The organism is Barnesiella sp. B2-R-119 (assembly GCF_023656675.1).
Taxonomy (GTDB): domain Bacteria; phylum Bacteroidota; class Bacteroidia; order Bacteroidales; family Barnesiellaceae; genus Barnesiella; species Barnesiella intestinihominis.
Genome location: NZ_JAMOKL010000001.1, coordinates 667,161 through 782,503, shown reverse-complemented (window position 1 = coordinate 782,503; position 115,343 = coordinate 667,161). Strand labels below are relative to the sequence as shown.

General features: G+C 45.9%; 85 protein-coding genes, 1 tRNA gene and 1 pseudogene (1 of these 87 only partly in view). 46 read left to right on the top strand and 41 right to left on the bottom strand.

Features of this window, described 5'->3' with window-relative positions; all coding sequences use genetic code 11:
* From NBH06_RS02930 to NBH06_RS02900, 7 genes are all read right to left on the bottom strand, one after another.
* A protein-coding gene (locus NBH06_RS02930; RefSeq protein ID WP_250792707.1) for a DUF4857 domain-containing protein crosses the window boundary here: on the bottom strand, window positions 1–19 show its 5' portion. The gene continues 1,205 nt to the left of window position 1, outside the view; the window shows 19 of its 1,224 coding nt (coding positions 1–19); its start codon is at window positions 17–19; its stop codon lies off the left edge, out of view.
* Window positions 20–40: 21 nt separating this feature from the next.
* Window positions 41–712: a hypothetical protein gene (locus NBH06_RS02925; RefSeq protein WP_195331309.1), complete on the bottom strand. Its 672-nt coding sequence runs from the start codon at window positions 710–712 to the stop codon at window positions 41–43.
* A 19-nt stretch (window positions 713–731) separates the two neighbouring features.
* On the bottom strand, window positions 732–1,616 hold the full coding sequence (locus NBH06_RS02920; RefSeq protein ID WP_155012069.1) for an ABC transporter ATP-binding protein: 885 nt from the start codon (window positions 1,614–1,616) through the stop codon (window positions 732–734).
* Between the two features lie 31 nt (window positions 1,617–1,647).
* The gene (locus NBH06_RS02915; RefSeq protein ID WP_250792705.1) at window positions 1,648–3,174 is read right to left on the bottom strand and encodes a DUF6850 family outer membrane beta-barrel protein; all 1,527 of its coding nucleotides are present in this window, start codon (window positions 3,172–3,174) and stop codon (window positions 1,648–1,650) included.
* 21 nt (window positions 3,175–3,195) lie between these two features.
* A complete protein-coding gene (locus NBH06_RS02910; protein ID WP_250792703.1) occupies window positions 3,196–4,398 on the bottom strand; it encodes a DUF4876 domain-containing protein in 1,203 nt (400 codons plus the stop codon).
* Between the two features lie 82 nt (window positions 4,399–4,480).
* Window positions 4,481–7,270 carry a TonB-dependent receptor gene (locus tag NBH06_RS02905; protein WP_250792701.1) on the bottom strand — a complete coding sequence of 930 codons (2,790 nt, stop codon included), beginning with the start codon at window positions 7,268–7,270 and terminating at the stop codon, window positions 4,481–4,483.
* A 490-nt stretch (window positions 7,271–7,760) separates the two neighbouring features.
* On the bottom strand, window positions 7,761–9,797 hold the full coding sequence (locus NBH06_RS02900; RefSeq protein ID WP_250792699.1) for a terminase large subunit: 2,037 nt from the start codon (window positions 9,795–9,797) through the stop codon (window positions 7,761–7,763).
* A gap of 123 nt (window positions 9,798–9,920) precedes the next feature.
* Here NBH06_RS02900 and NBH06_RS02895 point away from each other — a divergent pair, with 123 nt between their 5' ends.
* Window positions 9,921–11,405 (top strand): Eco57I restriction-modification methylase domain-containing protein, encoded by a 1,485-nt coding sequence (locus NBH06_RS02895; protein ID WP_250792697.1) that lies wholly within the window; start codon window positions 9,921–9,923, stop codon window positions 11,403–11,405.
* Window positions 11,344–12,075, top strand: a complete 732-nt coding sequence (locus NBH06_RS02890) for a hypothetical protein (protein WP_250792695.1) — start codon at window positions 11,344–11,346, stop codon at window positions 12,073–12,075. Before NBH06_RS02895 ends, NBH06_RS02890 begins: the two co-directional genes overlap by 62 nt.
* Before the next feature lie 20 nt (window positions 12,076–12,095).
* Here the strand turns inward: NBH06_RS02890 and NBH06_RS02885 are convergent, their stop codons facing one another.
* The 10 genes from NBH06_RS02885 to porQ all read right to left on the bottom strand — a co-directional run bounded on the left by NBH06_RS02885 (window position 12,096) and on the right by porQ (window position 26,414).
* On the bottom strand, window positions 12,096–12,842 hold the full coding sequence (locus tag NBH06_RS02885; RefSeq protein WP_250792693.1) for a type II restriction enzyme NmeDI-related protein: 747 nt from the start codon (window positions 12,840–12,842) through the stop codon (window positions 12,096–12,098).
* A 99-nt stretch (window positions 12,843–12,941) separates the two neighbouring features.
* Window positions 12,942–15,077 (bottom strand): HD family phosphohydrolase, encoded by a 2,136-nt coding sequence (locus tag NBH06_RS02880; RefSeq protein WP_250792691.1) that lies wholly within the window; start codon window positions 15,075–15,077, stop codon window positions 12,942–12,944.
* An 11-nt stretch (window positions 15,078–15,088) separates the two neighbouring features.
* Window positions 15,089–17,332 carry a RelA/SpoT family protein gene (locus NBH06_RS02875; RefSeq protein ID WP_250792689.1) on the bottom strand — a complete coding sequence of 748 codons (2,244 nt, stop codon included), beginning with the start codon at window positions 17,330–17,332 and terminating at the stop codon, window positions 15,089–15,091.
* A gap of 225 nt (window positions 17,333–17,557) precedes the next feature.
* Window positions 17,558–17,782: a hypothetical protein gene (locus tag NBH06_RS02870; RefSeq protein WP_250792687.1), complete on the bottom strand. Its 225-nt coding sequence runs from the start codon at window positions 17,780–17,782 to the stop codon at window positions 17,558–17,560.
* A 514-nt stretch (window positions 17,783–18,296) separates the two neighbouring features.
* The gene (pfkA, locus tag NBH06_RS02865; protein ID WP_008861262.1) at window positions 18,297–19,277 is read right to left on the bottom strand and encodes a 6-phosphofructokinase; all 981 of its coding nucleotides are present in this window, start codon (window positions 19,275–19,277) and stop codon (window positions 18,297–18,299) included.
* 196 nt (window positions 19,278–19,473) lie between these two features.
* Window positions 19,474–21,264, bottom strand: coding sequence for a glycoside hydrolase family 15 protein (locus NBH06_RS02860; protein ID WP_250792685.1), 1,791 nt, complete (start codon window positions 21,262–21,264; stop codon window positions 19,474–19,476).
* A 5-nt stretch (window positions 21,265–21,269) separates the two neighbouring features.
* Entirely contained in the window at window positions 21,270–23,522 is a 2,253-nt protein-coding gene (locus tag NBH06_RS02855; RefSeq protein ID WP_250792684.1) for a bifunctional alpha,alpha-trehalose-phosphate synthase (UDP-forming)/trehalose-phosphatase, read from the bottom strand.
* Between the two features lie 228 nt (window positions 23,523–23,750).
* Window positions 23,751–24,638 (bottom strand): 4-hydroxy-3-methylbut-2-enyl diphosphate reductase, encoded by an 888-nt coding sequence (locus NBH06_RS02850; protein WP_250792682.1) that lies wholly within the window; start codon window positions 24,636–24,638, stop codon window positions 23,751–23,753.
* A gap of 30 nt (window positions 24,639–24,668) precedes the next feature.
* Window positions 24,669–25,376, bottom strand: coding sequence for a (d)CMP kinase (gene cmk / locus NBH06_RS02845; protein WP_250792679.1), 708 nt, complete (start codon window positions 25,374–25,376; stop codon window positions 24,669–24,671).
* Between the two features lie 6 nt (window positions 25,377–25,382).
* Window positions 25,383–26,414, bottom strand: coding sequence for a type IX secretion system protein PorQ (porQ, locus tag NBH06_RS02840; RefSeq protein WP_250792677.1), 1,032 nt, complete (start codon window positions 26,412–26,414; stop codon window positions 25,383–25,385).
* Window positions 26,415–26,663: 249 nt separating this feature from the next.
* On the opposite strand from porQ, the gene NBH06_RS02835 reads away from it, so the two are divergent.
* From NBH06_RS02835 to mdh, 16 genes and pseudogenes are all read left to right on the top strand, one after another.
* Complete coding sequence (locus NBH06_RS02835) at window positions 26,664–27,638, top strand: polyprenyl synthetase family protein (RefSeq protein ID WP_250792675.1); 975 nt, start codon at window positions 26,664–26,666, stop codon at window positions 27,636–27,638.
* A gap of 15 nt (window positions 27,639–27,653) precedes the next feature.
* A complete protein-coding gene (locus NBH06_RS02830) occupies window positions 27,654–28,358 on the top strand; it encodes a hypothetical protein (protein WP_008861254.1) in 705 nt (234 codons plus the stop codon).
* Complete coding sequence (locus NBH06_RS02825) at window positions 28,351–29,118, top strand: TatD family hydrolase (protein ID WP_250792673.1); 768 nt, start codon at window positions 28,351–28,353, stop codon at window positions 29,116–29,118. Before NBH06_RS02830 ends, NBH06_RS02825 begins: the two co-directional genes overlap by 8 nt.
* Window positions 29,119–29,324: 206 nt before the next feature.
* Complete coding sequence (locus NBH06_RS02820; RefSeq protein ID WP_250792671.1) at window positions 29,325–32,681, top strand: DUF6443 domain-containing protein; 3,357 nt, start codon at window positions 29,325–29,327, stop codon at window positions 32,679–32,681.
* A gap of 6 nt (window positions 32,682–32,687) precedes the next feature.
* Window positions 32,688–33,176 (top strand): hypothetical protein, encoded by a 489-nt coding sequence (locus tag NBH06_RS02815; RefSeq protein ID WP_250792669.1) that lies wholly within the window; start codon window positions 32,688–32,690, stop codon window positions 33,174–33,176.
* A 137-nt stretch (window positions 33,177–33,313) separates the two neighbouring features.
* A complete protein-coding gene (locus NBH06_RS02810) occupies window positions 33,314–33,775 on the top strand; it encodes a hypothetical protein (protein ID WP_008861251.1) in 462 nt (153 codons plus the stop codon).
* Window positions 33,776–34,250: 475 nt separating this feature from the next.
* Window positions 34,251–34,754, top strand: coding sequence for a hypothetical protein (locus NBH06_RS02805; protein WP_250792667.1), 504 nt, complete (start codon window positions 34,251–34,253; stop codon window positions 34,752–34,754).
* A gap of 33 nt (window positions 34,755–34,787) precedes the next feature.
* On the top strand, window positions 34,788–35,309 hold the full coding sequence (locus tag NBH06_RS02800) for a hypothetical protein (RefSeq protein WP_250792665.1): 522 nt from the start codon (window positions 34,788–34,790) through the stop codon (window positions 35,307–35,309).
* A 348-nt stretch (window positions 35,310–35,657) separates the two neighbouring features.
* Complete coding sequence (locus NBH06_RS02795) at window positions 35,658–36,188, top strand: toxin-antitoxin system YwqK family antitoxin (RefSeq protein WP_250792663.1); 531 nt, start codon at window positions 35,658–35,660, stop codon at window positions 36,186–36,188.
* 92 nt (window positions 36,189–36,280) lie between these two features.
* Window positions 36,281–39,157, top strand: coding sequence for an RHS repeat domain-containing protein (locus NBH06_RS02790; RefSeq protein WP_250792662.1), 2,877 nt, complete (start codon window positions 36,281–36,283; stop codon window positions 39,155–39,157).
* A gap of 28 nt (window positions 39,158–39,185) precedes the next feature.
* The gene (locus NBH06_RS02785) at window positions 39,186–40,220 is read left to right on the top strand and encodes a hypothetical protein (protein WP_250792661.1); all 1,035 of its coding nucleotides are present in this window, start codon (window positions 39,186–39,188) and stop codon (window positions 40,218–40,220) included.
* Window positions 40,221–40,323: 103 nt separating this feature from the next.
* A tRNA-Ser gene (locus NBH06_RS02780) sits at window positions 40,324–40,411 on the top strand.
* 592 nt (window positions 40,412–41,003) lie between these two features.
* Window positions 41,004–41,615, top strand: a pseudogene (locus tag NBH06_RS02775) (copper resistance protein NlpE); the annotation flags it as partial.
* A 24-nt stretch (window positions 41,616–41,639) separates the two neighbouring features.
* Window positions 41,640–41,999, top strand: a complete 360-nt coding sequence (locus tag NBH06_RS02770; RefSeq protein WP_229042437.1) for a copper resistance protein NlpE N-terminal domain-containing protein — start codon at window positions 41,640–41,642, stop codon at window positions 41,997–41,999.
* Between the two features lie 571 nt (window positions 42,000–42,570).
* Entirely contained in the window at window positions 42,571–43,182 is a 612-nt protein-coding gene (locus NBH06_RS02765; protein WP_250792660.1) for an L-threonylcarbamoyladenylate synthase, read from the top strand.
* A gap of 190 nt (window positions 43,183–43,372) precedes the next feature.
* On the top strand, window positions 43,373–44,311 hold the full coding sequence (gene mdh / locus NBH06_RS02760; RefSeq protein ID WP_008861236.1) for a malate dehydrogenase: 939 nt from the start codon (window positions 43,373–43,375) through the stop codon (window positions 44,309–44,311).
* A 779-nt stretch (window positions 44,312–45,090) separates the two neighbouring features.
* On the opposite strand, the gene NBH06_RS02755 is transcribed toward mdh, so the two are convergent.
* From NBH06_RS02755 to NBH06_RS02745, 3 genes are read right to left on the bottom strand one after another with little or no spacing between them, the layout of a single operon-like run.
* Window positions 45,091–47,757 (bottom strand): hypothetical protein, encoded by a 2,667-nt coding sequence (locus NBH06_RS02755; RefSeq protein WP_250792659.1) that lies wholly within the window; start codon window positions 47,755–47,757, stop codon window positions 45,091–45,093.
* A 19-nt stretch (window positions 47,758–47,776) separates the two neighbouring features.
* Window positions 47,777–50,302 carry a C25 family cysteine peptidase gene (locus tag NBH06_RS02750; protein WP_250792658.1) on the bottom strand — a complete coding sequence of 842 codons (2,526 nt, stop codon included), beginning with the start codon at window positions 50,300–50,302 and terminating at the stop codon, window positions 47,777–47,779.
* A gap of 11 nt (window positions 50,303–50,313) precedes the next feature.
* Window positions 50,314–51,381 (bottom strand): tail fiber domain-containing protein, encoded by a 1,068-nt coding sequence (locus NBH06_RS02745; RefSeq protein WP_008861233.1) that lies wholly within the window; start codon window positions 51,379–51,381, stop codon window positions 50,314–50,316.
* 693 nt (window positions 51,382–52,074) lie between these two features.
* Here NBH06_RS02745 and NBH06_RS02740 point away from each other — a divergent pair.
* The 5 genes from NBH06_RS02740 to NBH06_RS02720 all read left to right on the top strand — a co-directional run bounded on the left by NBH06_RS02740 (window position 52,075) and on the right by NBH06_RS02720 (window position 58,055).
* Entirely contained in the window at window positions 52,075–52,278 is a 204-nt protein-coding gene (locus tag NBH06_RS02740; RefSeq protein ID WP_250792657.1) for a DUF6132 family protein, read from the top strand.
* The gene (gene trxA, locus NBH06_RS02735; RefSeq protein WP_046416096.1) at window positions 52,271–52,732 is read left to right on the top strand and encodes a thioredoxin; all 462 of its coding nucleotides are present in this window, start codon (window positions 52,271–52,273) and stop codon (window positions 52,730–52,732) included. Before NBH06_RS02740 ends, trxA begins: the two co-directional genes overlap by 8 nt.
* Window positions 52,729–52,947: a 4Fe-4S binding protein gene (locus tag NBH06_RS02730; RefSeq protein ID WP_229033641.1), complete on the top strand. Its 219-nt coding sequence runs from the start codon at window positions 52,729–52,731 to the stop codon at window positions 52,945–52,947. The genes trxA and NBH06_RS02730 overlap by 4 nt, the downstream gene beginning before the upstream one ends.
* Window positions 52,931–53,278: a MarR family transcriptional regulator gene (locus NBH06_RS02725; RefSeq protein WP_021892284.1), complete on the top strand. Its 348-nt coding sequence runs from the start codon at window positions 52,931–52,933 to the stop codon at window positions 53,276–53,278. The genes NBH06_RS02730 and NBH06_RS02725 overlap by 17 nt, the downstream gene beginning before the upstream one ends.
* A gap of 226 nt (window positions 53,279–53,504) precedes the next feature.
* Window positions 53,505–58,055, top strand: a complete 4,551-nt coding sequence (locus NBH06_RS02720; protein ID WP_250792655.1) for a choice-of-anchor J domain-containing protein — start codon at window positions 53,505–53,507, stop codon at window positions 58,053–58,055.
* 66 nt (window positions 58,056–58,121) lie between these two features.
* On the opposite strand, the gene NBH06_RS02715 is transcribed toward NBH06_RS02720, so the two are convergent.
* Window positions 58,122–58,661: an RsmD family RNA methyltransferase gene (locus NBH06_RS02715; protein WP_155012100.1), complete on the bottom strand. Its 540-nt coding sequence runs from the start codon at window positions 58,659–58,661 to the stop codon at window positions 58,122–58,124.
* Complete coding sequence (locus NBH06_RS02710) at window positions 58,648–59,121, bottom strand: hypothetical protein (protein WP_250792653.1); 474 nt, start codon at window positions 59,119–59,121, stop codon at window positions 58,648–58,650. The genes NBH06_RS02715 and NBH06_RS02710 overlap by 14 nt, the downstream gene beginning before the upstream one ends.
* Before the next feature lie 66 nt (window positions 59,122–59,187).
* Here NBH06_RS02710 and NBH06_RS02705 point away from each other — a divergent pair, with 66 nt between their 5' ends.
* Entirely contained in the window at window positions 59,188–60,246 is a 1,059-nt protein-coding gene (locus NBH06_RS02705; RefSeq protein WP_250792651.1) for a helix-turn-helix domain-containing protein, read from the top strand.
* Between the two features lie 528 nt (window positions 60,247–60,774).
* Here the strand turns inward: NBH06_RS02705 and NBH06_RS02700 are convergent.
* Together NBH06_RS02700 and NBH06_RS02695 are read right to left on the bottom strand one after the other, a co-directional pair.
* On the bottom strand, window positions 60,775–61,614 hold the full coding sequence (locus NBH06_RS02700) for an alpha/beta hydrolase (protein WP_250792649.1): 840 nt from the start codon (window positions 61,612–61,614) through the stop codon (window positions 60,775–60,777).
* 18 nt (window positions 61,615–61,632) lie between these two features.
* Window positions 61,633–62,961 carry a DUF3843 family protein gene (locus NBH06_RS02695; protein WP_250792647.1) on the bottom strand — a complete coding sequence of 443 codons (1,329 nt, stop codon included), beginning with the start codon at window positions 62,959–62,961 and terminating at the stop codon, window positions 61,633–61,635.
* Window positions 62,962–63,418: 457 nt separating this feature from the next.
* Here NBH06_RS02695 and NBH06_RS02690 point away from each other — a divergent pair, with 457 nt between their 5' ends.
* The 6 genes from NBH06_RS02690 (at window position 63,419) to ubiE (ending at window position 69,825) form a co-directional block, all read left to right on the top strand.
* Window positions 63,419–64,372, top strand: coding sequence for a hypothetical protein (locus NBH06_RS02690; RefSeq protein ID WP_250792645.1), 954 nt, complete (start codon window positions 63,419–63,421; stop codon window positions 64,370–64,372).
* Between the two features lie 143 nt (window positions 64,373–64,515).
* A complete protein-coding gene (gene mutY, locus NBH06_RS02685) occupies window positions 64,516–65,616 on the top strand; it encodes an A/G-specific adenine glycosylase (protein ID WP_250792643.1) in 1,101 nt (366 codons plus the stop codon).
* 799 nt (window positions 65,617–66,415) lie between these two features.
* Window positions 66,416–67,414: a PhoH family protein gene (locus NBH06_RS02680; RefSeq protein WP_008861207.1), complete on the top strand. Its 999-nt coding sequence runs from the start codon at window positions 66,416–66,418 to the stop codon at window positions 67,412–67,414.
* On the top strand, window positions 67,414–67,917 hold the full coding sequence (locus NBH06_RS02675; RefSeq protein ID WP_250792641.1) for a hypothetical protein: 504 nt from the start codon (window positions 67,414–67,416) through the stop codon (window positions 67,915–67,917). The genes NBH06_RS02680 and NBH06_RS02675 overlap by 1 nt, the downstream gene beginning before the upstream one ends.
* Before the next feature lie 192 nt (window positions 67,918–68,109).
* Window positions 68,110–69,063 (top strand): phosphoribosylaminoimidazolesuccinocarboxamide synthase, encoded by a 954-nt coding sequence (locus tag NBH06_RS02670; RefSeq protein WP_250792639.1) that lies wholly within the window; start codon window positions 68,110–68,112, stop codon window positions 69,061–69,063.
* Window positions 69,064–69,087: 24 nt separating this feature from the next.
* On the top strand, window positions 69,088–69,825 hold the full coding sequence (gene ubiE / locus NBH06_RS02665; RefSeq protein WP_250792637.1) for a bifunctional demethylmenaquinone methyltransferase/2-methoxy-6-polyprenyl-1,4-benzoquinol methylase UbiE: 738 nt from the start codon (window positions 69,088–69,090) through the stop codon (window positions 69,823–69,825).
* 635 nt (window positions 69,826–70,460) lie between these two features.
* On the opposite strand, the gene NBH06_RS02660 is transcribed toward ubiE, so the two are convergent.
* Complete coding sequence (locus tag NBH06_RS02660) at window positions 70,461–72,101, bottom strand: fumarate hydratase (protein ID WP_046409683.1); 1,641 nt, start codon at window positions 72,099–72,101, stop codon at window positions 70,461–70,463.
* 307 nt (window positions 72,102–72,408) lie between these two features.
* Here NBH06_RS02660 and NBH06_RS02655 point away from each other — a divergent pair, with 307 nt between their 5' ends.
* The 5 genes from NBH06_RS02655 (at window position 72,409) to NBH06_RS02635 (ending at window position 76,989) form a co-directional block, all read left to right on the top strand.
* Window positions 72,409–73,167, top strand: coding sequence for a hypothetical protein (locus NBH06_RS02655; RefSeq protein WP_229042432.1), 759 nt, complete (start codon window positions 72,409–72,411; stop codon window positions 73,165–73,167).
* Window positions 73,168–73,247: 80 nt separating this feature from the next.
* On the top strand, window positions 73,248–74,648 hold the full coding sequence (locus NBH06_RS02650; protein ID WP_250792635.1) for an SU10 major capsid protein: 1,401 nt from the start codon (window positions 73,248–73,250) through the stop codon (window positions 74,646–74,648).
* Between the two features lie 231 nt (window positions 74,649–74,879).
* Entirely contained in the window at window positions 74,880–75,263 is a 384-nt protein-coding gene (locus NBH06_RS02645) for a hypothetical protein (RefSeq protein WP_147401617.1), read from the top strand.
* Window positions 75,260–76,366 carry a hypothetical protein gene (locus NBH06_RS02640; RefSeq protein ID WP_195331598.1) on the top strand — a complete coding sequence of 369 codons (1,107 nt, stop codon included), beginning with the start codon at window positions 75,260–75,262 and terminating at the stop codon, window positions 76,364–76,366. The genes NBH06_RS02645 and NBH06_RS02640 overlap by 4 nt, the downstream gene beginning before the upstream one ends.
* Complete coding sequence (locus NBH06_RS02635) at window positions 76,366–76,989, top strand: hypothetical protein (protein ID WP_250792633.1); 624 nt, start codon at window positions 76,366–76,368, stop codon at window positions 76,987–76,989. The genes NBH06_RS02640 and NBH06_RS02635 overlap by 1 nt, the downstream gene beginning before the upstream one ends.
* A gap of 65 nt (window positions 76,990–77,054) precedes the next feature.
* Here the strand turns inward: NBH06_RS02635 and NBH06_RS02630 are convergent, their stop codons facing one another.
* Window positions 77,055–77,906: an O-fucosyltransferase family protein gene (locus NBH06_RS02630; RefSeq protein ID WP_008861196.1), complete on the bottom strand. Its 852-nt coding sequence runs from the start codon at window positions 77,904–77,906 to the stop codon at window positions 77,055–77,057.
* A 261-nt stretch (window positions 77,907–78,167) separates the two neighbouring features.
* Here NBH06_RS02630 and NBH06_RS02625 point away from each other — a divergent pair, with 261 nt between their 5' ends.
* From NBH06_RS02625 to NBH06_RS02615, 3 genes are all read left to right on the top strand, one after another.
* Window positions 78,168–79,925: an LTA synthase family protein gene (locus NBH06_RS02625; RefSeq protein WP_250792631.1), complete on the top strand. Its 1,758-nt coding sequence runs from the start codon at window positions 78,168–78,170 to the stop codon at window positions 79,923–79,925.
* Window positions 79,926–79,976: 51 nt separating this feature from the next.
* A complete protein-coding gene (locus NBH06_RS02620) occupies window positions 79,977–81,809 on the top strand; it encodes an LTA synthase family protein (protein ID WP_250792629.1) in 1,833 nt (610 codons plus the stop codon).
* A 134-nt stretch (window positions 81,810–81,943) separates the two neighbouring features.
* Window positions 81,944–83,593: a diphosphate--fructose-6-phosphate 1-phosphotransferase gene (locus NBH06_RS02615; RefSeq protein WP_195633950.1), complete on the top strand. Its 1,650-nt coding sequence runs from the start codon at window positions 81,944–81,946 to the stop codon at window positions 83,591–83,593.
* A 598-nt stretch (window positions 83,594–84,191) separates the two neighbouring features.
* Here the strand turns inward: NBH06_RS02615 and NBH06_RS02610 are convergent.
* The 12 genes from NBH06_RS02610 to NBH06_RS02555 form a co-directional block, all read right to left on the bottom strand.
* On the bottom strand, window positions 84,192–86,690 hold the full coding sequence (locus NBH06_RS02610) for a glycoside hydrolase family 2 TIM barrel-domain containing protein (RefSeq protein WP_250792627.1): 2,499 nt from the start codon (window positions 86,688–86,690) through the stop codon (window positions 84,192–84,194).
* A 110-nt stretch (window positions 86,691–86,800) separates the two neighbouring features.
* Entirely contained in the window at window positions 86,801–87,319 is a 519-nt protein-coding gene (locus NBH06_RS02605) for an FHA domain-containing protein (RefSeq protein WP_008861190.1), read from the bottom strand.
* Between the two features lie 24 nt (window positions 87,320–87,343).
* Window positions 87,344–88,441, bottom strand: a complete 1,098-nt coding sequence (gene meaB, locus NBH06_RS02600) for a methylmalonyl Co-A mutase-associated GTPase MeaB (RefSeq protein WP_155012117.1) — start codon at window positions 88,439–88,441, stop codon at window positions 87,344–87,346.
* A gap of 18 nt (window positions 88,442–88,459) precedes the next feature.
* The gene (locus NBH06_RS02595) at window positions 88,460–89,530 is read right to left on the bottom strand and encodes a DUF1573 domain-containing protein (RefSeq protein WP_195342809.1); all 1,071 of its coding nucleotides are present in this window, start codon (window positions 89,528–89,530) and stop codon (window positions 88,460–88,462) included.
* Between the two features lie 5 nt (window positions 89,531–89,535).
* Window positions 89,536–89,922: a DUF1573 domain-containing protein gene (locus tag NBH06_RS02590; RefSeq protein ID WP_155012118.1), complete on the bottom strand. Its 387-nt coding sequence runs from the start codon at window positions 89,920–89,922 to the stop codon at window positions 89,536–89,538.
* A 211-nt stretch (window positions 89,923–90,133) separates the two neighbouring features.
* Complete coding sequence (locus NBH06_RS02585) at window positions 90,134–91,183, bottom strand: LamG-like jellyroll fold domain-containing protein (protein WP_250792625.1); 1,050 nt, start codon at window positions 91,181–91,183, stop codon at window positions 90,134–90,136.
* A 19-nt stretch (window positions 91,184–91,202) separates the two neighbouring features.
* A complete protein-coding gene (locus NBH06_RS02580; RefSeq protein WP_250792623.1) occupies window positions 91,203–93,296 on the bottom strand; it encodes a glycoside hydrolase domain-containing protein in 2,094 nt (697 codons plus the stop codon).
* The gene (locus tag NBH06_RS02575) at window positions 93,283–94,815 is read right to left on the bottom strand and encodes a RagB/SusD family nutrient uptake outer membrane protein (protein WP_021891951.1); all 1,533 of its coding nucleotides are present in this window, start codon (window positions 94,813–94,815) and stop codon (window positions 93,283–93,285) included. The genes NBH06_RS02580 and NBH06_RS02575 overlap by 14 nt, the downstream gene beginning before the upstream one ends.
* Before the next feature lie 13 nt (window positions 94,816–94,828).
* Entirely contained in the window at window positions 94,829–98,230 is a 3,402-nt protein-coding gene (locus NBH06_RS02570; protein ID WP_250792621.1) for a TonB-dependent receptor, read from the bottom strand.
* 107 nt (window positions 98,231–98,337) lie between these two features.
* A complete protein-coding gene (locus NBH06_RS02565; protein WP_250792620.1) occupies window positions 98,338–99,354 on the bottom strand; it encodes a FecR family protein in 1,017 nt (338 codons plus the stop codon).
* Window positions 99,355–99,425: 71 nt separating this feature from the next.
* A complete protein-coding gene (locus NBH06_RS02560) occupies window positions 99,426–100,433 on the bottom strand; it encodes a FecR family protein (protein WP_250792618.1) in 1,008 nt (335 codons plus the stop codon).
* Window positions 100,434–100,450: 17 nt separating this feature from the next.
* Window positions 100,451–101,008, bottom strand: a complete 558-nt coding sequence (locus tag NBH06_RS02555) for an RNA polymerase sigma-70 factor (RefSeq protein WP_250792616.1) — start codon at window positions 101,006–101,008, stop codon at window positions 100,451–100,453.
* 287 nt (window positions 101,009–101,295) lie between these two features.
* Between NBH06_RS02555 and NBH06_RS02550 the strand changes: the two genes are divergently transcribed.
* The 8 genes from NBH06_RS02550 (at window position 101,296) to NBH06_RS02515 (ending at window position 111,039) form a co-directional block, all read left to right on the top strand.
* Window positions 101,296–102,525 carry a hypothetical protein gene (locus NBH06_RS02550; protein WP_250792614.1) on the top strand — a complete coding sequence of 410 codons (1,230 nt, stop codon included), beginning with the start codon at window positions 101,296–101,298 and terminating at the stop codon, window positions 102,523–102,525.
* A 540-nt stretch (window positions 102,526–103,065) separates the two neighbouring features.
* Window positions 103,066–103,368 carry a RyR domain-containing protein gene (locus tag NBH06_RS02545; RefSeq protein WP_157260323.1) on the top strand — a complete coding sequence of 101 codons (303 nt, stop codon included), beginning with the start codon at window positions 103,066–103,068 and terminating at the stop codon, window positions 103,366–103,368.
* Window positions 103,365–105,545, top strand: a complete 2,181-nt coding sequence (locus NBH06_RS02540) for a hypothetical protein (protein WP_195493026.1) — start codon at window positions 103,365–103,367, stop codon at window positions 105,543–105,545. The genes NBH06_RS02545 and NBH06_RS02540 overlap by 4 nt, the downstream gene beginning before the upstream one ends.
* Window positions 105,546–105,567: 22 nt before the next feature.
* Window positions 105,568–107,385, top strand: a complete 1,818-nt coding sequence (locus tag NBH06_RS02535) for a MutS family DNA mismatch repair protein (RefSeq protein WP_250792612.1) — start codon at window positions 105,568–105,570, stop codon at window positions 107,383–107,385.
* Between the two features lie 123 nt (window positions 107,386–107,508).
* Window positions 107,509–108,210 (top strand): iron-sulfur cluster assembly scaffold protein, encoded by a 702-nt coding sequence (locus tag NBH06_RS02530; RefSeq protein ID WP_008861173.1) that lies wholly within the window; start codon window positions 107,509–107,511, stop codon window positions 108,208–108,210.
* 18 nt (window positions 108,211–108,228) lie between these two features.
* Window positions 108,229–109,239 (top strand): GGGtGRT protein, encoded by a 1,011-nt coding sequence (locus NBH06_RS02525; protein WP_008861172.1) that lies wholly within the window; start codon window positions 108,229–108,231, stop codon window positions 109,237–109,239.
* 999 nt (window positions 109,240–110,238) lie between these two features.
* Window positions 110,239–110,721 (top strand): ferritin, encoded by a 483-nt coding sequence (locus tag NBH06_RS02520; RefSeq protein ID WP_008861171.1) that lies wholly within the window; start codon window positions 110,239–110,241, stop codon window positions 110,719–110,721.
* A 111-nt stretch (window positions 110,722–110,832) separates the two neighbouring features.
* Entirely contained in the window at window positions 110,833–111,039 is a 207-nt protein-coding gene (locus NBH06_RS02515) for a hypothetical protein (protein WP_008861170.1), read from the top strand.
* A 644-nt stretch (window positions 111,040–111,683) separates the two neighbouring features.
* Here NBH06_RS02515 and NBH06_RS02510 read toward each other — a convergent pair.
* The 3 genes from NBH06_RS02510 to NBH06_RS02500 are packed head-to-tail and all read right to left on the bottom strand — an operon-like array spanning window position 111,684 to window position 115,131.
* Window positions 111,684–112,997: a M16 family metallopeptidase gene (locus NBH06_RS02510; protein ID WP_250792611.1), complete on the bottom strand. Its 1,314-nt coding sequence runs from the start codon at window positions 112,995–112,997 to the stop codon at window positions 111,684–111,686.
* Window positions 112,998–113,002: 5 nt separating this feature from the next.
* Window positions 113,003–113,743: a 3-deoxy-manno-octulosonate cytidylyltransferase gene (gene kdsB, locus NBH06_RS02505; RefSeq protein WP_195331556.1), complete on the bottom strand. Its 741-nt coding sequence runs from the start codon at window positions 113,741–113,743 to the stop codon at window positions 113,003–113,005.
* Window positions 113,744–113,766: 23 nt separating this feature from the next.
* The gene (locus tag NBH06_RS02500; protein ID WP_046409738.1) at window positions 113,767–115,131 is read right to left on the bottom strand and encodes an NfeD family protein; all 1,365 of its coding nucleotides are present in this window, start codon (window positions 115,129–115,131) and stop codon (window positions 113,767–113,769) included.
* Window positions 115,132–115,343: the final 212 nt, after the last annotated feature.

Sequence of the window (115,343 nt, the reverse complement as noted above, 5' to 3'; positions counted from 1 at the left end):
TTTTGCTGAATTTTTTCATTGTAGTATACCGTTTTTGAAATTAGTCTTGGCAACCTTCTTTGAATCGGACAACCGACCGGATAGAAAGCGATGCGCACAGAATGGTGAAAATAATAAGCGTCGGCAGAAACGAATTATAGGCTTCCGGTTTGTCGAGCAGGAAAAAGATTCGCACGATACCTGCGGCGATCAGCAGATTGACGATGCGCAGCTTCCACGTCGGTTCGAGGCATATCCACGCTGTCATCAGGTAGGCGGTATAACCGCAGATATACCACGGAGCCGCTGTCAGCAATATGCGTGCGACCATTTCGCAGGCGATATGTTGTTGCAGGTAAATCCACAAGGAAGCGGCTTGCAACAGAAAGACGATGCTGATTTGCGCGACTCCCGCCAGCAACATCAATAGAATCATGCGTTGCTGGGGATAGGGAAGGTGTAAAGTCAGTTTCAGCCGTTTCTGCGTCATTTCGGGAATAAACTGCGACGAAGCGAACAGTGCGCCTATGATGAGCGGCAGGTATTGTAGCAACTCGATAAACACGGTATCCCGGCTCAACAAGATGGCCCACAGGTGGTCGGCCCCCTTGAAAGTGATGACCCGGTTGATGCGCATCATGACGTATCCGGCGAAACAAAGCGATACCAGCAGGGTAATGAAAAACAGTCCCCGGGTTTTGATCCACTCTTTGAAAAATATAGCTTTATTCATAATTCCGATGATAAAAGGATTAGTATTTTCCGGTCAATCCGATGAAAACGTCTTCCAGATTCATTTTCTCGGATTTGAAATCGGTATAGGGTATCGATTGCTCTTGCAATATCTGTTTGATACGTTCTTCGTTTTCGAACGAGTAGGTCTCGGCAGAATCCCGTATGGCCGCCGTGCTGTATAACGACGGGGCGTGGGGGAGCTTGTCGGGCGACGATGTTTTGAAGGTATAGCGTGTGAAGGTGTCGAGCAATTCCTTTACAGGCTTCTGAATCAATATGCGGCCGTAATCCATGATGATACAGTCGTCGACCAGCCGTTCCATGTCCTGTATGATGTGCGAGGTAAGGAAGATGGTCTTTTCTTCGGCTTTGGCGTATTCGCGCAGATATTCTGTGAAGAGTCGGCGGTAGCCGGGGTCGAGTCCTATCGAGAAATCGTCGAGTACCAGCAAATCGGCGTTTTGGGCGAGAATGAGACCCAAAGCCACCTGCGATCTTTGTCCGCACGACATGCGGGAGATTTTTTGTTTCGGCGCGACTTTCAGTTTGCGCATGAGTTCATAATAGGCCTCTTTGTTCCATTTCGGATAAAAAGCCGAGTAAAATCGCTCTATCTGTTCGATATTCATGAACGTGTATTGCACATGGTTCTCGATGAGCAGGGCGATACGCTCGCGGGTCACCGGCTGCATTCGCTGTATGTCTTCTCCGAAGATACGGCATTCGCCCGAGCGGGGTTTCAAGTAACCCATTAAAATATTGATCGTGGTCGTTTTCCCTGTGCCGTTTTTCCCCAGCAACCCCAAAATCCTCCCTTTGGGGACTTCGAAGTTGAGGTCTTCGTATATTTTTCTCGACCCGTAGTAATGGGTGAGGTTCGAGCATTTGATAATTGTTTCCATATAAAAAGCTATATGTGTTTGTTCTTTTCGGTCAGAAGTTAAATCCTATATTTACTCCGGCATAGTTGGCCGTGCCGTGCTTTTCGTAATGGCTCTGCTGCCAGTCGGCGGCGACCGATAAAGCCCAGCCCGAGAATATTCGGCTCCATTCCAATGCTATTCCGTAGTTTGTTCGTCGGGCCTTCGACAGGACGAAATTATGTTCCAGCATTTCACGCACGCAGTCTTTCTGTACGGTCGGTATGGACAATTCCCCGTTGCCGCCGGTTCGAATTCCTATGTTTCCCGATAAAGATAGTAGAGATTTTTCGAATATGCCGCTTGCATCTATTTTCAGTCCATATTCGCTGCTGTTGGTTTTTAGCCTATGCTTTTTCTCTTTTTGACGAATATCGGTGTGAAACCACAGGTAATAGGGGCGAATGTACCCTTTAAAATTTTTCCCGGCCTCTATGCCGTACAGTAATTCACCTTGTATTTTCATTTGGTCGGAGGTGTACGGGGTCGTGCTGCCTATTTGGTCGTAATTATTGCCGGCGGCACTGCCGAAGGTGTTCTCTGTCCCTTTACGGTTATAGAGAGCTCCTTTTACTTGAATCCCGACTGTGTGCATGTCCTGCTTTGTCGAATATCCGGCGGTCATATCGAGCAGAGTGCGGTCGAGTACGGTTAAAGGCAGGTTGTTGTACCCGTCGAGATGTTGGGTCACGCTATATTTGCGGTAGTTCGCTGCGGCGTATATGCCCTTCCTTCCTTGTGCGGGAAGCAGTTGAATGCCGGCTCCGTAACCGTAGCCCTTGTAGTTCGTATCGGTGACATCGCCTTTCCCGAATCGTACCGAGGTCGTTCCCAGTCCGGTCATCGTATAGATATAGGCGCTACCCAGCGGGGCATAAAAGTCGAGCGTGTTGTCTTGGCTATATATTTGTGCCAAGACCGATATTCCCACGACATATTTACCCAATCGCACGGAACCTCCGCCGGCAAAATCGAGGTCCGAGACGATGTTCTTCGGACGAGGATCCCGGTTTCGATATTCCAGTGCGGCACGGTAGCTCCCTTCGATACCCCATGTGAATTTTCCGGCTCGACCCGAATATCCTCCCGTGAAGGCATATTCTTGCAGGGAAAGGTCTCCCCCGATGGAATCGGCCATGACGTAGGGGTAGAGCAGTTCGAAGTCTGCTGTTTCGTTCCATACGACACCGGTTTCTTTTCCGGTTGTGTAGCGGGCGTTACCCCACAGGCGGGTGCGATCGCTCAGCTTTATCCACGACGATACGTCGGCTGCTCCTTTCAGATAACCGTCGCCGGCTTGCAAGAGGGCAGCTTCGTTTTCTTTTCCGTAAACCCCGTTTAAGGAGATACGAGTCAGAGAAGTACAATGCTGGTAATATCGGGTGGCCGGGTTGGTATAAACCGTTTCTATCCATTTCGCAGGCAAGGCTTCATACTCGGCAATCGTGCGAAGCAAAGACAAAGAGTCTCTTTCCGCCCCCTGCAAAGCAGGGAGCAGAAAGAGTGCTATGGTTAGAAAAGAACAGAAACGTATTTTCATGACGACCGATGTCTGTTAAGATTATTTCTTCAACGATGGAGTCGTAAAGGTGAAATCGTTGGCCGAGTCGTCGGTATCTTGGTAAACCGTATAGCTGCCTGTGGAAGAAGCTACTTTGCGGATAAACGACCGCCCGAAACGGGTCTTGTCTGTCCCGGCGATTCCGGTAGTAGCATAACTGTGGTCGAGCACTGCGGGGGTAGCGATTCTTTCGAAGCCGGTATTTCCCAGATTGACGGCATCGAGAACCCATGCTACCGGTACGTCATAACCCTTTTTGGTCATCTCTTTACCGTTCGTGGCCGTATAATGATATTCTTTGTAATAGTTGGCGAGGAATTCGTCTTTCGACACTCCCATGCGGGCGATGGCGTAAGCGCGGTTCGCTTGGTTGTTGGGTATCCAGATGGTAGCCGAGTAGCTATACCATTTGTCGAGATTGGGAACTTCGGCTATATCCGGGTCCATGCCTTTTTCGGTTTCGTCATACCATTCGAAATCGGCGATCGACAAATCGATGGCATCGGCTTTGGTCTGTGTGAAATCGTAGCCTTGATCTGCGAGAACGAGTTGTTCGCCCGGAGCGAGAGGGTGTTCCGTACCGTTACCCGGAATGACATAGATGGCGGCTGCGGTAAACGTGGTCGTCATCGGTTGCGGGTTGTCGTTGTATTGGTATTTCTCGGTCGTCCCGAAAGTGCTTTCGAGCAAGGCCACTCCGTCGGCATAGACGGTTTCGCTGCTGTTGTTGTAGATGACGAAGTATTTGTCATAGAGACTGGAAGTCCCTTTATCATTGGCTGTCCCCGTTACATAAATCTCTTTGAGAATAAGGGAGTTGCTCGGGGTGTAGATCGATAGCTCCAAAGCGATCGAAGTCGATGGGGCAGAGATTTGTACGTTGTCTTTCGTGCTGCGTACATTGCAGAGGATTTCGCCCGAAGTACTGGCTATGGCTCCTTCGACCGTGATGTTATAAAGTCCCGAAGAAAGTGTGATGACGGAACTTTGGGACAGGTCGAGCTCGTATTCTTTCCCACGGTTGAGGTCTGTGAAAGTGGCCTTGCCTTCGGCCCATGTGAACGAGGTGATCGTGTCCGATGGAGCCGTAAAGTTGAGGGTTACGTCGACGGGAATGGAAGTGTCTTCGTCTTCGTCGCAAGCAGTGAACGCCGTGATTACAGCGGCGAACAACAGGAATGAAAAAAATCTTTTCAGTTTCATAATGGTTTTATTGAATGTTTATTGTATATTAAATTCGTTTGTAAGTCTGTTCTCTTTTTAATGCCTTGATTTTTAATTGGTTCTATAATCTGAAATTGATTTCCATGCCGAAGTAGGGGTTGGAAGTCCGGCGGATTGTGTTCCCGAACAACGTGTAATCGGGGTGATAGCTTACCAACCGATTGACGTATAAGGCCAGTGCGATTTTATCCCGGCATATTTTCTTCGTGACCTTGATATTTATATTGGCATCGATGGGAATCGTACGTTTTTTGAAGTTGTTTTCATAGTGCGATTCCACCAAGTGTTGCAATATCATGTCGTTCCGTTCGGCATCGGTGTAGGGAAGGAGTTCGCCCTCCATATTGACGTAGGCGATGGGAACCCCGCTTTCCCACATGCTTTGGCTCGATGTGAACCACATACACTGAATAGATGTGGAGAATCCCAGTTTGAGCCGCGGTATATCGGTGTCGAAAGTAAAGTTGGTATTGAAACTTTCTCGAATATAACCGTCGTCCTCGTTGTAAAGTCCTATGTATCTGATTTGTCGACCGTCGATAACGACAGAGGGACGTTTGTACACCGGCTGGCTGTTGTTATAGGTCGTGCGGAACCACGCTCCGTTTACCGTCAGTCTCGTGCGGATTATCGGAAATCGTTTCGAGGAGTATTGAAATTCCACGCCCTCTTTCAAAATTCGGCTTCCGTTGGTGTGGACGCTTTGTACTTTCAGTATCGAGTCGGGGGTAAACGTCAGGTCGGCGAGGTCGGGCGGCTCTGTCATCGTCGATGGGTCCAGCCCCTCGGTACTGTATCGGTTATAAATATACCGGGTGTAGGATTTTCCCTGCCGGAATCCCGAAGTCATTTTTTCCCGGAAGTAGGTTACCGATAACCGGTGGTCGTCTATCGAAAAATCGGCGCGCACTTCCCATTTCATGTTTCGGGCGGCTTTCAGGTTGTAATTGGTCAGGTCGTCGACAAATGTGCGGACGTTCATGCGGTTTACGGCCGGATTTTCGTTCGAAAAGAAATTGAGCTGTATAAGGTCGTAGTAAAAAAGGTCGGGATAAAGTTTCGAAATGTCGGGCATTTTGGTGTGCCAGCCTACTCCGCCCGATAGTTCTATGCTCAACGGCTTTCTCTCGCCGATACGCGGCAATGCCCATTTTGCGTTTACACGAGGGTCGAGATAGATTTTTCCATCGAGGACGTAACGGTTATCGAGATTTAACAGCGATGCGCTGCGTAGGCCGGCGGTAATGTCGATGCGGTGTTTTCCCAATCGCAACTTCGAGGCTTCCTCGATGAAAAAGGCGAGATTGTGCTCGGCCGGTATGTCGTTGAACGGTCGGGGACGGGTGGTAATATCGATGCTGATGGGACGCCTCATATCGTAGAGCTGCCCTTCGCCGTAGTTTTTATTCATGCGCCAGTCTCCTCCGACCTTGATGATATTGAACCAGTTGCGGTAATTGTAGTTGAATGTGGCGATCGCTTTGACGAATGCGTTGAACGGGTTGCCGTTCACGTCGAGCGATGCGAGATAGGTCGAAGGCAGAATCTCGGCGTCGTGTACGCCCGGTTGCGTGGCCGTGGGCACGACCGACAATTTGCTGGGCACGACGGTTTTTTCTTGGTGGATATTGTCCCACGAACCGCTGGCCGATGCCGTCAAGGAAAGCGATCGGAAAAATCCCTTTTTGCGGTTGTTGAGCGATAGAGTGCCGGCGAGGGAGAGGGCATTGTTCGACGATTCGTAAGAGTCTATTGCCCCCGACGGAGTGAGGTCGGGATCGTTTTTGTCATTTTCGAAAGTCCCCCGGTAATTCAGATTGGAGTTGAAAGTCCATCGCCAATGATCGTTCGTCCATCGTTTTTCGGTCCGTATCGAGCCGGTCACCCGTTTGAAGTTTTCTCGGTTGTTGCGAGGGTCTATTTTCGAATCGAGGTAGTCGATACCCGTATTGAGCGTAAATTGTTTATCCGTCAGTTCTATCCCTTTCCCCACATAAAACAGTTGGCTTTGCATGTCGGCTTTGAAACGGGCTTCGAGATCGTTCCCTCCCTTTTTCCGTTCTATGTTGACCAGTCCGCTGGTGAGGTCGCCGTATTCTACCGAAGGGATTCCCCTCACGATTTCTACTTTGGCGATGTCGTCGGTGGAGATGGAACGCATGTCTATCCCTTTGCCGGTCGTATTACGTCCCGTTTCCCAACTGTTGGAGATATACTGCATATTGGCATCGTTGTTGAGGGGGACACCGTCGATAACGAACGAAGTCCCGAACGAGGTCACGTCGTAGTCGCTCGGCCCTGTCCCACCGGCTTCGCGTAGTTTTATCAGGTTGGCCGAGCCCATAGAGGGATCCTTCGAAACGTTTCCCGGCAACAGTTCTACCAAATCGGTAAAGCTCGACGGTTGCAGATGCTCCATCGCTTTTCGGTCGATACGCGATGCACTGGTTGCTCCTCTCGATTCGTAGGCGGTCACCACCACGTCTTGCATGGCGATATCGTTCGACAAGAGTAAGATCGTCAAAGTCGTATCTCTGCGGGCATGCAGGTCGATTGTCCGGGATTTGTAACCTAAGGAAGTGACGGTCAGCTCATAGTCTCCTTTCGGAATGGATAAGAAGGTGTGAGAACCTTTTTCGTCGGTGATACCTGAGAATTGCCGATTTTTACCCTTTTTCAATAAAAGAGTGGCATACTCTACGGCGTTACGATTGTGGGAATCGCGTACGGTCAATTTCAGACTGATGCGTCCCTTCCGTAGAGGTTCTCCATGAGAACGATGCTGTCCCATGCCTTGAAAATTCAAGCCAAGTAGTAAGATAAATCCTATGAGCTTTATTCTCGTTTTCACCGAATGTGTAACCTGTCGAACGTCCTTTATTCTGTTTTCGAGGTGCAAAACTAATTATTTTAAATTGAATGATTGATATGATTTTGAACAAAAATAAAAATTATTTTATGTAGTATGTGTTTTTATTGTTTCAAAAAGTTTTTATTATTTGTAATATTATGGAAATATGTTAGTTTGGAACGGAAATAAATGGTAAAATTTATTTATATCAATTCTAAATAATATCTATCTGCCAAATCAAAATTTTTCTATGGCTGTTTGGTAAAACTCGATAGAGGTAAACAAAATGTATGGTCTACCGTCTTTTGTACTGAGGGATATCCCTCAGTATTGCAGAGTATGGCAAGTAGTGCCGTTTTCCTTAACCTTTGTAAAGGAAGATGCTTTCACCTCCTCCTCTGCTCGGCGATGAGCCGAGATAGGGGAGGTGGCACGAAGTGCCGGAGGGGTTCGTTGCGACAAGGGGCGTTTGGGTAACGGAGAACGTTTTTTATATAGACGACTCGTTAACGATCCTTTCGCTCCGATGACCTTTCGATGAAGCGGACGGTAGGTCCCGACTACATATATAGTTCCCGATACAACGGGTGATGAGTATGTCGTCGTGATGACCCTCCATAGCGCCGTAGCTGCCGTTGGGTTTGCGTTCATATACATCGTGTTCGTAGCAGGCTTGTGTGTCGTGCTCGATATAGCTTCCTTCCCGAAGGGCGTTCTTTTGAGCATCGATAACCAGTGCTTTGGTGGCTCGATTCATGTGGAATCCCCAACGGGAAGGCGGTTTCTGTCCTATGCTGTCGGGAGGGGACTGTCGGGCATACAGGTTGTTGTAATATCGGGAGAGCGTGTCGAGGATATAGGCCGAGTGTTCGCTATCGTCGTGCTCGGTTTCGAGCGTGTTGCTCTCGATCACCAGCAGAGCGTTCTGATAGTATGCGGCGATTTGAGCCGATTTCCATGCGAGTAAGTCGTGGTCTATGTGTCCCCGCCATTGCGCCACGACTTCGGCGGGGCCGCCATCGAGCATCCAATAACGGTCGAACACGGCTATGACCGAATAGTCCGAAGTGTCGGAGCGTCCGCCTATATCGACTACTGCCAGATAGCGGTCCCGCATTTCGCATTCTTTGGCGGGATATTCCCATATTTTCAGAGGCCCTTCGGGTTTGGCTTCCAATTCGATTTCTTGCAAGGACTGTTTCCCAGTGGGTTCTTTGCCGTGAATGTCGCCTTCGAACCGCGGCGGACAACAGCAGCGACGCAACTTTTCCACCAACGTGGGATCGAACACTCGTTCGCCCGAGTAACAGAATGCTTCTATATCGTCGCTGGGATATTCGGCCATCATGTCGGCATGCCGGGCATACTCTTTCCGTTTCTGCCGATACCAAGCGATTGCTTCGAGCGTGGCTCCCCTGTGCCATAGCATGCGTTCGTAGTCGGTGAGGCTGCCGATGAACGAGTCGTAGTCGTCGACCGGCAGGGTGTACATCTCTATTTCGAACCACGGGACGAAAGCGAACTGTTTGTCGCTCTCTCCGCGTTTGGCTCGTTCGCACTCTTGGTGAAAATAAGACCCCGTCCCGTTCGCCGTGCTTTCCATAACCACCATCGAACAGGGTAGCAGCATGATCGACCCACATATCGAGCGCATCACCTGTTCGGGCGATTTCATGCGGCTGTTCCGCCAGAAAGCCACCTCCGAGAGGTGAGCCATCGCCGCGTCGATACCCCGCACCGATTCCTGACTCTCGGCCGAGCCTATGGTTACCCTGCACTCCCGCCCGGCGATGACCGATGTGTTCGCCATGCGCTCGAACGGTTTGAACTTCGGTTTCTCCCCGTCGAGCAGCCAGTCGGGATAGTTGGCGAGCAGTTTGCTGTACATGCCCTTGATGTTGGCGGCCGATTCTTTGAGATGGGCACAAATTACGCTGTTCCAGTTACGGCAGTGCACCAGCTGAATCCATGCCATATAGATTTGTACGAGAGTGGAACCTCCCCATTGCCGGGCTTTGAGCAAGATGAGGCGAATGGGTTTTCCCGCCGTGCGCATATCTTCGAGCATCCCCAATATGCGCCGTTGCGGTCTGTTCAGACGGAATGGAATGTCTTCGGCTCCCAATTTATCTTTGATACGGACAAAGCTGAATGCCCAAAATTCGAAATCGTACCGAATGCGCACCCGTATCCACTCCCTCCATAGTTCTTCTGTGGCATCCCCGCTGGCGGCGAGTTGCGGGTTTCTTCCTGCTTCGTCGGTAGCGATTCTTTTGTCGTGACCGTATCGTTCGGCATACACCGCCAGACTCCCGCATTCGACGAGTCTTTGCGCCATCATTTCGTTATCGAACAAAGCCTTCGGAATATATTGAACCGGTATGGGAGCATCGGGCAACCGCAATATCCGGCGGTCGCCTGTATCGCTACCCTCGCCCGTCTCGGGGTTATAATACCGTCGCAGGTATTCGTTTCTCTGTCGGTTCTCTTCGACCGTAATCTCTTCGTGATGAAATACAATCCCCATTTCTTCTGCAATTTTCTGCAAAAGAAATGCCGCTTCCACCCCGTTTTATGGCAGGGTGATACGAAACGATGTTTTGGAAGGTGATGGGCAGGAAAAAAGGAAAATATATTATCTTTGCAATTCATGGGAAGTTTACGGATAAAACATAGCGGGCAAGTATTTACCCCCGATTATTTGGTCGCCGATATATTGGATTTTTGCGGTTATGTGGAATCTCCCCGCATATTGGGAAAGCACATCATCGATAACAGTTGTGGCGAGGGGGCATTTCTTTGCGAAATTGTCGGCCGTTATTGCCGGGCTTTTCGTGCAGGGAATGATGATATCGCTCTCCTTAAAGACGAATTGCAGACATATATACATGGGATAGAAATCGATGCCGGGACTTATGAACGGTGCATAGAAAATTTGAATCTTGTTGCTTTGAAGTTCGGTGTAACCGATGTGGATTGGGATATTATCGAAGGTAATGCTTTGAAAATCAAAATTTATGACGGGGCAATGGATTTTGTGGTGGGTAATCCCCCGTATGTGAGAGTTCATAATTTAGAAACCGATTATACAGATGTCAAACAGTTTACTTTTGCCAATGGGGGAATGACGGATTTGTTTCTGGTGTTTTTCGAATTAGGTCTTCGTATGTTGTCGGCAGGTGGACGATTGTGTTATATTACGCCGAGTTCGTGGCTGAATAGCTTGGCAGGTGAGAATATGCGTCGTGAAATTGTTTTGAGAAAGTATTTGACAGGAGTAGTGGATATGGGACATTTTCAACCTTTCAAGGCTACTACCTATACGTTGATTTCCCGGTTTGAAAAAGTCGAAGATAATGATCGGATAGATTATAATGTCTATGACGAACGGGTGGGTAAAATACGGCACATAGACACGCTGTCATACGACGAGATACAAATAAATCGCAAGTTTTATCTTTCCGGTAAGAAGGAGTTGGAACTGTTGAAGCGGATAAGGCTGTCTGCTTCGGATTCATATGTACGGGTGAAAAATGGATTCGCTACGTTGTTCGACGATGTGTTTATCGGCGAACTGCCTTTTATGGAGTATACGATTCCGGTGTTGAAGGCCTCGACAGGAAAATGGTCGAGGGCTTTTTTCCCTTATGATGAAAAAGGGTCTCCTCTCGAGTATGAACTTTTGTCGGAGAGCGAGAGTGTATGTCGGTATTTAGAGGATCATGCGGAAAAACTTCTAAAAGGAAGAAAAAGAAGTGAGACGCCCGATTGGTTTTTGTATGGACGTACACAGGCGTTGAAAGATGTTTGTATCTTGAAGTATGCTGTTAACACTTGTATCAAAGGAGTCGAGAGTATTAAATTGACGGAGGTTCCACCAGGGTGTGGTCTGTATAGCGGCTTGTATATATTGCCTGATAAAAGGGTTACATTCGATATGCTCGATCGGATTATTAGAAACGAGGAATTTATTCGTTACGTTTCGCTACTCAAAAATTATAAAAGCGGTGGATATTATACCTTCAATTCGAAAGACTTGGAACTATATATAAATTATAAGATACAATTGGAATATGGAAAGGGAAGAGATAACTTATCCACTGGGCAACTCGGACTTTTTGAGAGTGCTTACTAATTCGTTCAAAGAGTTTATCGAAAAGGGTACATCTCGGAGCACTGCAAAACTTAAACCGTTACACGGTGCGATAGCACGAGATTTGGCAGAAAAGTTAGGCCGGGATTATACCGTTTTTTCGCAGGGGTATGGAATTGGTAAAGAGACGAAGATAAAGGGACGTTATGTCAATAAGGCTGTGGATATTACAGTGAAGAAAGGGGAGTGTGCCGTAGCCGGTTTGGCGGTTAAATTCGTTATGCAGAATTACTCGCAAAACTCGAACAATTATTTTGAGAACATGTTGGGTGAAACTGCCAATATACGATGTGGGAATTGTCCGTATTTTCAAATATTCATCATACTTGATAAACTACCGTATTATCAACGATCTGGAGAATTGAGCCGGTGGGAGACTTTTACAGCTCATAATGCCGAAAAATATGTTACTCTTTCTCAAGATGATGCTAGTATCTATTTCCATACACCTAACAAAACTTTGATTTATGTCGTGCATATTCCTGATAACGACTCTTTGTCTACCAGCAGGGAGTATATGGATTATTATAGGAGGTTGAACCCTTCTTTGTCATTAACAGAACATGACTATAATGATTTCGGGAATGGTGTGATATTTAACGATTACGAGCTTTTTATCGAAAAGGTGTATCACACGATAATGGCTTTGTGATTTCTATGGTATGGCTAATGTTATAGTATAAAATCAAGAGATTGTTTCTCTATTTCCATTTCATATTGTTTAACAAGAGCTTCATAACTTAAAAAAGAGACGCGCTTGTTTAACCGTAACTCGTCGAATGCATGATATGAAAGTTTGGTTTCAAATTCAGATTTTCGTTTGGCGTCTGCCACTATGGCCATTCTGACGTAAAAATCTTGCAAATCATTAAATTTTAAGAGCGAGTTTTGGATATCTGTCGAGTGTTCTATTTCAAAGAACGAATGAGGCATATTGCGTTCATTGAACCAAATGGTATCAATCATCGCACTTCGATTTATTAATGCGGGGTAGGAGTAATTGGGTAATTTTTTGAGTGTAGAGAGTTCTTGAAGCGTTTTCCCATCGTAAAATTTTTTATTTTTGTCTTGGTTTGGAATAAACGTTTTCAGATTACGCAAATTAACTATTATCACCAGTAGCCCTTGATAGTAAGCGTGATTGAACGATCTTTGTATTTCGGAGTCTTTGTTCTTTTCTGTTTCAGGAATAATTCCTCTTTCTTCGTTTTGTTTTCGGTATTTTTCAAGGCCATATAATCCGGGTTTGATTTTATAAATACCCTTAGTTTGTTGAACTATGCGTCTGATTGATGCGAATGGAGTTTTTGTTTTCCATTCACATTCTTGGATTTTAAAAACTTCTGAGTTTAAGTCTCCCAATGTGGCTACACCACCTAATTTATCTAATGTTTCAATGACTGCTTCGTATTGTTTCATGGATTATATGTTGTTCCTATCATTTGCTTATTTTCATAAGTTCGTCTAACGAGAATGATATTTTGACAGCCTGTTAAAGAGGAATAGAATTTTTATCGATTATTTCTTTATTTCAGTTGGAGAGGGAGCATTGTTGTCTGCTTTTGTTGTTTCCTTGTCTGTTTTTTCCTCCTCGTTTTTCCCGTTTTTATTCAGTTCGGGATAACTAATGCGGGTGTGATAGATGGTTTTGAGTTTCTCGATAAAGGTAGCTTTGATCGTCTCCACATCGCGGAAGCTGAGGGGGGTATCGCGCAGGAGACCGTCGGCGACTTGCGAGTCGATGATGCGGTTGACGAGTTGCGAGATACTTTCGTTGGTGTATTCTTTGAGGCTTCTCGAAGCGGCTTCGACGGCATCGGCCATCATGAGTATTCCCGTTTCCTTCGTGAACGGGTTGGGACCGGGGTAGGTGAATTTCGATTCGTCTACGGGTTGGTCGGGGTATTTGTTACAGAAGGAGTTGTAAAAGAATTTTGCTTTCCCGTGTCCGTGGTGCGTGGAGATAAAGTCTTTGATCGCTTGGGGTAATCGTAGTTTGTCGGCCATTTTTAGTCCGTCGCTCACATGGGAGATGACGATTTGTGCGCTTTGTTCGAAGGAGAGCGGTGTGTGCGGATTGAATCCCGATTGATTCTCGGTGAAGAATGCCGGATTTTTGAGTTTCCCGATATCGTGATAAAGGGCTCCGGTACGAACCAATTGAGCCTTCGCTCCTATTTTATTGGCCGCCTCGGCCGCTAAGTTGGAGATTTGCAGGGAGTGTTGGAAGGTTCCGGGGCACTCTTCGGATAACTGTCTCAATATGGGATTGTTCACATCGGACAATTCGACCAGCGTGACTGTGGAGATGAACCCGAAGGCCTTTTCGAATATATAGATAAGGAGATAGGCGAACAGCAGAAATACACAATTGACTCCGAAATAGATGAACATATTGTAATTCAGTTTCGAGAGGTCGCCTTCGGAAAGGAGTGTATATCCCACGTAGGCAAAGCAGTAGGCGAGGAAGACGAGCAGGGCGCAGCGCATGAGCTGGGAGCGGCGAGAAAGGTCGCTGAGGCTGTCGATGGCGGTCATGCCTACGATAAGCTGCAAGAAGATGAATTCGAGTGCGAACGGCGCCGTAAAAGCACAGATAAGTACCGTAATGAGGTGTACATAGAGTGCGGTGCGCGAGTCGAAGAAGGTGACCACGATAATGGGAATAATGGCGAACGGAACCAAATATATGCCTTGTAACCGAAATTCAGAAAGGAAAAAAGCTATCAGGGAGATGCCCACGATGAGCATCATCATAAAGCCGAGGGTACGCATCTCGTTGAAAGTCTGCGGACGGAACAGTGCCAAGAACAGATAGAAAAAAGAAAAGAGACAGGTGAATACGATGATTTGTCCCAGTATGGTGTAACCACGGTGGTCATTGCCGACGCTTTTTTTCAAGGTGACGGTTTCGAGCGATTTGAGAATGCGATAGGTTTGCGGCGTGATGATTTCGCCCCGGTCGACAATACGTTCTCCGGCTTGAACAATACCGTCGGAGAGAGCGATTCGTTGTAACAGATTGTCTTTGAGCCGGTCGGTCGTAATACTATCGAATGCGATGTTGGTATGTAGAAAGTCGTTCAGGTTACAGGTTTGTAAAATATGATGCGAGTAGGAGTCGGGGAATTTATTGAGCATGTTTTCGTAGGCTTCCCGTGCAGATTGCAGTTCGGATACCGGTATTTCGCGCGCGACATTGTTTTCGAGGATTCGTATTTCCTTGAATTTTCCGGATTGCAGTTGGGTGTATGCTTCGGAAGAGACGATTCCTTTCCGATAGGCTTCTCGCAGAGCTTGGACCAAGTTCTTGCGGAGAGTCGGCGGGATAGACATTTCCGTATAGTTACTCAATGCTTTTTCGAAGTCGTCGACGGACTTTTTCTCTATCGATTCGTTGTGTGAGAAGACCGGTTGGAAGTCGAGCATGATGCTGTCGCGTTCTTGTTGAATGACGGCTTCGTCTTTATAAACGGGAAAGTCGAACGGAGCGGTGAGCAATCCGTACTTCCACGGTTTCCCTTCCTGAAAGGTGTAACGAAATTTTCCTTCTCTCGGGAAGAAATAGGTAACCAATGTCACTGCTGCCACGAAAAAGACAAATTGCAGGACACGTGTGCTGGACAGGAATTTTTGTATACGGTTTTTATCCATGATTCTACGGGTTATTCTTTACAGCGTGCGACCTTCTGTACGCCCTTTATTTTACGTAATTTATTACAAAGCGATTCTACGACGCGGGTGTCGTGCACCATGATGTTGACCGTCCCGGTGAATACTCCTTCGTTGGCTTTTATGGTGAGTCCTCTCATGTCGATAATCAATTCATTGGAAATCACCCGGGTGATTTCGTTGAGAATCCCTATCCGGTCGATACCTTGTATCTCTATCTTGGCCGGGAAAGAGAGCGATTCGCTGGCTTCCCATTGCGTGGACACCAACCGTGGGCCGAAGCTCGATTTCAGTCGCATGGCTACGGGACATTCCCTTTTGTGCACGACTACGGTTTCGTCGTCTTCCACATATCCCAAGACGTCGTCACCGGGTATCGGGCAACAGCAATCCGCTACTTTATAGTTTTTCACTCCGTTCTCGTCTCGCAGAATGTAGGTCTGTTTGCGGTCTATCGTAAGTTGCTGAGGAGTGACGGGTTTGGATTGTTCGTTTTTCCCGTTGTTGCTGCCGAACGAAAGTTTCAGATACCGCATGAAGGGGTTTTGGCTTTTTCCCTTGATGATTTTTTTGATATTTTCGTTGGGGGTAATCTCGTCATTTCCTATTTTGTAGAACAGATCGTCCCGATGTCGTATGCCGAGGTTGCTTAATATTTTGGTTACTACATCGTTGTTGTATTCGATGTGACTGCTTTCGAAAAAGTCTTTCAGTATTTTCTCTCCTTTCGCTATGATTTTTCGCCGGTCTTTCCGTAACGATGCCGTCAGTCTGCTTCGGGCTTTGGCCGTGGTGATGAAGTTGAGCCATTCCTCTTTGGGCGTTTGCGATTTGGAGGTGAGTATTTCCACTTGGTCGCCGCTATGCAGTTTTTGGTTCAGCGGTACTAACCGGTGATTTACTTTGGCGGCGATACAGTGGAAGCCGAGGTCGGAGTGCAGGGTGAAAGCCAAATCGAGCGCCGTGGCGTCTTTGGGCAATGTGATGAGCTCGCCTTTGGGCGTAAAGACAAATATCTCGGTACTGAACAGGTTGAGCTTTATCGTGTCGAGAAAATCGATGGCGTTGGGCTCGGGGTGTTCGAGAATGTCTTTGATGGTTTTCAGCCAGATGTCGAGTTCCGACTCTTCGTCGGAGTTTCCCACTTTGTATTTCCAATGGGCGGCGAATCCCCGTTCGGCGATCTCGTCCATTTTTTCGCTTCGTATTTGTACTTCTATCCAATTGCCGTCGGGACCCATGACCGTGAGATGCAGAGCTTTGTATCCGTTGGCTTTGGGGCGGCTCACCCAGTCGCGGGTGCGTTCGGGGTGCAGTTTGTAGATGTCGGTGATGACCGAGTAAATGGCCCAGCACTCTTTTTTCTCGTCGGCCTCGTTGGGACATTTGAAAATGATACGCACCGCATAGAGGTCGTAGACTTCCTCGAAAGGTATGTGTTTCGACTCCATCTTGTTCCAAATGGAATAGATGGATTTTACCCGGGCTTTCATCTCGAATTCGAGCCCCATTTCTTTGAGCTTCGCGACAATCGGCTTGGAGAAGTTGTTGTAGATTTGCTGGCGCGATTCTTCGGTCTCGGCGATTTTCTGCTTGATTTGGTTGTAGGCTTCGGGGTGTTCGTATTTGAAGGCGAGGTCTTCCAACTCGGTCTTTATGGCGAACAGTCCTAAACGGTGGGCCAACGGGGCATATATATAGAGTGTCTCGCCAGCGATTTTATATTGTTTGCTGGGGAGCATGGAACCGAGCGTGCGCATGTTGTGCAGACGGTCGGCCATTTTGATGAGGATTACCCGAATGTCTTCGGACATGGTGAGCAACAGCCGTCGAAAATTCTCGGCCTGAGCCGATGCTTGGTCGCCGAAAATACCGCCCGATATTTTGGTGAGCCCGTCGACGATGGATGCTATCTTTTTCCCGAAGTGGTTCTCGATGTCCTCGACGGTATATTCAGTGTCTTCCACTACGTCGTGCAACAGGGCGGAGCATATCGATGTAGAGCCCAAACCTATTTCCTGACTGACGATACGAGCCACGGCGATGGGGTGCAGTATGTAGGGTTCGCCCGAGCGTCGGCGTATTCCCTTGTGGGCTTCTTTGGCAAATTTGAACGCACGCTCGATAATCTCGACTTTCTTCCGGTGGTTGGAGTTGAGATATCCGTTGAGCAGTTCTTGAAATTTATCTTCGATAAGTTGCTCTTCGTTGGTGTATTGTTGATCGGACGTTTCCATAGTTCGAAATCTAAGAAAAACAAAGATAAAACAAGTCGGGAGCAAATGCAAATTTTATTCGAGAATTGAGGAGAATTGCCGAATCGGTGTGGCGAACCTGTCGATTTTCTTTTCAGAAAAACATTCTAATTTTCTCTCTACCGGTATTTTCTAATCCCTCCGTCACGTCGTGCCACCTCGTAATGCTACGGGACACGGCAGGGGGAGGGGATTGAAAGAGGCGTTTCAGTTTTTATAAGGATAGATTTTATACTTCTCCCCTGTGTTTTGCAACGCAGAATATAGGGGAGAGACCGAAGAAACAGTAGTTTCGAGGAGAGGGGTTGAAAGATTGTTGTTCATTCTTCTCAGCAGCGAGAAGAACGAACCAAGAAGCGCTGCCGCAGTTATCGGGCTTTTCGGCTCGTCGCCTCGGTCGTCGTCGGGGTCTGCGGAACTCGCTTCGCTCAAACAGTCCTCGCCCTTTTTCCTCCGTCTTCCTTGCGTCTTCGCCGCCCGATAAAGGCGGAATTAACCGGTTCTTTTTCCGGTTTTATTCAACTTTCTTTTTTAACCCCTCCGTCCTTCGGACACCTCCCCTATATTTTGCGTTGCAAAACACAGGGGAGGAGGGTGAGATTCAATATTTTTGCTCTACTGTCGTTTTAACCCCCTCGCCCTACGGGCACTCCCCCTATATTCCTTGTAGGAACACAGGGGGAGAGGATTGAAAAGCAGTTTTTCTCCCTATTTTACTGTGCAAAACACCCCGTAATGCCACGGGACACGGCAGGGGGAGAGAGGTGTTAGCTGCATAAAAATCACTTCTGAATTTCTACCAAGCCAAAATTTTTCTTACCTTACGAATCGCTCAACCCATCGGACCGGGAGAGGGTGTAGGTCGGTCTTTTTCCAATAAAACCGGGGCTGTCTGATGGAATAAAATCAGGCAGCCCCGTGCAATGAAATTTTTTGTTCCCCGTGATTAGATCGAGAGTTTTCTCAATGTGTTGAGCAATTCTCGGTCTATGGGTTTGTCGTTTTTGATAGCTTTATTGAAAGGAATATATTCTATTTCGTTGTTGCGGATACCGATCATGACATTGCGTTGATCTTCGAGCAGGGCATCGATGGCGGCCGAACCCATGCGGCTGGCCAGAATGCGGTCGTGCGCCGTGGGTGAACCTCCCCGTTGAATGTGTCCCAGAATAGTTACGCGGACATCGTATTGCGGGTACTCTTTCTGTACCCGTTCTGCCAAGTGCATGGCTCCACCGGTGATGGGGCTTTCGGCTACCAACACGATACTACTGTTTTTCGATTTGCGGAATCCGTTCTTGATGAGTTCTTCGAGTTGGTCCACTTCGGTCGAAATCTCCGGAATAATAGCTGCTTCGGCTCCCGTAGCGATGGCTCCGTTCAAAGCGAGGAATCCGGCATCGCGACCCATGACTTCGATAAAGAAAAGTCTTTCGTGGGACGTTGCGGTATCGCGTATTTTATCGACGGCATCCATAATGGTGTTCAGCGCCGTATCGTATCCGATAGTGGTGTCGGTTCCATAGAGATCATTGTCTATCGTTCCCGGCAATCCTACGATGGGATAGTTGTATTCGGTGGCGAAAATGCGCGCACCGGTCAATGTTCCGTCTCCTCCGATTACGACAAGGGCATCTATGCCTTCTTTGACGAGTGTGTCGTAAGCGACTTTTCGTCCTTCGGGCGTTTTGAATTCCTGACAGCGGGCTGTCTTCAATATCGTACCTCCCAACTGTATGATGTTACTTACGTTTTGCGTTTTGAAAGGGGTTATTTCTCCCGTAATCAAACCTTTATAACCTCGATAAATACCTTTTACCTCGAATCCGTTGTAGATGGCTGCACGGGTTACCGCGCGAATGGCCGCATTCATGCCGGGAGCATCGCCACCGGAAGTTAAAATACCTACACATTTAATTTGCGACATAACCTATATTGTTTAATTGGTAGCAAAGATAGTGAAAGGTGAATGTAGAAAAAAGAGCTTGCGCTAATTTTATGCCGCACCTCTTCCTATTTTTGCATTTTCGGCAAATATAGAAATTAAAAGTCAAATACCGGTACAGTAGAGATGACGATATTGTGAAGAAATGTTTTCGTAATACCGTCTCTTTTCTGTTTTTTTAGGGTCGAATGAACGATAATTTCTTGTCTTCTTCTGCAAATAGAATGGCCGTGTTTACCAGAGCCAGATGGGAATAGGCTTGGGGGAAATTCCCTAATTGTTCTTTGGTGTCGAAGTCCAAATCTTCGCTGAACAGACCCAAGTGATTGGAGCATTTCAGTATTTCGTCGAACAGGCAGCGGGCCTCTTCTTTTTCTCCTATGACGAAAAGAGCCCTCACGAGCCAAAAGGTGCATATCGTGAATGCCGAGGAGGGCAGTCCGAAGTCGTCTTTGCTGTTGTATCGGTACATCAAGCCTTTGTGTAACAACGCTTTTTTTATGGCTTTCACTGTTTGGTGATAACGAATATCGTTCGATTCGATGAAGCCGTAGGGTTCCATGAGGAGCAGGGAGGAATCTAAGGCCGTGTTTTCGTAGGTCTGGGAAAAACTGTGGATTTTTTCTTTCCAGCCGTGAGTCATCACATCGGTTTTTATCTTGTCGGCTTCTTTCTGCCAGCGTTCGATATATTTGTATTTTTTTAGCATATTGGCGATTTTCGTTCCCCGATCCAAAGCGACCCAGCACATTACTTTCGAGGAGACGAAATGCTGGCTTTCCCCTCTGATTTCCCAGATTCCTTTGTCCGGTTCTCTCCATTCCTCTTCGACTGTGGCGAGAATGCTCTTCACCATTTCCCACATGTCTTCTATCTCGTCTAACGTCCCCGGCATGAGTCGATAGTATTGGTAGATCAAGTCCATGAGATAACCGAACGAGTCGTTTTGCCTTTGGTGATAGGCATCGTTTCCTATTCTCACCGGTTTGGAGTTTTTATATCCGTCGAGGTGGTCCAGAATGATTTCTTTTAATTGCCTTTCTCCGCGAATGCCATACATGATTTGAAAAGACTCGTGCTTGGCGACGAAGGTGGATTGAATGAATTTCATAAATCTGCGAGCCGCTCCTGCATGCCCGATTTGGAAGAGGGTCTCGATGGACATGGATGCATCTCTCAACCAACAAAAACGATAGTCCCAGTTGCGGACGTCGCCGACGGTTTCGGGCAGGCTCGTAGTGAGTGCCGCCAATACGGCTCCGTTGTAATAAGACATTAACTTCAATACTAACAGACTTCGTTCTATAACGTCGTTGTAGAGCGAGTATTTTTTAGTCCGGTTCGTCCAGTTGAGCCAATAGACCAGTGTGCGGCAATATTCGAGCTTTTCCCGTTCGATGTCTATCGGAATCACCTTTTCGTTGTATGACAGCAGGAAAAATTCATCTCGTTGGAGCGTGATTTCCTTTTTTTGTTCGATGTCTTGTAAAGACAGGGAAGAGTATAGGTATTGTCGGTCTTTGTTCTCGGACGAACAATAAGTTTCGATGTATTCGTCGGTAATGTTGTGTATGACTTTTCCCCGTGCATAATCGGGAGCCGGATTGTAATTTACTTTAAACCGGGGTGTCCCTTTTATCCAACGGATATAACGATATATTTCTGCGGGCAGATAGTGCTCTTTTTCATAGGAACGGTAGCATGGCATGAAGTCGAGCACGACAAATTCTCCTTCGTCGGAAGAGAAATGGGTGGATAGTATATTGGTATGAGGTACATAAGATTGCGAGATGCGATATTCGTTCGACACTTCGAATCCGAAACAACCGCCTTTGTCCCTATCGAGCAGTGCCGCGAAGATAGAGGGCGAATCGAAGTCGGGAAAACACAACCATTCGATATTCCCTTTTTCCGATATGAGCGCTGCCGTCCGGCAGTTTCCAATTACACCATAGTTGAGGTTATTCATCGGTTTTATTTTAAGTTTAATAGTTCTTTAAAGAAATGTAATGCGGAGTTCAATCCTTTTCGGACTTTATCGTTGGTCGATGACTCACCCGAAATATTTACCAATGTTTGCAACAGAGGAAGGACTTGTTCCTGCGATGGCAAGTTGTATCTGGCGGTTTCGGAGACGTAGCCCACTTTTATGGTTGCCGCATTTTTGGGCAGGGCCTTGAACATATCTTCGTCGGTGGTGTCGTCGCCGATAGCCAGAATAAAATCGTAATATTCTTTTTTGAGTTGGCGGGAAACTTCCGAGCCTTTGTTGTAATCGGGCGATTTTATTTCGATCACTTTGTCTCCCTGAATGATTTGCAATTTCTGTTGTATACAGATAGAAACAAGTTCGTTGGCTAATTGTTGGGCTCGCAAAGTTCCCAGCCAAGCATCGCTTTCCCGATAGTGCCATGCGATGGCGGTTTCTTTGACTTCCAGACGCGAACGGGGTGTTTTCGCTACGAATAGTTTGAGGATAGATAACAAACCTGCGCTCCATACCGGTTTGTTGATGTTTTTGTGCCATAGCCCGTTTTCCCGATAGAATGCTCCATGCTCCGCAGCTATCGAGACCGGAAGGTTTCCCAGCCATTTTTCCAATGTGAAGTGATCGCGTCCGCTATTGATAACGATGTGGTTGTCGGAGTCTTCACAAAGTTTTTGTAGCGTTTCTATGAGTTCGGGCGTCGGCTCGGCATCTTCGGGGCGGGGTTTGAGAGCCGCCAATGTTCCGTCGTAGTCCAAAAGAATGAGCCGTTTTTTCGCTCTATTGTACTCTTGTTTGATAGTGCCTATCGCGTTTGCTGTAATCTGTTTTTTGCGGAAGGAGATGTTCTTGCGGCAAATATCGTTCCACTCGTCGGTAAAGTCGGCAGCCCATTTGTCGACGGTTTGGGTCGAGATGATTTTCTGCATGTTTTGCAGCCGTCGCAACTGTTCCTCTACGGGCATTTCCAATGCTTGACAAATTGCCCGTTCGATTTGTCCCGTATCATTGGGATTGATTAACAGAGCGTCGGTCAATTCGACGGCTGCTCCTGCCATTTCGCTGAGAATCAATACACCGGGATTTTCGCTTTTGGCGGCTATATATTCTTTGGCTACCAAGTTCATACCGTCCCGGAGAGGGGTCACAAGCGCTATGTCGGCCATGTGGTACATGGCTGTCAGTTCCTCGAAAGAAAATCCGTGATAGAAATAATATACCGGAGTCCAATCCATCGTGGAATACGCCCCGTTGATGGAGCCTATTTCTTCGTCTATTTTGGTCTTTAATTGGGCGTAACTGCCTACGTGGTCGCGCGAGGGGACTATGATCATAGCCAGAGCGACCTTGCCATGATATTCGGGGTGATGTTCGAGGAAGGCGGCGAAGCCTCGCAGCCTGTGCAGGATTCCTTTACTGTAATCGAGGCGGTCCACGGAGAGAATCAACTTGTGATCTCCGAACAGTTTTCTCGTGCGGTCGACCGCTTGACGGACTTCCGGTTGTGTAGAAGCATTGTGGTACAGGTCGTAATTAATCCCCATAGGAAGGGCATCTATTCGTACGACCCGATTGCCTAACTGTATTTCGTCCAATTTGAAATTCATGCGCAGCACACGTTCTGCCGCACTGATAAAGTGCCGCATGTAGTCGTGAGTGTGAAAAGCTATGAAATCGGCTCCTAACAGACCTTTGAGAATCTCGGCCCGTTCGGGCAATATGCGGAAAAGTTCATAGGACGGGAAAGGTATGTGATGAAAATAGCCTATGCACAAGTCGGGAACGGCTTCTCGAAGCATACCGGGCAATAACATCAGTTGATAATCCTGTACCCATACTTTATCTTCGGGGCCTATCAGCCGGCAGATGGTTTCGCAGAACCGTCTGTTTACTTCTCGGTAGGCTTGCCAGAAAGTGTCCTTGTACAATGTATAGGCAAAGAAATAGTGGCACAGCGGCCAGATGGTACTGTTGCTGTAACCTTCGTAATAATTTTTTATCTGGGTGTCGGACAGGAATATGGGGTGAAAGTTTAGTTCTTCCAATTTTTCCCCGATCGCTTGTTTGTCGCTATCATTATCCACACAAATTCCCGGCCACCCGATCCAATGCTTTTCGTAAGCAGTTTGAAGAGAATCGAGCCCCGTTGCCAGTCCGCCTTCGCTTCGGGTGAATGAAAACGTTCCGTTTTTTTCGCTTACCTTGACCGGCAGTCTGTTTGATATGATGTAGAGTTTCATATCTCTTGCACGACAAATGGCAGACCATTTTTGTGGGGATATGATTAAATTGTTGATTATTATGGTGATAGTCGGTTTTTCGGAGCGCAAATGCCTTTCATTTTGATAAACTATTTACCGAAATGAAAGGTAGGGGTAGAATCTATTTTTGTATAGAGTATCGGAGTAAACTTATCCGGGCTGAGCCGGATTATGCTTGCTTTTGGGTATTCACAGAAATACGGTCGGTCATCGGGTGGCGGTAGAGCCGGTCGTTTCCAATAACCGGGTTATGTATTCTTGGACTTCGGTCATGAGCCAGCGGGGGGTGGAGGTAGCTCCGCAGATACCTATGCTCTCTTTTCCTTCGAGCCATGTGGGGTCTATTTCACTGATGTCGGAAACGAGTCGGGATTGGGGATTGACTTGCAGGCATTCTCCGAAAAGCACCCGTCCGTTGGAGCTCTTTTTCCCGCAAACGAACAGGATAAGGTCGTGTCGGCGTGCAAACTCCCTGATATTGGGAATGCGGTTGGCGACTTGCCGACAGATGGTGTCGAACGATTCGAATTGTCCGTCGGGTTTCAGCTGTTTTATCTCGTCGACGATGTGGCGGAAGCCTTCTACCGACTTGGTTGTCTGGGAATAGAGCAACAGTTTTTTGCGGAGGTCTATCTTGTCGAGGTCTTTGTCCCCCTCGATGACGACGGCTTTGCCGTGGGTCTGTCCCACCAGTCCGTTGACTTCGGCGTGTCCGGTTTTGCCGTAGATAACGATTTGCGCCTCTCCGGGAGGGTTGGAATCGTATGCGGTTTTGATTTTACGTTGCAGTTGCAACACGACGGGGCAGGTGGCATCGATGATTTCGATGTTGTTCTCGGCGGCGATTCGGTAGGTTTCGGGAGGTTCGCCGTGGGCTCGCAGCAATACTTTCACGTCGTGCAACTGTTTGAGTTGCCCGTGGTCTATGGTGATGAGCCCTTTGGCTTTGAGTCGTTCCACCTCGTTGCTGTTGTGTACGATGTCGCCGAGGCAGTAGAGCCGTCCGGTGCGGTCGAGTTCTTCTTCGGCTTTGCGGATAGCCGTGACTACACCGAAGCAGAAACCCGAATGTTCGTCTATTTCTATGCGTGCCATAACCTGTCTCCTTTCTACCTTTGCGGGTGATTATCGAAGTTTGTCGACGGTTTCTCTGTACCGGGTCATGAGCCATGCGTCCTGCTCGGCGATTGTCATGTGGGAATTGTCGAGCTCTATGGCATCTTCGGCTTTGCGCAAAGGGCTTTCTTTACGGGTCTGGTCGATGAGGTCGCGTTTGTTGATGTTGGCGACCACTTCGTCGAAATCGACATCGATACCTTTCGCCCTCAGTTCGTCGACGCGTCGTTGTGCCCGGGTCTCCGCCGAGGCCGTGACGAATATTTTCAGTTCGGCATGTGGGAATACGGTCGTGCCTATATCGCGTCCGTCCATGACGATGCCTTTCCGTTCGCCCATTTTTTGCTGTGCGGCGACCATCGCCGTGCGCACGAAAGGTATGGCACTAACGGGGCTTACCTTATCGGATACTCGCATGGAGCGAATTTCACGCTCTACGTCGATTCCGTTTAGAAATGTGTGTGTCATACCCGTTTCGGGATCGGGGCGGAAATCGATTTGAATGTCGTCCATGAGGGACCTCAGCGTATCGGTATCGACCGTGTCGCCGTCGATGAGACCGTGGTCGAGGCAGTAGAGGGTGACGGCGCGGTACATTGCGCCACTGTCGATATAAATGTAGCCTATGTTCCGGGCAAGAGCTTTCGCCATCGTACTTTTCCCACACGACGAGAAGCCGTCGACGGCGATGATTATCCGAGGTTCAGGTTTATTCATAAGCGTTTATTTTTTGAATTCGAAAAGATTGGTCGAGAGGTTGACCATGAGCGTGGTCGCTCCCGTGTGTTGTTGTGCGAGGGCGACACCTATGCCGAACATGCGGACTTTGATTCCACCGCCTATGCTGAATCCGGAGAGAAAGTTACGGTGAGCGGTGCGCATGTCGGTGCGGGTTTTGTAGTTGTACCCCACTCCTATGTAAATGCGGTCGGTGGGAAGGAACTCCACGCCGAAAATGAGGTGGCGGAAAAGGTTGTCCACGAATCCGCTTTTTTCGACGATTTCGTCGCTCCCGGTGTAAGAGCTGCTTTCGATGGCGGGATAGGGAAGTTTCCACCTTGTGAGGTTACGAGCGGTGACCGACACCCGTATGGGCGCATGTTCGAGGCTTTGCGTATAGCCTATCTGCAAATCGAACGGCATGCGTTCGAATGTGTCGTTGTAACGTTTGATTTGTCCACCCAGATTGCGTGCTACCAGCGAGAGCGAGAGGTCGTTGTCTGCGTTGTAGTAGTTGAGGCCGAGATCGACGGCAAGCGCCCAAGAGGTGTATTGTTCGTAGGAGGAGTAGATGACTTTGGCATTGACTCCGCCCCGCAAGGTCGTGGTGATGTCGTGGGCGTAGATACCGTTGAAAACGATGTCTTTGGGTGAAAATTCACCGGTGATCACGCCGGTTTCGTCGGCACTTTTCATTTTGCCGTACCCGTAGTATTGTATGCCGGCCGCCCATGCTCCCCGTTCTCCGGCCGCCTTTCCGAAAGTGGCTCCTGCCAGATTGATTCTCCCGACGTATTTCATGTAGTTCAGCCCGAGTTGCAAATCCGATTCGGGTCCCATCAGAGCCGGGTTTTGATTGACGAGGTTTATATCTTCGTCGATGACGGATATATTGGTTCCTCCCAACGTATAGGCGTGGGTAGAGGTGGGGATATTGAGAAAGTCGAACGAGCTTTTCCCCTCTTGTCCCCTCCCGGCGAAGCATGTAGTGACAGTCGCCAGAAGAACCGTTATATATCGAAACGTATGTGTCATAATTGTTTTCGGGTTTCAAAGATAGCCAAAATTCCCGGTCGGCAGAAGGTCGCGTGATTGAATTTTGCTTTCGGCAGAATGGTTCCCGATGATTTATTAACGGGAAAAAGGGCAATAAAGTATGTGGCGGAACGAGTTTGTATCGGAACTTTATTCGTATTATATTGTGAGTTATGTTTGCTCGGCTCGATGGAAATCGTTAATTTTGAACTCTGTTCTATGTAAAACATAAAAATTTTCAAGTAGTTTATGGAAAAACTGCAAAGATATTTCGATGCGATAGAAGCTGAACTTTCGAAGATAGAATATGCCGCCGAACCCGATGGATTGTATGCTCCCGTGCGTTATGAGTTGTCGTTGGGCGGTAAGCGCGTGAGGCCTTTGTTGACGCTGCTTGCCTGCGAGATGTTTGCGGGCGATTATCGTCGGGCATTGAATGCGGCGGTGGGGTTGGAAGTGTTTCACAACTTCACGCTGTTGCATGACGATGTGATGGACAAAGCCGACGTGCGCCGTGGTAAACCTACGGTGCATAAGGTGTGGGACGAGAATACGGCCATACTTTCGGGCGATGCCATGGAGATCATCGCTTTCCGTTATATCGCCCGCACGGAAGCTCCGCACACGGGGGCTGTCGTCGAGTTGTTCCTGAAAACGGCTCTTGAAATTTGCGAGGGTCAGCAATACGACATGGAATTCGAGCGTCGGGACGATGTGACCGAGGCGGAATATATCGAGATGATTCGCCTGAAAACAGCCGTGCTGTTGGGGGGGGCGTTGAAGATAGGGGCGATTATAGGCGGAGCGAGCGAGACGGATGCGGATTGTATCTACCGTTTCGGCGAGTCTTTGGGGCTGGCGTTCCAGTTGCAGGACGATTGGTTGGACGTGTATGGCGACCCTGCCCGTTTCGGGAAAAAGATAGGAGGCGATATTCTGAATAACAAGAAAACGTATATGCTCATCAATGCCCGGCAACGGGTCGAAGGGAAAGATGCCGAGGAGTTGTCCCGCTGGTTGGGCGCGGCCGAATACGATCCTTCCGAGAAGATAGCTGCTGTGACGGCGTTGTACGACCGTGCCGGTGCGGGCGATTTGTGCCTGCGGCAGGTCGACGAATACAGTCGTCGGGCGATAGAGGCTTTGCTGCAAATCGGGGTGGACGAAGCGGCGAAGCAGCCTTTATACGATTTGGCGAATTCATTGATAAAACGAGATCACTAAAATTTTTCAGAAACAATGCCTTACCGCCGGTTACCGAATACAGACAAAGCCCGCCTTACCGCTCTCGAAAAAGCGGTGGCGATGGAGCACGAGTGCGATGTGGACAAGCAGGCGGCTTCGTATAAAACGCTGAACGAGGCCCGCGCACTTTTGAGACGCTTCAAAAGTGCCGTCGGGCAGTTCCAGTATTGCTATACGGCTCAGGCCGAGGCCAACCGACAATATCAGTCGCATTTGAAGACGGCCCGGTTGTACATCTCGCATTTCATACAGGTGCTTAATTTGGCAGTGTTGCGTAACGAGGTGCGCAAGGAACACAAATTGTTTTACGGGCTCGACCCCGAAGATTTTGCCGTGCCCGAGCTGACCGGCGAGAAGCACATTCTCGTTTGGGGAGAACGTCTCATCGAGGGGGAACGCGAACGGGTGTCGCACGGGGGTGCGCCTATTTATAACCCTACGATCGCGAAAGTGACCGTGCATTACGATATTTTCAAGGAAGCCTATCGGGAACAACAGAATTATAAACTGAATACGACTCGTTCCCAGTCGGGGTTGGATGCCTTGCGCGAGGAGGCGGACCGGATTATCTTGGATTTGTGGAATCAGGTGGAAACGTATTACGCCGATCTCCCTGCCGAAATACGTTTGAACCGTTGCCGGGCTTACGGCGTAGTATATTATTACCGCAGTGGAGAAAAGCGACCCGAAGATGATTGATACTCACACGCATATTTATCTGGAAGAGTTTGACGAAGACCGTGTCGAGGTGGTGCGCCGCGCCCGTGAAGCGGGAGTCGAACGGGTGATATTGCCCAATGTCGATTTCGACACGGTGCAAGCCATGCATGCCACGAACGATTTGTTTCCCGGTTATTGCCGTATGGCGATAGGGCTACACCCCACGTCGGTGGAGGACGATTATCGGGAGCGGCTTGGACAGGTGAGAGAGCTGCTTTTCTCCGGGGAGTATTGCGCCGTGGGCGAGATAGGGCTCGATTTGTATTGGGACAAGACCTATGCCGAGGAGCAGAAAGAGGCTTTCGTGGTGCAGACGGGGTGGGCGGCAGAGTCGGGTTTGCCGGTGATTATTCATTGCCGGGAGGCATTCGACGAAATATTGGCTCTGTTGCAGTCGGGCAGAGTGCCGGCATTCCGAGGGGTGTTCCACAGTTTCACGGGGTCGGCCGAACAGGTGCGTCTGCTGAGGGGAACCGGTGACTATTATTTCGGGATAAACGGCATCGTTACTTTCAAGAACGCTCATCTTGAAGATATGGTACGAGAAGTGGGCATCGGGCGTATATTGCTCGAAACCGATGCCCCGTATTTGGCTCCCGTGCCTTATCGGGGCAAACGGAACGAACCTTCGTATTTGCCTTATATGGCGAAGCGAATAGCCGAAATTCTGGATATTACGACTGCCGAGGTGGAGGAGGCTACCTCGGCCAATGCTGTGCGATTGTTCGGAGAAGGGTGATTCCCGGATAATGGGAAGAGTCGGCTTTCATGCTATGCATAGGGGGAATGTGTTTCATGGGGCTTTCCTCGAAAATAATTCCCGAATTTTGTTTGAAGAGGGTTAAAACAGTCGTTTGGAGCCGAGGCATGAAAAAAAGGCGTGAAATATTTGGGGAAATGTAAAAAAAAGCATAAATTTACGGAGAGACACAAAATCACGATACTATGAAAAGACCCCTCCGCTTTTCAATGAGTTTGTCTATACTCTTTTTGTCGCCCATGTCGGCGATAGTGTCGGCTGCCGTCGATATTCCTTTGAGTTTGTCGTCTGAAAAAAATTATATCGTGGAGGTCGTTCTTCCCGGCGGCAGTACGTCAGCGAATATAGAGGACGGCCGGATAACTGCCGAAGGGGCTTCGCAGGCGCTTGCGACCGTGGTCTATTATGACGGGCTGGGTCGTCCCGAACAGACTGCCCGAGTGGGTTTCACGGCAACGGGCGCCGACCTGCTGTCCACAGTCGGTTACGACGAGGCCGGGAGAGAATATCGTCAAGGGCTTCCCACACCCGTATCGGGGAACAACGGCTGTTATGTGAATCCTTCTACATACGGGCAGACGGCTCAAAGTTATTATGGAGACACATATCTCTATCGGGAGACTTTGTACGAAAACTCACCGTTGAGCCGGACAGTCGGTGTGAAAAATCCCGGAGCTGTTTGGAACGCTCACCCGAAGACTGCTGCATATCGGTGCAATACGGCAGGAGAGGTCGTTCTTTTCCGAATTTCGTCCGATGGGGTACAACGAGTGGGGCGGTATACCCCGGGTGCTCTTTATGTTACTCGCGAAACCGACGAGGACGGAATTTGGCAAGAGAGTTTCACCGATAAATCGGGTCGAGTGGTTATGGCCCGTCAGGGAAACGGTTATGACACTTACTACATTTATGACGACCACGGCAGGCTGTGCTACGTACTGCCCCCGATGGCTGTGGACGGAATGTATAATACCGGCAATTATCCCGACAGCCACACTCTTTTGCAACAGTATGCCTATCTCTATAAATACGACGACCGGGGGAACTGCATAGGGAAGCGTTTGCCCGGTTGTAAATCGATACAGATGATTTACGATAGGGCTAATCGATTGGTCATGAGTCAGGACGGCAATCAACAGATCGGAAGCCTCTGGACCATAACCAAATATGATGCCCTCTCCCGAGTGCTGTATACTTATGAGACGGATCCGTTGCAGAGTCCACCGGACTTGTATCGGTATTGCAGGGAAAGGAGGTTTGTCGAGGAACGTGCCGATAGTTATACTGCGTGGCCGGGTATGGGTTATACCCTCAGGATTCTGCTGCCTGCCGCCAATGATTACCGGTTGCTCACGGTCAATTATTACGACGACTATTCTTTTTTGTACATCGAGGGGACGGCAGCTTCGCAGCTTGCCTATCGGAGTAAGGAGGGATATGGTGCGGCTTATTCCTCGGCCAAAGGTTTGCTGACCGGGACGCAGGTGTTCGACTTGACGGACAGGAGCAAATATGCGATTACCGTTTATTATTACGATGAATATGGCAATCCCGTGCAGACACGCACTCGGCATGTATCGGGCGATTATGAAATGACTTATGCTCAATGCGACCTTTCGGGAAATATTCTTGAATCATACACGGAACATTTGGATTCCCGGGGGCGTTTATCGGTATCGGAGTCCGTAGAAAATACTTATGACCGCTCGGGACGCCTCACCCGCACCGATTATACGGTTAACGACTCTTTGTCTACCGATTGGAGATATGAATACGACGAGTTGGGACGGATATCCGGCAAAAGTATCGACGGAGGACTGACGCATGCTAAATATCGGTATAATTTGCAGGGTTGGATCACTCGGATAGAAGATGTCGATTTCGTGCAGAATTTGTATTACGAAAGCCTTATGGGAAACTATGGGAAAGTTCGTTACAACGGAAATATATCGGCGATGAATTGGACATATCGCACCGATACCGACACGATTGTGAACGGCTATCGCTTCACTTATGATGCCCACGACCGGCTGGCTTCGGCCTATTCGGTGACGGGCAGTGATTTTTCTAGCGGCCGCTATCATGTCGAGTATGAATATGACAAGCATGGTAATATGGTAAATTTGTATCGCAATGGGGGAAGGGGCGGAATGATAGACGAGATGAACTGGTCTTATGAAGGGAATAGGGTAGTAGAGATTACCGATATGATGGGAGAACAGGGGCGATACGACATGAAAGAATATCGGGATTATAACTATAATGGACTCGATTATTTTTACGACCCCAACGGAAATATGACGGCCGACCTCGACCGGGATATTGTCGCCATACGATACAATTTGCTGAACCAGCCCGACACCGTGCAGTTCCGCAACGGGTCGGCTATCGTGAATTATTACACCGCCGACGGCAAGAGAACCGGCAGTAAATACCTCACACCACTGACAACGGTCGTTATCCCTGCGGGGCAGACCTTCGGCAGTACATCGGGGACTGCGGCCATGAGCAGTCATGTTACGGCACGTCGGGGTTCTTTGGAATATGCGGGAGCCGATTTCGAGAGCGATACCCTGATACGAATTCATAACGGCGACGGCTATTTGGATTGTTCGGAACAAGATTTCCGGTACTTCGTGCGGGATTATCAAGGGAATATCCGCACCGTCTACGGCAGTGCGCTTAAAAATTTGAAATTTATAGAAATCGACAAACCACCCCGCCACCTTGCTACCGTCCCCTTCGATTGGTTCGACAGAGGCGACATGCAGTATATCGAACTTCAAAAAACCGTCACCTACCAACGTATGCAATACTATCCTTTCGGTCTTCCTTATGAAGCCCATTACCAGCCCGAAGAGCAGCCGTACAAATACGGAGGAAAGGAGTTTATAGAGCTGCACGGCTATGACAGTTACGACTTCGATGCCCGTATGTATTATCCGGCTCTCTGCCGATTCACCACTATGGATCCTCTCTGCGAGAAATATTATTCCATCTCGCCCTATGCCTATTGTAATAATAATCCGGTGAATTATGTAGACCCGGACGGGAAATTTCTACAATTTGCCGAAAATGTTTCAAAAGAGTTCAAAGAATATTTCAAAATCGCAGTTGAATATTTGAATCAACATAATGCCGCTGGGAAAATGGCTGATCTTCATGCTTCTAATGAAACTTATTATATCGCCGAATCTTTTGATGGGCATTATTATTTCCCTGAATCAAGAACCATAAAATGGGCTCCTAAACTAGGACTTCTCACAAACGAACTCGTAGAGCTTTCTCCTTCTACTTTATTAAATCACGAAATAGATCATGCATGGAGACATGATAAAGACCCTCAAGGGCAAAGACAAGATAGAGAAAAGCCTTCTCAATATGGAAACAAAGAAGAAGAGCGTGTAATAACTGGTTATGAAAGACAGACAGCTATTGCATTAGGAGAAATAGAATCAGAACAAGTCACACGATTAGATCACGAAGGGACCCCTCACACAACTTCGGGACCTACGCAAAGAGATTGGTTTTATCAAAAATGATACATTATGAAAAGATATATAGCCTTGCTTTTTTTATTTTGTCCGTTACTTGCCTTTTCTCAAATAATATGCGAAAAAGCCGACAGTATAAAGATTAAACATTTCTCTTTTGATGTTTATACGGCATTTAACACCCCAAGGCGATTGTTTGATAATCATTTTGAAAAAGGGAAAGGTTCTTATCCCTATTTCCTTAAAAAATTATCCTATTCAGAGATCCAACAACTCTGTCAGAATCTACTGCGACTAAATGTTCTTCCCGATTCTCTGATAAAAATAAGACCGTATGATTGTATGAAAAAGACCTTAACAACAAAACGAGGGAATACCGTAGAATTAGATATAGATCCCCTTGATGTAAGAGGAAAAATTGAGATTTACTCGCAGGGTAACCTTTTAGTAATTTGGTATGACGAAAGATTTGTGGATATAGGAAATAACAGGTACTATATGTCAAATAATTTGAAGAGAATGTTAAACTTTTGGTTCGACTAATTGGGAAAGTTATGATGTAATATAAAATAAGAGGCGACGGAAATGCGACAGCTTTATTTACATATTCCGACCTACAAAATATATTTTGTAGGTCGGAATAAAAATAAAAACAGTTGTAAAACAAGCAGAAAATAATTATGAAGAAGAGGAGAACCCGTGAAGTATTATTAATGGTATTGTTCTTTTGTTTGACAAATATTGCTTTTGGTCAAATACAAACAAAAACAGATACGATATTGTGCCATAACAAGAATCTGATTATCGAGTATCCAGCAATCCACAAAATTAATGTTGTCAATTATGAAGAGGGTTATTTCAAAATAATAAATTGCGTTTTAGATTCTGCTGCAATAATAATACATTGTGGAAGTATGATAAATTTACCTTTGACAGATTTGTCGGATAAAATAATATGTAGTGAATTTGTACTGGGTAAAGATGTTCGTAGTATAAGAGGGTACTATATGACAGATAATGGAAAAAAATATTTTAGAGAAGATAATTATTTCAAATATGGTATTGCCATTGTCTATGAGCATGTAGGAGAAACAAAATTGAAATCTTATGAACATTTTTTCAATGACATAAAAATACAATAAAAACACTGCCTATGAATAGCATTCGTTTTTATTTGGTCATTTTACCTTTAATACTAACGTGTTGCAATAACATAGGCTCTAAAAAGGCAGGCAATAGCGATAACATTGTGCCGACATAACTGATACGATACGACAAGAACAATTAGATAACGGTGGAATGGAAACAGTCAAATAAGAACTGTCTTTTGAGGGAAAGAAAATATTTGGTTTTGATGTAATTAGAATGGATTTTATATAAATGATTATTAATATCTTATGTTAAGGACTTACGAAAACCGGTATGCCGAGCAGCTCGACATGGTGTATAAGGGGAACCGGCTGACGAAAGTCTCGAAAAACGGTGACCCAAATCTCGAGTATGATTTTCAAGGATATCCTTTTGGGAGTGCAGAAAGTAGATACTATTAGAATCGTTTTGCTTGTAATAGAATAATGTTTATTATGGTAATTTGTTAATATACAGGTTGCGGTGAAAATGAAATCTTTATTTTTATTGTTTTGTGTAACTGGTGTTCTTCTCTCTTGCCGGCAAACAAAGAAGGGGCAAGATTTTACCTTTCGAGAAGATGTGGCTTATATTCTTGATACGATTATTGCGTCTAATCCGAAAGGAGACGTGTATGAATTATATATCAATACAGTCGATTCGGGAAATTCAATTTTGCTATTTTATATGGGAGAAAAAGCCCCCTTGTTTCCTTTGGAATACGGGCAAACGCCATCATTATTGCAAGTGAGGATATCGCATGCGGTTGTTGATATTTACTCGGGAGTGGAAAAATATCTTTTCCAACAATCATTGAGAAAAGTTGAAACTGTTCAAAGAGGAGAGGAAGAATCGGGTCGGAATGGTTGGATTATAGAAGATAGAGCGGGAACGTTGACATGCCGTCCGTTCATTTCGGGTTATCCTTTTATAGCCCTTCCTCTTGAAAATTGTGATGAATTTTTACCTCCGGTAATAATGGAAATTGAATAAAGGTCTAGTTTTAAAATTAAAGTCGGAAATAAAATGAAAAAGCTTATTTTGGTTTGTATGTCGTGTCTATTTTTATTTTCTTGCCGACAAACAGAGAAGGTATCGGATATCACTTTTCGGGAAGATATAGCTTATATTCTCGATACGATTATAGCATCCAATCCCGAGTTGAACGTGTGTGAGTTATATATCGATAAGATAGATCCTTTTAATTCCAATTTATTGTTCTATATGGGACAAACGCCACTGTCGTTGTGGCAGTATAGTAGCACTCCCGCACTGTGGCATGTAAAAGTCGGGACGAAGCAAGTGGGTGTTTGTTCAGGAGTGGAAAAATATATACGGCAAGTTTCTGACTCGTCTTTAAAAAAGAATAGAGATTTTTCGAAAATTTCTCATGGAATGTATTGGATTATAAAAGAGCGGGGGGAGATAGATCATAGTAAAAGTGGGTTAAGTCCACACTTTATCCAAAGAATGGAATGTTATCGGGTGAAAGAGAGTGACTTTTTTGTCGAGTATATAATGCAGGAAGATTCGATATTTTCTTGGTAGAATTATTTTTATATAAAATAGATATGAAACGGTTGTTTTTTGTAATGATGACGTTAATGTTTATGTACTGTGTAGTAAAGCGGAAGGAAAGGCTATTTATATAGATTCGGGGGGGGAAATGGAGAGGTAATCGTCCATACACGACCCGACACCCTTTTCTCCAATAAGTTTCAGTGTGATTAAATTGGGCTCATCGCTAAAAGAATAGATATGGTTTGTACGACACCGGGAAGAAAGGGAGATACCCCCTTCACAGAATTGAGCGTTGGAAATTGGATTATATCAAAGTCCTGTGTGAAAAAATAGAGTCCTGATGTATGGTTATGTAAAAATATAAGATTGGGAGTTATGAAAAAGAGCGTGCTATTGCTGTTTTTTGCCGGTTGTGTGGCGACAGGCATTTTTGGAATCGGTCGTAAGATCCCGATGAATCGGGTGAATGATTTGGGGCAGAGGGAAGGCTATTGGAGAGATTCTCTTGGCGAAGGAATCACACATGAACTATATTATAAAGGCGGTAAAAAAGATGGATTATTTAAGTGCTTTTCTCGTAATGATTTGTTTGTATTAGGGGAATACACAGCGGATAATATATCCGGCACATGGTATGTATTTGGAGATGAAGGAGAGCTGGTCTATACTCTCGATTCGATAGAACTCAATAAGGACAGTATATATACGGGGTATTGCCGAATTTTCTGTAAATATAAATGTCATAGTATTGATTATTATCCAAGTGGAGCCGTTAAGAGCGAAGGATATATGGTGTGCGACGAAGATTTTATGGTTGATTTTTTGGAAATCGGGGAGTGGAAATATTACGACGAGTCCGGGAATTTGATAAAGACAAAAGACTACGGCGACCGACGGACTCCATAGGAGGAAGACATCAAGGGGTATTATGGATTTTTGTTTATAATAAAAACTCTTTTTTATACGATTAAATTTGTTCTATCGGTAAAAGATAAGCTATGAGGACACGATTAAATAAAACGCTTTGTATGATCTTGATGGTGACATTGCCTATTGTAGCGCATGCGCAGGACGAGGAATATTTAGTAAATAAGATGCCCGATATAAGTATGACGTCGCCATTGTCTTCCCAGTTCAACAGATTTGAGTTCTATCCGGTGTCCAAAGCGACAGGGGTAGTGGATATCAGCATTCCTTTATTCTCGATACCTATGCCGGACGGCGGTTCACTGCCGTTCAGTATAGCCTATCACGCATCGGGAATCAAAGTGGAGGATCCGGTGGGGATTCTCGGTTACGGGTGGAGTTTGTTGCCGGGACTGCGAGTTACACGAAAGAGTTTCGGGAAAATAGACGAAATGTGTAAACCGGAGAAAATACCGGATAATCCCTATTTGATACACCCTGATTCTGTCGCTTATTGGGCTTCACCGACAACAGATTTTGAATGGTCGTGGGGCTATGACGGCGAGCATGATATCTTTACTGTAAATACATTGAGCGGGAGTTGCAGTTTCATTATCGAGACGAAAGCCAATGGTTACAGCGTACGTCAAATTAAACAATCACCGTTGCGGATAGAGGTCATCGGGTTAAAACACAGGCCGATCGTGGGATTTAAAGTGACCGATACAAACGGGGTGGTTTATTGGTATGGTGATAGGGTGAACGAACCTCGAAATTTTGTGGTTTGTACGACCACCGAGAATCCGTTAGATGTAGCTTATGTGTTGCGGAAAATAACTTATCCCACGGGGCAGGAGATATTGTTTCATTATAAACCGGTAACAATAAAGTCATTTGCCCGATATCACAACGCTACATTTGTTAAGGCTGAACTTAGTTTTGATTTTGAACATAAGAGTATAAGTGAATTTCAACATGTTGAAAATTATAGGATGAGTTATGACAAGGGTTTGACATCGATCGAGTTCCCTTTGGGGCGTGTGGAATTCAGTTATAATAATAACCCTTCGCGAGCTGAGATATTGAAGCAAATAAAGGTCTTGAACAAGGATGCGAAAGTTATCCGTCGGGTTGATTTTTATTCCGACCTGACAACCGATTTGTTGGGTTCGGTTTCGGTAACCGGCGATGGGACTTATCGATTCAGCTACAATACGCAGTCTTTTGAGAATGTTTATGCGCAAGACAAATTCGGATATTATACCGGGGAGGTGAATGCTGGGATAAATAATTTGTTCCCTCGGTATATTGTACAATTATTAGATAGTATCCAAAGTGTCGGTTGTGGAGATGGGCATTCCGAAGAATCAGCTATGAAAGCGAAGATATTGGAGAAAATTGTTTACCCGACAGGCGGTTATACGACTTTCGAGTACGAAATGAATCGAGCATTGAGCGTGTCGGAAATGACTGGCGATTCGACCGATATCACTTGCGGTTTACGTATCAAACGATTGAGTCAATATGATCCGAGTTCGGGTCAAGAGATAACCAAAAGTTACAAATATGGCTCCAATGAATCGGGATATGGAAGTATTATCGTGGATACATCGGACTGGGGATATGTCTCGGAAAGGACTCAGAAAGTGATCAATATAGTTGATCCTATCGAGAATCCGGAAGGATCGGGAGAGCCTTCTGTATTAGACGCTCATTGGGTAATCGTGAGTGAGAAAAATGCCAATATTACATTGTTTAACGATAATTGCATGGTGTGGTATGACGAGGTGGCGGAATATACGAGTACCGGAGGGAAAACTGTCGAACGGTATGATTATTTATACGACCAATCCAATGCATCGGGAAATAAGGCCATTTATTGGAGTGCTCTGATCGATACTCCGCATCTGATAGACCGCAAAATATACAAGGGAGATCGATTGCAGGAACACACTATTTATAAATACGCCGATAATAACCAGTATATACAGGGTATTCTGGTGAATACAAAAACTTTGTTCGTGGGTAGAACAGGTAAATGTGGGAGTGGACATAATGTATATTGTTTTTCGAAGGCGGCATTTACCGATATATTTAAACCGAGTGTGCTTTATGAAAATACTTCGAGCTCTCAACAGATAGATTATGAAGTGATTGCGTATCCTATTTATGTGGGGTTACAGCATTTGGATTGGACGATAACCAAGCGTTATGACGATAGCGGCGAAACGTTTTTCGAAACGGCGGAATTATATACATATGACGATCGGGAACGGTTGTTCAACGTGCGGGAAAAACGGGTATATACCAGCGAGGGAGACAGTGTCGCATCGAGGTATTATTATTCTTCGGATAATTATGCTGGATATCCGCAGCTTGTGAGAGAAGCGATGGAAGCCGGCAATTGCATCACTTCGCCTATTGTGCGAGAATATGTGAAATACAAAGGCGATATCGAGTATGATAAAATCTATACCGAACAGATTCTATACGGAAAAATAAACAACGATACGTCTGTTGTGCGTCCTGTATCGTATTTTTATCGTGATGGAGGGAACAATGCGTTTGAGAAACAGAGTGATTATACCTATTATGATTCGGGAAAGCTGAAATCAAAAACGGGATTGGATAATCTCACTACCATTTACTTGTGGGGATATAGTTATCAATACCCGGTGGCGGAAATTAGGAATGCCTCTTGGGAGCAAGTAGAGAGCATCATAGGGGATGCCGAGGCTTTCGCTGCGGCTGAAATTCCAGACGGAATGTTACTGGCCCGATTGCGTACGGAACTGCCGTCGGCACAAGTAACCGTTTATACGTATGAGCCGCTGGTGGGAATTACCTCTTCGACCGATCCTCGGGGGCATACGACTTATTATGAGTATGATAATGTGGGGCGATTGGTGCGTGTGAAAGAGGGAGAGAAGACTACGACATTGTATAAGTACCATTATCGGAATGAATAGAACGATGAAACGGATAAAGAGAAATGTTATGAATATACGTGTTTTATTATGTACGGCCGGTATTGCAGCTGTACAAGTTTTGTCGGCAATAGAATTGACAGCCGACAGCAACCGGCTGGAAGTCGGAGAGGCATTCGTCAAGATGCTGGTCGAGTACCAAGAACCGGGCAGGGCCGGAACGAAATGCCGGTGGAACTTCCGAGGAATGCAAATCCTTTCGGAGGAACTTCCCGTGGAATATTTTATTCCGGACAGTTCCCATATGGATATTCTTTGTGGTCGCGAGGGGCGTAACCGTTATTATTACCGACAAGGAAGTGATAGCCTGTGGTGTGTGGGACATGAGAATGCGACTTTCTATATCGATTATGCTCGTCCCGAACTTTTGTTGCGTTATCCTTTCGCTTATGGCGATTCTCTGACGAGTCGTTTCGAAGGAGCAGGACGGTATGGTCAGCGTATTCCTCTTTTCGTCGGGGGAACGACGACTGTCACAGCCGATGCCGAAGGTGAATTGAGGTTACCGGGAGAGACTTTCGGAAACGCCCTGCGGGTACATACCGCCCGCCGATATGTGAGGATATGTGAAGACAGCTTGTCAGTGAGTGTGGATACGTATGCTTGGTATGTGCCGCAGAATCGTTATCCGGTGTTCGAGAGCGAGACTTCCACGCTGCATGGTACACAGGCCGATACGATACTCTCGGCTGTATCGTTTTACTATCCGCCCGATTATCTGAGTGGGGAGAGTGACCGTAGTGTCGACGATGAATCGATTGAGGAGGAGATCCTACCGATCGAGAGTGTTTTTACCGAGGCGGAGTATCTGCCCAATCCGGTGGAAAGTGACTTGACGATAAAATATAAACTTACTCGTTCGGCTTCGGTGTGGTTCACTTTGCACAGTAGCGCGGGAATTTGTCTGAGACGGACACCGAGTCGTGAGGAAGATGAGGGAGAGTATTCTGTGCTGGTTCCTATGTCGGGGTTAATGCCGGGGGTGTACACATTGTATGTTCATGTGGACGATAAGGTACTTTCTGTAAATATTATCAAGGGGTAGTTTGGGCGGTTGTCGTAAAAATGAGATACTATTTTTGTAAAAACTTTCGTCGAACCCGAAAAATGTATTATATTTGCCACCGTTTTTACGGGATCGACCCGAGGGAGTGATGCTCGAGTGGTTGAAGAGGCACGCCTGGAAAGCGTGTATACGTCAAAAGCGTATCGGGGGTTCGAATCCCCCTTACTCCGCTAAAAAGCCGTTGCAAGTTTTTTGCAGCGGCTTTTTTTGTAAGAGGAACTGGTTTGTTGCGGTGGTAGAAAATGGATCAGTCGATAATTAGTGGGGCTTCTTCTTTTATATATTCTCCCCTTTGTTTCTTCGGTAGTTTTCTTATATTGCTTCGCAACACGGGGAAGAAAGATTAAAGGTATTCAATATTGCTTCTTGAAATCAATTAACTAATATCTTAACTCCTCCGTCACTGCGTGCCACCTCCCTTATATTTTGCATAGCAAAACACCCCGTAAGGCTACGGGACACGGCAGAGGAGGAGGGGAAATACTTTTAACGAATATCTTAACCCTTCAATATATATCTTTTGGGGCGGTGGGAGCTTGAACATCTATTAAACTAAAACGGGCAGGGAGCTGTTCTTTTTGGATAGATGGGGATTTTAATGTCCCGGTTTGTATGGAATGGAAGATATTTGTGTATATTTGATTTTTCGAATATAGGATATGACTCGATGTGAGAAATAGGAATGGGGCTGTCTTGTTTCTATTTTTCCCTTGTCGGGTTTTGAGGTAGGAAATCGAATAAAGAAAATTAAATTTTGAAGATATGAGAACATTATTATTGTCTTTTGCAATCGTGGGGGTATTGTGCGGTTGTTCGTCCAAGTCGGATTACTGTGAAGCTCGGGGAATTGTATGCGATGCTACCATGAATACGGTTACTATTGTCACCGACGACAATGACACGTTGTCGTTCAGTACGGTCGATACCGATAAAAGCGGGGTCGACGGATTGCTGCTGGGCGATACGGCCGAGATTACTTACCGGGGAAAGTATGAAAAGGGAATGGGGGCTTTGAAAATGGTGTCTTATCCGCAAAGAGCGTTACTCGGTGGCGACCGAGACGGACATGGTTGCATAGGCTCTGCCGGATATGTGTGGAGTGAGGTGTCGCAGGATTGTATACGGGTGTTCGAGAAGGGTATCCGCACGGAGTCGGTTCGAGGGGATAACCGTTCGGTCTATATCGTCTTTTCTCCCGATTCGTCCCAAGTGGAATTGTTTTTCTCCGACAGGCAACCGAGTGAGATTTTGGAGCGGCGGACGTTGCCTTCGGGCGGTTTTGCTTGGAATGTGGAGGACGACGATACGAAGAATGTGCGTTTCATAAATGGTTTATGGACGATCGAACAGCGGGGTGAGGTCATATATCGGGAAGATAGTGCAGCTGCCGACTCGTCGTTGGGCGATTGGCAGGAGCGGACTTATGAGGGGGTACTGCCGGCAGCCGATACTCCGGGTATACGTTACACTCTGACGGTACGTAATCGCGAGTATAGCGGGGACGGGACATTCGTGCTTGCGATGACTTATTTGGAGGCTGAAAACGGGAAGGACGAGACCGTGACTTATACCGGTAGGCGGTTCACTCAACGCGGTTCGGCCGATGACAAGGATGCCGTGGTGTGGCAACTGGTTGCCGACGATGGTACTGTTTTTAATTTCCTTGTGTCAAAAGAGGGTACAAGTCTTACTTTGTTGAACGATAAATTTGAGAAGCCGCAGAGCGGATTGAATTATACGCTTCGGTTAGTGCAGTGATAAATCGGGCTTCATGCCCGATAAAGACGGAATCCCTTTTTCCCGTTTTTATTCAACCCCTCTCCTCAGAAACAACAGTTTCTGAGGTGTCTCCCCTATATTGCTCCGCAACACAGGGGAGAAGTGTTAATGCCTTTCTATTGAATTGTCTTTGCTTTTTGCCCCTGCTTCGATTTTATGTGCAACACTCCCGTAATGCTACGGGATACGGCAGGGGAGAAGTGTAAAAATCTTTTGATATTATCATTCTTCTGTTTTTTAACCCCTCCGTCACTTCGTGCCACCTCCCCTATCGCACATACGTGCGCAGAGGAGGTGGCTAATGCCTTTCTATTGAATTGTCTTTGCTTTTTGCCTCCTGTTTCGATTTTATGTGCGACGCCCTGTTGTAATACGGGACACGGCTGGGAGAGGGGGAATATGCTTAATAATAACCAACTAATGTCTCATTGCATGTACAAAAGGGGGAAATGATTTTTTATCATGCTCTCTTTTTGTTTTATTATATTCTTCTTTAAATATTGTTGAAATATGAAAAGTTCGTTATCTTAGCGACACTTAAACTTGTGTGATGAGGCGATTGAAAATATACGAGGAGAATCCCAGCGCCACGGAGATAGGAAAGGCGGTGGAGGTGTTGCGCGAAGGGGGTATTGTGATTTATCCTACCGATACGATTTATGCGTTGGGTTGCGATGCTTTGAACGTGCGAGCCGTGGAGCGGATTTGCCGGATTAAAGGAATCAATCCTCAAAAAGTCAATCTGTCGATTATTTGTCGGGAATTGAGTTGGGTGAGTGAATATGCCAAACTGAATAATTTGTATTTCAAGCTGTTGAAACGTAATTTGCCGGGGGCTTTCACTTTTATATTGCCTACGAGCTCGTCCCTGCCTAAGATTTATAAAAACCGCAAGACGGTGGGAGTGCGTATTCCCGACCATGCCATTACGTTGTCGTTGGTCGAGGCGTTGGGCAATCCGTTATTGACGACGTCGGTGTCTGTCGACGATGAGGAGCCTGAATATGGGACGGATCCGGAGTTGATAGCTGAACGTTATGAATCGGTCGCCGATTTGATTATCGACGGAGGCGAGGGCGGTACGATACCGTCGACTACGGTCGATTGTACGGGAGACGAGCCTGTGGTATTGCGCGAAGGTAAGGGCGATTTGCAAGAATAATCTATGTGGGTTTGTTAATTTGTTGGCTATTAGATGTATAGCTGGTTTTAAATTTCGCTTAAAAGAATATGCAAAGTTTATACAATTTTAATTGAGGAAATTTTTCCATAATATGGAAATAGTTGTAAATTTGCGAAACATAGAGAACAAGAAAGGTATTATCATATATTAATTTTAAAATCAAACAATTATGTCAAAAGTATCGGTTATCGGAGCTGGAAACGTTGGCGCTACTTGTGCAAACGTGTTAGCATTCAGAGAAATTGCAGACGAAGTCGTTTTGCTCGATATTAAAGAAGGTGTATCGGAAGGCAAGGCTATGGATATGATGCAGGCTGCTGTAACGGCAGGTTTCGCATCGCGTATCAAAGGAGTGACCAACAACTATGAGGCTACCGCCAATTCGGATATGGTTGTTATCACCTCGGGTATTCCCCGTAAACCGGGTATGACTCGCGAGGAGTTGATCGGAGTGAATGCCGGCATCGTGAAGTCGGTCGTAGAGAATGTTTTGAAATATTCTCCCAATGCTGTTATCTTGTGTGTAAGTAACCCGATGGATACGATGACTTATTTGATTCATAAAGTATCGGGCCTTCCCAAAAACCGCATTATCGGTATGGGTGGCGCTTTGGACAGCTCTCGTTTCAAATATTATCTGAGCCAAGCGTTGAATGCCAATCTGTCGGAGGTAGAAGGTTTCGTAATCGGCGGTCACGGCGACACGACTATGATTCCTGTTACTCGTTTCGCTACTTACAAGGGTATTCCCGTTACCGAATTCCTGAGCGAAGAGGCTTTGCAAAAAGTCGCTGCCGACACGATGGTGGGTGGCGCTACATTGACCGGATTGCTGGGAACGTCGGCATGGTATGCTCCGGGTGCTGCTGCCGCTTCGGTGGTAGAGGCCGTATTGGGCGACCAGAAACGCATGGTTCCTTGCAGCGCTTTGCTGGAAGGCGAGTACGGGGAGAAAGACCTCTGCATAGGCGTACCTTGTGTATTGGGTAAAAACGGTATTGAAAAAGTGGTTGAGTTGAAATTGAACGCTGCCGAGAAAGAGGCATTTGCCAAGAGTGCTGCTGCCGTTCATAAAACTAATGCTGCTCTTGCCGACGCTTTGAAATAGAATTCGATCTATTTGAATATAGAATGCCGCTCGATATGAACGTATATCGGGCGGTATTTTTGTTGTATGATTTCGAGAGAGGATACTCTTATATCGCTTTATGACACCCCGTAATGCTGCGGGACACGGCAGGGGAGGAGTGTAGAAATCTTTTGACACTATCATTCTTCTGTTTTTTAACCCCTCCGTCACTTCGTGCCACCTCCCCTATCGCACATACGTGCGCAGAGGAGGAGGTTAATGCCTTTCTATTGAATTGTCTTTGCTCCTGCTTCGATTTTAGTGCAACATCTCGTGATGCTGTGGGGTACGGTAGGGGAGAAGTGTAAATGCCTTTATGACGAAAGTATTAAACTCTACTAATGATCCTATGACAGCATTTTCAACTTTTTTCCTTAGGAACTGAACCGTAGCACTTTTGGTGTCTTACCATATTGCTTACATAAAGCCTCCCGTAATGCTGCGGGACACGGCAGGAGAAAAGTGTAAAATCTATCCTTCTAGCTCAAAAGGAGAATGCCCTTTAACTCCCTCATCTATACCCTGCGGTATTGTAGAGCTTTCACACACTCCTCCCCTGTGTTTTGCAACGCAAAATATAGGGGAGGTGGCACGACGTGACGGAGGGGTTAGATTTTATTAAGAATCTATTAAACAGTGTTTTCAACCCCTCACCGAAGAGTCTGAAATGTGGTTGTCGAACAAGAAATTCATCGCTAAACTTTATCGCCAATCTTCCCTAATTTCTTGCCGAATCCCTTCAATACCTTTTATTCAGTTTACTGTATCATCACTTTCTGTACAATGCGTTCGCCCCGGTCGTTCGATAGGGTGACGATATACGCTCCGGGCGAAAGGGTGGCGGTGGGAATCGTTACTTCTCCCGCCTCGCCGTCCAAGTAGGCGCACCACGCCAAGCGGCCGGTCATCTCGGTGAGCTCGGCCAATCGATAGCCTGTGCCCGGCAAGGTCACAATCAGGGCATCGGAGGTATGGGCGATACGCAGAGAAGAAGATTTATTTTCGACGATACCGCTTACACATGGATCGGGCGTAAAATCATGTTCTGCCAACACTTCGTAGGAATATTCTCCATTTACTTTCTGATACAATAGGTAAAACGGAGGTGTTATACATGTCGTATAGTCCATATAGAATTGAGCCAAAGGATATTCATTGATTTCACCCAATCCGACTACCCATGTGTTGCCGTTGTTCCAAGTGATAGCCTTTCGTTTTTGCCCGTCCACGACTATCGAGTCTATACCTATTACTTCAAATCCCGAATAGGGATCGAGTTCTCCATAAGGGTCGTTTTTCCGGTACATGCGGTCGCCACACCGTTTCCGACCCGGTATTGCATTCCAGTCATCGCCATCTTCGGGTCGGTGATAATACGACCCTTCGTCCATGCGCAGGGTGTCGCCTACTTCCAGCGTAAAATCATACAGGAGTTTATCTACATATTTCCCATCTATACTATCGAGCACGTAGACTTTTTGGTTTTCCTCCCGCACCAGTACCAACTTTTGTCGTGAAACGGATTCATCGAAATCGCAACCTTCGTAACGATACAGCCAGTAATAGACGTTATCGTTCATATAAACGCCTTCGGAATTGAAAACATTTGCAGCCAAATGATATCGGGGAAATATCGTTGTCCCGCTTGGGGCTGCATCGTAATAGGTCCAATCGGCTTCTTTGATAAAGGGAATGTAATTGCCGTCTATAAACGGGTCTACTATGGGGAGTCCCCAATAAGTAGATGCCTTAAAAACAAAGTCTCCGTTCACTCGATAGTAATGCATATCATTTCCACAGGGACAGGTAGGTATGCCATAAAAGGTATGAAAAGGCAGGCTTTCCATATCTCCTAATCCTTCCACCCACGAATAATAGCCTTGAAACGATATGCGTTTCCGAGATTTTCCTCCTATGGTTATCGTATCTACATTCGAAACGACGACTTCTATTTTCTCCCCATGCCGAGAGAGCGGAGACTCGGCCTCGATTGTCCATGTATCGCCTTTCTCCAAAGTGAAATCATACCACGGCCATTCTTTCTCGCCGTCCATAAAATAGACTTTTTTATTTTCTTCCCGCACAAAAGCTATGAGGGTCTGTTCCGAAGATGCAGAAGAATCTCCGGTGAGGGAATACAGACCTTTGTAAGTCTTCCCGTTCATGTTCGTTTCGCCTTGTATCCTATAATGGGTAAATCCCGAAACACTGCCCCAGTTATAATTATAATAACCAAAATCACAATCTTTCACGTAAGGGTCATATGCATAGGTGTCGCCACAAGCCCCCTTGTTCCCGTACTCATATTCGCCGGTGACAAGATTTTTCACATAGGACAAATATATCCAGACATTGCAATCTGGAACACATGGCGCTATGGTGAAGGCGGCGACCAGCCAATCATTTTTCAAACCGCCGATCCCTTCTATTACGTCATGAATAAGATATTCTAACCTTTTACGATAGGTCGAACCCACTTGTATTGTATCTACATAACGGACATCTATCTGCATATAATCCAAAGCCGAACGGCTATATAAGATAGCCATATCTCCTTTTTCAAGAGAAAAGTCATAGATTAATCGTTCTTCACGGTTATCGCCGGTTATTTCCCGATAGTACACTTTTTTGTCATTTTCCCTTACTACCACGTAGCAGGGGGTATTCTTTTGCAATCCGCAGGTCGTGTACCTATAAAATTTTTTATATGTCGTTCCATCGATTATCGTGTCGCCTTTTATCTGACAGCGGTAGTCGCCCAGATCGCCGGTGTATCCCCATTCCACTCCTTCACGAACCAAAGGGACATATTCATATTTATCATCTAAATTATCATTCGGTCTTTGCCATTCATTTTTACCGGTGGCAGTATTTTTTACGTATTCGAGTTTATTCTTGGTCTTTTCGTCAAACTCCGAAGTGATTTGATAGAACGGATACAAAATGTTATATCCGGTTTCGGTACTTCCGATTCCCTCGATACATTCTCCTCTTTGGTTTTCCAGTTTTATCATTTTCCTGTATTTCCCGTTTACTAAAATAGAATCGAGGCTTTCTACTTTCATGCCGAAATACCCCGGTTCTGTATGCCATGCCTGCATAATGTCGCCTACTTGTTTTACATTAAAATCATAAATGGGAACTTCTTCGGCATCTTTCGAGTACAAGCGATAAACAACCTTATTCTCTTCCCGGGCATAACCGGCAATTTTATAACTATCCGGATAATCACGGCTACTATTCCCCAGTTGCTTATATACTTTACCATTTATAATTTCCTCGCCAATGAACCGATAAATCTCACCATTTTTATACCCCCACTCTATTCCCTCCCGTACCAAAGGGACATACTCGTATTCCTGTGCTTGCAAGACGCTACCGCTCCATACTATCGACACGGCAATCAACAATAATAGTCTTTTCATATTTCGGTTCCTCCCTATATTATTTAAATTCTACATTTGCCCCAATTTTTGCTTCGAAGCCTTTTTGTATCATTATCTCTCCCCCGGCATCGATTCGCAACGAGCCACCGCGCTCCACTGTTCCACCGGAGATTGTTACATTTCCTTTACACTCGATTATCAATGTCGCACCGTTCTCTATGATTACCCCTTCGTCTATCCATACATCTCCACCGGATTCCAACGTGAGAGTTCCCGATTTTAAAACAACGTCTCCCTCCGTCCGGTTCGTATCTACCGCTTGGCCGATGTGGACGTTGTTCACGTGTAAATATTGTGAAGAACGTAGCGTGTCGTTTTGCAGGTATAGCGGGGCAATGTATGGTATGGCATTGTGCTTGTAAACCGTCACTACACTGTTGGGAGAGACTTCGTTGATGGTTACGCTTGCTCCCGTCACAGTTTTTATTTCGGGTAATCCGTTTATTCCGGAGGTTATTGCCACTTTACTGCCGTTCAGTCCATTACCGGCTACTGTAATCGAACTGTTCGAACGTGTAACCGAGATATCATCATATACCGAAGGGATATCGGTCCACATCTCGAATTCGGGACAGCCGATTAAACTGTGGGTCAAACTACACCAACGTGAATATTTGTTATACGCAAAACTTACTTTTGAAAAAGCCTCCGCTACACCTATTTGATTATTACCTTCTTTTATTTGTTCTACGAATTTTTTTTCTAATCTCACAGAGGAACCAATCCAACCGCTTCGAGTATTACCCAAAAAGGCAGGACCTCCATATAAGCCGGCTACCGTAAAGGAACTGCCTATGTTATATGTTACATTATATTGTTCATATATGTCGAATGGTGTCACATCGCAGGCTGTTGAGTAGGCTATGGCCGGATAGTCTTGATTCGTTAAATTATTTAATCCATTGCTTTCTTCAAAAACATGATGACAAGTTACCCCTTGTACTGCAAGAATCCCCCAATAAGGATATTCATGGTTTTTATGAGACTTTGTACCGATACCGCCGGGATTACCGTGTCCATGCCAACTGAAAAAACCGTATCTCTCATTCATTTCCGTTATTACTTCCGAACCGCTCGGAAATGTAGGATTTTCCGTATTATATGAAGGTTTTTCTTCAAAAATAGTATATTGCGGGAAAATCGGGCTAAAATTAGAAGATACAGAATCCGCTTCATGTATACCTTGTAATTCATCACATTGATGATAAAAAGCCTTTTGCAGATAACTGTAATCGCCATTGCCGGGGTTGCGCTCATACCGTATCAGTTTTTCGGTATAGTTTGCAATCTCCTGCCGATTGGTGCATAACAATCTACCCACAAAAATCTCCGGAGCATAATCCATAGTATACATTTCACTACTTTCAAATTCCCCATACAAAGAATCTCCATCGACATTCCAATTTCCATTAAAATCACTAAAATACAAATCAGAAGGAATAGGCCAATCAACATAAATACTAGAATCTTGATTTTGTGAATCCTTTATTGTTATGCTCCGTCTTCCCGTTCCATATCGAATGGGCAATACGGTATAATCGCCCGCTAACAAGGCGTAGCGGAGAGAGCCGGAGTCGTAGGTATATTTCAGATAGGCTCGCAGTTTACCGGCATCATCGTCGATGTTAGAGACCAAATCTCCCCCTTGAAAATCGGGACACGCTAAGATATCCTCGATACAAACTACTCCTGCCGAGTATCCTTTTTGTCGTTTCCACCCGATGAGGCGATCGAAAGCCGGAGCTAATTCCCGATTTGTCACAACGGTATATTCGAAGTCGGGTAAAGTAGTAACCGTGCGGGGCGAGGCTGAACGGGTCGCTGTCGCAGGGGCGAACCCATCGATCTGAGCGGGGTTGACGACTATTCGTTTCGCCTCCTCTCTTCCCCATCGAACGTTATTTCTGCCGGTTGCTCTGCGGGATATCGCCCGAAGGCGCGATGGGTTTTCGGAACCTGCGTTTTTCACCGAATAATCGAGACGAACGGTCACGGAATTACGAAAGAGGATTTCACCATCGGTCGGAGCGTAACTTATCGGCCATACAGCAACGGTGACGATGTGGTTGTCACCGTCGAGAAATCCTTCGTCTACCACTTGTACCGGAACAGCCGGCCAATATCGGTTGTTGCTATATACCGTGCTGTCGGGGGAAACGAACAGTTGCTCGCTTGTATTCCTGTCGGAGGGAATAGGCGGCTGGGTCGGATAAACCGGTAGCGTATACCGAGTCGCAGTTGTGGTCTCTCCCGTAACGGAAACCGTGAAATCGGTAGCATCGCAAGGAACGGAAAATCGCAAATAGTGTACAGGCAGCTCGGGCGTACCGGCTGCGGACTGTGTCCACAAGTCGGGATATCTGAGTCGAAGGTAAGAGTCGCCATTTTCACTAACCGTGTCGGTTGTCAAAAGGTGTTGGTCGAATGTCGCCGTATAGCTGATTTGCGCATTGGCTGCCGAGATGGAGAGGGCAAACAACAGGGCGACGACCGTATGCCTCAATCGTGATATTATCGGTTTCATGAGTGTTGCCTCTATTTGGTCAATATCATACGTTTACTGTCTATCTCTTTCCCATCGGCCACGAGGGAGTAGATGTACATTCCTGCCGAGAGCTCCGAGCCTTGCAAGGTTACTTTTCCTTCACCTCGGTCGGCGATTTCCATGCGGCGTATCTGCTCGCCTTGCAGATTGTAGATATATAGATCGGCCTGTTGTGTCTCGTAGGGTAGGGCAAAACGTATGACGGTGGTTGCACTGAACGGATTGGGATTGTTCTGATAGAGGGCGGGAACAATAGCACTTTCCGACTCGACTGCGGTATTGCGTCGCTCGGACTTGCGGAGTGCGCCGCCTATGGGTGTTCCGTCCCGCAAGGCTGCCAGATCTTTTTGCAATTCGGTGATGACAGTTTCTTGCGAGTCGACTTTTGCCTGTATTTCATTTAAGGAGTTAACAATCAGTGGAATCATGCCTATATAGTCGACATACATGTATCCTGCTGAATCGGTACGCACTAATTCTGGATAAACCTCTTTTACCTCTTGTGCCAAGAATCCGAAATGGGTACGGGCATTTTCTTTTTTGTTTATTTTTATGTTGTTTGTTCCGACAGGAGTTTCCTTGTTCAACTGATAACTGATTCCCGAGAGTCGGAGTAATCCCGAGAGTGTGTTGTTTAGCGGTTGTATGTTTTTTTTGAAACGACTGTCAGATGGTGAATAAAAATAACCGATAACATCAACATTTAAGAATTGTATCATCGAACCATAATTGGCATTGTCATAGAGAACTACGTCTCCCTCGGAACTTGAAAAGCAGAATCCTTCACGGCCATATAAATGGAATAACGATGGATTTTCCGAAGTTATATATCGTCCGATATAAACATCATTTACAGGGTTACTTACCGAATTATAAAATGAAATACGGGCAGGGGCTTTTTCGTTTTTGGGGAAAAGGTTCAAAGTAGAGGAGCCCATAGAATTTGAACCATATCCACCTATTGAAATTTGTCCATCGTTTTGGATTTTCATTTGTCCCATTACGCAGAAAGAAAAACTGTATACTGCTATTACAAAAAAGAGGCGATTTGTTTTCATGATATTTTCGATTAAGTATTAAATTTTAGTTTATTCCAATGAGGTTATTTCGTTTAGAAACGATGTAAATATAATTGATTTATTTTTGATTTATTGTGTTTTTTATTATGAAAATATATGTTGTTAACAATAATTATATATAGAGCTTTTAAGGGAGAGTATTGTGTATTTAGGAGTTGTAATTGTAGGGTTTACCCCCTTGCCTTGCGGGTACTCCACACCTATATATTGTGTGGCAAAACATAGGGGAGAGGAGGCCTAACTCTGTTTCCTCTACTACCGGTATTTTCTAACCCTTCCGTTGTTTCAACCCCCTCGCCCTGCGGGCACTCCCCCTATATTCCCTAACGGAAACACAGGGGGAGAGGATTGGAAGTGGTGTTTCAGTTTCGGTATAAGGATAGCATTGTGCACTTCTCCCCTGTTCGTATGGTTGCGTCACACCCCGCAATGCTACGGGGTACGGCAGGGGAGGTGTTTAAAGTAGCCCTCTACTTGTTCTTACTACGCCTAAACTAAATAAAATATGAGAGGATAGGGCAGATACTTGGTGGTTAAAAAACGTTATAATTGAATATATTTCCTATGGAAAATTGTTTTAATGGAAAATAGAGAATATATTTGTTGTGATATTTCTTGTAGAATATATTTCTATTGGAAAATAAATTAAGAACTAAATAATAAATTTGAAAAATGAAAATGCTGTTGAAACGTTATTGGCTCCCGGTCACAGGTATTCTGTTAGGTGCTTTGGGCGGTTATCTTTATTGGCGGTTCGTAGGTTGTGCGACGGGTACGTGTCCTATTACCTCTTCTCCTTTTGTCAGTACGGTTTGGGGAGCAGCGATAGGAGGATTGTTTGTAAGTTCATTCAAAAGAGAAAAGAAATATGATTAAACGAGTGTTGTTTTTGACGGTGGGTATACTATCGCTTATGCTTGCCGCCTGTGAAACGAAAGCGATAAATAATGGTAAAAAAGAAAATAAAATGAAAACGATCGAATTGACAAAGGCTGATTTTTTAAAGAAAATAGTGGATTATGAAAAAAATCCCGAGGAGTGGATATATTTAGGAGATAAACCGGCGATTATCGATTTCTATGCCTCTTGGTGTGGACCGTGTAAAATGGTGGCTCCGGTATTGGAAGAGCTGGCTGCGGAGTATGACGGGCAGATTTATGTTTATAAGGTGAATACCGAGCAGGAACAAGAGTTAGCGGCATTGTTCAATATCCGTAGTATACCCTCGTTTTTGTTTATACCCATGAACGATAAGCCTCAAATGGCTATGGGGGCGATGCCCAAAAGTTCGTTTAAAGAGGCAATCGATGGTGTATTATTGAAAAAATGAGTAATTTTATGCCTCTTGTCGTAGATAAGAACCGTTGTCCGCAGAATCATCGTTGTCCGTTGATTTCGATTTGTCCGCAACAGGCCATCAGCCAGACCGGTTTCGGCTTGCCTCGTATCGATTCGGATAAATGTATCGAATGCGGGAAATGTGTCCGCCACTGTGGTATGAAAGCTATATATCGATTGGAAGATAAGTATGGAACCATTTTGTAAGATTCGTGATTTTTATAGAGCGATAACCGATTTTGAAACGAGATTTGAGAAGAGATACGGGCTTTGCCTGAACGAAGGGATGCTTTTGTGTTGCCTTCGTCAAGAGCCGAGGCTCTCTTCGGGAGATATCGCCAAGCAGTTGGGGCTTACTCATTCCAATACATCGAAAGTGATTCGTTCGGTAGAAAAGAAAGGTCTCATCGAACGGATATTGGGCGATGACGACAAACGCCAGATGTATTTTTCTTTGACTCAGGAGGGCGAACGTTGTCTGAAAGAGCTCGAATGTTGCGATGTCGAAATTCCCGATGTGTTGAAAAAGATATTATAGTTGTGTAAAATTGAATTTGATTCGGATAGTACGTTTGACCCCAAGTGGAGATTTTTGCCACTTGGGGTTATTATTTGTATATAGTTTGGGCGATATGCCGAATATATGTAACTAAATAATAATATATACATTTAGTTTTGTTAGATATTTAAAAAATATTAAAAGTCTGTTCGAGAATTATGATTTCTTTATTTTTACAATAAAATTATATTATAACACGAGATATATGAAAAAATTATTGTTTACTCTTGCCATTTTGTCGGGAGGGGTATTGTCTGCCGCTTTTGCACAGACAACATCGAGAACCCTTCCAGATGAAGCCCGAAATGTTAAGAATGATCCTGTGCTTGTCCGGCAATTTTTGGAAAAGTCGAGGAATTTTCAGAACCGGCAAATGTCTTCTGAAAGAGGTTTTCAACAAGTCCGTCCCTTGATGCGTAAAAAATCAGATGTAATTATCGATGCGGCTCCTTCTCTTTCGAATCTGAAATTGAACGGAGCTGTCGTTTATGATGAGAATAAAGATGTCAATACCTTCGGACTCTATTCGTTTTCGGCCCAAGCTCCGGTAACCCGGAAAGAAGTGACTCTTATTCCTCGCTTGTCTGCGAGCGGCGGAGCGATTTATTCCGATGGAAAATTATACGTTTATGATTATGCCATAGATTATGGATATGTGTCGTCGAGTCGTTATGCTGTTTATGATGCTGTGACCGGGGCAGAGCTCGATAAAAAAAGTATGGGTTATTCGTTGGGGCCTGTTTATCGGAATGCGGCAGTGAGTTGTGCCAAAGACCCGGTTACCGGCAAGGTCTATTGCTGCTCTTACGGTTATAACGAGAAGACAAAGGAGTTGTGCTATGTACTTTCTACATGGAATCTCGAAGGTATGTCCAAAGACAGTATAGCCCTTTTGTCGAAACCGATGCAGGTAATGGCTTGTGACTCTAACGGAAAACTTTACGGTATTTCGGCCAGTACGGCTACCGAGGGGAACAATGGCGGTATCTTGTATGAAATCAATAAAACAACGGGTACACTCCGGGAGATAGGAGATACACAAGTGTCTCCAAAATATACTCAGTCGGCTGTAATCAACACTTCTGACAATACGTTTTATTGGTTTGCCAATGAAGAAGACGAGGCTGCGAATCTTTATACGGTCGATTTGACAACAGGAGAAGCCGCTTTGGTCGGAGCGTTACCTTATGGAGATCAAGTCGTGGGGGCTTATATTCCCGACCCCGAAGCTCTTGATGGAGCTCCTTCGGGACCAGAGAATATGTCGGTCTCTTTCGAGAACGGTTCCCTTTCCGGTACTGTATCTTTCGATATACCGTCCGAGACATACGATGGAAATGTTTTGAACGGTGATGTGACATATAAAGTTTTGGGTAATGGCGATGTGTTGGCTACAAGTGTCGCGGCTGCCGGGACGAAGGTTTCATGTCTTGTGACCGTTCCGTCATCGGCCATTTATAAATTGGAGGTCGTTTTGTCCAATTCGGTGGGCGATAGTCCTAAAAGCGATATGACCGTTTATATCGGCAAGGACAGTCCTTTGGCGGTGAACAATTTGAAAGTGGTTCGGACCGGCGATGTAAATACGGTTTCATGGAATTCTCCTACGGGTACGAAAAACGGGGGATATATGAATGCGGACGATTTACGTTATAAGATCGTGCGTATGCCCGATAATGTTCAAGTCACCACAAATCATGCCGACAGTGTTTTCTCCGACACATTCACGACCGAAGAGTTGGCTCTTTACTACTATGTGGTAACTTCTTATAACGATGGTATCGAAGGCGAGCCTGCATCTTCCAATTCGGTGAGTGTGGGAGATGCGTTACTACCTCCTTATTCACAGGATTTTACTGAGAAAAATTCTTTGGGATTGTTCACTGTGGTCGATGTGAATAACGATAATAAAACGTGGACTTATTCGAATGGTACGGTTCGGTATGCCTATCACATGAAGAATAATGCGGACGATTGGTTGATCACACCTCCTTTGAAATTGAAGAAAGGCTATATGTATGAATTTTCGTTCGATACGTATGTGTTGAGCGCTCGTTCCGAGGAAAAGATGGAAATCAAGATGGGAACGGCTGCCACGGTCGAGGCGATGAATACCGTCATTATGGAAGAGCGCACTTATACCAATACGAGAACGTCGCCCAAGACCGAGACTTTCTCGATCATGCCTGATGCCGATGGTACATATTACATCGGATTCCATGCGGTAAGCGATGCCAATAAGGGAAATCTGACTGTCGATAATATTAAGGTGGGAGAGCCCATGTCTATTCATGTTCCGGGAGAAGTAGAGAATCTCACGCTTATCCCCGGAGCAAAGGGCGCATTGTCTGTTACCATCGGGCTTACAGCCCCGACAAAGAATCTTGTGGGCGGAGATTTGACCGAGTTGACAGCCGTCGATGTGAAACGTGGAGAGACTTTGGTCAAGACGTTTGAATCCCCGGCAAAAGGGACTTCGCTTCAATTTGTGGATAATGGGGTTGTTTCCGGTTTGAATGTTTATAGTGTGGTCGCACGCAACTCGTTTGGAGAAGGGGCTGTTACGACCGATACCGTATTGGTTGGCATAGATGTTCCGTTGGCGCCTCAATCGGTAACTTTTACCGATGAAGGGAACGGTTCGGGCTTGCTTTCTTGGGATAGGGTTTCCGAGACGGGGGAAAACGGCGGATATGTAAATCCCGAGGAAGTGGTTTATACTGTATATGATGCCGATTCGAAAGTGGTTGCCGACGATGTGACGGGCGACCGCTACGAGCTTACTTCGTTGAATAGCGAGATGCCGCAGGTTTTGTCTTATTTCTCGGTGACCGCAAAGAATCAGAAAGGAGAATCGGAGCCTGCGCAATCCAACTCGCGGTTAGTGGGACCTTCATATCCGGCTCCTTATACCGAGTCGTTTGCCGATGCGACAATTACCAATGGCCCGTGGACAACCGAACTCCTTGCCGGAAAGAGTTATGATTCCGATTGGACTCCACGAGCAGACCAATCACAGGATAACGATGGAGGAAGTGCCGACTTCCAGGGATATGCCGCCGGTGCTTCTACCCGTATTTACAGTCCGAAAATCGATATTTCGGCAGTCGATAATCCCCGTCTCAACGCTTGGATATTGATGCCGACCGGGGGTGTGAGAGTTCGTTTCCAAATTTCGGACGATTATGCCGATTGGCACGATGTGGATACTATCGAGGTCGCCGAAGAGTGGACTCGTGTGAATATAGACCTCGCGTCGTACAAATCCAAAAATTTGCGGGTAGCCTTAGTGGGAGAGTGTCTCAAAGGATTCAATTTTGCCTATGCGGATCATATCGAAATTTGCGGTTATTTAGATAATAATCTTCAAGCGACAGGTATTGCCGGACCCGAGAAAGTCAATTTCAAGGAGGAGGCTAAATATGTTGTGTCGGTTTTGAATGAAGGCGTGCGGGATGCCTCGCAATTTACGGTTTATTTGACCGATGAGGAGTTTAACGTATTGGCGACGAAAACAGTAGAGTCACTGGCTGCTCAGAGTTCTGTGAATGTGGAAATATCCTATACGCCTCCTATCGGAATGGCGGGCTCGGAATTGACGGTTTATGGTGTCGTGGGTTATGATTCAGATGAGGAACAAGACGATAACCGTACGAAAACCGCGGTCGTAACCAAAGTGAATGGTTCTTCCTATCCCGTAGCGACCGGATTGACCGGTAACCGTGAGGGGGCGGCTGTTAAACTTGCGTGGTCGGCTCCGTCGCTCTCCAAACCGGTAGCCGAGGTTGTGACCGATGGGTTCGAGGATTATGACCCGTTTACCATCGATGGTTTCGGGGCTTGGACGGTAGCCGATGTCGATGGGGGGAATACTTATGTATTCGGAGAATCTCAATCTTGGCCTAATGCCGGACAACCGCAGGCGTTCATGATTTTCGATATGAATTCCGAGCATATAGCTGGATTGGGTGTCGATGAACGATTCATGATGGATAGTTCTCATGGTTCCCAGTTGGCGGTATGCTGGTCTTCCGATCCTCAGACGACCGATCTCGGTCACAACGACGACTGGCTTATCTCTCCTCGTCTTGCCGATGGCGGACAGACCGTATCGTTCCAAGCGAAGGCTTATGATTCGAGCTTTACGGAATCGATAGAAGTATATTATTCGACAACGGGCAATGCTGTCGAAGATTTTACGAACAATTTGGCTAAGGTAAGTCCTGTGCCGGCAGATATGTGGGCTACTTATACTTACGACTTGCCTGCGAATGCCACTTATTTTGCCATACGTTGTGTATCGGCGAATGCATTCTTATTGGGTATCGACAATGTGGTTTATAAACCTCAACCGGTTCTTCCCGAAAGGTTGGCTGTGGAGAGTTACAATGTGTATCGTAACGGGGAGCTGTTGGATAATACGGCAGCGACCGAGTTTACCGATAACGCTCCGGCCGACGGCGATAATGTTTATGCCGTATCGGTGGTTTACAACATGGGTGAATCTATATTGTCGGTTCCGTGTACGGTGGGGACTTCGGGCATAGCAGATAATTCGATGGATAATATTCGCGTATACGAGGAGAATGGTGCTATTGTCATTCGTGGTGCGGAGGGCAAGCGAGCCACGGTATCCGATATGTCCGGTATCGTATTGCATAACGATGTTTGTTCCGATGTCACGGTCATTTCGGTAAACAGAGGCGTATATGTAGTTAAGGTAAACGGGAAAGCGATCAAGGTGATCGTTCGTTAAGGTATTTGTCGTGTATAAGAAAGGAGCCGTGACCGAATGCTCGGTCGCGGCTCCTTTCTTATTGTGTTATATCGGCGCGCGGAAGAGCGAAAAGTTTACGCTCCCGTAACTACGGTGCTGGTCGAATAGGGGGTGAGTGGAAAAATCATTGTTTTTGGAATGTTCGAGAACGAAGATTCCACCCGGTTTCAAAAGTCCCCTCGATAGCACTTCCTGCGGCAGGGTTTCCAACCGGGGCAGATCGTAAGGCGGATCGGCAAAAATGAGGTCGAACTGTTGCCGGCAGCTTTGTACGAACTTGAACACATCTCCCTTGATGGGAGTCAGATTCGGGTCGTTGAGTTGTTGTTGGACTTTGCGGATAAAATTGTATTGTGTCGGATAGATTTCCACGCATACCACCCGGCTGCATTCGCGCGATAATAATTCGAAACTGATGGCTCCTGTTCCGGCGAATAAATCAAGGGCTTCAATGCCCTTGAAATCGATCAGGTTTTCGAGTACGTTGAAAATGTTCTCCCGCGCGAAATCGGTCGTCGGTCGAGCTTTTATATTCGTAGGGACGTCGAAGCGTCTGCGTCCGTATTTACCGCTAATAATTCGCATATTGATTCTGTTTTTCCATTTTTCTTGCAGTCTCGGCAAAGATAATATAAGGTGGGAGAAAGACAAAGCGAGCGGGTTTACTTTTCTTGTCGGTCCACTTTGTATGTTCGTATCCGGGGGTAAAGGCGATGGGATAAGAATATTGGTTAGCAATTATCGTGTCGAATGCGGTTAATTGTGTCGGATAAAGTATAGCTTCCCAAAGTTTCTTTCTGTAACATAATAATATAATAGAATTCGTATTGAAACTGAAAAATGAAACGGACGATTTTTTTCTCCATGAGCTTTTCTCTATATTTGCGGCATTCGCCGCCAATATAAGATGCAGCTCGGCATAGCCAAGTCGGAAATGAGATTTCGGTTTGCCTTTGCGCTCACCTTTCGCTATATTTGTAGAATATAGGATGTGGTTCGGCATAGTCAAATCGGAAATAAGATTTCGGTTTGCCTTTGCACTCACCTTTCGCTATATTTGCATTTGTTGTAGAATAAAAGGGAATTGTAGTTTTTACGAGTAAAAAGGGGAATGATTTTAGATACATTGTTTATAGAGAGTCTCTCGAATTTCGTACATGGTCTGTCAACGGCTTTTTTTCTATATTTCGGAATCAAATTGGTTTTCTTTCGGGTTACGAATCGGCCTCTTTTTATTTTGGGGTGTCTTTTTTGCCTGTGGGGAGTCCAAGACTTGAAAGACTTGTTATTGTATATAGATACTATCGGCGATTCTCCATATTATTCTACTATTCTTTTATCGATAGATATGTGGGCGGTTCCTCTTTGTGCGCTTTTCTTGTTGGAGATATTGTCCCCCGGGTTCGCCACTCTCCGTCGAGTCCTTTTGTTTGAATTACCATTGGTTTTATTTACCGTCGTTTATATCATGACCGGTTTATTCGAGGTTTATATGTCGAGTGTCGTTTATACGGCGGTAGTTTGTGCATTGGTAGTCTTGTTTATAGTCGTGAGGGTGAGGAGGTATAACCGGTATATGCGTGATAACTATTCTTATACCGAGCGTATTAATGTGCAGTGGCTGATGAACAGTATGGCTATTTTGGCCGTGTGTCTGTTGTCTTGGTTGTATGTTTGTACGAATGTCAGCCATTTGGGCGATATGTTTTATTATATTTCATCTACTGTATTGTGGGCGGTTGTTTTGTATTATAGTTTGCGTCAAGAATGGATTCCTCAGGCGCAAGATATGGAGTCGGAGGAAACGGGTGTATCCCGTAATTTCGTTTCGCAGATGGGAGGCAAGCTCGAAGAGTATATCCGAGAGAAGGAACTCTATCTGAACCCCAAATTGTCGTTGTCGGACTTGGCGGTCGAGATGGGAACAAACCGAAGTTATTTATCTAATTGTCTGAATAACGAATTGGGTATCACTTTCTACGATTATATCAACTCGTTCCGGTTGGAAAAGGCGAAAGAGATTCTCGATGACTCCGGTTTCGAGGGCTGTATCGAAGATGTGGCGATTAGCAGTGGGTTTAATTCTGTTTCTACATTTCGTCGTTCTTTTCAAAAAAAATACGGTTGTACTCCTTCGCAATATCGGAAAAATGTCTTAGGACATAGATAGTTGCCTTGAAGAATCTGTTAAGGGAGAGTAAATTGTTCAGGCTCAATCAAGACAATCAAAAAACTATGGGATCTTTTTTAACCCCTCTCCTCAGAAACAGGTTTCTTCGGTGCTTTCTCTATACTAGGCCAACTTTTGTTTATTGGTCGGTTTCGAAACTATTTAGAAGCTGTTTTAAATTTATTGAGAAATAATATTATCATTTCAAGCAGGTATGTTCCGGCCATATTGAACCCCTGTCTTGCATCTTGAATCCCTTGATTTTTGTCAATAGCCCGCTATTGACTGCATATCTCGGACTCCAATCTGCTTCAACATAGGTCTCAATCTGTCTCGGAATAATTTTAAAACAGCTTCTTATTTGAAATAAAAAAGGCTGTCTCCCGACAGCCAATTTGTAAACCTTAAATCTAATACTATGAAAAAACATAGTACAAATGTATAACTGTAATTCTTATTTTCCAAATCAAGGCCTTAAAAAGGTTGATGATTTAACATAATTTGAGTGAAATCAATTGATTTTGTTAACTAGTTTGTTTTGCTCTTATTTTCTTGGGAACGAGAAAAGTATTTATGAAAGAAGAGCAGCTGATAATCTATGGAATTGTTCCAATAGGCATGGTTGTGTCCTCCGGGACGTTCGATATAATCGTGTTTTATATTACGGGTGAGTAATGCCTGATGTGTTCTTCGGTTGACTTCGAGAAAGAAATCGTCTACTCCGCAGTCGATGATAATGGCGAGATCTCCGTCGTTTAGAGAGGGGATCAGGTTAATAACGGTGTGTTCGTCCCAGCGTTTTTTATTGGCTACGAATTCTCCCAACTGGTCTTTCATTTTCCAGTTCGTAGGGAAAGGGCGGATATCGAGACCTCCGCTGGTGCTGCCTACGGCTCCGAAAACGTTGCGGTGACGGATTGCATTCCACATGGCTCCATGACCTCCCATACTGAGCCCGGAAATGGCTCTTGCCTTGCGATCGGGTATGGTACGGAAGTGGGAGTCGACGTATCGAATCACTTCGTCTGATATATAGTCTTCGAATTGCATGTCTTTATTGCGGGGGCTGTTCCAGTACCAACTGTTAATTTTCCCATCGGGGCAAACGATGATGAAGTTGTAGAGGGAGGCGATTTGCGGCAACTCGGGTTTTATTTTCAGCCAAGCCGAATAATTGTCTCCGCATCCGTGTAGGAGGTACACTACCGGGTAACGGGTGTCGCTATGGGTGTAGCTTTCGGGGAGGATAATTACGTTTTTGAGGTCGTGCCCCATTTTGCTATGTATAGTTATCGTGTCGACTTGTTGAGCCGAAAGAGTAGCGACACATAGGAATAAAGTGAGCAGTAAAGAAATGTTTTTTTTCATGGGTGTAATTTTTAAAATTTATCGTTTTACATATTCGGTAACAAAATCTATATTGTCGAGTAACAAGTGACCGGGGGCGTTATAGAATTGTAATCCGGTAATTTCTCCGGCTTTAACTTGGGAAATAAAAAAGTCTTTACCGATTTCGTCGCTTAACAGTGCCTGCCAAGCGGTATCGGAAGCATCGAGGGTTTGTCCGTCTTCTCCTTCGGTCGTTGCCAATATATCGGTGAGGATAATTCGTTGTTCCTCTTCGGGTAACTCTTCTTCGGGTTCGAAAAGATTGTATTCGTCATCGTCGCCGGTGATTTGTCCGATGAGGTCTTCGCTATCTTCGTAACTGCTGATCTGTCCGGAAAGCCACGATTCGCCGTTCCATTGAATGAATCCGGTACGTAAAATGAGAGACGGGTCTTTCATATTGCGGGGCAGCCCTACCAGCGAGCGGTTGGTCGCTTCGATAATCCGGTCGGTCGCTATGTGGCGGAATCGGGTGATTGTCTCATCGGCGTTTTCGTAACGGAAATAGCCGGTGTATTTGTGTCCCATACTCGACAGGGAGGCATACAAAGGGGAATCCTCTCCCAATACTTCGGCGAGCCAGCGGGGTGGTGTGAGCCGCATAAATTCGGTTACGTGGTTGAATCCGAAGTCGTTACAAAGCAGGTTTACCATATCGGGTATTTGCTCGTCCATACCGGCTTCTTTGGCTTCTTCGGCAAGGGACTCGGCTTGGTCTTCCAATAAGAAACCGTTGTTGAAGAATAGATAGGACTGGGTACAAAGCCAAAGGAAACGGGCGTGCAATGCGTAAAGGTTATGAGATTCTTTTTCGTCGATTCGGAAGTATTGGAGTAGCTTTTCGTTTTCGGGAGCCGATTCGTATTCGGTCTCGAATATTTCCATCACGTCGGAGGCTATCGCGGCGAATGTATCGAGTGTGGGTGAATAGGGTATGTCGAGGTTGTTGAGTTGCATGTGGTAATGCCACACGAGGAATTGTACTTCTTCGATGTTGATTTCGCCGGGCGTATAGTCTTCGTCGAGTGTGTAAAACGGGAGCGGTTTTCCGAAGCGTTTACCGTGAATGCGAGTGAAGGCTTGAAAAATACCGGTTTGTGAAATAATATCCTCGAAATAGGCCGTGAGGATGCAAGCAAGCTCTTTTTGCTCGGTCTCGTCTATTTTGCGATAATCGCTTTCGTCGAGAGAGGTTTCGACGGCTCGAATGGCAGCCAGAACTTTATTGGCCAATGTGATGTAGTAAAGGTCGGTGGGTGCTGATCCGGAGTAAGGATGCAATGTTTTCCAATCGCCGTTATATATGCGCTGTTTGTCGGTATTCATGCGAAACTTGTATTATGTGTCTACAAAAGTAGTTATAAATTGGGAAAAGAGTGGCGTATTGCAGCGTTTTATTATTTCTGTTACACGGTTTCCCATTATAAAACGAGTTATAAGGGATATTTGCAGATGAAAAAGCCGGGCCTCATCGTACAATCGAAAGGAAAGTATTGATTATCGAGGATAAAATAATTGACTTTGTGACCTAAAAGACATAGAGCCATAGAGATGGCCTACAATATTAATAGCGTTTGCTATTTGTTCCATACAGAATGAAACGTCGGAAACTTCATTTGATATGAACGGGAACAAGTTGTAAGCGTCCTGCTTTGCATGGGCGTGACTTGCCGTTCATAACACCAATTCCGACGGGTGCATTCTGGGCAGTTTCGTCCATGCTTTGTATCCGTTGAATTTGTTGTATTATGAACATTGGCATTCGCATAGAATTTGAATGCCAATGGATTTTATCATTAAGCATGCCTCCCCATTGTACACAATTTTCAAATGGGTATCGGGGCGTTTTTTCGTGCGGGGAAAACGAGGAGAGTATTACCGCACGAAAACCTATATTTCGATAACGTTAATTTGGAGCATTGGATTGTTGTCGCCGGTTGCGAATGTTTATGCCCGTGGGTTTACCGAGTCGAGGTCGAGGCCCACTTTTGTTTCGCCCTATTATTTTGGTCCCAATGCTTTCCCGATTCCTGATGTACTGACAAAAACCAGTGATAAACTTAAAATTGAATTGGCAGGAGATTACTATTGTGGCAAGAATTATACAACGGATATTTTTCTGAAAACCCATATCCCCTTATGGACGCATCGAGCCAATCTTTCGCTTTGGTGGCCTGTGATTGAATGGTACGATGATACAAAAAACAAAGGTAAAATGTCGGGAGATGTATACCTCAGTATAGACATGCAGCTCTTCGAAGAACGAAGAATAGTGCCATCGTGGACTTTAAGAGCTGCCCTCAAAACCGCTTCGGGAGGAGGTTGCGAAATCGACCGTTATTATGATTGTCCCGGTTATTTTTTTGATACCTATTTTGGTAAAACGTTCCAGATTGCGAGCGCCGTGATACAGATTTTTTCCGGTGGCGGATTCTTATGTTGGCAAACGGACAACGGCAGGCAAAATGATGCGGTTCAGTATGGAGTTTTAGTTGGGTTACGATTGGGAAATTTCAGTATAAGCGAGACTTTGGGCGGATATAGTGGTTGGGAATCGAATTCTAAAAAATATGGACATTTGGCTCATGATTGCCCTATGTCTTTGAAAACAAAACTTTCGTATGCCATATCCAATTGGGAGATCGGTGCGATGTTGCAACATGGTTTGTCCGATTATCCTTATACTCAGCTACGAATCGGCATTTCTTATTCTATCGATATTCTCAATCGGGAATGAGTTTTTTGAGCTTTTTACGATAAAATTTATTCTATGCCTGCCTTGTGTTTGTTTGACAAGTCTGTCTAAAAATAGGTAGCGTTCCGGTATCACCAAATAAATTTGTTTCTGCTCTCGCCTTTCACTATTTTTGTCTCGGAATTATGAAAAAAGGAACAGAACAAGAAGAACAGGTCGCGCCGTTGGCTGCCAGCTTGCATGCGTGGTACGCCGAGAATCACCGGGTGTTGCCGTGGAGGGGTATTACCGATGCGTATCGTATTTGGATTTCGGAGATTATTTTGCAGCAGACACGGGTGGCGCAGGGCTTCGAATATTACAATAGATTCATATCCCGATTTCCCGATGTGCGGTCTTTGGCTGCCGCCGATGACGACGAGGTGATGAAACTGTGGCAAGGATTGGGCTATTATAGCCGGGCTCGTAATTTGTTGACTGCTGTCCGTCAGGTGGTGGAACGATTCGGCGGGGAGTTCCCGACGACTTACGAAGGTATACGTTCTTTGCAGGGAATAGGGGATTATACGGCGGCAGCGGTAGCTTCGTTCGCTTACGGGTTGCCTCATGCCGTGGTGGACGGTAATGTGTATCGGGTTCTTTCCCGAATTTATGGTATCGATACGCCTATCGACACGACCGAGGGACGAAAGTTGTTTGCCGCTCTTGCCGACGAGTTGCTCGACCGGAAAGACCCGGGCGGGTATAATCAGGCGTTGATGGAGTTCGGTGCACTGTATTGTGTGCCTCGCTCACCTCAGTGCGGAAGGTGTATTTTTGCCGACCGTTGTATGGCTTTGGCGACTCATCGAGTAGACGAGTTACCAGTGAAACAGGGTAAGACGGTGGTAAAACCTCGTTATTTCAATTATTTTTATGTGAGACAGGGCGGAGATACTTGGATTCGTCGGCGAGAGGGGCGTGATATTTGGCGTAATTTGTATGAGCTTCCGCTTATCGAGACCGATGAAGAACAGGGGCTCGATGACTTGCAGCGTAGCGGTATTTGGGCAGAGTTGTTTCATGGCGCCGGACAAGTGGGTGTTTCGTCTCAGGTGTATAGTTGTAAGCATGTGTTGTCGCATCGTATCATTCATGCCCGTTTTTACATGGTGGAGACGGAGTTTGCTCCCGATATGACCGGGTATATGAAGATTCCGGTGGAACGATTGGGGGACTATGCCGTGTCGCGCTTGACCGAAAGTTTCTTGGAAAAGCTGTCTATGAATTATTCTTCGTTGTTTTGAGACCGGATAATCTTACTTATTCATACGGGTAAGGAAAGGGATAGTCGCTATTTATATAAACGAGGCTGATGTGCTGAATGTCGCTATGTTTGGGGGCAGTCGAAATCAGAGGGGATTTTTTATGTGTCTAACTCCTGTCGTCAGAAACTATTGTTTCTTCGGTTTCTCCCCTTTAACCCCTCTCATCGTCGCTACCGCTCCTCTGTTTCTCCCCTATATTTTGCGTTGCAAAACACAGGGGAGAAGGAATAATACCAACAGCCGTCGCAACAAAATTGGGTATCGTCTTTTCTCTCTGCTTATCGCAGATGAAATAGGGGAGTGTCCGTAGGGTGAGGGGGTAAATTCTACAAACAAAAATCCTATGTGCTATCTTTTTTAACCCCTCTCCTCGTTGCTACCGCTCCTCGGTTTCTCCCCTATATTTTGCGTTGTAACACCCCGTAATGCTACGGGACACGGCAGGGGAGAAGGTAGAATGTTGTCTTGTTGCGTAGAAAGCTCGTCGGATTGTAACAAAAGCTAAGAAATGTGTTGTACTCCTCCTCTGCGCACGAATGTGCGATAGGGGAGGTGTCACGAAGTGACGGAGGGGTTGAGTTTTCTCAAATCTATTCAGTTGCTTTTTAACCCCTCTCCGAAGGAAACTATCGTTTTTTCGGTTTCTTCCCTATATTTTGCGTTGTAACACCCCGTAATGCTACGGGACACGGCAGGGGAGAAGGTTAGAGTGTTTTGTCGCTAAAATTTGTTTCTGCTCTCGGTTTGCACTATCTTTGACACAACATAAAACAATCGAATGATAGAAAGAGTAATCATATTGGATGCTGTCGATCCGGTAGCGTTTTACGGCGTGAATAATGCGAATGTACAGTTGATTAAGAATTTGTTCCCGAAAGTGCGTATTGCCGCCCGTGGGAATGTGATGAAGGTGATCGGCGATGAGAAGGAGACCGAGGTTTTCGAGGAGAAAATCAAGTTGCTTGAAAAACATTGCGCCGAATATAACCAGTTGAGCGAGGAGGTAATCATCGATATTATCAAGGGCGATGAACCGCAAGCGATAAAACCGCAGGAGAACCTCATTATTTACGGAGTGAACGGTAAACCGATTACGGGGCGTACGCCAAACCAAAAGAAACTGGTGGAGGCTTTCGCCAAAAACGACTTGACTTTTGCGCTCGGTCCGGCGGGGTCGGGCAAGACTTATGTGGCGATAGCCCTTGCGGTGAAAGCGTTGAAAAACAAAGAGGTGAAGAAGATTATCCTGAGCCGTCCGGCTGTGGAGGCAGGAGAAAAATTGGGCTTTCTGCCGGGGGATATGAAGGATAAAATAGATCCTTATCTGCAACCGTTGTACGATGCTTTGCAGGATATGATTCCGGCAGTGAAGCTGAAAGAGTACATGGAGACGAACGTGATACAAATCGCTCCGTTGGCATTTATGAGGGGGCGTACGTTGAGCGATGCGGTGATTATTCTCGATGAGGCGCAGAACACGACCACACACCAGATAAAAATGTTTCTTACCCGATTGGGTATGAATGCGAAAATGATCGTTACCGGCGATATGACGCAGATCGATTTGCCTGCGTCGCAGACTTCGGGGTTGATACAGGCGATAGGGATTTTGAAAAATGTAGAGGGTATAGCCCGAGTGGAATTCAACAAGAAAGATATCGTGCGACATAAATTAGTACAGCGTATCGTCGAGGCTTATGAAAAACACGACGAGAAAGTACGCAAGGCTTCCATGTCTAAAAAGTATGAACAAGCCGAGAAAAAAGGAGAAGAGTAATGGGCGGTAACCTGTGGAGAAAATGGCTGGGAGAGAGTGACGAGCCGGGTCGTAACCGAGTGCAGGCTTTTGTTTATTCTCGTTTGTGGATGGGGGTATTTCCTTCATTCTTGGCAGGATTCGCTGTTATATTCCTTATTTGTTACTGGGGGAATCTGCCTGTCGAGAAGTCATCTAACAAGGCTTTGCTCTCCGGACTGTTATGCGTGGTGGGTTATGCGATAGGGGTTTGGGCTGCCGTAGCTCCCGATAAAGACGATGAGGAAGACGAGGTAGAGGATTCAACCGGAAAGGCGAGTTGGATAGATAAAGTGAAGTTAGCCGTTTGTTGTTTGGCATTAGTCGCTATATTCGCTTATCCCAGCATAGAACGGGTACTTAGCGGTGAACGAACCATTTTAGAGGGTTGTGTCGAACTGACGGGAAAATGCTTGATGATTGTCTGCTTGTTTGTTCCCGTTTATATCCGTTTAAAACGAAAGTCGAGAGGGTGTTTGAAATAGATTTATCTTAATCTTGCAATCGGTACACTATCTCGTTTTTATGTTGTATCTTTGCGCACAGATGCGAAAATGGGCTGCGCCTCGGCACTCTTAAATGAATTTGTTACAGCTCTCGGCTTGCACCGTTTTTTGCAAGGTCATTATCGAAGACGAATAACCGATTATAGTATAAACAGAAAAAGTATTACAGAAATGAAAAATGCTTTGGTAAAAACCGATTTCAAATTTCCCGGACAGAAGAGTGTGTATCACGGCAAAGTGCGCGATGTATACAATATCGACGACGAGCTGTTGGTGATGGTGGTCAGTGACCGTATTTCGGCATTCGACGTGATTCTTCCAGAGGGTATTCCTTACAAGGGGCAGGTGCTGAACCAGATTGCCGCTAAGTTTTTGGATGCTACGTCGGACATTGTCCCGAACTGGAAGGTGGCTACTCCCGATCCGATGGTGACCGTGGGGCTGCGTTGCGAACCATTCAAGGTAGAAATGGTCGTGCGGGGATATTTGACGGGACATGCATGGCGCGAGTACAAGGCCGGCAAACGGACGCTTTGCGGTGAGACGATGCCCGAGGGCATGAAGGAGAACGAAAAATTCCCGCATCCTATCATCACGCCGACTACCAAAGCCGATGAGGGTCACGACGAGGATATTTCGAAGGCGGAGATTATCGCCAGAGGTATCGTCTCGAAAGAGGACTATGAACAGTTGGAGAAATATACGTTGGCGTTGTATCAACGGGGCTGTGAGATGGCTGCTCAAAAGGGGCTTATTTTGGTGGATACGAAGTATGAGTTTGGCAAAATAGGCGATAAAATCATTCTCATCGACGAGATTCACACGCCCGATTCTTCGCGCTATTTCTATGCCGAAGGTTATGAAGATCGTCTTGCCCGTGGCGAGGAACAACGTCAGTTATCGAAAGAGTTCGTGCGTCAATGGTTGATTCAGAATGGATTTCAGGGTAAAGAGGGACAACAGGTTCCCGAAATGACCGAGGAATACTGCAACAGCGTGTCGGATCGCTATATCGAGCTATATGAGCATATCGTGGGCGAAAAGTTCGTGAAAGCCGAGGGCGAGGACGTTGCCGCCCGTATCAAAAAGCACGTGACCGATTTTTTGAACAACCGTAAAAAATAACCGGTAAAAATCGATTGGTGACGAATGGATTATAAAGCGGAGGGAATAAAGCCTTATGACGAGGAGACGGACAAGACGACGCAGGTGCGGGAGATGTTCGATTCTATCGCTCCGGCTTATGACACAATGAACCGGACAATGACACTGGGTATAGACCGGTGGTGGCGTTGGGTGGCCGTGAAAATGTTGCGTCGCTATTCTCACCGTCGTATTCTCGATGTGGCTACGGGTACGGGTGATTTGGCGTTGCTACTGGACGAGCGTCTGCATCCAGACTGTGTCGTGGGTATCGATTTGTCGGAAGGCATGTTGCGCATAGCTCGTGAGAAAGTGACCGAGCGAAATGCACAAGAGCGGATTCTTTTCGAGGTGCAGGATTGCTTGTCGATGACATTCGACGACAACAGTTTCGATGTGGTGACGGTCGCCTACGGGGTGCGTAATTTTGAACATCTCGAAGATGGTTTTCGGGAGATGTACCGGGTGTTGAGTCCCGGCGGCGCACTGTGTGTGATCGAGTTGTCCACTCCCGAAAGATTCCCGTTTCGCCAGCTTTATAAGTTCTATACCTATACGTTTATTCCTTTCGTGGGTCGGTTGGTGTCGAAAGACCGCCGGGCTTACAGCTATCTGCCCCGTTCGGTAGCGGCCGTTCCACAAGGTGAGGATATGCTCGCTATTTTCCGTCGTGCGGGTTTCGGCCATTGCTATTGTCGTCGGCTTACTTTCGGCGCTTGCACGATTTATATCGGAGAGAAGTGAGAGGAGATATTATTGAGGTGTAACAAGGCCGGAGTGTTTATTAGATACTCCGGCCTTGTTTTATTTAGGTTCAGTAGGAAATCGGAGGGGATTTTTATGCATCTAACCCCTCACCTCAGAAACGGCTGTTCCTGAGGTGTCTCCCCTATATTTCTAACGCAATACCCCGTAATGCTACGGGACACGGCAGGGGAGAAGGGGTATAAACAGACTGATGAGATGTCGTTTTCAACCCTTCCGTCACTACGTGCCACCTCCCCTATATTTTGCGTTACAAAACACAGGGGAGGAGTTTTAAATGTTTCCGATTGTGAAACAGAAATACTCTATAAAGCTATGGGGACATGGAGGGAAAGGAGGTTTAAAGTTTCGCTTCAATGGCGATATGCACATCTCTTGCGTTCTAAACGTAGACTTTCTCATCATTGCATAAGGATAGTTTTAGTAATAAAATAGGGTATTCTCCTCTTCATCAGCCGTTTCCCCGTATTATTACGGGGTGTCCGCATAGATCGGAGCAGAGGAGAAGTTGGAATACTTCTCGACCTTTCCTTCTGTGTCTCATTGAGGGGAGTTTATAAAGAAAGAGCTGCCGATTGGCAGCTCTTTCTTTATGGATAGATAGTTTGGTCCAATTATTTCTTGGCCGGGCATGTAGGCTTGATTTGTTTGAAGAAATCGTTGCCTTTGTTGTCGACGAGAATGAATGCGGGGAAATCTTCCACTTCGATTTTCCAGATGGCTTCCATGCCGAGCTCGGGATATTCGAGGCATTCGATACTCTTGATATTGTTTTGAGCGAGGATAGCAGCCGGACCTCCGATACTGCCGAGGTAGAATCCTCCGTGTTTCTTGCAGGCGTCGGTGACAGCTTGGCTGCGGTTTCCTTTTGCCAACATAATCATAGAGCCCCCGTGACTTTGGAAGAGGTCTACGTAGGGATCCATTCGACCGGCTGTCGTGGGACCCATCGACCCGCAAGCCATGCCTTTCGGCGTTTTTGCCGGACCTGCATAGTAGATGGGGTGGTCTTTGATGTACTGCGGCAAGTCTTCGCCCCGGTCGAGCCGTTCTTTGAGTTTGGCGTGCGCAATGTCCCGACCGACGATAATCGTTCCGTTGAGCGACAGACGTGTGGCAACGGGGTATTTATCCAACTCTTTGAGAATTTCGCTCATAGGTTGGTTGAGGTTTATTTTAACGGCGTTGCCTTCACCGGCTTGGCGGAGTTCTTCGGGAATGAGCTCGCCGGGGTGACTGTCGAGTTTCTCGATCCAAATACCGTCCTTGTTGATTTTACATTTGATGTTTCGGTCGGCCGAGCAGCTCACTCCCAATCCTACGGGGCAGGATGCTCCGTGGCGGGGCAGACGGATAATGCGTACGTCGTGTGCCAGATATTTACCGCCGAACTGTGCGCCGAGTCCGATACGGTGCGCTTCTTCCAAGACTTGTTTTTCCAACTCGATGTCCCGGAAAGCTCGTCCGAATTCGTTTCCGGTCGTGGGCAGACTATCGTAGTAGTGGGTGGATGCCAGTTTCACGGTGAGCAAGTTTTTCTCGGCCGAAGTCCCGCCGATGACGAATGCAATGTGATAGGGCGGACAGGCTGCCGTACCCAATGTTTTCATTTTTTCCACCAAGAAAGGAACGAGTGTCCCGGGGTTGAGAATGGCTTTCGTTTCTTGGTAGAGGTATGTCTTATTCGCCGATCCACCGCCTTTGGTGACGCAGAGGAATTTATACTCCATACCTTCGGTAGCTTCCAGGTCGATTTGCGCGGGAAGATTACATTTGGTATTTACCTCGTCGTACATGGTAAGGGGTGCGTTTTGGGAGTAGCGCAAGTTTTCCTCGGTATAGGTTTTGTAAACGCCGAGGGAGAGAGCTTCTTCGTCGCAATATCCCGTCCAGACTTGCTGGCCTTTCTCTCCGTGAATGATTGCCGTACCGGTGTCTTGACAGAAAGGAAGTACTCCTTTGGCGGCCACTTCGGCATTTCGGAGGAAGGTGAGCGCTACGTATTTATCGTTTTCGCTGGCTTCGGGATCGCTCAAAATCTTAGCTACTTGTTCGTTGTGCGAACGGCGAAGCATAAACGATACATCGCGGAAGGCGGCGTTCGCCATAGCGGTAAGACCTTCCTTTTCGATTTTCAAGATGGGTTTTCCTTCGAACTCGCTTACAGATACATAATCTTTCGTGAGCAAATAATACTCGGTCGTGTCTTCGCCGAGCGGGAACATGGGTTGATACTTAAACGGTGTGATAGCCATAGTTATATGTTATTTAGTATGTTTTGTCTGACGATGGGGAGACCGAACGAGGTGTAGGCAGGCTCCGGCGATCGTGTTGCAAAAATAATGAAAGGCGGGTGCAGAATAAAACAAATTCGTTTGTTTTTTATGCCCAGCCAGCTCTTCTTTTCGCTCGCAGGACAAAAATAAAGAATTTTTTCGGTAATTCATCTTTTGTCGTGAAATCTTTCGAGAAAGAGGTACAATGTATGAAGCTGCCATAAAAACGGCCTCGACCGGGGTTTACTTTGCCGTACCATATATGGCTAAACTAATCATTGAATTTATGGAAAAGAATTATCAAAAAGAAAATCGCAATCTGCGAAAATCACGCGATTTGCTCGTGGAACGAATCTTACATCGATATCCTGCCCGGAGGGTCGATAGCGACGACGATTTGTTCGATGCTTTGGAGGAATACGACTCGTATCGGAACGAACGGTATGAGCGTCTTGCCGACGACCAGAGCAAGCTGTGCAAATTGTTTATGTCGAACCCGAAAATGGGAGCGTTTATCTCGGACGTTATCGGTGGGGAGGATGCTCTTATCGCTTGTGTACGTTACTTCGGGAAGGATATGCTCGATTGTGCCGAGGACGAGGGGCGCATGGAAGAGGTTCGTAAGGCGAACGACGAGTACCTATCACGCATGGCACGATTCGGCGAATTGGAAAACCAAATGCGGGAGAACTTGAAAAACAGCACTCGTTGTATGGAGCGTTTCAAGTCGGAGAAGGGAATGAGCGACGAGGAGTTCGAGGGTTTTCTCGACCGGGTGTATCATTTGTGCAACCATGTGTTTATGGGAGAATTGAACGACGAAGTTCTCGGGTTACTTTTCAAGGGGTTGTATTACGATCGTGACTTGTCTTGTGCCGAGCGGGAAGCCGAGGTGCGTGGACGTAACGAGCGTATCGTTTTCGAAAAACGGGAACGTAACGGCGATTCGTTGCCTCCTTTGCGAAACGGAGGCAGTTTCGAGCCTGATGCCGATCTTTCGCCCGTATTCGGAAACCGTCGCCGCCGTAGCGTGTGGGACTTGTAGGTTTTTGAAAAGGGGATTGAAACAACTTCTAAATTATTCTAATTCTTATGTTTTTATTGTATTCTAAAATGAAAAGAGAGATGAAAAATTTTTTATTGAAATGGAAAAAGCCGCTTCTTTGGTTGACCGGTTTCGTATTGTTGGTACTGTGTTGGCAAGTTTGGGACGGACTGTTCGATGCAGGGTTGGTATTGGCGGCGATCGTACCGGGTGTGTCGGGCGGAAAAATCGTATCCAACGAACCGTTGACGACCGATATTGTTCGTGAAGGGAGTCCCTCTCTGTTGCGTAGCGAAGTGGATAAACGCATCGTGAAAATACGACCGATGTCCACGCCTATCGATCAGTTATCACGGTGGAACGGTTCACGGAAGGCTTCGTCGATGATTGTCGATTATTATTCGGTCGATGTGAAACCTACCAAGTCATATATGAAGGCCTCGTATGTGGCTCCCGGAGCATCGACCGTTAACGACTCGCATAAAAAGGCGACTATCAATGCCGTGGACAACAACATATTCGAGGTGTCGGAAACTTTGTTGGTTCAAGGTGTAAAAGGGTATGATCCCGACGGGGAGATGTCGAATGCCGACTTGGTGCTTTATATCGCCGCAAAAGACGAGGATACGGGGGCATTGACCGTCTATCCCATCAATGGTTCCAAAATAGGTTCGGTGACCAACTGCGTGCCGTCTATTCCCGTGAATACGCCGCTTATCCGTATGGGGCGTGCGGCAACGGAACTCGATGTGCAGACGGCACAATTCGCCGCTTTACCTATCAAGAGTCAGAATTTTTGCCAGATATTCAAAATGCAGATCGAGCAATCGACTTTCCAAAAAATAGCGAATAAAGAGGTCGAATGGGATTTCTCGGATGCTGAGGAAGCTGCTATTTACGATATGCGATTGGGTATGGAAAAGAGTTTTATGTTCGGTGTGAAGAACACGATTTTCGACCCTCGTAAAAAGGAGAATGTGATGCTGACGGGCGGTATCTGGTGGCAGGCCGGAAATCATTATACCTACAATCCTACTGTGGAGATGACACAGAACGATTTGATCGATATGATGCGACAGGCTTTTACCGGGAACGGAGGGAATAAACGGAAGGTGTTGATTGGCGGTTCTTCGTTTATCGGCCGTATCAATAAGATAGAGATGACCAAAGTGGTGATGGCCCGCGAAGATAAGGTTCAGTGGGGCATCGACTTCTCGGAAATCAAATCGAAGTTCGGGAAGCTGTATGTGCTTTATTCGGAGGTATTCGACGATTGCGGCATGAGCGACTACGGATTTATTTTCGACCCGGAATTTATCCAGAAATGGTCTCATGTCCCGTTCGACTCGCAGGAACTCGATTTGAAAAAATCGGGGGTACGCAATACCGATGCGTTGGTACTGACCGAGGCCAGTTGTTTGACATTGCGCTATCCGGCTGCTCACATGCGTATCGAGCCGGTCATACCCGATGAAGAATAAGTGATATGATTCAAGGGGACTGAGGGGCGACCGGGACATCTTACCCGGCTCCCCTTTTTCTAAAATTCGGCCTCTCCTCGAAACTGTGTTTTTTCGTGTCACTCTCTTATATGGTTGTTTGAAACTGTTGTGTTACATGGCACGGGAGAAATTTTTATACAGCCGTTCTTGCGAGAGAGATATGGTTGTTTCGGCGAGGGGCTATATAGTTTTTAAATTAAATATAATGATATGATGAAGATTTATCAGACCCGGTTGGGAAACCTATCTACCTCGGTCGATGTGAACGGTGTACCTCGTCGGGTACAATTTCTTGCCAGTGACGGTGTAAACGGAATTTTTTCTACGGCCGACGAACAGTTGCAGCGGGCTATGGAAAATAGTCGGGGGTATGGGAGACGATTCAAATTGTCGGACGTCGCACAGCCGGCATCGGAAGAGAAAATTTATACGTTAGTACCGGAGGTTCGCTCTTGGCAGGACGCAAGGGATTATTTGAGAAGAGAGCCGTACGGGCTTTCTGACGAGGAAGTCTCCTCTCCTGCTCTTATCGAGCAAGCGGCCGAACGGTTGAATTTGATTTTTTCACAATTAAAAAAGAGGAACAAGCGATGAGAACGACTATACACAATCATTTGCGAGGGCAAAACGGGTGCTTGGGATTTTATTATGGGTTGGCATCTCTTCTCTCGGCATATCCCGAGGGCGGTTTGCCGGGAGAGTTTTTTATCAATGGGGAAACTCAATCCATTTGGATATGGGATTCTACCGGTCGTTCGTGGTACGATACGAATCATGCGGCTCCTTCTCCGTTCATGGGTATTATCACTGAACCGGCGACTTTCAGCCCGGCGGTCGAAAGCGGTGTGCAGGCTTGTTTCATCTATGTGGCCGGAGGTAAAGGGTCTTATGTTTTCCCTGCCTTGAAAGGATCGGCGGCAATGACCGTGACGACAGACTCGTCGGCAATTATCACCCTTGTGTGGGACGGAACGGCATGGCGGAATTATGTGACTCCATTGATGTTCGACGATGCCGTGCGTCCTGTTTATCTCTACCGAGGGACGTGGAATCCATCTTTCACTTATCGATGTACCGGTGGAGCCGCCGATGTGGTTTATTTTATGGGTAAGTACTATCAGGTGAAGTTTTCGGTAGGCAGCACGACAGCTTCGCCGGCATCTTCGAATGATTGGGAAGAACTTTCTCGTTTTTGTGCCATAGCCGACGAGATAAAATTGAAGCCCAACGGATTGGTTTTGCTCGATGGGCAGCAAACTATTCGGGTGTCGAGCGAGCTTTCTTCGTGGGAGTTGTGCAATGGCGAAATCTGTCATAAAGAAACAGGAACTTTTTTGTCGCAGGCCGGGGAGTTGCGTGTGCCCATTGGAGATGGAGAAGTCGTGATAAGTCCTTTACAAAAGGGAATTGTCGTTTATTCGGGCGATGGCGATAAAGTCTTTCAAATAGGGTTGGATGCAGCCGGAGAGGCTTTGTTAAAAATGACTCGGCCCATTGAAAACGGTTCGTGCGAGGTGTCGATTTCTCCTCGGCAAATCGAAATCTCTCGTCTCGATGGGACCGGATTACCGGTTTACCGCAGTTCGTTTACTGCCGACGGGTTGAATTGTGCATTAAAAAAATGGACCGATATTCTTTCGGAGGGTGATATTTATGTGGACGAGAATAATTTTGTGAGACAGAAGAAAGGCGCGTGATGAAAGTAAGTGTAGATGAGTTGGTAGACCGGGTTAAAGCGAACATGGAGGAGCTAACCGATTCTTTCGATGCCGGTATCGTGATGACCGCAGGGATAGGAGTAGAGCGATATATACGGGAGAAAATGCCGGATGCCTTGCTTGCCGTATGGGCAACGGAACCGGTATCGTCGTTGCCTTTGATAGATTGCGCTTCGTTGTTGCGACCACAGCGTTCGTCCGACGGTAGCGGATATGTACTTTTGCCCGATGATGTGTGGCGTATGGCTGAGTTTTGTATGGACGGGTGGAGGCAGCCTGTTACGGAATTTATCGATAAAACGTCTCTCGAATATGAGTTGCAGTTCAATTTTTATACCCGGGGAGGCTGTTCGACACCCGTATGTGTTTTATCGAACGAAGAAGGACAAAAACGTATCGATTATTACTCGCTTCCTGCGCATGTCATTTCTCATCGGGTGAGGTCGGCTCGTTATGCCGCTTATCCTGCCCGCGATGCCGAGAGTTATGAGTTACTTCCTTCGTTGATACCGGTCGTTTGTTATACTTGTGCGGCTCTTGTGTATGAGATATTGGGTCGTCCGGAACAAGCTGCGGCCATGATGCGTTGTATCGTGCGATAGGGGTTATAGATTCGGGACAGTTTCAAATCTTCCCGAATCTATTTTGTTCCCGTGTGTGGCCGGAATTATTTATCGGGGCGAACGTCGCGCAATAATTCGTATGGTATCTTGCCGATTTGAGCTGCCGTTTCGGAAAAAGAGCTGTGTACCGATCCCAATACATGGCGGGTACGCGATAGGAGGTATAGCTCTATCAGCGCTTCTTGCATACCTTCCAAACTGTTACGGTCGGCTTTGTGGACAGAGGTGAACACTCTATTTCCGAACCGATTTACAATCGAGCGTTTGTCCTCCTCGGAGTCGGAGGCAAGGTAAAATGTCGTGTCGCCGTTCTGTTCTATTTCTTTTTTCATACGCTCGATAAATAAACGGGTAGGACTTTGTGCGATAGATAGAGCATTGTCGGTCCGGCGAATGTGGACACCCACTGTATTTGTTCCGAAGAGGGAACAACGGGTATCTATTTCTTGCAAGATGGAAGCGAGAGGACGAAAAACGGAGAAGCGGTCATTTTCATCTTCGGGAGAATAAAAATATACGAAAGAGGCTATATAAACTTTCCTATTCTTTGCCCAGTCGTAAAAATCGAAGTTCTCGTAAAAAAGGTGTAAGGCCTGTTTTTCATAGATACAGTTATTGAAGATTGCCTTTTGAAAAAGACGGGGAATGAAAATATTTTTCTGCCGGGGCCTGTCGTAAAGCAGGTAATCGCTCCATGTAGCCTCCGTTACTTTTACATTCGGTAAATCGATCGGTTCGAATAATTGGTCGAAACGGCAATTTAATCCTCGGTCTTTGAACCAAATAATATGTAACTCGCTATTTGCTTTTCGGCTTAGTTTAATTGCCGAGTCGATCGCTTTCATGCGATTGGCAAGGCCGCCTACCGGAACGAGCAATATATACCTTTTTTTCATGTTCGAAATGTTTATTTTCTGTTCGATACGAAAGAGAAAAAAATGATTGTAATTCTCTTTTTTATCCGATAATCATATAATATTAAACAAAACTATGAATTTAATTTTATTTCGTTTTGTCTTTTAATAAATGTTTTATCGAGAGCGGATTGAAAGAAATCGAGCAAATGAGGTTGTTTCGCCTCATTAAAAGAATTATTTTTGCAAACCCGTTTAGGGAAGCGGATAAATATTTTGTTCTAAAATGAAAGAGTAGTTTCAATGATCGGTAAAAGTTTGGATATAGGGAGTTCTGTCATTCGATTTTTTTCGAAAAACTTTTATACACTCATTCTTTTTGCGTTGGTTCTTATATCTGCATTTTCCAGTATATGGCTTTTCTATTTTGAAATAGTGAAAGACACGAATCCGCTTTCGTCGATACCGGCTCATATTGTTAAGACGCTGTTCGATGCAATGGTTTTGATGTCTCCTTTTTTTGTCGTCAAAAGACGGGGATTCGTTTTTATACCGTTGATTTTGCTCGATGTATTTTGTTTGTCGGCCGTATGGTATTACCGGAACTATTTGGATATAATACCGTTTTCTTCTTTCCTTTTGTATGAAAACCTTACTCCTTTGTTGTTGGAAAGTGCTTTCGCTTCGGCGCGATGGATCGATTGTCTGGCAATCGTTCCTACTTTGATGACCGGGGTTCTTTACAAATTTGTTTTACAGAAAAAAGTGCAAAAAGAGCGGAGGCGGCTATGGTGGCCGGTGATCGTTATCTTGTCGGTTTTTGTCTGTTTTCATATTTTTCTTTCGGTGCGGGATATAAAATCGAAACAGTATGATTCTCTTACCGATAGATTTGTCACTTTCCCCAATAATATATTGTATTTCGATCTGAATGGAATGTGCGGATATATTCTGTATCATGCCGCTACTTCGCTTTTGCCCCAACCTGAATTGACGGAAGAAGAAACGATTCGAATCCAAGATTATCTCGACGCTTATCCCCGTTATGCAGATAACATCTATTCGGTTAATGAAAACAAAAATTTGATACTTATTATCGTAGAGTCGCTTAACTCATGGGTGATCGGCAAGAGCTTTTGCGGAGAAGAGATAACACCATGCTTGAACCGGATCGTAAACGACAGCAACTCGATTACAGCAGTTCATGTTTTGCCACAAGTGAAGGACGGTAGATCGAGCGACGGGCAATTCATGTTCAATACCGGATTGCTTCCCTTAAAGAGCGGAGCCGTCGCTACCCGATATGACGATGTGGATTACTATTCTATCGCCAAAGCGTTGAAGCGACGGAATTACACGGCGGTAAACATGACGGTCGATGGGAATAATTATTGGAATCAGGCCGAGATAAGCGTCGCTTACGGGTATGACCAGAATATCGATAGATTGGGTGGTGGAACAAGTGTTACGGATAGTGTGCTGATGGAACGGGCTATTGAAAAAATAAAAGTGCAGAAAACGCCGTTTTTCTATCAATTGATAACAGGGACGTCTCACAAGCCTTATAATGAGCCGTATCGGAAGACGAAGTTGTCGGGTGCTACTGAGTTTCCGGAGGAGGTGAGAAATTATATGGAGGTTATTCATTATACCGACCGTTGTATCGGAGCGTTCGTCGATTCGCTTCGTAGTAACGGATTGTACAATAATACAGTTATTGCGATAGCCTCGGACCATAACCAATTACTTTCTCCTTGCGGAGTACCCGGTTATAACGATACGGAGGCTGCGTTCATCGTGGCGAACGCCGGTGTGAAATATACGCACACTTCGGTTATGGGACAAATCGATATTTATCCTACCTTGCTCGATGTAATGAATTGTAATGATTATGCATGGAAGGGTTTAGGTTACAGTATTTTGCGCACTCCGGTCGGAAGTGCGGCCGGTTGGAATGGGACAGTTTACGGTAACGAAGGCGATTCTTTGGCCTCCCGGCAGATAGAAGCATGGGATATTTCGGAAAAGATAATTACCAAAGGATATTTCAGTTTAAAATAATACTATAAATTTTTATTTCATTACATTTGCATCGAATGTTATCGAAGGCAAATGTGGTTGGATAAATTTTCGGCACGAGTTTTTTCTTGGAACCGCGAGGGACAGTATCTGTTGTTTTATCTGCTTACTGTCTGTTGCTTTATGTTTCCTATCGAATATTTACATATCGGGTTGAAATATTCGACTATTTTCGATTTGCGTATTCTTCTTCCACAGGGAAAGCCTGTGGGCGATACGCTTTCGGCTTTTGCGCCGACTGTGGGCGATGCTTTTTTATTGTCGTTGCCTCTTTTCTTTTTTACGAACAGGCGGTGGGTCGTGTTTATTCCGCTTTTCCTGTTCGACGTTTTTTGTCTTATCCAGACTTTGTATGCTCGTGTCTATGAGGATATTATGCCATATTCGTCGTTCTTTCTCGTGAACAACGTCAACGATGTGCTGCTTAACAGCGTGAGGGGATTGATCCGGTTACGCGATATATTTGTGTTCTTTCCCACTCTGTTACTTTTGGCGGGGTATATTTTCTATTTCAAGAAACAGCGCCATTATCCGTCTTCACGTACCAGAGCGGTTGCCGCCTTCGTATCGTTGTCGATAGCTTTGTCTTCCTATGCGGTCAGAGCTCATCATATTTATCATCGTGCGCCTTCCGATCAAGAGTCTCCGTGGACGGCTTTCATTACGCCTTATAATTATCGTGAGTACGTGGTGTTTAACGGTGTCGTGCCTTATACGTGCTATGCGTTTGTCTCTTCGCTTTTGCAGGGTGGAGAGCTGAATGCCGAGGAACGGAAAACCGTTGAATCTTATCTTGACGACATGCCGCGTTATGGTGATAATAGATATGCCGTAGAACCGGGAAGGAATCTTATTCTTATCGTCGTGGAATCGATGAATTCGTGGTTATTGAACCGGACAGTGAACGGGGTGGAGATTATGCCCCGGCTCAATCGCCTACTGTCCGAAGAAGGCACATTTTCGGCTCTCCATTTAATTCCGCAAGTAAAAGACGGTCGGTCTAGCGACAGCCACTTGATATTCAATACGGGGCTTTTACCTGCGAAGGTAGGGGCGACCGCCGTGCTGTACGGCGGAAACACCTATCCGGCTTTGGGGCATGCGTTGAGAGATAAAGGTTATCGGACTTTGAATATCGTATGCGACCGGGCTCAGGATTGGAATCAGGCGGAAACTTCTCCGGCATACGGTTTTGAAACTTTATATGATAAAACATCGTTCGGTGCGAGCGAGACTTTGAGCGATTCGGTTCTGTTTGCCGAAAGTCTTTCTATTTTGAAACGGACACAAGAGCCGTTTTTCTCTCAGATAGTGACTATCTCGACACATGCTCCGAACAAGGCTCCGTCCAATCCCACGGCTCTTTCCCGATACCCGACCGAGTCGAGCGAGTTGGTCAACACGATGGAGGCTTTTCATCGCCTCGACAAACAGTTGGGCAGTTTTCTCGATTCGCTGAAAGCGTGCGGGCTGTACGAACGCTCGGTAATCGCTATTGTTTCGGACCATGACGAGTTGGGTAAAAATGTGTTGGACGGGCGCGAGCATAGGACACTTGCCGACCGTGAGGTAGCGTTAGTTTTATTGAATACTCCGTACACGATTTCTTATGAGGAGACGGCGGGGCAAATCGATGTATATCCGACATTGCTCGATATCATGGGGTGTAACGAATACGGTTGGAAAGGTTTGGGATATAGTTTGTTCCGTACTCCGGTCGAGAGTGCTGTTTATTGGGACGGAAGTTCTTTGGGAAACCGTCGGTCTCCTTTGTATTCGAGGCAGACGCAGGCGTGGGATATTTCACGTCTGATGATTACCGGAGATTTCTTTTCCGGGAAATCTTTCGGGTATGACGAGGAGTGAAGCGTGGGGTAATGTTTATCGACCGTTTTGTCCGATATGATTTTAATATTTCTGTATTTGGCTCTTTGAAAAAAAAATACGAAATTTGCAAATCCGAAAGAAATATAAAACTTACATAAACAAAAGAGATTACAATGAAGAAAAGTGCACTTCAAACCGCTCGTGCTTCGTATCAGCCTAAGTTGCCCGAAGCTATTAAAAACGGCGTTACCATCGTCGAAGGCAAGGCCACGCAATCGGTTGCCGATCAGGAGGCTATCGCTAAGTTATTCCCTAACACATACGGCATGCCTGTTCTCCGTTTCGAAGCAGCTGCAAAGAAAGAATATCCGGCTATCAATGTGGGTGTTATCCTTTCCGGCGGTCAAGCTCCCGGTGGACATAATGTAATTTCTGGTCTTTTCGACGGTCTTAAAGCTCTGAATAAAGAGAGCCGTTTGTTCGGTTTCCTTTTAGGCCCCGGCGGATTGATCGAACATAAATATATGGAACTTACGGCCGATATTATCGATGACTACCGCAATACGGGCGGATTCGACATTATCGGTTCGGGACGTACCAAACTGGAAACGAAGGATCAATTCGACAGTGGTCTCGAAATTATTAAAGAGTTGGGTATCAAAGCTGTCGTTATTATCGGTGGCGACGATTCCAATACCAACGCTTGCGTGCTCGCCGAATATTATAAACAAATCGGAGCCGGAGTTCAGGTAATCGGTTGCCCGAAAACTATCGACGGAGACTTGAAGAACGAGATGATAGAGTCTTCTTTCGGTTTCGATACGGCTTGTAAAGTATATTCCGAAGTAATCGGTAACATACAACGCGACTGTAACTCGGCTAAGAAATATTGGCACTTTATCAAGCTGATGGGACGTTCGGCTTCGCATATCGCTTTGGAATGCGCTTTGCAGACTCAGCCCAATATTTGTTTGATTTCGGAGGAAATCGAGGCCAAGCAGATGACTCTCGACGATGTAGTAAATTATATCGCCGAAATCGTGGCTGCCCGTGCCGCCAAAGGTAACAACTTCGGAACGGTGTTGATTCCCGAAGGACTTATCGAATTTATCCCTGCCATGAAGCGCCTTATTGCCGAGTTGAACGACTATCTGGCTGCGAACGGTTCGGAATTCGCCATGATCAAGAAATCGGAGCAAATCAATTATATCATCAAACACCTTTCTCCCGAAAATTCGGCTATCTATGCCAGCCTGCCCGAAGGTGTCGCCCGTCAGCTCACGCTCGACCGCGACCCCCACGGAAATGTTCAGGTATCGCTTATCGAAACCGAAAAACTGTTGGGCGAGATGGTCGGACGTCGTTTGGCCGAAATGAAAGCCGAAGGGAAATTCGTGGGTAAATTCGCTACGCAATTCCACTTCTTCGGATACGAAGGCCGTTGTGCCGATCCTTCCAATTTCGATGCCGACTATTGTTATTCGCTCGGTTATACCGCAGCACTGTTGGTAGGCGAGGGCAAAACGGGTTATATGTCGTCGGTTCGCAACACGACCAAACCGGCCAGCGAGTGGATTGCCGGGGGCGTGCCTGTGACTATGATGATGAATATGGAACGCCGTCACGGAGAAATGAAACCTGTTATACAAAAAGCGTTGGTTCGCCTCGATGGGGCTCCTTTCAAATATTTCGCCGCACATCGTGACGAGTGGGCTATGAACACGTGCTATGTCTATCCCGGTCCTATACAATATTTCGGTCCTACCGAGGTTTGCGACCAGCCTACCAAAACGTTGATGTTGGAACAAAACGGAGCTATTTGAGAAGCCGTTTTGAAGTTTCACGAAGATAAGACCGATTATTAGAAAACAAGCAGGTTGCCTGCTGCCGAAAGGCATATAATTATTCAACAAAAAATCCGCACTTGCGGCTTGCAAAATCCCCCGGTACAGAGCGTTCTGTGCCGGGGGTATTTTTTTATTTGTTCTTGGTAAGTAGAGATTAAGGTTCATCGATAATTAGTGTGGATTGTTCTTGTATATTTCAACCCCCTCGCCCTATGAGCACTCCCCCTATATCGCTGCGCGATACAGAGGGAGAGTGTGATACCCGATTTGTTACTGTTATAGTCGATGTTTTTAATCCCTCTTTCGTTTTAACCCCTCCGTCCTTGCGGACACCTCCCCTATATTTTGCGTTGCAAAATACCCCGTAATACTACGGGACACGGCAGGGGAGGAGGTTAATACCTTACGATGTATTGTGTTTGTCTTTCTCTCCTATTTCCTTACGGAAATATCCCGCAGTGCTACGGGGCACGGCAGGGGAGAGGTTGAATGCTTCATTTCATAAACGATTCGCCCCTGCGTTGTATGAAACAAAACGCAGGGGCGAATGTTGTTACGGGACTATATGTATCGATTATTTGCCGCTCTCGATAACGAGGGTAGCTTTTTTCAAACCCTTAGATGTTGCTTCGAGGGTGATTTTTCCCGGTTCTTCGGTCGATGATACGATGGCGGTCATCATGCCTGAGAATACTTTCATGTGGGGGGCTTGGAACGATTCCAACGATGTGGGATCGCCGTTGGCACCTGCCCGGTAGTATCCTTTTCCTTTTACCTTAAAGGTTATTTCATTGGCTGCCGTGGGGCAGAGGTTTCCGTCTTTGTCCACGACTTTCACCGTTACGAACGAGAGGTCTTTCCCATCGGCCATGATTTTGTCGCGATCGGCTGTCAGTTCGATACGATAGGGTTTACCGGCTGTTTTCATCTCTTTTTCGGCAACAGCGTTTCCGTCTTTATCGTAGGCGATGACTTTGACAGTCCCCGGTTCGTATTTGGTGTCCAACCACATCAGACGGTAGCGTTTTTGCCGTTTGAAGTTCGCCGTCGATAGGGAGTCTCCACTGTTATGGACGGTTACCGACAGGTCTTTGGTGCGTTTCCCCTGACTTTTGCCATTTATGAAGAGCTCGGCGGTGGGGTAATTGGTATAGACGAATACGGGAGTTACTTCTCCTTCGCGGCCTTCCCAGTTCCAATGGGGTAGGATATGGAGGGTTTCCACATCTTTATTCCAATGGCTGCGATAGAGGTAGTAGCGGTCTTTGGGGATTCCGGCGAGGTCGATGATACCGAATAGGGAGGAGTGGCTGGGCCAATCGGAATAATAGGGGGTGGGCTCACCCAAGTAATCGAATCCGGTCCAGACGAATTCTCCTATGCAGTAGGGCAAATCTTCGTGCTGTATGAAATCGTCTTCGGGAAGATTGGACCACCCGCAGTGTTCCACATCGTAAGAGGAGGACTGGTGGTCGGGGTATTTGGGCATGGACCGTCGTACTACCGGGAATTTGTAGACTCCCCGCGAACTGATGGTCGATGCCGTTTCGCTTCCCAAAATGATTTCTTGGGGGAGTTTTTTGTAATTTTCGATATATTTGAACGGGCGGTAATTGAATCCCGGTACGTCCATGACTGCCGCCATGTTGTTGTTGACTACGGCGTCCGGGGCATCCATGCCTTGCGTGACGGGGCGGGTGGGGTCTTCGCGGTGGCAGATGTTCTGCAACCATAACGACAGTTTGGGGCCTTTGTCGCCCGCCCATTGGTCGGGGACTTCATTCCCGATACACCACATGACTACGCTGGGATTGTTCCTGAAATGGCGTACTAAGTTCACAATATCTTTTTCTGCCCATTCGCCGAATACGGTGTGATATCCGTTTTGGACTTTGGCTGTCGCCCATTCGTCGAACGATTCGGCCATGACCATCATACCCATTTCGTCACAGGCTTTAATCAATTCGGGTGCAGGCATATTGTGCGAGGTGCGAATGGCGTTACAACCCATATCTTTCAACATACGGATTTGCCGACGTATTCCCGCTTCGTTGGCGATACCTCCTAACGGGCCTAAATCGTGGTGATTGCAAACGCCTTTGAATTGCACCCGTTTGCCGTTCAGGAAGAACCCTTCGCCTTGTCGAACTTCGACGGTGCGAATGCCGAAAGTCGTCGAGTATTGGTCTTTCAGCACATCGCCTTCATATATTTTTGAAATCGAGGTGTAGAGGTCGGGGGTCTCAGGAGTCCATGCCGCAGGATTTTCTATTACAAATTCTTGCTCGAATAGGTCGTTGTCGAAATCGCTTCCTTGTTTGCGATTCGTTGCGACTATCTTTCCGTTATGGTCGACCAAGTCGGTCACGATGACATAGTCGCTCAGGGATTTTCCAGACGGGTAATTCCAAGAAGTCGCTTGCTTTACTTTTGCATATTTGTCGGTGAGTGCGGTGGTGATGATTTGTGTTCCCCACACCGGTACGTGGGCATCGTCGGTTACGATCAGGTGTACATTTCGGTAAAGACCGGCGCCGGGATACCAGCGGGAGCTCTCGGTAAAGTTTTCGAGCCGTACGGCAAGTGTGTTGCTCTCTCCTTGTTTTAAGAAAGGCGATGCGTCGACAGAGAATGCGTTATATCCGTTAGGCCAGTAGCTTGCTTCTTTTCCGTTGATGTAGACACGGGCATGGCTCATGGCTCCATCGAATACCAATGTACATTTTTTCCCGTCTGTATATTCGGGGACATCGAATCGAAGCCTGTACCAACCGGTTCCTACGAAGGGTAAACCTCCGGTACGCCCGGCGTGTTCCATCGCTTCTTTCTGTCCGTCTTGAACAATCGCCGTGTTCTGTTTGTCGTTGTTGATACTGAAAGGACCATAGATAGCCCAATCGTGCGGGATGCAGACCGATTGCCATTTGGTATCGTCGAATTGCGATGTCTTGAATTCGGGATTGTCTTCCCTTGTAAATTTCCACCCCTTTTCTAACAGTTTTTCAGTACGAACCTGTGCCGATAACCATAAAGGGGCAACTAAAAGTGTTAATAGTGCGATTCTTTTTATCATATTTGTAATTTTAGATGGATATGGTAAAAAAATTTCGGATAATATCTATTACGTTTTTATTGGTGGATAAGAGGTTTAGCGAGCATTTTTCCCAATTCTCGGGACGAGACTCACTCGAAGTATTCTTCGTCTTCTTCGTCGGGAATGTGAACGATAAAAGTCGTCGCTCCTATCGTCACCACATCGCCGTCGTGTAATACCGCGCGTTCCCGATCGCTCAACAATTCATGGCGGAGGAATGTGCCGGTGAGACTGGGATTGTCTCTGACCGTGAGTATCGGTCGATTGCCTTTTTCTTTCACGTTAATGATGCAGTGGCGACGATCCATGCTCATGTCGCTCGTTTCGATGGGTATATCCACTTCCGTACCTTTCGATGCACGGCCTATTATATTATCGCCTGCGTGTAAAGGAAATTCTTGCCGGTATCCGAACGCATTTTCCAGTACGGTGATAAACCCGAGAGAGGTGTCTATGTCGTTCTTGTGGCATGCGTCTATCTCGGGCAGTGTCATTAGGAATCGTTTACGACAGGCCGGGCAAATGAAAGATATGTTGCAGGAAGCATCGTAACGAGACTCGTCGAAAGAAAACGTTTTTCCGCATTTCGGACAGATTACCTGTTTCATAAATATCGAGAAGTAAGTGGCAAATTATTTTTCTTTGTCGAAATAATAGTCTAACACATCTTTGGCCGCCATAAACGAACTTTGCTCGTTGTTCAACACTTTCTGTTGTTTCTCTTCCAACATTCTTTCGATTTGAGGATTGCGATAGAAGTGGTCGCGAAGTTGTTCGTTTATCGTTTCGAACATCCAGTATTTGGCTTGTTCTTGCCGTTTGTAATCGAAATATCCGTTTTTCTTGACAAAAGCGATGTATTTGTCTATCATGTCCCAGACCTCGGCGATTCCCAACTCGTAGTATCCAGAGTAGGTGAGCACTTGCGGAGTCCAGCCCGAAGGCGTAGGCGGGAACAGATGTAATGCGTTACGGAATTGTGCTTGGGCTAATTTGGCTTTTTCGATGTTGCTTCCATCGGCTTTGTTGATGACGATACCATCTGCCATTTCCATGATGCCTCTTTTGATTCCTTGCAGTTCGTCACCTGTACCGGCTAATTGGATAAGCAGGAAGAAATCGACCATCGAGTGCACGGCTGTTTCCGATTGCCCGACCCCGACTGTTTCTACAAAGATGTTGTTGTATCCGGCGGCCTCACAGAGAACGATCGTTTCACGAGTTTTCCGGGCTACACCGCCTAACGAGCCTGCCGACGGTGAAGGGCGGATAAAGGCGTTGGGGTGTATCGATAGTTTTTCCATACGGGTTTTGTCGCCCAATATGCTACCTTTCGAGCGTTCGCTACTGGGGTCGATCGCCAATACAGCCAATTTCCCACCCCGTTTCAGTACATGCAACCCGAAAGTATCTATCGATGTGCTCTTGCCGGCTCCCGGTACGCCGGTAATACCCACCCGCACCGAGTCGCAGGCATGAGGCAGACATTTTTCTATGACTTCCTGTGCGAGAGTCTGGTGCTCGTACCGATTGCTTTCCACCAAAGTTACGGCCTGACTGAGTATGCTCGTGTCGCCTTTGACGATACCTTCGACATATTCAGAGGCTGTAAAGGATCGACGTTTCGCTGTCCGCATCTTTTTCAAATACGGATTCACGATGGGCGGTTGTTCTATTCCTTTGTTTACTGCAAGTCCTGCATATTGAGCGTCATTTTCGGGGTGATCCATAATTCAAGAAATTAAGAGTTATTCAAAAGAACCTAATACCCGTATGGGAACCGATGGTCTTTCGGGGTCATCGGTAATAACCATCAATCGGCTGTTCAATAAATTGTTACGAGCCATAGACGGGTCTGCTTCGATAACCAACTCGGTCGTTTTGCCGGGGTTGAGCGTATTTCGTTTCAGTTTTATGTTCAGAGAGCGGTTTTCATTCGCCACTTTGTGTATCGTCAACCGACTTTTTCCGGTATTCGTTATTTTCAAAGTCTGTTTTTTAGCAGTGTTCCCTTTGATGATACCAAAGTCTATGACATTGCTCGATAGCTCGATGTGTCCGGCGTTTTGACGCTGTTCTGGCGAGAGGATGCTAAAATCGTCCAGCAAGTTCGCCGATACCGTGACCGTATTGAAGTCGTTCGAGGAGCCGTTGTCGAGTCCCAAATCAAACTCGTCGCGTCGGAACCCCCAGTCGTCGACAACGTCGGGATCGTAATAAATTTTTATAAGACCTTCCTCATCGGGGTGCAAAACTGCGGGTATCATCTCGACCGAGATGTGAGAAGGGACATTTTTAAAAGTAGGAACCAGTTCTGTTTTTCCTTCGTTGCGGACGAATAGATGTCCCTCTTTTACGTGCCCTTTTGGGGTGTCGAACAGCGGTATGTGCAGACTGCGTAACGATAGGGTTCCTATTTTATAGGGATTGGTCGCTCTACGGGATTTTGATCCGATGACGACTCCTTTGATATGGAGCGTCTCTCTATCGCCCGAAGCGTTGGTCGTTATATAAATGGGTTTTGAAAACTTACCGGGGCGTCCTTTGGGGTTGTAGGTCACTTTAATGCTCCCGGAATCTCCGGGGGCAATGGGTTCCCGGGTGTATTTGGGAACGGTGCAGCCACATGTGGAACGCACGTTTTGCAAAACTAAGGGTTCGTTCCCACTATTGACGAATCGAAAATCGTGAGTGACCGGACCTGTTTCTTCTTCGAATGTACCGAAATCGTGATTTTTATTATCGAATACAATTTGCGGTTGGGCTACCGATACGGTTATGGAAAAAATGAGAATCAATCCTAAAATCAATTGTTTCATAACTATTATTTTTTAGGTACAACAATCCCTTCGATAATCAATTTTATGGATGCTTTTCCGGCATTGGTATAGACTTTGACCTCTTTTCGAAAGGTCCCGGGACGCCCTTCGGGGTCGAAAGTTACGTCTATCGAACCCGTACCGGCAGGGGCGACAGGCTCTTTGGTGAAATGCGATGCCGTACAACCGCAGGTACTACGCGTATCTATGATAATTAACGGGGCGTCTCCGCCGTTGGTAAATTTGAAAGAGTGCGTTACCTTTCCTTTATCTTCCTGAATATAACCGAAATCATAACGGGTGGAGTCGAAAACTATTTTGGCTTTCCCTCCGCCGGCATTTAAAGATAATGTAAACAGGACAGCAATGAGCAGACTCAAATATTTTTTCATATCTCTATGTTTTATCTACTATCGGCAAATTTAGTCAAATTCTTCATACTTTACTTATTTAAGGAGTGGTTTTAATTTTTATATTATGATTCATTTTCCTCTCTTGTGTTTTGTATAGGGACGGTATTTTGTTGCGCTATTTTATTGAAGCATAAAAAAATGGCGGGCTTCTGTAAATCAGAAGCCCGCCATAACGTGTAAGCGATCGATTTTATTTTCTTAATTTCAAAGATACCGGATTGTTGTCTATTATTGCTTTGAATATATAGTACCCCGGAGTTAAATCGCTTATGTCTATGGTGTTATGATGTGATGAAATGCTCATGACCAATCTTCCGTCTATCGTGTATAGTGCTGCTCCATTTATATTTTCACCGTCGATAAGAATATTGTCTCCGCTGATATAGGCCGCTTGTTTTTGCCGAGCAGTTTCTATGCTCGACGATCCCTCCTCGTATATCGGGCAGCCGCTATTGTCCACCCATTCGATTCCTGTTTCGTCCATGTCGTTGATTAAAACTATCGAGGCTTGGTTTCTACTCGAATGCATCAAGTTTTTCAATGTCGTGCCTTCTCCTTCCTGCATGTTCCAGTTGAGAAAGAGGTTCTCTTTTTTTGAGGCGAAATAGTAATTCAAATCGGATTTTATTTCTTCTTCTGTGCGGGCTACCGTCCAAATTCTGACATCGGTTATCATTCCTTGAAATTTTTCGCCGTCTACCCAGTTGGGATTGGCGCCCAATGTGAGGTCTCCTGTGCCAACAGCTATCGGTGCGCTGAAAGTTTCCTCCACTGTTTTTTCTCCGTTTTTATAGCAGATCAGTTTGTTCCCGTCTATCACCATAGACAGTTTTGCCCATTCTCCGGCTTGTAACTGAGTATTGACCCATTTAGGTTCGTTACCTCCGTTACCGACACAGAATGTAGCTCTCGCCCAGCCGTTGGGTTGCAGCATCAGTTCGTAGCCCCCTGATTTGTTGTCATTGGCAGGATCATCGACGAATGCACTTTTAGTGCTTATTAATACGCCGCCTTGCGCGTCGAGGGTTTCGCTTATACGCATCCACATTTCGATGGTCTGTTGTTGGTTGTAGACATCGGCGAAGTACTTGTTCCCTTCTTGGGACAGGTGAATATCACAGCCTCTGATGCTGTTGTCGTGGATAAAGTTGACAGCTTTGATGTTTGCAGCCTGTAATGACATTCCGCAACTGAAAATCATGGCAAATAACATGCATGAAGTAATTTTTTTCGGTTTCATACGATTTTGTTTTTTAAGGTTAGTTTTTAATGAATTTTTTACTGATAACTTGCGATCCGACATTGAATTTTATAATGTAGTTACCCGATGGTATATTTTTGATGTTTATGTATTTATAGACGGGTTTCGTGTTCGATGTTTGCAATACTTGTCCCGAAGTGGAGCATATTTGATAGCTTATCTTTTCTGTATCTCCATCGTAGGAGATGAACAGTTTGTCGTCCGTGGGATTGGGATAAATTTCGATTGTATTGCGGTCTTTCGATGGAATCACCAGATTGGACATGTTTACGGGCGTTGCTTTTGCGACTTCGGTCAGTACGGCTTTTGCGTCGTTCACCAAGCTCGTGATGCGGTTGTCGGTCTCTTTGCTGATTTCTCCCAATGAGAATGTTTGCAATACTCTTTGCAGTTTTTGAATGTTTTCGTTGGCTTCCGGCGTACCCAGCCCTTTCAGGCGTTCCATAATGACTCGTAACTTTTCATAATCTTGGATGCCTTCACGTAGGCGGGCCATTCTTACAGAGTTGCGAGGTCCGGGATATACCATGTGTTGATCGCCTGCCGGAGCCGATGCACAGCGGGTATCTTTGAGAACGTTCTGTACCCAAATGTTATAGGCCCAACGCAAGAATCCCGTATATCCCTGAGCGTATGCGAACCACCCGACAAGAGCACTTTCGGCAGGAGGCGAGAATGTGAACTGGTTGGGGTGTTCGGGCCATGAACAGCTCGTATAAAATGTCGTGGGTTTACCTTGTGCGATCCGAGCCTGCATGTTCTCCGATGTAGTGGGGTGACCCACAAAGATGGACAGATCGTATATGTCTTCTTGCAAGGAGGGGATATAACCACCGGCCAATGCTATCTTGAAGTCGGGGGTTGTTTCTTTGATGAAAGAGATTACTCCGGCCATAATGGGTTCGAGTTTTTCGTCCATAGCGATAGCTGTTTTTTCGAACCAGCCATTTTCTTTGAGGTGTTCCCGGAAATCGAGGAGGAAGGGCCTCCAAAAATCTGCAAATTCCTGTGTGCCGGGTTCCGGCTGTATAGAAATCCAATCGCCTGATTTTTCGTCGAAGTAACGTGTAGCTCCCCACGGATACATCGAGTAACAATTGATTTGCTGGTCGATTCCTATCGAAGCCATCATATTCACGAATTTATCGAATACCGTATAATCATAAAACCAAGTGCCATCGGCTTTTTTGGTCCATAGAATCATACTTTCGTACCAGTCGTCGAAACTTTGTCCTCCGTGGTTGATTACGGCGGTGCAAACTTTTTGTCCGGCATCGGCCAATATTTTAAAATACTCTGCCAGTATCTCGAAGTGTTCGTCACTCCATAGGGTAGGCTTATGATACCTTTTTACCGAAACACAGTTTTGCCAAAGGTCGAGATGGAATTGCCAATCTTTCGGTGCGGGGACTATGTGGTCGAGTACTTCTACGGTCAAAGACAGTATTTGGTCTTCACCCGCAGCCGAACGAATAAATATCTCTCCCGTATATTCTCCCGACGGTATGTCTCGCGGAATCTCTACTGTAATCCATATCGGGCGAGTGGTTCTTCCCGGTATCGTCATTTGGGGGATATAATCGAGAACATCGGGCACGAGGTGGCTGTTTTCTGTTTTATGCGGCGTTCGAGCAGCACAAGCCAATATTTCGTCTGAAATTTTGAACTTGTCGGAGAGTGTGTATCGGACAAAGTTCGATTTGACATTTCCCGCCGGAATGATGGAAGATATACCTTTTAAATCGGAGGTAACGCATTTTACGTCTTTTATCTCGTTTTTGGTATAAGCCAATGCGATGAAGTTTACTTTTTCGCCTTTCCATACGACGGCTTTCGTTTGTTTTATTTTATTTGCGGGGACATTTCCTTTTTTGTACAAAGTATCGATCGACCCCCATGCGGCGTGAAGTCCCGAAGAAAGATCGTCCCATTGTTTGCTGTCGTAGGTTTCGGGATCGGCGGTTTCTACGAAGTCGTTTAACCCGTATGCCGGATATACCTTTTGGGCAGATATCGGTCCAGAGAAAAGGAGGCAGCATAAAGACCAGAAAGTCGCTTTTTTCAAAAGATTTCTTTGATTAGTAGCCATCATTTTGTTTTATTTTAAGTTCATAAATCGTTTGTTGAGGAATAGGATATAGTTCGTGGTAGTCTTTCGCCAGATTTTTACCCCGGCTGATTGCATTGGAAATGAATACGCCGTGTCGTATCATGTCGCTTCTTCTTTTACCTTCCCAAATAAACTCCCAAGCTCTTTCTTGAAGCAGATGAGCGCGAAAAGCATCTATGTCGGTTATTTGGTCTATTTTCTTTTTGTGGTCGGTTTGGTCGTAATTGTCGAAACTTCTGCGGCAGACTTGGTGCAGGAGTTCTTTGGCCGTGGGTGTGCCTCCCCCGTCCGGGCCGAAAATTTCGTTTTTAGCTTCGGCACGTAACATGATGACATCGGCGTACCGGTAAATGACATATTCCGATGCATCATTCGTCCCATCGGTGTTTGCATTTTCCTGATATTTCATAGGCAAAGCTCCATATTCGAGAGTTCCGGTACGTCCTGTAACCATCTCTTTCCCATTCCAGTATTCGGTTTTGTGTACTTGTCTGCGCTTATCGGCCGGATCGAAAGAGTCGTATACTTCCCACGGGGTTCTGAATCCATTCCAACCGGTCAGCGGGATACCTTGCTGGGACTTGTAATCGGTGGGTAGTACATGGGCAAGAAAGTTGTTCCCCATTACCGGAATGGGAAAACTCGGAAGAGCGAAGATGATTTCGTTGTTGTGTTGGTTTTGAGGACTCCAAATGTCTTTGAATTCAGCTTGTAATTCATAATATTGTAAATCCATGATGTCTTTGGCTACCTGTTCGGCCTTTTTGAAATAATCCAGATAGTCGCCGACGTGTTTGTTCCGACAGTAGCCTCCTTCGTGCATGTATAGTTGGAGCAGTACCATCATAGCCGTTGCCTGACTTACATGACCGTAGTCGCTACCTGTCCATGCGACAGGCAAAATTTTGGCATTGATTACTTCTTTCAATTCGGTTTCTACAAATGTGATGTATTCTTCCCGAGAGGGACGAGTTACCGTAAAGTCCTGAGTGGGATTGAGTATTTTTTCGGGGTCGGTGATTGCCGGAACCGGCCCATACAGGTCGAACAGATCGTACATCCAGAGCGCCCGTACTACTCTCAATTCGGCAATGTATCGATTTTTTATGTCGTCGCTCACAGGAGCGTCTTGTATACGTGCGATTAAAGCTGTGGCTTTTGTTATGGCCGGCACGAAAAATTCGAATATTTCACAGACGAAATAGTCGGTTGCTTTCCACATGAAATCTGTATGGGCTTTATAGAACCAATTCGCGGCCCATAGGTCGGTGGGGACTTCTTGAAGCGTCATTACCGAACCCCAAGAGGTTTTGTACCGTCCCCATTCGGATATCCCTCGGAACTCGGCGTAAACACCGGTGACAGCAGTCTTTACGTCGTCTTCGTTGGTTAAAAAGTTTTCGGGTGTAATTTGATCGAATAGTTCCGGTTCCAAGTTTCCCTCGCATGAAATCATCGAGAGACATAGAATAACCAGTATATGTTTGAATTTTGTTTTCATAGTGTACGTGTTTTTAGAATGTGATATCTATACCTATCGAATATGTCCTTTGAGACGGATATCCGCCTTTTGAATCCATCTCCGGGTCTAATCCCTGATAGTTCGTAATGATGAAAGGGTTTTCAACATCGACGTATATTCTGGCTTGTGAAAAGACTTTGTGTATCCATTTGTGCGGGAAAGAGTATCCCAATGTTATGTTTTTACAACGTACGAACGATACTTTTTCGAGCAGCCAGTCATCTCCTCCGTAGTAGGCACTGTAAAATCCCGATGGAAATTTGTTCGTGGGATTGTCGGGAGTCCACCGTTCCAATACTTCTTTCGAATAGTTTTGCCGTTGCAAGATGTATTCGCAACCGGAGGGCCCGTATTTTGCCCGATTCGAATTGGCCACGTATTGACCGAACATGCCATAGAAGAAAATATTCAAGTCGAAGTTCTTGTATTCGAACATGTTGCCGAATCCGATGATAACTTTCGGGTCGGTACTTCCCAAATAGATTCTGTCGGCTGCATCTATTTTGCCGTCGGGGTGTCCGAGCAATTTGGAACCGTCGTTCGGGTCAAACCCGTTCAGGTCTTTTACTTTCATTTGTCCCGGCAATAAATCGGGCATGGAGGCAGGAGGAGTTTCTCCTATTTGCAGAATACCGTCGGATACGCATCCATAGATAGCCCGGATAGGTGCATCTTCTTTTTCATAAGGCGCCAAGACTACATCGGGGTTGCGTTCTTTCCATCGGTCTTTATAGGAGGATATATTCAATGTTGTGTTCCATTTGAACGGGCCGGTAAGGTTTACCGTATTTAAAGAAAACTCATACCCGGTGCTTTGGGTCGCTCCGATGTTGTCTGCAATAGTAGAGACTTCCATCAAGGAATTCAGTTTGCGGAAGGCGAGTAAATCGCTGACTACTTTGTGGAAATATTCAAACGATCCTGTGATTCGGTTGTTTAGAAATCCGAAGTCGAGACCCACGTTCAACTCTGTCGTCGTTTCCCATTTGAGGTCGGGATTTTCGAGCTGGCTTTTGATACTGCCTGTTTGTACAGCATCTCCGAATACATATTGATTACCGGCTTCATAGTATTCGTAGGCATTGCCTCCGATATTGCTGTTTCCGGTTTGCCCAAAACTGACTCTTAATTTTAATTCGGACAACCAGTCGACGTCTTTCAAAAAGTTTTCATTCTGCATTTTCCAAGCGAATGCTCCCGATGGGAAAAGACCCCATTTGTTGTTTTTACCGAATTTCGAAGAGCCGTCATATCTTAAAGAGAATGTAAACAGGTATTTGTCGAGCAGGGAATAGTTGATTCTGCCGAAATAAGAACCTAATTCGTTTTTGCCTTTGGAAGAACTTACCGGCGGACGGGCCACATTCCCGGCTTCCAATTTGTTCCATAGGAATAAATCGGTGAAAAATTGAGAGCTGCCGGCTCCTAATCCGTCCCAGTTCTCTTGTTGGTATGAATACCCGAGCAATACTTCCAATCTGTCTCTTTCCTTGAAAAGCTGCTTCGTATAGTTGGCTGTTAGTTCGAACAATAAATCGACCGTCCTATTTTCATTGATATTGGCTTTTCCTCCTTCTTGTTTTCCGTATAGCGTCGATTTGGGAAGATAGGTACTGCGGCGACCTTGATTTTTGTCGATACCTATATTGAGCTTTACTTTCAAATCTTTCCAGAATGTAGCTTCGATATAGCCGTTTGCCAGTAATCTATCGGTTTGCGTCTGGTCTGTAATTTCGAGCATTGAAACCGGGTTGGGAATCATGCCCAGTGTGGGACTCAGCGCATAGTTTCCCGATTCGTCTTTTACCGGGACGAGGGGGTCGTAATGCAATGCCGAATTCAGCAGGCTGGAATTTTCGGCGTTACCTTCTCCTAATGGGACATTATTGTTGAAAATGGTGCTGTATGTTGCATTGATACCGGCTTTGACGTATTTTCCTAAATCTTGATCGAGGTTTATTCTTCCCGATATACGTTGGAAATCGGAATTTTTGATTACTCCTTTTTGTTTGTAATAATTCAAAGATGCCAAAAATCGTGTGGATTCCGTACCGGCTGAAACAGACACGTTGTGTTGGTTGATGGAGCCGTCGCGCGTAAGCAGCCCGAACCAGTCGGTCCCTTCTCCGGCGGCAGCGATTTCTTCCGGACTATATGGATTGCTCTTGTAGGGTAAAGCGTCTTCTTCCAGCTCTCCGCCATACGGATATAATTCATTATCCATGCGCCATTTTTGATAGGATATTTCGTTTGAAACATTCATGAATTCCTTAGCCGATAACATTTCCAGTCGTTTGGCTATTGTTTGAATCGAATAGTTGGCGTTGTATTTTACTATGGGTTTCCCGCTTTTCCCTCTTTTGGTCGTGACCAAGATTACGCCGTTGGCAGCTCTTGCTCCGTAGATTGCAGTGGCGGAGGCATCTTTAAGAATTTCTATGGATTCGATATCGTTGGGATTCAACGAGTTCATCGGGTTTCGGGAACCATATTCGTAGCGGTTCCCGCTTTCGGGTTCCACGCTTTTGTTGGTGACGGGAAATCCGTCGATTACATACAGAGGGTCATTCCCTGCACCGGTCGATGCAGCACCTCTGACGTATATTTCGATTCCTCCGCCCGGTTGAGCGGAATTTTGTTTTACCATTACTCCGGCGGCCTGTCCTGCCAACATGTGTGTGACAGAAGTGTTGGCTGCGATGGGCAGATTCTCTGTTTTGACACTCGATACAGCTCCCGTCAAATCACTTTTTTTAACCGTCCCGTAACCAATAACCACTACTTCGTCCATCAGAACGTCGTTTTTTTGAAGAGTTACCGGAATATAATTTCTGTCACCGATTTCAACTTCTTGTTTTTTATATCCGATGTAGGAGATAACGAGAGTCGTTGCACTGTCGGGTACATCGATTGTGTATTTCCCGTCGATGTTGGTCATGGTTCCTTTGTTTAAACCTTTTACCAAGACGTTGCCCCCGATAATAGGTTGTCCTGAATCGTCGGAGACGACACCGCTAATTTTGTTTGTGCGAACGAGGGCCTGACGTTTGGCGGTGATGATGATCTTTTTATTGTTGATGCGGTAAGAGTATTCGTTCAGGATTTTATCCAGAACGTCTTTTATATTCGCATCTTTCATATTAATGCTGATTTTCTTCTTAGTATCGATGTCTGCGTTGTTATAGAAGAACACATAGTCGCTTTGAGCTTCTATTTGTTTCAGTACATCGATTAATGTCACGTCGTTTACCTCGATGTTTATCTTCCGTTCCGATGCGTACAGGTGATTTGCTCCAAATGGTTGAACCCATAGAAGATACAAAACCAGTCCTATGACTTTGTAGGGGAATGAAGATCGTTTTGTGATCGTTTTTTTGTGTTTAAGGGTCTTCATGGTTTTATGTATTTAACTTGGTTTCTTCTTTCGATGTGTTTACGAGAAATGGTCGTATTCTTTATGATTGAATCGCTTGTTTTTTGTTAGGGTCGCTTCATGGTGTTTCATAGGCTGTGTTGTAAAGTTTGACAATCGGTGTTTTCCGGGAAATCGAAATAGACCGTATCGTTGTGTATGGAGTATTGCAAATGGGAGATACGCGCTATTTCCTTGAATATCTCTTCTTTGGTTTCGTTCCTTACGACGAGGGTCAGGTATAAAGTATCGGCGATTTCTTCCGGGCAGATTATTTGAAGTTGGTATTTGTCTTCCAGATATGAGATCACATCTGTGAATCTGTCGTTGTCGAATGTCATCTTTTCCGTAGCCCATGCTATATATTCATGAGCGACGACCGTGTCTTTACGGATAGATTGATTTGATTTGGAGTAGGTTATCTGCTCGTTCGGATTTAATCTGACGGGCACGGAGTCATTATTGAAACGGAGGGATACGGCTCCCGAAATCAACGTCGTTTCCGCAAGGTCTTCGTTCGGTCTGTTTCGCACATTGAAAGATGTTCCTAACACTTTAATCTCTTGTCCTTGTGATTTCACGACAAACGGACGTGCTTTGTTTTTCGTGACCTTGAAATAGGCTTCGCCTTCTAAATAAACGGATCGTTCTGTCGATGAAAATGCTTCGGGATAAATGAGTTTCGTATTATTGTTGAGCCATACTATCGTGCCGTCGGGTAGAGTGACTTCCGATTTGTGGGTCGAGGTGAGAACCGTATGGGTTGTGGCGGAATAGGCGTTGGATTCCTTTACGGTATGAAAGATAAAGGTTATCGCAATAACGGCTGCAATCTGGGAAGCGTAATAGACTGTTCTTCTGATTTTTACGAGAGAAGTATATTTCCTTATTCTCTTTTTCAGTTTTTCGAGAGCCGACCGTGTGGATATAACCGGTTGCCACAGAGCCGTATTGTATAACCATAGGTCTCTTATTTCGGCAAAATATGCGAGATGCTTTTTGTCTTCTGCCAAATAACGGCGCAGTTCGGCGCATTCTTCCCGAGTAAGGGATTTATCCAGATACTTCGTTATGAGTTCGTCTATATGTCGGTTGTGTTTTTCCATGTGCTCCACTCTATAATTATCACAAACAAGAGTGGGCATGCCCTACCTTAACGAGTGTGTATTAATATATTTTAACTATTTGGCTTGTGCTCAATGTAGACCGTGTCGTTATTGAAACGATAATCTATGGGGGCTATCGATTTGAGCGTTTGCAATATTTCTTTCAGCGGTTCTGCCCTGACCGTCAGCGTCATATAGACAGGGGTAGGGGAAGTGTTCGTACAGGTCATTGTTACGTTATACCATGCGCCTAATTTTTCTATGACTTCTGTCAATTCACAATTGCTCAATAGTAGTTTTTCTTGTGCCCAAATGTGGTAGAGACTACTATCTTTTCGCGTATATATTTTCGTTTCTTTCGTCTTGCGGGAGTATGTGACTTGCTCGGCAGGTTGCAAAGTTATGGGAGGAACCGAACTATTGGGAAAATAGACTTCTACATGCCCGTCGACCAATGCCGTTTCGATGATTTCGTCTCGTATGTAATTCTTGACGACAAAGCTGGTCCCGAGAACTTTTATGTCCATATCGTTGGTTTCGACAACGAATGGTTGATCTTCTTTGTGGAAGACTTTGAAATAGGCCTGCCCGTTGAGCCGGACTTTTCTTTTTTTATCGGAAAACCGGCTGGGGTATGTCAATTTACTGCCTGAATTGAGCCAAACCACCGTGCTGTCGGGGAGGGTAATACAACCTTTGTTACCGATTGCCATCTCTACGCAAGCGTATTGTTCGGGGTTAGATTCTCCTATGAAAAAGTAATACAAGCCTAATAGTATCACTATTATGGCTGCACACTGGGTAATGTAGTAGAGTGGTTTGCGGAATGTTTTGCCGCGGCGATTGTAGTTCTTGATTTTAGAACGGAAACGCCGTAATGCTTTTTCCGTATCTTCTTTCGGTGCGAGTATGGCTTGGGTCGATAGCCACAGTTCCTGTGCTTCTTTGAAATGTGTCTTATTTTCCTCCGAAAGTTCGATCCAACGGTATAACTCGATCTTTTCATCTTTCGAAGCCTCTCCTTCGAGATATTTCAAGATGAGTCTATCTATTTCTTTTATTTCGTTCTGTCTGTCCATACGAAGCAATTTATTTTTTATTCGAATCCTGAAAACAGTAAGAAGAAAAAGGATAGCAATCCATTTTTTTTCAAATGACTTCTTAGTCCCGACAAGGCTTTTGTTATTTGTTTTTCGACGGTTTTAATGCTTATCCCCAGTTGCAAGGCAATGTCTTTGTTTTTCAAATTGAGGGAACGACTCATGATGAATATACGGTGGCATTGCTCGGGCAGAGATTCGACATAGGTTTTTATTTCCCGATCCAAATCTTTCAATAGTAGGGAATCTTCCTGATAAACGACGAACGATTGTAAGTAGTCGTCTATGAACTGGATATCGTTATCCGAATCGAAACTTATTTTGTCTTTTACGCGTTTGTCGTAAATATAGTTTCTCGATTTATTCAAAACCGATTTGAATAGATAGGCTTTCATCGGGAGGTCGAAATCTATCTCGTTACGCCGTAGCCATAATTCGAAGAATACGTCTTGTACAATATCTTCTGCCGCATCTTGGTTTTGAACGTAACGTAATGCATAGGCGCGCAATATCTGATAATATTGTGTAAATAGATTTTCAATATTATTACTCATATTGGCCGATTTTGTTTAGTTGTCTCTTTCTTTATTTTGAATGGAGCATATGTAAACGAATGCAAAGATAATAGATTATTCCTATTGCATAGAATTCGGTTTGTGCTATATTATATTAGAAATGTATCTTCGAGAAATAATTTTTGAATCCCTTCCAGACTTTGATTTTTGCGTATTTTGGTATCATGCGAAAAATGGGTCGCTGTAAATTTTCCCCAGATAGTTTGGCAAATTTTATAACGTTTTATAAATTCGCATATTGTCTCATTAACCTTGTCTCGATATCTATGGGATTATTCGATTTGTTCAAGAAAGACCGCGGGTACGAAATCCATTCGCTCGAATTTTGCGAAGTGGGTAAAGACGGCAAACGCAATACCCGGCCAAGTAGCAAACTTTATACCGACTCGCGCTATATTATGCCTGTGGTGAAGATGACATCGCGCATCGACCGCACTGTCAAGATAAAAGTACGCATTACCGAACCAAGCGGAAAAACTCATACCTACGACTTCGATGCCCCGTTAAAACCCGTTGAGAAGATGTCGGCGCAATTTCCGTGGTGGGGTTCGGAAAAGCGAGATCATTTCACTTCGGTCGGTACATGGCGGTTCGATATTCTTGATGAAGAAGATCATGTGGTTATCAGCGCTCCGCTCGAAATAGCTCCGTTGGAAGACATTTGGGAAAGCATGGGGTGGATTCATATTGTCTCGAACTTTGAATTTCGTAATATCAACGGCAACGGTGAAGTGATAGATGATTGGAATACGGGCAACTTCGTGGAGCCCAAGTATATGCAAATGCGTTGCCGATGTACCTGTTATTCGGACGTTGTGCGCAAGGTTACTTACCGTGTGGAGATCAAGAATGAAAGGACAGGCAAAATCAAATCGTTCGACCACACTGTCACACTCACTCCCCGAGATGGGTCCCAATGGTTGCAAATATGTGGCTGGGGCTCAGATTCCGGTACTTCTTATGCCCCCGGCACTCATGCTTACACTCTTTACTATAAGAGTCGGGAAATGGGTCGTGGGCGATTCGAGGTCGTGAAATCGCCCAAGCAGCGAGGCTGGATCGAACCTTTGGCTTTGGTGCTTCATTTCTGCAATACCGATGAAGAAGTGCAACAATGGGTTACTTATGATTGCGCATTGCACATCTACGAGGGAAAAATCATTGAACAGAAATCTTTCAAAGCCAATACATACAAAAGGCTATTAGCCGGATTCCAGTGGCGCTCGCTTGAAAAAGGACATTCATTGAAATTGATATTCAAGTTCTATATGGAGGGTAACTTAGTTTATACCAGTGTTCAAGATGCAGTCACTAATGAACTGGACTCGAAAGATATTTTTCAACAAGATTTCGAAGTATCCAGTTCTATGAGGCTGGAAGGCCCGAACGGTATAACAAGCCCGTTCCCAGCCGGGCGTTACGAAGTGGAACTGTACCTCAAAACCGAAGAACTCGACGAGCATTTTGTGATGCGGCGCACATTAGATGTGAGGTAGATTGTCGTTGCTTCTTTTCTACAAAAGAAAAGGTGGGTAAAAGGAAGCTCCCGATTTTTTTCATAAGATAGATAATCTTTACCAGAATTTTTTTAGAACTAACCCCTCCGTCACTACGTGCCACCTCCCCTATATTTTGCGTTGCAAAACACCCCGTAATACTACGGGACACGGCAGGGGAGGAGTTTTGCGACACTCTTTTATCGTGTAATTTTGCCGGTAAGACGAGAAGGCTTTCCCATTCACCCTTGTGTTGCGAAGCGGTATAGAGGAGAGACAGAGGAGCGGTGGAGACGAAGAGAGGGGGTAAAAAGAGGCATATAGGATTTTTTTTGGAACTAATCCCTCCGTCACTGCGTGCCACCTCCCCTATATTTTGCGTTACAAAACACCCCGTAATGCTACGGGGCACGGCAGAGGAGGAGTTTTGTGATGTTATCATGAGGTTTTGCAGGTGGGGACCGAAAGTATTTTGCATGTTCATTTTGTCCTGTACTTGCCTTATGCTATCTTTGGGGAAAATAACTTGGATAATACAGTATGACGATGAAACGCGAAAAGTATATTCCGGCTCCGACGGATACCAGCCGGGAAAAACTACCGGAGGAACTTATGGAGTTGGTCGAGGTAATGGCGAAAAATGTTCATGAGGTGTGGTCGCAATCTCGTTTGTCCGAAGGGTGGACTTACGGAGCGCGACGGGACGACGAGAAGAAGACTCATCCCTGTCTCGTGCCTTATGAGGAATTACCTGAAATAGAAAAAGATTACGATCGCAACACAGCGATAGGGACGCTTAAACTGATACAAGCGTTGGGATTCGATATTGTGAAGAAGAGATGAAAAGACTAAAAGAATTTTTCGGGGCGATGAAGGATTTTTTCAGACACCCGGTTATCGGTATAGACCGAATTTTGTCATCGGGTATCAAATGGCAATTGCTTTTTTTACTGGGTGTTATCGTTGCTGCTATTCTTTTGTTCATCGTAATCGAATGGCTTACTGGCAGTATTCTTACTATTAAGGAGAACGACCCACGTAATATTTTTGTCGATGTCTATTATCATTTTGCCGATCCCGGCAATCAGTATGTCGTCGAAGGGACGTGGAATCGTTTCCTTGCATTCCTTATTTCGATCACCGGGTCTGCACTGATGGGCGGTTTGCTCATCTCTATTTTCTCGAATATTATCGACCGCCGGGTAGAGCGTGCGAGGGAGGGTCAGATAGGCTATAAATTTAGGAATCATTATGTGATTATAGGGTTCGATAAGATGGCTATCGGGCTTATCAAACAGTTGTATCAAAAGAGTGTGGCCGAACAGTCGGATCATACGCCTTATTTGTTTGTCATTCAGACTTCGGGTAGTGTCGATTCTGCCCGTCACGAGTTGTTGTCCAAACTTGATGCTTCTATCGACCGTCGTACGATAATTTTGCACGGGGGCCGCGATTCGCGGGAGGATTTGGAGAAACTGCATTTGCCGGATTGTAAAGAGATATTTTTGTTGGGCGAGGAGAATGAAACCGATCATGACTCGATCAATATCGAATGTGCAGCTCTCATTAATAGGATTTTGCGGGAAAAGAACGCAATAGGAAAAGAGCCTCGGGATATAGAGGAGTTGCGCATGTTGGTAGCGCAAATACAGAGCCGTTGTAAAAAATGTAATGTGCTTTTCGAAGCTCAATCGACCTTTGCCGTATTTCAACGGTATGATATAGAATCTATATTTCAACTTCCGAAGAAGACTGAGAAGCAATGGCTGGTGCATTTCCAAAAAAAATATAAAGACGGTGCGGAGAATGAGGAATTATTGAAATTAACGCAGACTTTCGATCGATTGAGCGAAAGGCTTATCGATTTTCTGCCGTTTAATTTTTATGAAACTTGGGCGGAGAAGGTGTTGGTGCGAGGTCTGTATACTCCGCATGACAAAGGTTCGGAAGTCATACGCTATGTACCTATCGACGGTGACGGAATCGGTTATGACAGCAACCGATACGTCCATCTCGTCATTGTGGGAATGACCAGCATGGGAATCGCCATGGGGGTGAAAGCCGCTCATATCGCCCATTATCCCAATTTCCTTCGAGACCGGAGTAAACGGACTCGAATCTCTTTTATCGACATGAATGCCGACACCGAGTTCGATCGGTTGCGGGGCAGATACAACTCTTTGTTCGACATGTGCGACTATCGAGTTATCGATACGGTAGAGCCAGCTAAGAGTTATGCCAACCCGAATACCGATGATAAGTTTACCGACATAGAGTTTGAATTTATCAAAGGTTCTGTCGAGAGCCGTCCGATACAAGAGTTGCTACAACATTGGGCAGAGGAGGAAGACGGACGGTTGTTGACTATCGCTATCTGTTTCGAAATTCCTCAAAAGAGTATCGCTACGGCACTTTATATGCCTCGGCTCGTGTATGAAAAGGCTCATTCGATACTCGTGCGTCAGAATGTTTCCTGCTCGACCATCGAATTGATACGAAAAGCTCATCAATACGGTAAATTGAGGGCGTTCGGCATGTTGGACGAGTGCTATGACATAGACGACGATTGCATGAAACGGGTACGGCGGATAAACTTTATTTATCATAAAATAACTCCCGAACAGCCTTTCCCGCAAACATTGAACGATATCGAGGCAAGGGCATTGTGGGAAGAATTGTCTACCGTGCATCGTTGGTCGAATGTTTACAATGCCCACTCTATTCCTTCCAAGCGAAGAAGTTTCGGAAAATCGGAACCTGAAAATCTCGATGAAGATACTGCTTTGATCGAGATGATGGCAGAAGTGGAACACAATCGTTGGAATATGGAGAAACTGATTATGGGGTATCGTCCTACAACTTCCGGAGAAGACGAGGAGATACAACGATTGGGCAAGGAACGGAAAAGAAAGATAGAGCGTGAATCTTTTGCCCATACTTATATCAAACCGTATGAAGCATTGAGCGAATCGGTTAAGGATTACGATCGATTGATTATGAAATATTTGTGGAGGGTATAATCATTTTTTGTCATTGGTGATTATGGAAAAAGTCCTGCGAGATTACCGTTCCCGACTTCAAGCTAACAGCCGGGAAACGGAGCGGATAAAAATGTATATTCGTATCATTGCTTTTCTTCGTCTTTCGGTAGTCGTTGTTGCGGCATTGATCGTGTATTTGTTTAGAAATGAGGGTGTAGAGGTGTGGGGCACAACCGTATTGATAGGAATCGTTCTGTTCCTGTCGTTGGCCCAGGTGCACGATCGCTGGTTTCGGAAAAAAGAATTTGTCGATTGTCGGGACCGGATTATTCATAGGGAATTGTCCTTGTTGGAATATCGTTTCGACGGAATCGACGGGGGCAGTGAATTCATCGACCCTTCCCATGATTATAGCTTCGACCTCGACCTTTTCGGCGAGAGGTCCTTCTTCGCCTATATCAATCGCACAGCGACGACAGTAGGGCGAGTCGCGTTGTCCCGGGAGTTGCTTCACCCCGATTTGAAAACTGCGTCTATTCGGGAGAGGCAGGAGGCTGTCGAGGAAATGTCCTGCCATACGGATTTCAGGATAGATTTTCAATCATACGGGGGCTGTTCGGGAGAGAGCCGGGTAGATACCGAGGCTATCGAACGGCTTGCCGGAATGCCTCGGTTCGGAACGGGGCGGATTGTGCGTTGGCTGGTTTATGCGGTTCCTGCGGTTTATCTTGCCTTATTCGCTTTATGGTTAACGGGAATGGTCGCAGGGAATGTGATCGTGGCGGTTTTCATTTTTTTGTTGGTTTTGTCCGGTCTATTTGCCAAACGGGTAACCCGCATACAAGAACAGCTCAACCGGACGCTTCAATCGCTTTCTCGTTATTCACGTCTGTTCGAGATGATGGAGCGGACGCGATTCCGGTGCAAGCCATTGAGTGAGTTACAAAGCCGGTGTGTTGACAGCAACGGCTCTGTCTCGCAGAGGGTGTCCCGTTTACGGCATTTGCTCAGCAATCTCGACCAACGCTACAATTTCGTAGGATTCGCCTTGTTGAACGGATTTCTGCTTTGGGATTTGCGGCAAATCAACGCGCTCGACCGATGGCTGTGTGACAATCGTGAAAAAATAACGCAATGGATAGATGTATTGTCGCGGTTCGACGTATATGTCTCGTTAGGAACTTTTCGATACAATCACCCCGACTATGTATTTCCCGATATACGGGAAGATCGCACCCCGGTTATGCAGGCCGAAGCTCTGGGACACCCGCTTATCCCGAGAGAGAAGCGCGTCTGTAACGATGTTGCGCCCATGAACGAGGCTTCTTTCCAGATTATCACCGGAGCCAATATGGCCGGGAAGAGTACGTTTTTGAGGACTATCGGAATCAATTATTTACTCGGCTGCATGGGCGCTCCCGTTTGTGCCGATAGCATGACTTTTACTCCGTTGCCTTTGTTTACCGGATTGCGGGCCTCTGATTCTCTTGCCGATAACGAGTCTTACTTTTTTGCCGAATTGAAACGTTTGCAGCAAATCGTTTTGCGTTTACGTCGTGGGGAGAAATTATTTATTATTCTCGACGAGATACTGCGGGGAACCAACTCGGTCGATAAGCAGACCGGTTCGCTTGCTCTTATCCGTCAGTTGGTCGGGGCCGGAGCAACGGGAATTATCGCTACTCATGATTTGGCTTTGGGCAAACTTGCCGATAGTCTGCCCGGAAAAGTCAGCAATTATCGTTTCGAGGCAGCTATACAAGGAGACGAACTTACTTTTTCTTATCGATTACAGCCGGGTATAGCCGAAAATATGAACGCCTGTTTTCTCATGAAAAAAATGGGCATTATTCCCTCTGACTATTCTGAAAACAATTGAACCGCGATATAATTATTTTGAGCCGTTACAAATAAATTTGCTATTGCTTACATAAAGAAAAAAAATTATCTTTGCAACGCTGAAAAGAGCGTAAAAATACTCATCAAATAAAAAGAGCGAATTATGGTTTATTCACACGAAGTAGAACACATGTGTGTTGTAAAGAAAGGTCCTAATCACGGACCGGCTCCTATCCCCGAAGAGGGAAAATGGGTGAAGGCAAAAGAAGTGATTGATATTTCGGGCTTGACTCATGGTATCGGTTGGTGTGCTCCTCAACAGGGTGCATGTAAACTGACGTTGAATGTAAAGAACGGTGTTATTCAAGAGGCATTGGTAGAGACTATCGGTTGTTCGGGTATGACCCACTCGGCCGCTATGGCATCGGAAATCCTTCCGGGTAAAACTATTTTGGAAGCTCTGAATACCGACCTCGTTTGTGATGCCATCAATACGGCTATGCGCGAGTTGTTCCTGCAAATCGTTTACGGGCGTACTCAATCGGCTTTCTCGGAAGGCGGTTTGATGATCGGTGCAGGTCTCGAAGACCTGGGCAAAGGATTGCGCAGCCAAGTAGGTACGTTGTACGGTACATTGGCCAAAGGTCCTCGTTATCTTGAAATGGCAGAGGGTTATATAAAAACTCTTGCTCTTGATGAAAACGATGAAATTTGCGGATATGAATTTGTTCACATGGGTAAATTCATGGACGAAATCAAGAAAGGAACCGATGCCAACGAGGCATTGAAGAAGGTAACCGGAACTTACGGACGTTTCACCAAAGAGGCCGGTGCAGTGAAATATATAGATCCCCGTCACGAATAAAATAAGGAGGAAGTTACTATGATTAGAGAAGTGAAATTTGAAAGTCAAGACCGTCGTATCAAGCAAATTCTTGCCGCTTTGAACGCTAACGGTATTAAAGATATTGAAGAGGCTAACGCTATCTGCGAATCTTATGGACTCGATCCTTATAAAACTTGTGAAGAGACACAACCTATTTGTTTCGAGAATGCAAAATGGGCTTACGTGGTAGGTGCTGCTATCGCTTTGAAGAAAGGTTGTAAGAATGCTGCCGATGCAGCCGAAGCTATCGGTATCGGTTTGCAGTCGTTCTGTATTCCCGGTTCGGTAGCCGATGACCGCAAAGTGGGTCTCGGACATGGAAATTTGGCCGCTCGTCTGCTTCGCGAAGAGACGAAGTGTTTTGCATTCCTTGCCGGCCACGAGTCGTTCGCCGCAGCCGAGGGCGCTATCAAAATTGCCGCTAAGGCCGATAAGGTGCGCAAGGAACCTTTGCGTTGTATTTTGAACGGTCTTGGTAAAGATGCTGCTCAAATCATTTCGCGTATCAACGGATTTACCTACGTTCAAACACAATTCGACTATTATACGGGCGAGTTGAAGGTAGTTCGTGAAATAGCTTATTCCAAAGGTGAACGTGCCAAAGTAAAATGTTATGGAGCCGATGACGTGCGCGAAGGCGTGGCTATCATGTGGCACGAAGGTGTAGACGTATCTATCACGGGTAACTCTACGAACCCTACCCGTTTCCAACACCCCGTAGCCGGTACTTACAAGAAAGAGTGCGTAGAAAAAGGTAAAAAATACTTCTCCGTAGCATCGGGTGGTGGTACGGGTCGTACTTTGCACCCCGACAACATGGCTGCCGGTCCTGCTTCTTACGGTATGACCGATACAATGGGTCGTATGCACAGCGATGCTCAGTTTGCCGGGTCTTCGTCAGTTCCTGCTCACGTAGAAATGATGGGATTCCTCGGTATCGGTAATAACCCTATGGTGGGTTGTACCGTGGCTTGTGCTGTCGATGTAGCTCAGGCTTTGAGTAAGTAATCATTTGTATCTTATATATGTATAAGCATCTGCGTCCGTTTGGTCGCAGGTGCTTTTTGTTTTCTCCCCGATGCTTTCCTTTTTCGTTTTCTTCCATAGGCCGGAATATTTTAGCCGGAAATGTTCTTTTAGCGGATAAGAGAAGAGGGTAAATGACCAATATAAACCGGCTGATGAGAGGCTGTTTTCAACCCCTCCGTCACTACGTGCCACCTCCCCTATATGGCTGGCGCCACACAGGGGAGGAGTTTTAAATGTCTTCGATAGTGAAACAGAAATACCCCATAAAGCTACGGGGCACGGCAATGGAGGAGTTTAAAATATTCGAAGCGACACTTTTAAACCTCTCCCCCTGTGCCGCGCAGCGGTATAGGGGGAGTGCCCATCGGGCGAGGGGGTTAGTTCTACAAAAAAATCCTATGTGCTTCTTTTTTAACCCCTCTCTTCGTCGCTGCCGCTCCTCTGTCTCTCCCCTATATTGCTGCGCCACACAGGGGAGAAGGGGGGAATACTCACAAAGAACCGAAAAGATAAAAAGACCGTTCAAAGCAACACATTTAATCCTTTCCCTCTGTATCGCAACAATCGATATAGGAGGGAGTGCCCGTAGGGCGAAGGGGCTGAAACAAAACCTGCAAGAATCTCAATGACAAAATCCGGGCGAGCGTTGCTTTATACCTTGAAATAAATAATTACTCCGATAGCCGTAGATACGATGATGCGTTACGTGTCGACTCTACTGTCAAATCGTGGGTTCTTGCTGGCTTTATTATAGGATTATTGGTAGTTGCATTCTATGTATTTTGGTGTTTTATAATCCGTCTCAAAGAATGTCAAATTCGGACAAAATGATTCTGCAATTATGTCATTAAAGAGGTTGTATTGTCTTGGTTTTTATTTTTAGGTTATGGTAAAGTCTTATTATTATGTGATGGTATAATTTTTGTATATTATCAATATGTAATGAAAATGAGTATTAACATATAAAAATAAACCATTATGATTTCACAGAAATTACAAGAAGCTATTAACGTTCAGATTGCGGCTGAAATGTGGTCGTCGAATCTTTATTTATCGATGTCGTTTTATTTCAAAAAATTGGGATATGACGGATTTGCCAATTGGATGAGAAAACAGTCTCAGGAAGAGTTGGAGCATGCTTACGACTTGGCCGATTATGTATCGAAGCGCGGCGGTGTAGCCAAAGTAGATAAGATAGATGTCGTTCCTCAGGAATGGGAGAGTGTGCTCGATGCTTTTGAAAATGTTTATAAACACGAGTGCCATGTATCTTCTCTTATCGACGAGTTGGTAAATGTCGCTTCTTCCGAAAAGGATAAGGCTTCGCAAGATTTTCTCTGGGGCTATGTGCGCGAGCAGGTAGAAGAAGAGGCCACGGCTTTGGGCATTGTCGAGAAGTTGAAACGTTGTAAAGACGAGGCCAGTATTTTGTATATGGACGAGAAACTGGGTGAGAGGTAATTGTCAAGGATTATTTCTTATAAGTGATTGAAAAAGGGACTTTGGAAGAATTGTTTTTTCCGAGGTCCTTTTTTTGTATATTCGGTATCGATTGGGTAAACTATTTGTACGATGAGAAAATTGCTTTGTCCGCAGTGTAAGGTGTCTTCGATGTATGTGAAGAACGGTAAGGGGGAGCGTAGGGCGGTGTATGTGACCGATGGAGGGGTAGTCGTTGCCCGCAAAGAGGGCGAGACTCTCGATGGTTTCGATCTTGAAACAGTTTATTGTATGGGTTGCTCTTGGAGCGGGTCCCCCAAACGTATGGTGAAAATGTGATTTGTCCGATATAAACCGGCTGATGAGGGGCTGTTTTCAACCCCTCCGTCACTACGTGCCACCTCCCCTATATGGCTGGCGCCACACAGGGGAGGAGTTTTAAATGTCTCCGATAGTGAAACAGAAATACCCCATAAAGCTACGGGGCACGGCAATGGAGGAGTTTAAAATATTCGAAGCGACACTTTTCAACCTCTCCCCCTGTGCCGCGCAGTGGTATAGGGGGAGTGCCCATCGGGCGAGGGGGTTAAATGATCAATATAAACCGGCTGATGAGAGGCTGTTTTCAACCCCTCCGTCACTACGTGCCACCTCCCCTATATGGCTGGCGCCACACAGGGGAAGAGTTTTAAATGTCTCCGATAGTGAAACAGAAATACCCCATAAAGCTACGGGGCACGGCAATGGAGGAGTTTAAAATATTCGAAGCGCATTTTAGCCCTCTCCCCCTGTGTCGCGTAGCGGTATAGGGGGAGTGCCCATCGGGCGAGGGGGTTAAATGTCCAATATAAACTGGCTGATGAGATACCGTTTTCAACCCCTCCGTTACTACGTGCCACCTCCTCTGTATGGCTAATGCCACCCCCCCGTAGCATTGGGGTGTCGAGTAACAATAGGGGGCGTGGTAGAGGAGAAAGAATTTGTCAAGGTAGGGAGAGCGGGGGAATTTTGTTCTTGTCTCCGGCGACGGCTATGTAGAATTGTGAGGGGACGAGATATTTTTGTGCTGCCGATAGTAGATCTCCGGGTGACAGTTGCCGTATGGCTTCGTCTTGCTGCGCAAAATATTCGACCGGGAGATCGTTGGCTTTCAATGAAAGGTAGTAGTCCGCTATGGAAAAAGGGGAGTCGAGGGTACGAGCCATGTCTCCTCTCAGGTAGTTTTGTACGGTGATGAACTCGTCGGTCGGGACGGGCTTGTTTCTGAGGCGATCTATTTCGGCGAAGACTTCGTCGATGAGCGGGCGGGTGAATTCGGTTCCGGTTTGGGTCGATATGGTTAAATAGCTTCCGTATCGCATGGCGGCGATAGAGGAGGATATGCCATAGGTATAGCCCTTTTCTTCCCGTATGTTGGACATGAGTCTGCTGCCGAAATATCCGCCGAGTATAGTGCAGAGTAGTTTCAGGGCGAAGAAATCGGGGTTTTCCCGGCCGATGACCGGCAGTCCCATTCGGATTCCGGATTGGAGGGCGTTTTCTTTGTGGGTGACTATTATCGGATTTTCGGCACGATGTATGGGGAAAGCGGGGATTATCGCAGAATCGACAGAGGGTACATTCCATGTGTGGCCGAAGTGGAGTTCCAAATTATCGAGAAGTTTCCCGGTGATTTTTCCGGCGATGAAGATACGACATTTCCCGGGAGCGATGTGCTGCCGATGGTAGTCTCGGAGGTCTTCGGTTGTGATATGGTTTATATGGTCGGGGGTGGCAGCCCGTCCGTAAGGGTGCTTGTCCCCGAAAATCATAGAGAGAAAAGTCTCGGAGGCGAGGACGTCTACTTTTTCTTTCTGAACGAGCAGTTGTTGGAGACGCCGTTCTTTGAGCCGGGTGAATTCTTTTTCCGGGAAATCGGGTCGTGTAACGATGTCTGCCAGCAGAGATAGGCAGGTGTCGAGATGCCGATTGAGCGTGTAGAGCGTGACATAGAGATAGTGACTCGATGCGGAGGTTTGCAGCCATGCTCCGTGGTAGTCGAATGATTCGGCTATCTCTTCCGAGCTTTTGCCCGCAGCGCCTTCTTTGAGCATCAATAAGGTGAGGGCGGCTGTGCCCGGTTTCTGTTCGGTATAGTAACCTCCTTCGAACATAAGGTCTATGCGGCACACGTCTTCGTCACCTCGATTACAGGCGATGATTTCGATGCCGTTCGATAAAGCATGGATACCGGGTGCGGGCAGGGATAGGGGCGGAAATGTTCCGACAGGCGGTGTCGTTGTTCGGTCTAACGTCATAATTTTCAGAGTAGAGTGAGTGCTTTTTGTAAATCATCGGGGGTATCTATACCGATTGTTTCTTGGGTGGTGATGCCCACTTTAATCGTATAGCCGTTTTGCAGCCACCGGAGTTGTTCGAGCGATTCGGCGATTTCGAGCGACGACTGGGGTAGCTGGGTGATCTGGGACAATATGTCGGCTCTGTATCCATACATGCCGATGTGCTTGTAGTAAACGTGTTTATCGGGCCATTGTTCGGGGGATATATTTCTCATATAGGGAATTATCGAACGGCTGAAATAGAGAGCTTCGTTTTTGTCGTTGAGAATGACCTTCGGAGAGTTGGGATTGGCGAGGGCCTCGTAACCTTCGGTTGCCTCGAAGGGGCGCACAAGGGTCGCTATCTGGGTTTGAGGCGAATCGAAGCAAGCGATGAGGCTCTCGATCTGTTCGGGTTTGATAAACGGTTCGTCCCCTTGAATGTTGATGATTACGTCTTCGTTTCCGCCCAGACGATTGTAGGCTTCGAAGCAACGGTCTGTTCCGCTACGGTGTTCGGCCGATGTCATGACAACGTTCCCGCCGAAAGATTTCACGGCGTTGAATATTCGGTCATCGTCAGTGGCGACACATACATTGTCGAGGATTTTGCGGACTTGCTCGTAGACCCGTTGAATCATATATTTCCCTTTCATGTCGGCCAGCGGTTTCCCTGGGAATCGGGTAGAGGCGTAGCGAGCCGGAATAATACCGATGAATTTCATATTGAATTTCTTATAACGTTTTTTTATTTGATTTCGATCACATAAAGCTGCGCGTTTTCGTATTTGACAACTTTTATACCCGCTCCTTTTTCGATGTATCCGTGAAGGGCTACGGCGTCGAACTGTCTGTCGCCGATGGTTACTTTCCCGGAGGGTCGGAGTATGGTTGCCGCGAGTCCTTCTTTTCCGATATATTCTTGTAATTCGGAGGGAACTCCGATGTATCCTTTTTCTGTGGCTTGATCTGCTTGAAGGGCTAAACGTCCGAGTGGGCCTTTACTGCCGATTTTTTGGAAAAACCAAAAGAGTAAAGCTACGGAAATAATGACTCCCGAGATGACAGTTATTATTCCTTTGCTGATGTCGGCGGCAGAAACAAAGTTGAAATCGAAATTGACATTCCCGACCAATGCCAAAATGAGTGCTCCTAATATCAGAATGGAGCCCGAAATGCCGGCTATACCGAAGCCGGGGATAACGAGAAATTCGAAAATGAGCAGAATGATGCCGATGACGAAAAGCAGTATTTCCCAGTTCGCGGCTAATCCGTCGATGTAAAGTGGAGTGAAATAAAGTACGGCTGCGGTACAGGCAATGGCCGAAGGCAATCCTATGCCCGGTGTTTTCAGTTCCATGAAGATACCGCCGAATATGAGCGTTACCATGAGAGCCTGAAAGGCGGGGTGGGTGAGAAAACCGGCGATATCGTCGAAGAGCGAGGGTTTGAATTCTTGTAAAGTATAAGTCTCGTACCGGAGTTTTTGCGAAATGATCTCATCGACGTTATCGACTATGCCTTCGCAATATTTTTGGGCGATGGCCTCGTTTGCCGTAAGGGTGAGTACTTTGCCCGAATCGCAAAGATTGGGGACGATTACTCTTTCGTCGACCATAGCTTCGGCTATGAGCGGATTGCGCCGCCAGTTTCCCGATTCGTCTTTTCCGTGTGACTCGGCCGTCGCCCGCATGGTCGCCCGCATGTATGACTGGTATTTGTCGGGCATGGCGGCTCCGGTTTCATTGACTACCGTAGCGGCTCCCATGCTTGCGCTGCTGCGCATATAGATACTGTCGCAGGCTATGGCGATGAGTGCTCCTGCCGATGCGGCATTGTTGTCGACGAAAGCATAGACGGGAATGGGTGCATTGAGTATGGCTGTTCTCATGGAATCGGCGTGAACGACAGTTCCCCCGTAGGTGTTCAGCCGTAGTATGACGGCTTTTGCATTTTGTTCTTGGGCTTGGTGTAAACCGGCTCTTAAATATCGCCAAGTCGTACTCCCGATTTCTTTGGTTATATCTATTTGATAAACAGTGCTTTGTGAATTCGATACAAAATACTGGAAAAATAATATGAGAAAAAAGATATATTTGTGAAACTTTTTCATGAACCTATGTGTTTAATATTAAGAAGCACAATTAAAAAAGATAAGAAATATGTTACAAAGTAAATAAAAAATAATCAGAACAATATTATGGGATTGTATTTTGCGAAAACAGATTTTTTTTGAGCCCCTTTGAAATAGCTGAATGTTTCGAAGACGTTTAGGAGAATGTAGAAATTTCAGATTGTAGTAGTTAGTATGAGTAGATTTTCGAT

Coding starts and splice junctions, on each gene's coding strand:
- NBH06_RS02925 (WP_195331309.1), bottom strand. CDS start 712: ATGAATAAAGCTATATTTTTCAAAGAGTGGATCAAAACCCGGGGACTG.
- NBH06_RS02920 (WP_155012069.1), bottom strand. CDS start 1,616: ATGGAAACAATTATCAAATGCTCGAACCTCACCCATTACTACGGGTCG.
- NBH06_RS02915 (WP_250792705.1), bottom strand. CDS start 3,174: ATGAAAATACGTTTCTGTTCTTTTCTAACCATAGCACTCTTTCTGCTC.
- NBH06_RS02910 (WP_250792703.1), bottom strand. CDS start 4,398: ATGAAACTGAAAAGATTTTTTTCATTCCTGTTGTTCGCCGCTGTAATC.
- NBH06_RS02900 (WP_250792699.1), bottom strand. CDS start 9,797: ATGGGGATTGTATTTCATCACGAAGAGATTACGGTCGAAGAGAACCGA.
- NBH06_RS02895 (WP_250792697.1), top strand. CDS start 9,921: ATGGGAAGTTTACGGATAAAACATAGCGGGCAAGTATTTACCCCCGAT.
- NBH06_RS02890 (WP_250792695.1), top strand. CDS start 11,344: ATGGAAAGGGAAGAGATAACTTATCCACTGGGCAACTCGGACTTTTTG.
- NBH06_RS02885 (WP_250792693.1), bottom strand. CDS start 12,842: ATGAAACAATACGAAGCAGTCATTGAAACATTAGATAAATTAGGTGGT.
- NBH06_RS02880 (WP_250792691.1), bottom strand. CDS start 15,077: ATGGATAAAAACCGTATACAAAAATTCCTGTCCAGCACACGTGTCCTG.
- NBH06_RS02875 (WP_250792689.1), bottom strand. CDS start 17,332: ATGGAAACGTCCGATCAACAATACACCAACGAAGAGCAACTTATCGAA.
- pfkA (WP_008861262.1), bottom strand. CDS start 19,277: ATGTCGCAAATTAAATGTGTAGGTATTTTAACTTCCGGTGGCGATGCT.
- NBH06_RS02860 (WP_250792685.1), bottom strand. CDS start 21,264: ATGAATAACCTCAACTATGGTGTAATTGGAAACTGCCGGACGGCAGCG.
- NBH06_RS02855 (WP_250792684.1), bottom strand. CDS start 23,522: ATGAAACTCTACATCATATCAAACAGACTGCCGGTCAAGGTAAGCGAA.
- NBH06_RS02850 (WP_250792682.1), bottom strand. CDS start 24,638: ATGGCACGCATAGAAATAGACGAACATTCGGGTTTCTGCTTCGGTGTA.
- cmk (WP_250792679.1), bottom strand. CDS start 25,376: ATGAATAAACCTGAACCTCGGATAATCATCGCCGTCGACGGCTTCTCG.
- porQ (WP_250792677.1), bottom strand. CDS start 26,414: ATGACACATACGTTTCGATATATAACGGTTCTTCTGGCGACTGTCACT.
- NBH06_RS02835 (WP_250792675.1), top strand. CDS start 26,664: ATGGAAAAACTGCAAAGATATTTCGATGCGATAGAAGCTGAACTTTCG.
- NBH06_RS02830 (WP_008861254.1), top strand. CDS start 27,654: ATGCCTTACCGCCGGTTACCGAATACAGACAAAGCCCGCCTTACCGCT.
- NBH06_RS02825 (WP_250792673.1), top strand. CDS start 28,351: ATGATTGATACTCACACGCATATTTATCTGGAAGAGTTTGACGAAGAC.
- NBH06_RS02820 (WP_250792671.1), top strand. CDS start 29,325: ATGAAAAGACCCCTCCGCTTTTCAATGAGTTTGTCTATACTCTTTTTG.
- NBH06_RS02815 (WP_250792669.1), top strand. CDS start 32,688: ATGAAAAGATATATAGCCTTGCTTTTTTTATTTTGTCCGTTACTTGCC.
- NBH06_RS02810 (WP_008861251.1), top strand. CDS start 33,314: ATGAAGAAGAGGAGAACCCGTGAAGTATTATTAATGGTATTGTTCTTT.
- NBH06_RS02805 (WP_250792667.1), top strand. CDS start 34,251: ATGAAATCTTTATTTTTATTGTTTTGTGTAACTGGTGTTCTTCTCTCT.
- NBH06_RS02800 (WP_250792665.1), top strand. CDS start 34,788: ATGAAAAAGCTTATTTTGGTTTGTATGTCGTGTCTATTTTTATTTTCT.
- NBH06_RS02795 (WP_250792663.1), top strand. CDS start 35,658: ATGAAAAAGAGCGTGCTATTGCTGTTTTTTGCCGGTTGTGTGGCGACA.
- NBH06_RS02790 (WP_250792662.1), top strand. CDS start 36,281: ATGAGGACACGATTAAATAAAACGCTTTGTATGATCTTGATGGTGACA.
- NBH06_RS02785 (WP_250792661.1), top strand. CDS start 39,186: ATGAATATACGTGTTTTATTATGTACGGCCGGTATTGCAGCTGTACAA.
- NBH06_RS02765 (WP_250792660.1), top strand. CDS start 42,571: ATGAGGCGATTGAAAATATACGAGGAGAATCCCAGCGCCACGGAGATA.
- mdh (WP_008861236.1), top strand. CDS start 43,373: ATGTCAAAAGTATCGGTTATCGGAGCTGGAAACGTTGGCGCTACTTGT.
- NBH06_RS02755 (WP_250792659.1), bottom strand. CDS start 47,757: ATGAAAAGACTATTATTGTTGATTGCCGTGTCGATAGTATGGAGCGGT.
- NBH06_RS02750 (WP_250792658.1), bottom strand. CDS start 50,302: ATGAAACCGATAATATCACGATTGAGGCATACGGTCGTCGCCCTGTTG.
- NBH06_RS02745 (WP_008861233.1), bottom strand. CDS start 51,381: ATGAAAACAAATCGCCTCTTTTTTGTAATAGCAGTATACAGTTTTTCT.
- NBH06_RS02740 (WP_250792657.1), top strand. CDS start 52,075: ATGAAAATGCTGTTGAAACGTTATTGGCTCCCGGTCACAGGTATTCTG.
- trxA (WP_046416096.1), top strand. CDS start 52,271: ATGATTAAACGAGTGTTGTTTTTGACGGTGGGTATACTATCGCTTATG.
- NBH06_RS02730 (WP_229033641.1), top strand. CDS start 52,729: ATGAGTAATTTTATGCCTCTTGTCGTAGATAAGAACCGTTGTCCGCAG.
- NBH06_RS02725 (WP_021892284.1), top strand. CDS start 52,931: ATGGAACCATTTTGTAAGATTCGTGATTTTTATAGAGCGATAACCGAT.
- NBH06_RS02720 (WP_250792655.1), top strand. CDS start 53,505: ATGAAAAAATTATTGTTTACTCTTGCCATTTTGTCGGGAGGGGTATTG.
- NBH06_RS02715 (WP_155012100.1), bottom strand. CDS start 58,661: ATGCGAATTATTAGCGGTAAATACGGACGCAGACGCTTCGACGTCCCT.
- NBH06_RS02705 (WP_250792651.1), top strand. CDS start 59,188: ATGATTTTAGATACATTGTTTATAGAGAGTCTCTCGAATTTCGTACAT.
- NBH06_RS02700 (WP_250792649.1), bottom strand. CDS start 61,614: ATGAAAAAAAACATTTCTTTACTGCTCACTTTATTCCTATGTGTCGCT.
- NBH06_RS02695 (WP_250792647.1), bottom strand. CDS start 62,961: ATGAATACCGACAAACAGCGCATATATAACGGCGATTGGAAAACATTG.
- NBH06_RS02690 (WP_250792645.1), top strand. CDS start 63,419: ATGGATTTTATCATTAAGCATGCCTCCCCATTGTACACAATTTTCAAA.
- mutY (WP_250792643.1), top strand. CDS start 64,516: ATGAAAAAAGGAACAGAACAAGAAGAACAGGTCGCGCCGTTGGCTGCC.
- NBH06_RS02680 (WP_008861207.1), top strand. CDS start 66,416: ATGATAGAAAGAGTAATCATATTGGATGCTGTCGATCCGGTAGCGTTT.
- NBH06_RS02675 (WP_250792641.1), top strand. CDS start 67,414: ATGGGCGGTAACCTGTGGAGAAAATGGCTGGGAGAGAGTGACGAGCCG.
- NBH06_RS02670 (WP_250792639.1), top strand. CDS start 68,110: ATGAAAAATGCTTTGGTAAAAACCGATTTCAAATTTCCCGGACAGAAG.
- ubiE (WP_250792637.1), top strand. CDS start 69,088: ATGGATTATAAAGCGGAGGGAATAAAGCCTTATGACGAGGAGACGGAC.
- NBH06_RS02660 (WP_046409683.1), bottom strand. CDS start 72,101: ATGGCTATCACACCGTTTAAGTATCAACCCATGTTCCCGCTCGGCGAA.
- NBH06_RS02655 (WP_229042432.1), top strand. CDS start 72,409: ATGGAAAAGAATTATCAAAAAGAAAATCGCAATCTGCGAAAATCACGC.
- NBH06_RS02650 (WP_250792635.1), top strand. CDS start 73,248: ATGAAAAATTTTTTATTGAAATGGAAAAAGCCGCTTCTTTGGTTGACC.
- NBH06_RS02645 (WP_147401617.1), top strand. CDS start 74,880: ATGATGAAGATTTATCAGACCCGGTTGGGAAACCTATCTACCTCGGTC.
- NBH06_RS02640 (WP_195331598.1), top strand. CDS start 75,260: ATGAGAACGACTATACACAATCATTTGCGAGGGCAAAACGGGTGCTTG.
- NBH06_RS02635 (WP_250792633.1), top strand. CDS start 76,366: ATGAAAGTAAGTGTAGATGAGTTGGTAGACCGGGTTAAAGCGAACATG.
- NBH06_RS02630 (WP_008861196.1), bottom strand. CDS start 77,906: ATGAAAAAAAGGTATATATTGCTCGTTCCGGTAGGCGGCCTTGCCAAT.
- NBH06_RS02625 (WP_250792631.1), top strand. CDS start 78,168: ATGATCGGTAAAAGTTTGGATATAGGGAGTTCTGTCATTCGATTTTTT.
- NBH06_RS02620 (WP_250792629.1), top strand. CDS start 79,977: ATGTGGTTGGATAAATTTTCGGCACGAGTTTTTTCTTGGAACCGCGAG.
- NBH06_RS02615 (WP_195633950.1), top strand. CDS start 81,944: ATGAAGAAAAGTGCACTTCAAACCGCTCGTGCTTCGTATCAGCCTAAG.
- NBH06_RS02610 (WP_250792627.1), bottom strand. CDS start 86,690: ATGATAAAAAGAATCGCACTATTAACACTTTTAGTTGCCCCTTTATGG.
- NBH06_RS02605 (WP_008861190.1), bottom strand. CDS start 87,319: ATGAAACAGGTAATCTGTCCGAAATGCGGAAAAACGTTTTCTTTCGAC.
- meaB (WP_155012117.1), bottom strand. CDS start 88,441: ATGGATCACCCCGAAAATGACGCTCAATATGCAGGACTTGCAGTAAAC.
- NBH06_RS02595 (WP_195342809.1), bottom strand. CDS start 89,530: ATGAAACAATTGATTTTAGGATTGATTCTCATTTTTTCCATAACCGTA.
- NBH06_RS02590 (WP_155012118.1), bottom strand. CDS start 89,922: ATGAAAAAATATTTGAGTCTGCTCATTGCTGTCCTGTTTACATTATCT.
- NBH06_RS02585 (WP_250792625.1), bottom strand. CDS start 91,183: ATGAAACCGAAAAAAATTACTTCATGCATGTTATTTGCCATGATTTTC.
- NBH06_RS02580 (WP_250792623.1), bottom strand. CDS start 93,296: ATGATGGCTACTAATCAAAGAAATCTTTTGAAAAAAGCGACTTTCTGG.
- NBH06_RS02575 (WP_021891951.1), bottom strand. CDS start 94,815: ATGAAAACAAAATTCAAACATATACTGGTTATTCTATGTCTCTCGATG.
- NBH06_RS02570 (WP_250792621.1), bottom strand. CDS start 98,230: ATGAAGACCCTTAAACACAAAAAAACGATCACAAAACGATCTTCATTC.
- NBH06_RS02565 (WP_250792620.1), bottom strand. CDS start 99,354: ATGGAAAAACACAACCGACATATAGACGAACTCATAACGAAGTATCTG.
- NBH06_RS02560 (WP_250792618.1), bottom strand. CDS start 100,433: ATGGACAGACAGAACGAAATAAAAGAAATAGATAGACTCATCTTGAAA.
- NBH06_RS02555 (WP_250792616.1), bottom strand. CDS start 101,008: ATGAGTAATAATATTGAAAATCTATTTACACAATATTATCAGATATTG.
- NBH06_RS02550 (WP_250792614.1), top strand. CDS start 101,296: ATGGGATTATTCGATTTGTTCAAGAAAGACCGCGGGTACGAAATCCAT.
- NBH06_RS02545 (WP_157260323.1), top strand. CDS start 103,066: ATGACGATGAAACGCGAAAAGTATATTCCGGCTCCGACGGATACCAGC.
- NBH06_RS02540 (WP_195493026.1), top strand. CDS start 103,365: ATGAAAAGACTAAAAGAATTTTTCGGGGCGATGAAGGATTTTTTCAGA.
- NBH06_RS02535 (WP_250792612.1), top strand. CDS start 105,568: ATGGAAAAAGTCCTGCGAGATTACCGTTCCCGACTTCAAGCTAACAGC.
- NBH06_RS02530 (WP_008861173.1), top strand. CDS start 107,509: ATGGTTTATTCACACGAAGTAGAACACATGTGTGTTGTAAAGAAAGGT.
- NBH06_RS02525 (WP_008861172.1), top strand. CDS start 108,229: ATGATTAGAGAAGTGAAATTTGAAAGTCAAGACCGTCGTATCAAGCAA.
- NBH06_RS02520 (WP_008861171.1), top strand. CDS start 110,239: ATGATTTCACAGAAATTACAAGAAGCTATTAACGTTCAGATTGCGGCT.
- NBH06_RS02515 (WP_008861170.1), top strand. CDS start 110,833: ATGAGAAAATTGCTTTGTCCGCAGTGTAAGGTGTCTTCGATGTATGTG.
- NBH06_RS02510 (WP_250792611.1), bottom strand. CDS start 112,997: ATGACGTTAGACCGAACAACGACACCGCCTGTCGGAACATTTCCGCCC.
- kdsB (WP_195331556.1), bottom strand. CDS start 113,743: ATGAAATTCATCGGTATTATTCCGGCTCGCTACGCCTCTACCCGATTC.
- NBH06_RS02500 (WP_046409738.1), bottom strand. CDS start 115,131: ATGAAAAAGTTTCACAAATATATCTTTTTTCTCATATTATTTTTCCAG.